Annotated in this window: 102 protein-coding genes and 1 riboswitch (2 of these 103 running past the window's edge); of the genes, 57 read left to right on the top strand and 45 right to left on the bottom strand. The window is 64.0% G+C overall.

Annotation, left to right across the window (positions count from 1 at the left end; translation table 11 throughout):
• From AC3IQ7_RS18490 to AC3IQ7_RS18445, 10 genes are all read left to right on the top strand, one after another.
• Positions 1-174 carry the 3' portion of a LacI family DNA-binding transcriptional regulator gene (locus AC3IQ7_RS18490; RefSeq protein WP_322427908.1) on the top strand. 876 nt of this gene lie to the left of the window's left edge, so 174 of the gene's 1,050 nt are visible here — the last part of the coding sequence; the start codon falls outside the window, past its left edge; the stop codon is at positions 172-174.
• Between the two features lie 197 nt (positions 175-371).
• On the top strand, positions 372-1,178 hold the full coding sequence (locus AC3IQ7_RS18485) for a transporter substrate-binding domain-containing protein (RefSeq protein WP_099377483.1): 807 nt from the start codon (positions 372-374) through the stop codon (positions 1,176-1,178).
• Positions 1,179-1,268: 90 nt separating this feature from the next.
• On the top strand, positions 1,269-1,961 hold the full coding sequence (locus AC3IQ7_RS18480) for an amino acid ABC transporter permease (RefSeq protein ID WP_489206951.1): 693 nt from the start codon (positions 1,269-1,271) through the stop codon (positions 1,959-1,961).
• Between the two features lies 1 nt (position 1,962).
• Entirely contained in the window at positions 1,963-2,613 is a 651-nt protein-coding gene (locus tag AC3IQ7_RS18475; protein WP_219312732.1) for an amino acid ABC transporter permease, read from the top strand.
• Positions 2,600-3,334 carry an amino acid ABC transporter ATP-binding protein gene (locus AC3IQ7_RS18470; RefSeq protein WP_489206950.1) on the top strand — a complete coding sequence of 245 codons (735 nt, stop codon included), beginning with the start codon at positions 2,600-2,602 and terminating at the stop codon, positions 3,332-3,334. Before AC3IQ7_RS18475 ends, AC3IQ7_RS18470 begins: the two co-directional genes overlap by 14 nt.
• Positions 3,331-4,077: a sugar phosphate isomerase/epimerase family protein gene (locus AC3IQ7_RS18465; protein WP_489206949.1), complete on the top strand. Its 747-nt coding sequence runs from the start codon at positions 3,331-3,333 to the stop codon at positions 4,075-4,077. The genes AC3IQ7_RS18470 and AC3IQ7_RS18465 overlap by 4 nt, the downstream gene beginning before the upstream one ends.
• Complete coding sequence (locus AC3IQ7_RS18460) at positions 4,074-5,048, top strand: sugar kinase (RefSeq protein WP_489206948.1); 975 nt, start codon at positions 4,074-4,076, stop codon at positions 5,046-5,048. Before AC3IQ7_RS18465 ends, AC3IQ7_RS18460 begins: the two co-directional genes overlap by 4 nt.
• Positions 5,049-5,067: 19 nt before the next feature.
• Complete coding sequence (locus AC3IQ7_RS18455) at positions 5,068-6,027, top strand: 2-hydroxyacid dehydrogenase (RefSeq protein WP_489206947.1); 960 nt, start codon at positions 5,068-5,070, stop codon at positions 6,025-6,027.
• A gap of 27 nt (positions 6,028-6,054) precedes the next feature.
• Positions 6,055-7,077, top strand: a complete 1,023-nt coding sequence (locus AC3IQ7_RS18450; protein WP_489206946.1) for a porin — start codon at positions 6,055-6,057, stop codon at positions 7,075-7,077.
• A gap of 12 nt (positions 7,078-7,089) precedes the next feature.
• Positions 7,090-8,091: a Gfo/Idh/MocA family protein gene (locus tag AC3IQ7_RS18445; protein WP_489206945.1), complete on the top strand. Its 1,002-nt coding sequence runs from the start codon at positions 7,090-7,092 to the stop codon at positions 8,089-8,091.
• A 72-nt stretch (positions 8,092-8,163) separates the two neighbouring features.
• Here AC3IQ7_RS18445 and lysS read toward each other — a convergent pair whose 3' ends face one another.
• The 4 genes from lysS to AC3IQ7_RS18425 all read right to left on the bottom strand — a co-directional run bounded on the left by lysS (position 8,164) and on the right by AC3IQ7_RS18425 (position 11,724).
• Positions 8,164-9,693: a lysine--tRNA ligase gene (gene lysS / locus AC3IQ7_RS18440; protein WP_099377475.1), complete on the bottom strand. Its 1,530-nt coding sequence runs from the start codon at positions 9,691-9,693 to the stop codon at positions 8,164-8,166.
• An 18-nt stretch (positions 9,694-9,711) separates the two neighbouring features.
• Positions 9,712-10,413: an HAD family hydrolase gene (locus AC3IQ7_RS18435; RefSeq protein ID WP_489206944.1), complete on the bottom strand. Its 702-nt coding sequence runs from the start codon at positions 10,411-10,413 to the stop codon at positions 9,712-9,714.
• A gap of 2 nt (positions 10,414-10,415) precedes the next feature.
• A protein-coding gene (gene prfB, locus AC3IQ7_RS18430; protein ID WP_138829122.1) for a peptide chain release factor 2 occupies positions 10,416-11,520 on the bottom strand; the annotation gives its coding sequence in 2 pieces (ribosomal slippage) (positions 10,416-11,438 and positions 11,440-11,520; 1,104 coding nt in all).
• Positions 11,437-11,724 (bottom strand): hypothetical protein, encoded by a 288-nt coding sequence (locus AC3IQ7_RS18425; protein WP_199534309.1) that lies wholly within the window; start codon positions 11,722-11,724, stop codon positions 11,437-11,439. Before AC3IQ7_RS18425 ends, prfB begins: the two co-directional genes overlap by 84 nt.
• Here AC3IQ7_RS18425 and AC3IQ7_RS18420 point away from each other — a divergent pair.
• Both AC3IQ7_RS18420 and AC3IQ7_RS18415 read left to right on the top strand, forming a co-directional pair.
• The gene (locus AC3IQ7_RS18420) at positions 11,723-13,756 is read left to right on the top strand and encodes a bifunctional 2',3'-cyclic-nucleotide 2'-phosphodiesterase/3'-nucleotidase (protein WP_489206943.1); all 2,034 of its coding nucleotides are present in this window, start codon (positions 11,723-11,725) and stop codon (positions 13,754-13,756) included. The genes AC3IQ7_RS18425 and AC3IQ7_RS18420 overlap by 2 nt on opposite strands.
• Positions 13,753-14,241 carry a tetratricopeptide repeat protein gene (locus tag AC3IQ7_RS18415; RefSeq protein ID WP_489206942.1) on the top strand — a complete coding sequence of 163 codons (489 nt, stop codon included), beginning with the start codon at positions 13,753-13,755 and terminating at the stop codon, positions 14,239-14,241. The genes AC3IQ7_RS18420 and AC3IQ7_RS18415 overlap by 4 nt, the downstream gene beginning before the upstream one ends.
• Positions 14,242-14,253: 12 nt before the next feature.
• Here the strand turns inward: AC3IQ7_RS18415 and AC3IQ7_RS18410 are convergent, their stop codons facing one another.
• Both AC3IQ7_RS18410 and AC3IQ7_RS18405 read right to left on the bottom strand, forming a co-directional pair.
• Positions 14,254-14,652, bottom strand: coding sequence for a hypothetical protein (locus AC3IQ7_RS18410; protein WP_099377471.1), 399 nt, complete (start codon positions 14,650-14,652; stop codon positions 14,254-14,256).
• Positions 14,653-14,661: 9 nt separating this feature from the next.
• Positions 14,662-15,537, bottom strand: a complete 876-nt coding sequence (locus tag AC3IQ7_RS18405; RefSeq protein WP_489206941.1) for a hypothetical protein — start codon at positions 15,535-15,537, stop codon at positions 14,662-14,664.
• A gap of 343 nt (positions 15,538-15,880) precedes the next feature.
• On the opposite strand from AC3IQ7_RS18405, the gene AC3IQ7_RS18400 reads away from it, so the two are divergent.
• From AC3IQ7_RS18400 to AC3IQ7_RS18385, 4 genes are all read left to right on the top strand, one after another.
• Positions 15,881-17,038 (top strand): ABC transporter substrate-binding protein, encoded by a 1,158-nt coding sequence (locus tag AC3IQ7_RS18400; protein ID WP_046682990.1) that lies wholly within the window; start codon positions 15,881-15,883, stop codon positions 17,036-17,038.
• A gap of 85 nt (positions 17,039-17,123) precedes the next feature.
• On the top strand, positions 17,124-18,014 hold the full coding sequence (locus tag AC3IQ7_RS18395) for a branched-chain amino acid ABC transporter permease (protein ID WP_099377468.1): 891 nt from the start codon (positions 17,124-17,126) through the stop codon (positions 18,012-18,014).
• A 7-nt stretch (positions 18,015-18,021) separates the two neighbouring features.
• Complete coding sequence (locus AC3IQ7_RS18390) at positions 18,022-19,965, top strand: branched-chain amino acid ABC transporter ATP-binding protein/permease (protein WP_322427922.1); 1,944 nt, start codon at positions 18,022-18,024, stop codon at positions 19,963-19,965.
• 10 nt (positions 19,966-19,975) lie between these two features.
• Complete coding sequence (locus AC3IQ7_RS18385; RefSeq protein ID WP_035819577.1) at positions 19,976-20,698, top strand: ABC transporter ATP-binding protein; 723 nt, start codon at positions 19,976-19,978, stop codon at positions 20,696-20,698.
• Here the strand turns inward: AC3IQ7_RS18385 and AC3IQ7_RS18380 are convergent.
• The 4 genes from AC3IQ7_RS18380 to AC3IQ7_RS18365 all read right to left on the bottom strand — a co-directional run bounded on the left by AC3IQ7_RS18380 (position 20,677) and on the right by AC3IQ7_RS18365 (position 23,396).
• On the bottom strand, positions 20,677-21,297 hold the full coding sequence (locus tag AC3IQ7_RS18380; RefSeq protein WP_489206940.1) for a hypothetical protein: 621 nt from the start codon (positions 21,295-21,297) through the stop codon (positions 20,677-20,679). The genes AC3IQ7_RS18385 and AC3IQ7_RS18380 overlap by 22 nt on opposite strands.
• Before the next feature lie 590 nt (positions 21,298-21,887).
• On the bottom strand, positions 21,888-22,208 hold the full coding sequence (locus AC3IQ7_RS18375; protein WP_489206939.1) for a DUF2288 domain-containing protein: 321 nt from the start codon (positions 22,206-22,208) through the stop codon (positions 21,888-21,890).
• A 49-nt stretch (positions 22,209-22,257) separates the two neighbouring features.
• The gene (locus AC3IQ7_RS18370) at positions 22,258-22,956 is read right to left on the bottom strand and encodes an RES family NAD+ phosphorylase (protein WP_489206938.1); all 699 of its coding nucleotides are present in this window, start codon (positions 22,954-22,956) and stop codon (positions 22,258-22,260) included.
• 2 nt (positions 22,957-22,958) lie between these two features.
• On the bottom strand, positions 22,959-23,396 hold the full coding sequence (locus AC3IQ7_RS18365) for an MbcA/ParS/Xre antitoxin family protein (RefSeq protein ID WP_071076812.1): 438 nt from the start codon (positions 23,394-23,396) through the stop codon (positions 22,959-22,961).
• Positions 23,397-23,568: 172 nt separating this feature from the next.
• Here AC3IQ7_RS18365 and AC3IQ7_RS18360 point away from each other — a divergent pair, with 172 nt between their 5' ends.
• Positions 23,569-24,537 (top strand): IS1595 family transposase, encoded by a 969-nt coding sequence (locus tag AC3IQ7_RS18360; protein WP_489206937.1) that lies wholly within the window; start codon positions 23,569-23,571, stop codon positions 24,535-24,537.
• A 64-nt stretch (positions 24,538-24,601) separates the two neighbouring features.
• Here AC3IQ7_RS18360 and AC3IQ7_RS18355 read toward each other — a convergent pair whose 3' ends face one another.
• The 4 genes from AC3IQ7_RS18355 to AC3IQ7_RS18340 all read right to left on the bottom strand — a co-directional run bounded on the left by AC3IQ7_RS18355 (position 24,602) and on the right by AC3IQ7_RS18340 (position 30,857).
• Entirely contained in the window at positions 24,602-27,223 is a 2,622-nt protein-coding gene (locus AC3IQ7_RS18355; protein WP_489206936.1) for a S53 family peptidase, read from the bottom strand.
• Positions 27,224-27,306: 83 nt separating this feature from the next.
• Positions 27,307-27,393, bottom strand: a riboswitch (cyclic di-GMP riboswitch).
• A gap of 274 nt (positions 27,394-27,667) precedes the next feature.
• The gene (gene fos, locus AC3IQ7_RS18350) at positions 27,668-28,081 is read right to left on the bottom strand and encodes a fosfomycin resistance glutathione transferase (protein ID WP_489206935.1); all 414 of its coding nucleotides are present in this window, start codon (positions 28,079-28,081) and stop codon (positions 27,668-27,670) included.
• A 20-nt stretch (positions 28,082-28,101) separates the two neighbouring features.
• On the bottom strand, positions 28,102-29,802 hold the full coding sequence (gene recJ / locus AC3IQ7_RS18345; RefSeq protein WP_322426815.1) for a single-stranded-DNA-specific exonuclease RecJ: 1,701 nt from the start codon (positions 29,800-29,802) through the stop codon (positions 28,102-28,104).
• Positions 29,799-30,857, bottom strand: coding sequence for a hypothetical protein (locus tag AC3IQ7_RS18340; RefSeq protein WP_489206934.1), 1,059 nt, complete (start codon positions 30,855-30,857; stop codon positions 29,799-29,801). The genes recJ and AC3IQ7_RS18340 overlap by 4 nt, the downstream gene beginning before the upstream one ends.
• Before the next feature lie 162 nt (positions 30,858-31,019).
• Between AC3IQ7_RS18340 and AC3IQ7_RS18335 the strand changes: the two genes are divergently transcribed.
• The 6 genes from AC3IQ7_RS18335 (at position 31,020) to AC3IQ7_RS18310 (ending at position 36,961) form a co-directional block, all read left to right on the top strand.
• Positions 31,020-32,297 (top strand): lipoprotein-releasing ABC transporter permease subunit, encoded by a 1,278-nt coding sequence (locus tag AC3IQ7_RS18335; RefSeq protein WP_489206933.1) that lies wholly within the window; start codon positions 31,020-31,022, stop codon positions 32,295-32,297.
• Positions 32,298-32,329: 32 nt separating this feature from the next.
• A complete protein-coding gene (locus tag AC3IQ7_RS18330) occupies positions 32,330-33,595 on the top strand; it encodes a lipoprotein-releasing ABC transporter permease subunit (protein ID WP_034788539.1) in 1,266 nt (421 codons plus the stop codon).
• A gap of 16 nt (positions 33,596-33,611) precedes the next feature.
• Entirely contained in the window at positions 33,612-34,337 is a 726-nt protein-coding gene (gene lolD, locus AC3IQ7_RS18325; protein WP_225241616.1) for a lipoprotein-releasing ABC transporter ATP-binding protein LolD, read from the top strand.
• Between the two features lie 12 nt (positions 34,338-34,349).
• Positions 34,350-35,147: a TatD family hydrolase gene (locus AC3IQ7_RS18320; protein WP_489210480.1), complete on the top strand. Its 798-nt coding sequence runs from the start codon at positions 34,350-34,352 to the stop codon at positions 35,145-35,147.
• A 4-nt stretch (positions 35,148-35,151) separates the two neighbouring features.
• Complete coding sequence (locus AC3IQ7_RS18315; protein ID WP_489206932.1) at positions 35,152-36,393, top strand: PQQ-dependent sugar dehydrogenase; 1,242 nt, start codon at positions 35,152-35,154, stop codon at positions 36,391-36,393.
• A gap of 94 nt (positions 36,394-36,487) precedes the next feature.
• Positions 36,488-36,961 (top strand): T6SS effector amidase Tae4 family protein, encoded by a 474-nt coding sequence (locus AC3IQ7_RS18310; protein ID WP_489206931.1) that lies wholly within the window; start codon positions 36,488-36,490, stop codon positions 36,959-36,961.
• Positions 36,962-36,977: 16 nt separating this feature from the next.
• Here AC3IQ7_RS18310 and AC3IQ7_RS18305 read toward each other — a convergent pair whose 3' ends face one another.
• Together AC3IQ7_RS18305 and AC3IQ7_RS18300 are read right to left on the bottom strand one after the other, a co-directional pair.
• A complete protein-coding gene (locus AC3IQ7_RS18305) occupies positions 36,978-38,963 on the bottom strand; it encodes a helicase-related protein (RefSeq protein WP_489206930.1) in 1,986 nt (661 codons plus the stop codon).
• Between the two features lie 85 nt (positions 38,964-39,048).
• A complete protein-coding gene (locus AC3IQ7_RS18300; RefSeq protein WP_489206929.1) occupies positions 39,049-39,882 on the bottom strand; it encodes a class I SAM-dependent methyltransferase in 834 nt (277 codons plus the stop codon).
• A 219-nt stretch (positions 39,883-40,101) separates the two neighbouring features.
• Between AC3IQ7_RS18300 and AC3IQ7_RS18295 the strand changes: the two genes are divergently transcribed.
• Both AC3IQ7_RS18295 and AC3IQ7_RS18290 read left to right on the top strand, forming a co-directional pair.
• Positions 40,102-42,537, top strand: coding sequence for a DNA internalization-related competence protein ComEC/Rec2 (locus tag AC3IQ7_RS18295; RefSeq protein WP_489206928.1), 2,436 nt, complete (start codon positions 40,102-40,104; stop codon positions 42,535-42,537).
• 44 nt (positions 42,538-42,581) lie between these two features.
• Entirely contained in the window at positions 42,582-43,103 is a 522-nt protein-coding gene (locus tag AC3IQ7_RS18290; RefSeq protein ID WP_489206927.1) for a hypothetical protein, read from the top strand.
• 2 nt (positions 43,104-43,105) lie between these two features.
• On the opposite strand, the gene AC3IQ7_RS18285 is transcribed toward AC3IQ7_RS18290, so the two are convergent.
• Positions 43,106-44,029: a LysR family transcriptional regulator gene (locus tag AC3IQ7_RS18285; protein ID WP_489206926.1), complete on the bottom strand. Its 924-nt coding sequence runs from the start codon at positions 44,027-44,029 to the stop codon at positions 43,106-43,108.
• 150 nt (positions 44,030-44,179) lie between these two features.
• Between AC3IQ7_RS18285 and AC3IQ7_RS18280 the strand changes: the two genes are divergently transcribed.
• From AC3IQ7_RS18280 to AC3IQ7_RS18260, 5 genes are all read left to right on the top strand, one after another.
• The gene (locus AC3IQ7_RS18280; RefSeq protein WP_035819546.1) at positions 44,180-44,941 is read left to right on the top strand and encodes a sulfite exporter TauE/SafE family protein; all 762 of its coding nucleotides are present in this window, start codon (positions 44,180-44,182) and stop codon (positions 44,939-44,941) included.
• 21 nt (positions 44,942-44,962) lie between these two features.
• Positions 44,963-45,658, top strand: a complete 696-nt coding sequence (locus AC3IQ7_RS18275; protein ID WP_489206925.1) for an HAD family hydrolase — start codon at positions 44,963-44,965, stop codon at positions 45,656-45,658.
• Between the two features lie 58 nt (positions 45,659-45,716).
• Positions 45,717-46,517: an alpha/beta fold hydrolase gene (locus AC3IQ7_RS18270; protein ID WP_489206924.1), complete on the top strand. Its 801-nt coding sequence runs from the start codon at positions 45,717-45,719 to the stop codon at positions 46,515-46,517.
• Positions 46,518-46,650: 133 nt separating this feature from the next.
• Positions 46,651-47,220 (top strand): dCTP deaminase, encoded by a 570-nt coding sequence (gene dcd, locus AC3IQ7_RS18265; RefSeq protein ID WP_035819543.1) that lies wholly within the window; start codon positions 46,651-46,653, stop codon positions 47,218-47,220.
• A gap of 110 nt (positions 47,221-47,330) precedes the next feature.
• Positions 47,331-47,666: a FlxA-like family protein gene (locus AC3IQ7_RS18260; protein WP_099377448.1), complete on the top strand. Its 336-nt coding sequence runs from the start codon at positions 47,331-47,333 to the stop codon at positions 47,664-47,666.
• A 41-nt stretch (positions 47,667-47,707) separates the two neighbouring features.
• Here AC3IQ7_RS18260 and AC3IQ7_RS18255 read toward each other — a convergent pair whose 3' ends face one another.
• Together AC3IQ7_RS18255 and AC3IQ7_RS18250 are read right to left on the bottom strand one after the other, a co-directional pair.
• Positions 47,708-49,213, bottom strand: coding sequence for a sensor histidine kinase (locus tag AC3IQ7_RS18255; RefSeq protein ID WP_489206923.1), 1,506 nt, complete (start codon positions 49,211-49,213; stop codon positions 47,708-47,710).
• Positions 49,214-49,215: 2 nt separating this feature from the next.
• Complete coding sequence (locus AC3IQ7_RS18250; protein WP_099377446.1) at positions 49,216-49,905, bottom strand: response regulator transcription factor; 690 nt, start codon at positions 49,903-49,905, stop codon at positions 49,216-49,218.
• Positions 49,906-50,098: 193 nt separating this feature from the next.
• On the opposite strand from AC3IQ7_RS18250, the gene AC3IQ7_RS18245 reads away from it, so the two are divergent.
• From AC3IQ7_RS18245 to AC3IQ7_RS18230, 4 genes are read left to right on the top strand one after another with little or no spacing between them, the layout of a single operon-like run.
• Positions 50,099-50,557, top strand: a complete 459-nt coding sequence (locus AC3IQ7_RS18245) for a Spy/CpxP family protein refolding chaperone (RefSeq protein WP_099377445.1) — start codon at positions 50,099-50,101, stop codon at positions 50,555-50,557.
• 16 nt (positions 50,558-50,573) lie between these two features.
• Complete coding sequence (locus AC3IQ7_RS18240) at positions 50,574-51,215, top strand: hypothetical protein (RefSeq protein ID WP_489206922.1); 642 nt, start codon at positions 50,574-50,576, stop codon at positions 51,213-51,215.
• 3 nt (positions 51,216-51,218) lie between these two features.
• Complete coding sequence (locus AC3IQ7_RS18235; RefSeq protein WP_158301160.1) at positions 51,219-51,383, top strand: hypothetical protein; 165 nt, start codon at positions 51,219-51,221, stop codon at positions 51,381-51,383.
• On the top strand, positions 51,341-52,204 hold the full coding sequence (locus tag AC3IQ7_RS18230) for a dioxygenase family protein (RefSeq protein WP_099377443.1): 864 nt from the start codon (positions 51,341-51,343) through the stop codon (positions 52,202-52,204). The genes AC3IQ7_RS18235 and AC3IQ7_RS18230 overlap by 43 nt, the downstream gene beginning before the upstream one ends.
• Here the strand turns inward: AC3IQ7_RS18230 and AC3IQ7_RS18225 are convergent.
• A complete protein-coding gene (locus tag AC3IQ7_RS18225) occupies positions 52,201-53,646 on the bottom strand; it encodes a DUF1501 domain-containing protein (RefSeq protein WP_489206921.1) in 1,446 nt (481 codons plus the stop codon). The genes AC3IQ7_RS18230 and AC3IQ7_RS18225 overlap by 4 nt on opposite strands.
• A gap of 9 nt (positions 53,647-53,655) precedes the next feature.
• Positions 53,656-55,440, bottom strand: a complete 1,785-nt coding sequence (locus AC3IQ7_RS18220) for a DUF1800 domain-containing protein (protein ID WP_489206920.1) — start codon at positions 55,438-55,440, stop codon at positions 53,656-53,658.
• Positions 55,441-55,850: 410 nt separating this feature from the next.
• Here AC3IQ7_RS18220 and AC3IQ7_RS18215 point away from each other — a divergent pair, with 410 nt between their 5' ends.
• The 8 genes from AC3IQ7_RS18215 to AC3IQ7_RS18180 all read left to right on the top strand — a co-directional run bounded on the left by AC3IQ7_RS18215 (position 55,851) and on the right by AC3IQ7_RS18180 (position 64,048).
• A complete protein-coding gene (locus AC3IQ7_RS18215) occupies positions 55,851-56,417 on the top strand; it encodes a hypothetical protein (RefSeq protein ID WP_489206919.1) in 567 nt (188 codons plus the stop codon).
• 63 nt (positions 56,418-56,480) lie between these two features.
• Entirely contained in the window at positions 56,481-57,218 is a 738-nt protein-coding gene (locus AC3IQ7_RS18210) for a hypothetical protein (RefSeq protein WP_489206918.1), read from the top strand.
• A 4-nt stretch (positions 57,219-57,222) separates the two neighbouring features.
• Positions 57,223-58,578: a hypothetical protein gene (locus AC3IQ7_RS18205; RefSeq protein ID WP_489206917.1), complete on the top strand. Its 1,356-nt coding sequence runs from the start codon at positions 57,223-57,225 to the stop codon at positions 58,576-58,578.
• 10 nt (positions 58,579-58,588) lie between these two features.
• Complete coding sequence (locus AC3IQ7_RS18200; RefSeq protein ID WP_489206916.1) at positions 58,589-60,751, top strand: hypothetical protein; 2,163 nt, start codon at positions 58,589-58,591, stop codon at positions 60,749-60,751.
• 27 nt (positions 60,752-60,778) lie between these two features.
• Positions 60,779-61,780 (top strand): aminotransferase class I/II-fold pyridoxal phosphate-dependent enzyme, encoded by a 1,002-nt coding sequence (locus AC3IQ7_RS18195; RefSeq protein WP_489206915.1) that lies wholly within the window; start codon positions 60,779-60,781, stop codon positions 61,778-61,780.
• Positions 61,781-61,800: 20 nt separating this feature from the next.
• Complete coding sequence (locus AC3IQ7_RS18190; protein ID WP_489206914.1) at positions 61,801-62,628, top strand: hypothetical protein; 828 nt, start codon at positions 61,801-61,803, stop codon at positions 62,626-62,628.
• A 31-nt stretch (positions 62,629-62,659) separates the two neighbouring features.
• Entirely contained in the window at positions 62,660-63,310 is a 651-nt protein-coding gene (locus AC3IQ7_RS18185) for a hypothetical protein (protein WP_489206913.1), read from the top strand.
• A gap of 9 nt (positions 63,311-63,319) precedes the next feature.
• Positions 63,320-64,048 (top strand): amidohydrolase family protein, encoded by a 729-nt coding sequence (locus AC3IQ7_RS18180; protein WP_489206912.1) that lies wholly within the window; start codon positions 63,320-63,322, stop codon positions 64,046-64,048.
• A 15-nt stretch (positions 64,049-64,063) separates the two neighbouring features.
• Here the strand turns inward: AC3IQ7_RS18180 and AC3IQ7_RS18175 are convergent, their stop codons facing one another.
• The 4 genes from AC3IQ7_RS18175 to AC3IQ7_RS18160 all read right to left on the bottom strand — a co-directional run bounded on the left by AC3IQ7_RS18175 (position 64,064) and on the right by AC3IQ7_RS18160 (position 69,337).
• A complete protein-coding gene (locus tag AC3IQ7_RS18175) occupies positions 64,064-65,428 on the bottom strand; it encodes a sigma-54-dependent transcriptional regulator (protein WP_233516090.1) in 1,365 nt (454 codons plus the stop codon).
• A 159-nt stretch (positions 65,429-65,587) separates the two neighbouring features.
• Positions 65,588-67,852: an arginine/lysine/ornithine decarboxylase gene (locus AC3IQ7_RS18170; protein ID WP_322426841.1), complete on the bottom strand. Its 2,265-nt coding sequence runs from the start codon at positions 67,850-67,852 to the stop codon at positions 65,588-65,590.
• Between the two features lie 238 nt (positions 67,853-68,090).
• On the bottom strand, positions 68,091-68,576 hold the full coding sequence (locus AC3IQ7_RS18165; RefSeq protein WP_489206911.1) for a dihydrofolate reductase: 486 nt from the start codon (positions 68,574-68,576) through the stop codon (positions 68,091-68,093).
• Entirely contained in the window at positions 68,573-69,337 is a 765-nt protein-coding gene (locus tag AC3IQ7_RS18160; protein WP_489206910.1) for an alpha/beta fold hydrolase, read from the bottom strand. Before AC3IQ7_RS18160 ends, AC3IQ7_RS18165 begins: the two co-directional genes overlap by 4 nt.
• A 218-nt stretch (positions 69,338-69,555) precedes the next feature.
• Here AC3IQ7_RS18160 and AC3IQ7_RS18155 point away from each other — a divergent pair, with 218 nt between their 5' ends.
• From AC3IQ7_RS18155 to AC3IQ7_RS18140, 4 genes are all read left to right on the top strand, one after another.
• The gene (locus AC3IQ7_RS18155; RefSeq protein WP_034784423.1) at positions 69,556-70,131 is read left to right on the top strand and encodes a TerD family protein; all 576 of its coding nucleotides are present in this window, start codon (positions 69,556-69,558) and stop codon (positions 70,129-70,131) included.
• A gap of 76 nt (positions 70,132-70,207) precedes the next feature.
• Positions 70,208-71,461 carry a TerD family protein gene (locus AC3IQ7_RS18150; RefSeq protein ID WP_489206909.1) on the top strand — a complete coding sequence of 418 codons (1,254 nt, stop codon included), beginning with the start codon at positions 70,208-70,210 and terminating at the stop codon, positions 71,459-71,461.
• A 9-nt stretch (positions 71,462-71,470) separates the two neighbouring features.
• Positions 71,471-72,814, top strand: a complete 1,344-nt coding sequence (locus AC3IQ7_RS18145; protein WP_489206908.1) for a VWA domain-containing protein — start codon at positions 71,471-71,473, stop codon at positions 72,812-72,814.
• A 197-nt stretch (positions 72,815-73,011) separates the two neighbouring features.
• Complete coding sequence (locus AC3IQ7_RS18140; RefSeq protein WP_099377426.1) at positions 73,012-75,285, top strand: outer membrane beta-barrel family protein; 2,274 nt, start codon at positions 73,012-73,014, stop codon at positions 75,283-75,285.
• Here the strand turns inward: AC3IQ7_RS18140 and AC3IQ7_RS18135 are convergent.
• Together AC3IQ7_RS18135 and AC3IQ7_RS18130 are read right to left on the bottom strand one after the other, a co-directional pair.
• Positions 75,282-76,325 (bottom strand): SMI1/KNR4 family protein, encoded by a 1,044-nt coding sequence (locus AC3IQ7_RS18135; RefSeq protein ID WP_489206907.1) that lies wholly within the window; start codon positions 76,323-76,325, stop codon positions 75,282-75,284. The genes AC3IQ7_RS18140 and AC3IQ7_RS18135 overlap by 4 nt on opposite strands.
• Positions 76,325-77,299, bottom strand: coding sequence for a thymidylate synthase (locus AC3IQ7_RS18130; RefSeq protein WP_099377424.1), 975 nt, complete (start codon positions 77,297-77,299; stop codon positions 76,325-76,327). The genes AC3IQ7_RS18135 and AC3IQ7_RS18130 overlap by 1 nt, the downstream gene beginning before the upstream one ends.
• Positions 77,300-77,507: 208 nt before the next feature.
• Between AC3IQ7_RS18130 and AC3IQ7_RS18125 the strand changes: the two genes are divergently transcribed.
• Together AC3IQ7_RS18125 and AC3IQ7_RS18120 are read left to right on the top strand one after the other, a co-directional pair.
• Positions 77,508-80,225, top strand: coding sequence for a bifunctional diguanylate cyclase/phosphodiesterase (locus AC3IQ7_RS18125; RefSeq protein ID WP_489206906.1), 2,718 nt, complete (start codon positions 77,508-77,510; stop codon positions 80,223-80,225).
• Positions 80,226-80,422: 197 nt separating this feature from the next.
• Positions 80,423-81,856, top strand: coding sequence for an OmpP1/FadL family transporter (locus AC3IQ7_RS18120; RefSeq protein ID WP_322426848.1), 1,434 nt, complete (start codon positions 80,423-80,425; stop codon positions 81,854-81,856).
• A gap of 81 nt (positions 81,857-81,937) precedes the next feature.
• Here the strand turns inward: AC3IQ7_RS18120 and AC3IQ7_RS18115 are convergent, their stop codons facing one another.
• From AC3IQ7_RS18115 to wrbA, 9 genes are read right to left on the bottom strand one after another with little or no spacing between them, the layout of a single operon-like run.
• Positions 81,938-83,029, bottom strand: a complete 1,092-nt coding sequence (locus tag AC3IQ7_RS18115) for a threonine aldolase family protein (RefSeq protein ID WP_489206905.1) — start codon at positions 83,027-83,029, stop codon at positions 81,938-81,940.
• A 10-nt stretch (positions 83,030-83,039) separates the two neighbouring features.
• Positions 83,040-83,714, bottom strand: a complete 675-nt coding sequence (gene leuE / locus AC3IQ7_RS18110) for a leucine efflux protein LeuE (protein WP_092605271.1) — start codon at positions 83,712-83,714, stop codon at positions 83,040-83,042.
• Positions 83,715-83,726: 12 nt separating this feature from the next.
• Positions 83,727-85,589 (bottom strand): ABC transporter transmembrane domain-containing protein, encoded by a 1,863-nt coding sequence (locus AC3IQ7_RS18105; protein WP_489206904.1) that lies wholly within the window; start codon positions 85,587-85,589, stop codon positions 83,727-83,729.
• Positions 85,590-85,625: 36 nt separating this feature from the next.
• Positions 85,626-86,702: a lipocalin-like domain-containing protein gene (locus AC3IQ7_RS18100; protein WP_489206903.1), complete on the bottom strand. Its 1,077-nt coding sequence runs from the start codon at positions 86,700-86,702 to the stop codon at positions 85,626-85,628.
• Positions 86,702-89,293, bottom strand: coding sequence for an FtsX-like permease family protein (locus AC3IQ7_RS18095; RefSeq protein ID WP_489206902.1), 2,592 nt, complete (start codon positions 89,291-89,293; stop codon positions 86,702-86,704). Before AC3IQ7_RS18095 ends, AC3IQ7_RS18100 begins: the two co-directional genes overlap by 1 nt.
• Positions 89,281-89,709: a DUF4124 domain-containing protein gene (locus tag AC3IQ7_RS18090; protein WP_489206901.1), complete on the bottom strand. Its 429-nt coding sequence runs from the start codon at positions 89,707-89,709 to the stop codon at positions 89,281-89,283. The genes AC3IQ7_RS18095 and AC3IQ7_RS18090 overlap by 13 nt, the downstream gene beginning before the upstream one ends.
• On the bottom strand, positions 89,706-91,121 hold the full coding sequence (locus AC3IQ7_RS18085; protein WP_489206900.1) for an FAD-binding oxidoreductase: 1,416 nt from the start codon (positions 91,119-91,121) through the stop codon (positions 89,706-89,708). The genes AC3IQ7_RS18090 and AC3IQ7_RS18085 overlap by 4 nt, the downstream gene beginning before the upstream one ends.
• A gap of 11 nt (positions 91,122-91,132) precedes the next feature.
• Entirely contained in the window at positions 91,133-91,543 is a 411-nt protein-coding gene (locus tag AC3IQ7_RS18080; RefSeq protein ID WP_489210478.1) for a DUF2069 domain-containing protein, read from the bottom strand.
• The gene (gene wrbA, locus AC3IQ7_RS18075; protein WP_099377573.1) at positions 91,543-92,151 is read right to left on the bottom strand and encodes an NAD(P)H:quinone oxidoreductase; all 609 of its coding nucleotides are present in this window, start codon (positions 92,149-92,151) and stop codon (positions 91,543-91,545) included. Before wrbA ends, AC3IQ7_RS18080 begins: the two co-directional genes overlap by 1 nt.
• A gap of 67 nt (positions 92,152-92,218) precedes the next feature.
• Between wrbA and AC3IQ7_RS18070 the strand changes: the two genes are divergently transcribed.
• A complete protein-coding gene (locus tag AC3IQ7_RS18070; RefSeq protein ID WP_489206899.1) occupies positions 92,219-93,595 on the top strand; it encodes a YihY family inner membrane protein in 1,377 nt (458 codons plus the stop codon).
• Positions 93,596-93,602: 7 nt separating this feature from the next.
• On the opposite strand, the gene AC3IQ7_RS18065 is transcribed toward AC3IQ7_RS18070, so the two are convergent.
• Genes AC3IQ7_RS18065 through AC3IQ7_RS18045 form a run of 5 tightly spaced genes read right to left on the bottom strand, consistent with a single transcriptional unit; the run spans position 93,603 to position 99,543 of the window.
• Entirely contained in the window at positions 93,603-93,917 is a 315-nt protein-coding gene (locus AC3IQ7_RS18065) for a hypothetical protein (protein ID WP_489206898.1), read from the bottom strand.
• A gap of 21 nt (positions 93,918-93,938) precedes the next feature.
• Complete coding sequence (locus tag AC3IQ7_RS18060; protein WP_489206897.1) at positions 93,939-95,960, bottom strand: DUF6630 family protein; 2,022 nt, start codon at positions 95,958-95,960, stop codon at positions 93,939-93,941.
• A gap of 29 nt (positions 95,961-95,989) precedes the next feature.
• On the bottom strand, positions 95,990-97,384 hold the full coding sequence (locus AC3IQ7_RS18055; protein WP_489206896.1) for a PoNe immunity protein domain-containing protein: 1,395 nt from the start codon (positions 97,382-97,384) through the stop codon (positions 95,990-95,992).
• Positions 97,385-97,418: 34 nt separating this feature from the next.
• Positions 97,419-98,231 (bottom strand): alpha/beta fold hydrolase, encoded by an 813-nt coding sequence (locus AC3IQ7_RS18050; protein ID WP_489206895.1) that lies wholly within the window; start codon positions 98,229-98,231, stop codon positions 97,419-97,421.
• A 1-nt stretch (position 98,232) separates the two neighbouring features.
• The gene (locus AC3IQ7_RS18045) at positions 98,233-99,543 is read right to left on the bottom strand and encodes an O-acetylhomoserine aminocarboxypropyltransferase (protein ID WP_489206894.1); all 1,311 of its coding nucleotides are present in this window, start codon (positions 99,541-99,543) and stop codon (positions 98,233-98,235) included.
• A 284-nt stretch (positions 99,544-99,827) separates the two neighbouring features.
• Here AC3IQ7_RS18045 and AC3IQ7_RS18040 point away from each other — a divergent pair, with 284 nt between their 5' ends.
• On the top strand, positions 99,828-100,451 hold the full coding sequence (locus tag AC3IQ7_RS18040) for a 2OG-Fe(II) oxygenase (protein ID WP_489206893.1): 624 nt from the start codon (positions 99,828-99,830) through the stop codon (positions 100,449-100,451).
• A 128-nt stretch (positions 100,452-100,579) separates the two neighbouring features.
• Positions 100,580-101,026, top strand: coding sequence for a CBS domain-containing protein (locus AC3IQ7_RS18035; RefSeq protein WP_010398828.1), 447 nt, complete (start codon positions 100,580-100,582; stop codon positions 101,024-101,026).
• A 69-nt stretch (positions 101,027-101,095) separates the two neighbouring features.
• Here the strand turns inward: AC3IQ7_RS18035 and AC3IQ7_RS18030 are convergent, their stop codons facing one another.
• Complete coding sequence (locus AC3IQ7_RS18030) at positions 101,096-103,357, bottom strand: putative bifunctional diguanylate cyclase/phosphodiesterase (protein WP_489206892.1); 2,262 nt, start codon at positions 103,355-103,357, stop codon at positions 101,096-101,098.
• Positions 103,358-103,791: 434 nt separating this feature from the next.
• Here AC3IQ7_RS18030 and aroC point away from each other — a divergent pair, with 434 nt between their 5' ends.
• The gene (aroC, locus tag AC3IQ7_RS18025) at positions 103,792-104,886 is read left to right on the top strand and encodes a chorismate synthase (protein ID WP_489206891.1); all 1,095 of its coding nucleotides are present in this window, start codon (positions 103,792-103,794) and stop codon (positions 104,884-104,886) included.
• A 151-nt stretch (positions 104,887-105,037) separates the two neighbouring features.
• On the opposite strand, the gene AC3IQ7_RS18020 is transcribed toward aroC, so the two are convergent.
• Both AC3IQ7_RS18020 and AC3IQ7_RS18015 read right to left on the bottom strand, forming a co-directional pair.
• The gene (locus AC3IQ7_RS18020; RefSeq protein ID WP_099377404.1) at positions 105,038-106,534 is read right to left on the bottom strand and encodes an HDOD domain-containing protein; all 1,497 of its coding nucleotides are present in this window, start codon (positions 106,532-106,534) and stop codon (positions 105,038-105,040) included.
• Positions 106,531-108,210, bottom strand: a complete 1,680-nt coding sequence (locus AC3IQ7_RS18015) for a putative bifunctional diguanylate cyclase/phosphodiesterase (RefSeq protein WP_416208733.1) — start codon at positions 108,208-108,210, stop codon at positions 106,531-106,533. The genes AC3IQ7_RS18020 and AC3IQ7_RS18015 overlap by 4 nt, the downstream gene beginning before the upstream one ends.
• Before the next feature lie 457 nt (positions 108,211-108,667).
• Here AC3IQ7_RS18015 and AC3IQ7_RS18010 point away from each other — a divergent pair, with 457 nt between their 5' ends.
• The 4 genes from AC3IQ7_RS18010 to AC3IQ7_RS17995 all read left to right on the top strand — a co-directional run bounded on the left by AC3IQ7_RS18010 (position 108,668) and on the right by AC3IQ7_RS17995 (position 112,033).
• Positions 108,668-110,350 (top strand): isovaleryl-CoA dehydrogenase, encoded by a 1,683-nt coding sequence (locus AC3IQ7_RS18010; RefSeq protein ID WP_489206889.1) that lies wholly within the window; start codon positions 108,668-108,670, stop codon positions 110,348-110,350.
• Positions 110,351-110,495: 145 nt separating this feature from the next.
• A complete protein-coding gene (gene upp, locus AC3IQ7_RS18005; RefSeq protein ID WP_010398816.1) occupies positions 110,496-111,146 on the top strand; it encodes a uracil phosphoribosyltransferase in 651 nt (216 codons plus the stop codon).
• 22 nt (positions 111,147-111,168) lie between these two features.
• Positions 111,169-111,531, top strand: a complete 363-nt coding sequence (locus AC3IQ7_RS18000) for an Hpt domain-containing protein (protein ID WP_489206888.1) — start codon at positions 111,169-111,171, stop codon at positions 111,529-111,531.
• A 298-nt stretch (positions 111,532-111,829) separates the two neighbouring features.
• Positions 111,830-112,033 (top strand): cold-shock protein, encoded by a 204-nt coding sequence (locus AC3IQ7_RS17995; protein WP_010398811.1) that lies wholly within the window; start codon positions 111,830-111,832, stop codon positions 112,031-112,033.
• Between the two features lie 219 nt (positions 112,034-112,252).
• Here AC3IQ7_RS17995 and AC3IQ7_RS17990 read toward each other — a convergent pair whose 3' ends face one another.
• Positions 112,253-113,164 (bottom strand): LysR family transcriptional regulator, encoded by a 912-nt coding sequence (locus AC3IQ7_RS17990; RefSeq protein WP_489206887.1) that lies wholly within the window; start codon positions 113,162-113,164, stop codon positions 112,253-112,255.
• A 216-nt stretch (positions 113,165-113,380) separates the two neighbouring features.
• Between AC3IQ7_RS17990 and aceB the strand changes: the two genes are divergently transcribed.
• On the top strand, positions 113,381-113,634 hold the start of the coding sequence (aceB, locus tag AC3IQ7_RS17985; protein ID WP_099377399.1) for a malate synthase A. Its footprint extends 1,345 nt past the window's final position; the window shows 254 of its 1,599 coding nt (coding positions 1-254); its start codon is at positions 113,381-113,383; its stop codon lies off the right edge, out of view.

The raw sequence follows: 113,634 nt of genomic DNA, 5'->3' as shown, positions 1-113,634 counted from the left end.
TTGCCATGGTCGCCGCTGGCGGGCCTGAGCACGATCGAGCAGCAGACCTATGAAATCGGCTTTTCGGCGATGACGTGCATGCTGTCGCGCCTGCAGGGCGAGCAATGCCCGCCGCGCGAAGTGCTGTTGCCGGGCAAGCTGATCGTGCGCAATTCCACCCGGGGCGGAGACTGACGGGGAAGAGGGCCTTGCCCTTTTTTTTGGAAAAGTTATGGAACCGGTTTCATAGATTGTATTCACACTGGAAAGGGGCGTGGATAGTCAAGCGTAGTAAAGGTGGAAAACGGCAAGAGACGAAATAAATCGTCCATTTGACAATATTCCCGGAAGTGCCTCGACGAGGCCGTTACCGGGATCACAGGAGACTGAGCATGAAGATGACGACACTGTTTTACGCAAAAATCGTGGCCTGCGCGCTGGCAGCAACGTGCGCCCTCGGCGCGGCGGCCGACGCCGGCGCCCAGACGCTTGGCGACTTGATCAAGAAGGGCAAGCTGACCATCGGCGTCGTCAGCGGCACGCCGCCGTTTGGCAGCATCGACGCCAAGGGCGCGCCCGTCGGCTATGACGTCGACGTCGCCAACCTGATCGGCAAATACCTGAACCTGCCCGTGGAAATCGTGCCGCTGACGGCGCCGTCGCGCGTGCCGTCGCTGGAATCGGGCAAGGTCGACTTCCTCGTGGCGACCCTGGCGCCCACGCCGGAACGGGCCAAGACCCTGATGTTCACCATGCCCTACAGCGCCTTTGAACTGGCCATCGTCGCACCGGTCGGCGGCAAATTCAAGGCCCTGGCCGACTTGAAGGGCAAGAAAGTGGGCGTGACGCGCGGCACCACGAATGACACGGCGTTGAGCCGCATGGCGCCGGCCGGCACGGCCATCGTGCGTTTCGAGGATGACGCCACCGTCACCCAGGCCTTGCTCAGCAAGCAGGTCGATGCCGTCTCGATTCCCAGCACGATGGCGCTCGACATCATCAAGACGCGCGGTGCGGGCAAGATCGAGGTCCGCTTCTCCTACTCGCTGCAACCGAACTCGATGGCCGTGCGCCGCGGCGACTTCGAGCTGCACCAGTGGCTCAACAACTTCATCTACTACGTCAAGCTGAACGGTGAACTCGACGCCATCGCGCGCAAGTGGAGCGGCGCGCCGCTGCCGGCGCTGCCGACCTTCTGATGCCGCCACCCGCACAGCGATAGTGCTCGTCCGCACGGCGCGCCGCCACGGTGGCGCGGCCGGGGATGCGCACGTAGAAAGGAGTTGAGTATGCCGTATGAATTTCATTTCGAACTCGTCATGCAATCGCTGGACCGCCTGTTGTGGGGCGCGGCGCTGACGATACGCCTGAGCGCCCTGTCCATGGTGCTGGGGCTGGCGGTGGGCGTGTGCGCCGCCGTCATCCTGAAGAATGGTCCCGCCTATGCCCGCGCGGCGGTGCGCGCCTATGTCGAGATCATCCGCAGCACGCCGTTCCTGGTGCAGCTGTTCATCATCTACTTCGGCTTGCCGTCGCTGGGCTTGCAGCTCGACGCGAACGGCGCCGCGCTCGTCGCCATGACGGTCAACCTCGGTGCTTATGCTGCCGAGATCGTGCGCGCCGGCATCGGCGCCGTGCATCCCTCGCAGCTGGAAGCGGCGCAGGCGCTGGGCATGACGCGCTGGCAGGTGATGCGCCACGTGGTGCTGCTGCCGGCGCTGGAAAAAGTGTATCCGGCGCTGGCCAGCCAGTTCACCTTGATGATGCTGGCCTCGAGCGTCGTGTCGGCCATTTCCGCCGAAGAGCTGACTGCCGCCGCCCACCTGCTCGACTCGGAAACCTTCCGCAGCTTCGAGATCTACATCGTCGTGATGGTGCTGTACATCCTGCTGGCCCTGCTGTTCCGCTTCAGCTTCTGGGTGCTGGGCCAGATCGTCTTCAAACGCCGCCGCCGTCTGGGCGCGGCGCGCATGGGAGCATGACATGATCAGTGATTTTTCCTGGGATAACCTGCAATTTCTGCTCGAGGCCACGCGCTGGACAATCGGCCTGTCGCTGATCGTCTTCATCACGGGCGGCATCGCCGGCTTCGCGGTGGCGCTGCTGCGCACGGCGCGTAGCCCGCTCCTGCGCTTCATCAGCGCCCTGTACATCCAGCTGGTTCAGGGCACACCGGTGCTGATCGTGCTGTTTTTGACCTATTACGGCCTGGCGCTGTTCGGCTACAAGCTGTCGCCGGTCATCGCGGCCGGCGCGGCGATGACGATCTTTGCCAGCGCCTACCTGGGCGAGATCTGGCGCGGCTGCATCGAAGGCGTGCAGCGGCAGCAGTGGGAAGCGTCGGCCGCGCTGGCGCTGAACCGCTACCAGCAGCTGCGCTACGTCATCCTGCCGCAGGCGCTGCGCCATTCGCTGCCGCCGACGGTGGGCTTCATGGTGCAGATCATCAAGAACACTTCGATCACCTCGATCATCGGCGTGGTGGAACTGACGCGGGCAGGGCAACTGGTCAGCAATGCGACCTTCCTGCCGTTCATCGTCTTCCCCATCGTCGCCCTGATCTACTTCGCGATGTGCTATCCGCTGTCGCGCTACAGCCATTCACTGGAAAGGAAATTCCATGCCCATCGTTGACATCGACAATATCAGCAAGAGCTTCGGCGACAATCACGTGCTTAAGGGCGTGTCGTTCGCCGTCGAGCGGGGGCAGGTGATCGCCGTGATCGGCCGCAGCGGCTCGGGAAAAAGCACCATGCTGCGCTGTATCAACGGCCTGGAAACCATCGACAGCGGCAGCATCGTCGTGGCCGGCCACACGCTGACGGCGCGCCAGGAACACCTGCTCGACTTGCGCAAGGACGTCGGCATGGTCTTCCAGAGCTACAACCTGTTCCCCCACCTGACCGTGGAAGAAAACGTCATGCTGGCGCCGCGCATCGTCAAGAAGGTGCCCGACGCCCAGGGCCGCGCCACGGCGCTGCGCGTGCTCAAGCAGGTGGGCCTGGACCACAAGCGCGAAGCCTATCCCGAGCAGCTGTCGGGCGGCCAGCAGCAGCGCGTGGCCATTGCCCGTTCGCTGGCGATGGAGCCGCAAGTGATGCTGTTCGACGAAGTGACGTCGGCGCTCGACCCGGAACTGACGCAGGAAGTGCTGAAAGTGATGGAAGAGCTGGCGCAGGCGGGCATGACGATGCTCCTGGTGACGCACGAGATGGAGTTCGCGCGGCGCATGGCCGACGTCACCGTCTTCATGCACCAGGGATTGGTGTGGGAGAGCGGGCCGTCGGAAGCCTTTTTCAGCAACCCGCAAACGCCCGAAGCGCGCCAGTTCGTCGGCGCGGGAGCGATCAAGTGAACCCCGTCCTGGTGGCGGCGTCGGCCTACGGCGCAAGCAGGGTAAGGCAACTGGGGCAAAGCCATTTCATCGACGTGGTGGCCGATGCGGGCGGCGCCGGCATCGAGATCCGCCGCGAACTGTTCACCTCCGACTTGCCGGACCTGGCGCTTATGGGCGTGGCGGTGGCCGCGCGCGGCCTGTACTGCGTATATTCCACGCCCATCGAATTGTGGGATGCGGACGGGCGGTTGCAACACGCACTGTTGCAGCAGATGCTGGACGAGGCGGCGCGCCTGGGCGCGCGCTACCTGAAGGTCTCGCTGGGCCATTACCCGGCCGCGCCGGACTTGCCGGCCTTGAAGGCCCAGCTGGAGGCCGCACCCGTGGTGCTGCTGGTGGAAAACGACCAGACGGCCCATGGCGGCGCGCTGGCGCCGATGGCACGCTTCCTGGCGGCGGCGCGCGACATCGGGCTGCCCGTAGGGCTGACCTTCGACATCGGCAACTGGCGCTGGGTGGACGAGGATGCGCAGCAGGCGGCGCGCCTGCTGGCGCCGTACGTGCGCTATGTGCATTGCAAGGCTGTCGCGGATGACGGCGGGCGGCTGTCCGCCTGCGCCGTTTCCGAGGCCGATCCCGCCTGGCGCGCCGTCTTCGCGCACTTTGCGCCCGGCGTGCAGCGGGCCATCGAATTCCCGCTCGAGGGCGCCGACCTGGTGGCCGAAACGGGCCGCTACATTCAGATACTGGAGGCTGCATGATCAAACACGAAATGGCGCAAGGAGCGCACGCGCTCGACGTCGTTACCTACGGCGAGGCGATGGCGATGTTTGTTGCCGAGCAAACGGGCGACCTGGCGGCCGTGGCGCATTTCACGCGCCGCCTGGCCGGCGCCGAGACGAATGTCGCCATCGGCCTGGCGCGCCTGGGCTTGAAAGTCGGCTGGCTGAGCCGGGTGGGCGACGACTCGTTCGGCCGCTTCATCCGCGCCAGCGTACAGGCCGAAGGTGTCGATTGCAGCCGGGTCGTCGCCGTGGCCGGCCAGTCCAGCGGCTTCCTGCTCAAGGAAAAGGCCGAGAACGGCGCCGATCCGCTGGTCGAATACTTCCGCAAGGGTTCCGCCGCCAGCCGGCTGGCGCCCGAGCATTTCGACCCCGCCTATTTCCTTTCCGCGCGCCATTTGCACGCCACGGGCGTGGCCGCGGCGCTGTCCGAGACCAGCCTGGCGTTTGCCGGCCAGGCGCTCGATTTCATGCGTGCCAACGGCCGCAGCGTGTCGTTCGACCCGAACCTGCGGCCCTCGCTGTGGCCGTCGCAAGCCGTCATGGTCGAACAGATTAACCGCCTCGCCGCCAAGGCGGACTGGGTGCTGCCCGGCCTGGGTGAGGGAAAAATCCTCACCGGCCACGACCTGCCGCACGACGTCGCCGGCTTTTACCTGCAGCAGGGCGCGCGCCTGGTGGTCGTCAAGCTGGGCGCCGAGGGCGCCTATTACCGCACGGCCGAGGGCGACAGCGGCATGGTGGCGGGCGAGCGCGTGACCAACGTGGTCGACACGGTGGGCGCCGGCGACGGCTTCGCGGCCGGCCTGGTCAGCGCCTTGCTGGAAGGCTTGCCGCTGGCACAGGCAGTAGGGCGCGGCAACCGGGTCGGCGCCTTCGCCATCCAGGTGGCCGGCGACATGGAAGGCTTGCCGACCCGCGCCCAGCTCGACGCGCTGGACCCATCTTGAACCGAACAGGGGAAAACTCGTGAAAAAACATGTGGTTGTCTATAAAAAGCTGGCCGAGCCGCTGCTGGCGCGCCTGCGCGCCGAATGCGAGGTGACGTACTTCGAAGCGATCGATGCGGGCAACCGCGCCGCATTCGCCGCCGCCATCCGCGGCGCGCACGGCTTGCTGGGCGCCAGCGTGCGCCTGGACCGCGAACTGCTGGACCCGGCCTTTGAGCTGTGCATCATTTCCACCATTTCCGTGGGCGTCGACCAGTTCGACGTCGATTACCTGCGCGAACGGGGCATCCTGCTGGCCAATACGCCAGACGTGCTGACGGAAACGACGGCCGACACGATCTTCGCGCTGATCCTCGCCAGCGCGCGGCGCGTCGTCGAACTGGCCGAATTCGTCAAGGCCGGACGCTGGACGCGCAGCGTCGGCGAAAGCCAGTACGGCGTCAACGTGCACGGCAAGACCATCGGCATGCTGGGCATGGGCCGCATCGGCCGCGCCGTCGCCCGCCGCGCCGCGCTGGGCTTCGGCATGCAGGTGCTGTACGTGAACGGCGAAGCGGTGCCCGAGGTGGAAACGGCCCTGGGCGCGCGCCAGGTGGCGCTCGACGATTTGCTGGCCGGCTCCGATTTCGTCTGCGTGGTGCTGCCGCTGACGGCGCAGACGGAACGCATGATGGGCCGGCGCGAGTTCGCGCTGATGCGCCCCGGCGCCATCTTCATCAACGGTTCGCGCGGGCGCATCGTCGACGAGGCGGCGCTGATCGAGGCGCTGCAGCAGGGCACTATCCACGGCGCCGGCCTGGACGTGTTCGAGCGCGAACCGCTGGCGCCCGACAATCCGCTGCCCGGTATGGCCAATGTGGTGGCGCTGCCGCACATCGGCTCGGCCACGCACGAAACGCGCTACGCCATGGCGCAGCAAGCGGTGGACAACCTGCTGGCCGGCCTGCGCGGCGAGCGTCCGCGCCATCTGGTGAACTAAGTGCAGTATCCACAGACAGGGAAAGAGATGAAGAAGAAGGTAGCAAGGGCAATGATCATCGGCGCAGGTGCTTGCGGCGGCCTGTGTAGCGCGCAGTCGAACGTGGCCGTGTACGGCATCATGGACATGGGGGTGGTGTCCGAGAGCGGCGGCGCCGGGGGCAGGGTGCTCAAGGTGACGAGCGGCATCGCCAACGGCTCGCGGCTCGGTTTCAAGGGCAGTGAAGACCTGGGCGGCGGCATGACGGCGATGTTCACAATGGATGCTGGCATCCTGGCCGACACGGGCGCTTCGGCCCAGGGCGGCCTGCTGTTCGGACGCCAGGCCTTCGTCGGCCTGTCCGGCCCTGCGGGTACCTTGCGCCTGGGCCGCCAGTACACCTTCATCGACAGCAGCCTGGGCGTGCTGGACCCGTTTTACCTGGGTTTTGCGGGCAGGATGAGCAATGTCTTCACGGCCGGCTACATCAGCCGGGTCGACAACAGCGTCACCTACAGCTCGCCCGTGCGCGGGGGACTCTCCGGCGAACTGGCGTACGGCTTCGGCGAAGTGCCGGGCGACGCCTCGGCCAAACGCTACGCGGGCGCGGCGGCCACCTATGCCAGCGGACCGCTGTACGTGCGCATGGCGCACCAGGACGCCAATACGCTGTCGACTGCGCTGGTGGCGGGCAGGGCGCGCAACACCGTATTGGGCGCCACCTGGGACTTCGGCGTGGTCAAGGCGCATGGCGCCGTCGCCGTCAGCAAGAGCACGGCGGGGGCCGCCACGACGGTCGACAGCGCGGACCTGATGCTGGGCGCCACCGTGCCTGTCGGGCCGCACCGCGTCCTGTTCTCGTACGTGCGGCGCGACGACCGGCGCGCCGCCAACGGCGACGCTTCCCAGGTCGGCATCGGCTACACCTATGCACTGTCGAAACGCAGCACCTTGTATGCGGCCTACGCGCATATCGACAACCGCAACGGCGCCGCCTATGTGGTGGGCAACGCCACCGACAACGGCAGCGGCAACCAGGCCTGGAACCTCGGCCTGCGCCACACTTTTTAAGGGGAGAATCGAATGAAAAAAATCGGATGGATACTGGTCGGCGCCAGCACCGTGGCGCGCGAATGGATGGTCGACGCAATCGGCCAGCAGGGCGACGCGGAAGTGCTGGCCGTGGTCAGCCGGGACGCCGCGCGCGGCGCCGCCTTTGCCGAGCAGTTCGGCATCGCCGCCAGCTACACGGACCTCGATGCGGCGCTCGCGCATCCGGGTGCGGATGCCGTGTACATCAGCACCACCAACGAATGGCATATGGCGCAGACCTTGCAGGCGGCGCGCGCCGGCAAGCACGTGCTGTGCGAAAAGCCGCTGGCGCTGAACCTGGACGACGCCCGCCGCATGGTGGACGGCTGCGCCGAAGCGGGCGTGGTGCTGGGGATTAACCACCACCTGCGCAACGCGGCCAGCCACGGCAAGGTACGCGAACTGATACGCGCCGGCGAGATTGGCCAGCCCCTGTATGGCCGCGTGCTGCACGCGAATAACCTGCCGCAGCATCTGCGCGGCTGGCGCCTGGACGCGCCGGAGTCGGGTGGCGTCACGCTCGACATGTTCGTGCACGACGTCGACACCCTGCGCTTCCTGCTCGACGCGGAACCGCGCCACGTCACCGCTTGCGCCACCAGCGGCGGCATGACGGTGGCCGGGCTGGAAGAGGGGCTGATGGCCGTCATCGAGTTCGACAACGGCACCCTGGTGCAGGTGCACGACGCGTTCAACGCGCCGTATTCGCTGTCCGGCGTGGAAATCATCGGCACGAAGGGCACCATCTTCGCCACCGGCGTGATGACGCAGCGCCCCGTCGGCACCATCAGCCTGACGCGCGAGGGCGGCAGCATCGACATCCCCGTCGAGCATGAAAACCTGTACGTGCGCTCGGTGCGCGCCTTCCAGCGCGCCATGCGCGGCGAAGGGCAGCCGGCCGCCACGGGCGACGACGGAATGCGCGCGCTGGCCACGGCGCTGGCGGCGCAGCAGGCCAGCCGCAGCCACCAGCGCGTGACCCTGGTCGGCTGACGGCAGGCCGCATAAGAAAAAAAGCCGCCTGATCGCAAAATCAGGCGGCTTTTTATCGGCTTGCGTCCGCGATTAGTCTTCGCGGCGCAGATGAGGGAACAGCAGGACGTCGCGGATGTTCGGCGAATCCGTGATGATCATCATCAGGCGGTCGATGCCGATGCCGCAGCCGCCGGCTGGCGGCATGCCGTATTCCAGCGCGCGGATGTAGTCGGCGTCGTAGAACATCGCCTCTTCATCGCCGGCGTCCTTGGCAGCGACTTGCGCCAGGAAGCGGGCCGACTGGTCTTCCGCATCGTTCAACTCGGAGAAGCCGTTGGCGATCTCGCGGCCCACCATGAACAATTCAAAACGTTCGGTGATGCCGGCTACCGTGTCGGAAGCGCGCGCCAATGGCGACACTTCGACCGGATAGTCGATGATGTAGGTCGGTTCCCACAGCTGCGCTTCAGCCGTCTCTTCGAACAGCGCCAGTTGCAGTGCGCCCAGGCCGGCCGTGGCGAACGGCTTGACGCCGAATTTTTTCAGCTCTTCCTTGATGAATTCGGCATCGTTCAACTGCTCGGCGGTGTAGCCTGGAGCGTACTTGTTGATCGCTTCGACGATGGTCAGGCGGTGGAACGGTTTTGCCAGGTCCAGCTCGCGGCCGCCGTAGGTCAGGGTGGCGGTGCCGTGCGCGTCGATGGCGGCCTGGCGGATGACGGCTTCCGTGAAATCCATCAGCCATTTGTAGTCGGTGTAGGCCGCGTAGAATTCCATCATCGTAAATTCCGGGTTGTGACGGATCGACACGCCTTCGTTGCGGAAGTTGCGGTTGATCTCGAACACGCGGTCAAAGCCGCCCACGACCAGGCGCTTCAGGTACAGCTCGGGCGCGATACGCAGATACATTTCCATGTCGAGCGCATTGTGGTGCGTGACGAATGGCTTTGCCGCCGCGCCGCCGGGGATCGTGTGCAGCATCGGCGTTTCCACTTCCATGAACTCGTTCTTTTCCATGAAGCGGCGGATCGACGAGATGGCGGCGGTACGCGCCTTGAAGGTGCGGCGTGTCTCTTCGTTCATGATCAGGTCGACGTAGCGCTGGCGGTACTTCGTTTCCTGGTCGGCCAGGCCGTGGAATTTGTCCGGCAGCGGGCGCAGCGACTTGGTGATCAAACGCAGTTGCGTGACCTTGATGGTCAGTTCGTCCGTCTTGGTCTTGAACAGCGTGCCCGTCACGCCCAGGATATCGCCCAGGTCATAGTGGTGCAGGGCGGCCATGGCCGCTTCGCCGGTGAGATCAAGCGTGGCGTAGATCTGGATGCGGCCATCGGCTTTCGGGCCGGAGGCGTCTTGCAGGGTGGCGAAAGCGGCTTTCTTGCCCGCTTCGCGCTTGAGCATCATGCGGCCGGCCAGCACCACGGTGACAGGTTCGGCTTCCAGCTCTTCGCGCGTCTTGCTGCCGTATTGCGCGTGCAGATCGGCCGCCTTGTGCTCGGGGCGGAAATCGTTCGGGAAGGCGATGCCTTGTTCGCGCAGTGCTGCCAGCTTGACGCGGCGCTCGGCGATGATCTTGTTTTCATCGGGGGCGGCGGCTTGTTCTTGGATATCCGTAGTCATGGTGTTCTTCGTTGGTGATTATTGATGATGTGGCGCCAGCGCTGGCGCCACGCTGGCAAACAGTGCGTCGACGTCGAGTGCGGAGAAATCCGGCACGATGGCAATGACGTTGTCGAAGGCGGCAAACGCTTCGGCAGGCAGGGTGGTGGTGAGCACCACGACGCGCATGCCGGCACGGCGCGCCGCTTCCACGCCCAGCGGCGCGTCTTCAAAGACGATGCAGTCATGCGGCAGCGCGCCGGCCAGCAGCGCGCCTTTCAGGAAAACGTCCGGGTGTGGCTTGCCCCGTTCCACGTCGGCTGCGCCGACGATGGCATCGAAGCGGTGGCGCAGGTCCAGGCCGTCGAGCGTGAACGCGATGTTCTCGTCCGGCGCGGCCGTGCCCACCACCAGCCCCACGCCAGCCTGGCGCGCGCTGGCGATCAGCAGGTCGAAACCGGCAACTGTCGCCAGGTGCGGGCCATACAGTTCGCGGTAGACGACTTCCTTTTCAGCCAGCAGGGTGACGTGGTCGGCATCCTCGCCCAGGTACTTGGCGATGATTTCATGTCCTTGCCGTCCTGCCGTGTCGCGGAAAAAGGCGTCCGCGTCCAGCGCATGGCCGTGGCGTTCAAAGAACGCCAGCCACGATGTCGTGTGGAATGCCATGTTGTCGACGATCGTGCCATCCATGTCGAACAGGAAGGCGCGCTGCGTCAATGCCGGAGCGGATGCGTTCATCCTTATACGCCTTGCTTGAGCGAGGCGGAAATGAACTCGTCGATGTCGCCATCGAGCACGCCCTTGGTATTGCCCGTCTCGAAACCGGTGCGCAAGTCCTTGATGCGGGACTGGTCCAGCACGTAGGAGCGGATCTGGTGACCCCAGCCCACGTCCGTTTTCGAGTCTTCCAGCTTTTGCTGTTCGCTCATGCGCTTGCGCAGTTCATGTTCGTACAGTTTCGCTTTCAGCATTTCCATCGCTTCGGCGCGGTTGCGGTGCTGCGAACGGTCGTTCTGGCACTGCACCACGATACCGGTCGGCGCATGGGTCATGCGGACGGCGGAGTCGGTCTTGTTGATGTGCTGACCACCGGCGCCCGACGCGCGGTAGGTATCGACGCGGATATCGGCCGGGTTGACGTCGATCTCGATCGAATCGTCGACTTCCGGATACACGAACAGCGACGTAAACGAGGTATGGCGGCCGTTGGCCGAGTCGAATGGCGACTTGCGCACCAGGCGGTGCACGCCCGTTTCCGTGCGCAGGAAGCCGTAGGCGTGATCGCCCTCGACCTTCAGGGTGGCCGTCTTGATGCCGGCGACCTCGCCGTCCGACTGTTCCAGGATTTCGACCTTGAAGCCCTTGCGTTCGCAATAGCGCAGGTACTGACGCAGCAGCATCGAGGCCCAGTCCTGGGCTTCCGTACCGCCGGCGCCGGCCTGGATGTCGATGAAGCAGTTGTTCGGGTCCATCGGATTGTTGAACATCCGGCGGAATTCCATGCTTTCGATGACCTTGCGGATTTCCTGCACGTCCTGCTCGATCGCTTCGAGCGTATCGTCGTCGCCTTCTTCGCGGGCCATGTCGAACAGGTCGCGGGTGTCGCGCAGGTCGGCATCGGCCTTGGCCAGGGTGAAGACGATGGCTTCCAGCGCCTTCTTCTCTTTACCGAGGTCCTGGGCGCGCTTGGGATCGTTCCAGACGGTGGGGTCTTCCAGTTCTTCGTTGACTTGCTCTAGTTTCTCCGACTTGACAGTGAAGTCAAAGATACCTCCGAAGTTCGGCTTCGCGGACCGTCAGGTCGTTGAGCAGGGCGGAGATGATATTGATGCGTTCGGCTTCCATAATGTTCTGGTCTTCTATGGTGAAATCAAACCTTGAATTATACGCGAGCGCGGCGCGTTTCCGCTGCCGCCGCGGCGCAATTGCTGCCGCACGGGGCAATAAAATGACGATTTTGCTGTATTTGCGACAATATTTTTGCCTTGATAGGGGCTGCCGTGCTGCGTATGATGCTGGCGATATTGTCTTTCCACAGGAATACATCATGCTTCAATTTCCCCGTCTTGCCCTGTTACCGCTGCTGCTGGCCGGCTGCGGCGCCTTGCCGCCCGCCGCCACGGGACCCGTCCGCGCGCCATCGGCCGCGCCGGCCGGCAGCAGCGCCACCCTGGCCCTGCTGGAGACGACGGACTTGCACGCGAATGTGCTCAGTTATGATTACTACAAGCTGCAGGCGGAGCCGTCGATCGGCCTGGAACGCACGGCGGCGCTGATCGCCCAGGCACGCGCGCAGTATCCGAACAACCTTTTGCTCGACAACGGCGACACCATCCAGGGCACGGCGCTGGCCGACTACCAGGCATTGGTAAAACCGCTGGCCTGCGACCAGACCCTGGCCATCTACAAGGCCATGAATTTGCTGAAAGTGGACGGCGGCGGCATCGGCAACCACGAATTCAACTACGGCCTGGCGTTCCTGAGCCAGGTGACGGGCAACCAGTTTGACGTCGACAGCGTCGACGCCAGCAAGCCGCGCTGCGCCGGCCCCGCGTTCCCGCAAGTGCTGGCCAACGTCTACAGCGTCAAGACGGGCCAGCCCCTGTTTGCGCCGTACCACATCATAGCCAAGCAGATCACGGCTACCGGCCCCGATGGCAAGGCAATCACCTCCACCGTGAAGGTCGGCATCATCAGCTTTGCGCCGCCCACCATCATGGCGTGGGACAAGCGCTGGCTCGAAGGCCGCGTCTATACGCAGGGCGTGCGCGAGACGGCGGAAAAATTCATCCCCGAGATGCGCGCCAAAGGCGCCGAACTGGTGGTGGCCATTTCGCACGGCGGTCTCGATGACAGCCCGTATTCGCCGACCATGGAAAACGGCAATTACTACCTGTCGCAAGTGCCGGGCGTGGACGCCATGCTGATCGGCCACTCGCACCAGCTGTTCCCGAACGCGGCCAGCACGGTGCCGCAGTTTAATCTGCCCGGCGTCGACAAGGCCCGTGGCCTGGTCAATGGCGTGCCGACCGTGATGGCCAACTTGTGGGGCAAGCACCTGGGTGTGATCGGCCTCTCCCTGCGCCATGACGGCAAGCGGTGGGTCGTCGACAAGAGCGCCACCACGGTGGAAGCGCGCGGCATCCAGAACGCGGACAAGAGTTACGTGCAGCCCGATGCGGCCATCGCCAAACTGGTGGCCGAGGAACACGCGGCGACGATCGCCTATGTGCAGACGCCGGTCGGCGCCACCGACTTCCGCATGTCGACGTATTTCGCCGATGTGGGCGATGTCAGCGCCATCGAAGTGGTGAACCAGGCGCAGTCGGCCTACCTGGCCGCGTATGTGAAGGCAAACCTGCCGCAGTACGCGCACTTGCCCGTGCTGTCGATGTCGTCGCCGTTCAAGAGCGGCTCGGCCGGCGTGTCCGACTACACGGACGTCAAGGCGGGCAATGTGGCGCTCAATAACGCGGCCGATCTGTATTTGTATCCGAACGCGCTGTACGGCGTGAAGATGAATGGCGCGGAACTGAAAGCCTGGCTGGAACAGTCGGCGCAGCGTTTCAATACCATCGACCCGCACAAGCTGGAAGCGCAGGAACTGGTCAACACGGCCCATCCGAGCTACAACTTCGATGCGATCACCAGCGCCGACGTGCGCTACCAGATCGACGTCACGCAAAAGCCCGGCCAGCGCATCCAGGGGCTGACGTACAAGGGCAAGCCGGTGGACGCCAGCCAGGAATTCTTGATCGCGACAAATAACTACCGCGCCAGCGGCGGCGGCAATTTCCCCGGCCTCGATGGCAGCAAGACGGTGGTGGCCTCGCCCGACAACAACCGCGAACTCCTGATCGCTTACGTGACCAAGGAAAAAAACCTGACGCGCGCGAAAAATGGCTCGGCGCGCAGCTGGCGCTTCGCGAAGGCCGCGACGAAAGGCCTCGTGGTGTTCCATTCCGCGCCGAACGTGATCGATCTGGCCAAGGCGGCCGGCATCGACAACGTCACGCAGCTGAAGCTTGATGATGGCGCGGGCAAGGGCTTTGCCCTGTACCAGCTCGATTTGTCGAAATGATGCTGGCAAACTTGCTGCTGGCCGCTGCCCTGGCGTCGCCCGTTGTGGCGGCGCCCGATGTCACGGCCCAGGCCAAGGTGCTGATGCGCGCCGGTGAGGCGAGCCAGCCGCAGGCGCGCGTCCTGTTCGAGCAGGCGGCGGGGCAGGGTGGCGGGCCCGCCGCGTATTACCTGGGCTTGATGTTCAAGAACGGCATGGGCGGCCCGCAGGATGGCGCCGCCGCGCTGCGCTGGCTGGAACTGGCCGCGCAACGCGGCGTGGCGCCGGCCATGTTCATCGTCGCGAACATGCTGCTCGATAGCGACGAAGCCAGGGCACGCTACTGGCTCGACGCTGCCTGCGACCAGAACTACCCGGAAGCGCTGCAGCAGAAATCCGTGGCCCTGGCCGAAGGTCGGATGGGTTATGCGCACAACGAGGAGCAGTCCTTCCTGTACCTGAAGATGGCCACGCACGCGATGGGGCACAGGGCTGAAGAGCCGTGATTGCCCTCCTGGTCAGGTCCGCAGGCTGTTCGCCGCCTCGGCAATGGCCAGCGGGTTGCGCGACAGCAGGGCGGCAGCCAGGTCCAACAGGCCTGCCGCTGCCTTGACGGCCGCGTGCGTGTGCTCGATGTCTGCCACTGTTTTCCTGCCTTGTTCGATGGCCGTGTTCACATTGGCCAATGCCTGCTGCGCGCCCTTGTTGATCAGGTAGATGCCATGGGCGCGGAAAAAGGACACCATCTGGTCCAGGTGGCTTTCATATTGCTTGAGATCATGCAGCACGGCTGCCGGTGTTGGCGGCGTGCGGTCTGTCAGCGCGATGCGCAGCTCCAGTACCTGGTTCGAAGCCTGTGCCAGCTTGTCGGCGATTTCCGTGGTTTGTTTTTCATCGAGTGCGATAGCGTTGCCCATGTCAGACTCCTACCAGGGGGATGGTGAATAATTTGCGGCCTGCTTTTGCAGGGTATCGACTTGCTTGGCAAATATGTCCAGTTGACGCTCCAATGCCGGGTCTTTCATGGACTTGGCGCGCAAGGTGCTGAGACTGTTCTGCAATTCGGTCATGGCGGCAATATAGGCGTCGATGACCTTGCCGCGCTCTTGCAGTTGCCGCCCGTCCAGGTCGAGCTTGGCCTTCAGATAGTTGCTGGCAACGGGTTCCCTGGCGGCGGCATTGTCGAGCGAGCGATTCAGGGAGGCTAGCGTCAGGCCCTCGTCGTGCAGATTGGCCTGGTAGTTTTGCTGCGCATATTTTTTCAGCGCATTGCTGATGATATAAATATCTTCTTCGCGCGCCAGCAGTTCGTTGATCCCCGACTGCTGTCGTTGCTGCGTGACGATCTGGCTGATCATCGTGCTCAGGCGCGTGACTTTGTCCAGTTGGCCGGCGTCGAGCACCTGCGTCATGCCATGGGACTGTTGCAGTGCGTCCAGCGAACCGCCAAGGGCGCCGATCTCATCCTTGTAGTTCGCCAGCTTGTCGTTGGCCAGCGCGGCAAGGACTTCCGCGTAGCGTTTCAATACATCGTTCAGTTCGGCTGTACCGGCCAATTGCGTCGCGTAGGCCTGGCAGCGCCGGACCAGGTCCTGTTCCGTTTCCTGCGCAAGGTAGGGGCGGTCGGTGATGATGCTGTTGCGCCGTACATTATTGGTGCAACTGTTCATGGAGTGCGTCAGCATGGGTTTGAATACTTCCGTTATCGCCACCGTCTGTCCCGCGAACTTGTCGACCGGCGTGAAGTTCTTGCAGGCGCTACTCATGCCGCCGATCAGCAGGCAGGCGCAGATGGTTGTCATGGGCTGGCGCATAGGGTCTCCATGGTAAGGATGGGGTTGCCGCCATGGCCGGTTGACCCTGGTTCTGTGACCATATCAGCATTGCATCGCCATACTTTTGACATAGATCAGACACCTGCACTGTGTCCATGTGCAGCAGCTGTGTCAATTTGCGACATATTTTCCTTACAAAAGACTGACATCGGGCCAGCAATTGTGTCTTTTCTGCATGTTGCGACGCGTCATATGTAGTTGTTGCTGGTGCATGTTTACTCACCTACAATGATTTATCGATGGGGCGGTTATCCAGCGTACGACTATAAAAATAAGTGGCATTAAAAACGTTGTATCAGAGGAGATGACAATGAATTTGAAACAGAAATTGCTCGTGGCAAGTTTGGTTTTGGGTTTCTCTCAGGCGGCGGTCGCAGCCGACCCCATCAAGATTGGCGTGTCCGGACCGTTTACGGGCGGTTCCGCGCCGATGGGCGTGTCGATGCGCGACGGCGTCAAGCTGGCCGTGGCAGAAATCAATGCCAAGGGTGGCGTGCTGGGCCGTTCCCTGCTGCTCATCGAGCGCGACGACGAAGCGAAGAATGAACGCGGCGTGCAGATCGCCCAGGAGCTGATCAACAAGGAAAAGGTCGCCGCCACTGTCGGCTACATCAACACGGGCGTGGCCCTGGCGTCGCAGCGTTTCTACCAGGAAGCGAAAATTCCCGTCATGAACAATGTGGCGACGGGTTCCATCGTCACCAAGCAATTCGCCGACCAGCCGGAAAACTACATTTTCCGCAATGCGGCCAATGACACCATCCAGTCCGGCATGATCGTGCATGAGGCGATCGAGAACCGCAAGTTCAAGAAAGTGGCGATCCTGGCCGACTCCACCAACTATGGCCAGCTGGGCCGTGAAGACCTGGAAAAGGCGCTCGACAAGAAGGGCATCAAGCCCGTCGTCGTGGAAAAATACAACATCAAGGACGTCGACATGACGGCCCAGCTGCTGAAAGCCAAGCAGGCGGGGGCGGAAGTCGTGCTGACCTACGGCATCGGCCCGGAACTGGCGCAGATCGCCAACGGCATGGAAAAACTGGGCTGGAAAGTGCCGCTGATCGGCAGCTGGACCCTGGCCATGGGCAACTTCATCGACAACGCGGGCAAGAACGGCAATGGCACGCGCATGCCGCAAACCTTCATCCAGGATGCCAGCACGCCGAAGCGCAAGGCCTTCATCGACGCCTACGTGGCCGCCTACAAACCATCGGGCGGACGCATGCCATCGGCCGTCTCGGCCGCGCAAGGCTACGATTCCATCTACCTGCTGGCCGCGGCCATCACGCAGGCTGGCGGCACGGATGGTCCGAAAGTGCGCGCCGCGCTGGAAAACCTGAACGAGAAGGTGGAAGGCGCCGTCACCACCTACAACAAGCCATTCAGCAAAACCAACCATGAGGCGATCACGGCTGACCTGACAGTCTTCGGTGAAGTCAAGGACGGCAAAGTCGTCCTCGCGAAATAAGCCTGGCAGACAGTCGCCGCGCAGTGGCCAGCCTTGAGGAATCAGGACTGGCCATTTTTTCATCTTTCGTCTTCCGGGGAATACCATGGAAATCTTCCTGCAGCTCGTCTTCAGCGGCGTCGCGCTGGGCATGATCTATGCCGTCATCGCTTTCGGCTACCAGCTGACCTTTGCCACTTCCGGCACCCTCAATTTCGGCCAGGGCGAATCCCTGATGCTGGGCGCGCTCGTGGGCCTTTCCCTGGTGGGCACCATCCACGGCGGCCCGTACATGAGCTATCTGCTGATGATCCCCATCGTCATCGTCTTCGGCGCCTTGCAGGGCGTGTTCGTCGAATGGATAGGCGTGCGGCCCGCCATCAAGATCAAGTCCGAATTCGGCTGGATCATGTCGACCATCGCGCTGGCCATCATTTTCAAGAACGTGGCGGAAAACATCTGGGGCAAGGATGACCTGATGTTCCCGTCGCCGCTGTCGGCCGCGCCGTTCCAGGTGTTCGGCGCCAATGTGCAGCAGATGCAGGTGGCCGTCATCGTCGGCGCGCTGGCCATCATGCTGGCCGTCGAAGTGTTCAACCGCAAATCGATCTACGGCAAGGCCGTCGTGGCGACAGCCAACGACCGCGACGCGGCCGGTTTGATGGGCATCAACACGGGCATGGTCATCACGTTTTCCTACGCGCTGTCGTCGGCCACGGCCGCCTTTGCCGGCGTGCTGGTGGCGCCGCTGACACTGACGGGGGCTACCATGGGCGCCTCGCTGGGCTTGAAAGCGTTTGCCGTGGCCATCATCGGCGGCCTGACGTCGGGCGTGGGCGCCATCGTCGGCGGCCTGATCCTGGGCATCGCCGAGACCACCACCGGCTACTACATCTCCACCGGCTACAAGGAAGTGCCAGGCCTGCTGCTGCTGCTGCTGGTGCTGGCCGTCAAGCCGTCCGGCCTGTTCGGCAAAGCCGCGATCAAGAAAGTCTGAGGACGACATGAACAAGAAAATCACCATGCTGGCATTGAGCGCGGCGGGCCTGGCCGTGCTCGCGCTGTTCCCCATCGTCATCCCGAATCCATACTATATTCACCTGGCCGAGACCATCCTGATCTACGCCATCCTGCTGTTCGGCCTCGATATCGTCGTCGGCTACACGGGACAGGTGTCGCTGGGCCATGCGGGCCTGTTCGGCATCGGCTCGTACGCCACGGGCGTGCTGGTGTTCAAGCTGGGCGCGCCGTTCTGGCTGGCCATCCCCGCCAGTATCCTGGGCGCGGCCGTGTTTGGCGCCATCCTGGCCTTGCCGGCCCTGCGCGTGACGGGGCCCTACCTGGCCATGGTGACCCTGGCCTTCGGCACCATCGTGCAAATCCTGATCAATGAAATGAGCTTCCTGACGGAGGGGCCGATGGGCATCAAGATCCACAAGCCCGTGCTGTTCGGCCACAAACTGACGGAAGTGGAGTACTACTACATGGTCGCCGCGCTGCTGGTGATCTCGCTGGTGGTGGTGCACCGCATCCTGAAATCGAACCTGGGCCGCGCGTTCGAAGCCTTGCGCGACAGCCCCATCGCCTCGGACTGCATGGGCGTGTCCGTGTACCGCTATAAAGTCTACGCCTTCGTCATCAGCGCCGGTTTCGCGGGCCTGGCCGGCAGTCTGTATGCGTATTCGGAAGAATACATCTCGCCCAATACCTACAACTTCGAGCTGACCATCCTGTTCCTGCTGGCCGTCATCATGGGCGGACGCAAGACGCGTTCGGGCGCGCTGATCGGTGCCATGATCGTCGTCATGCTGCCCAGCCTCTTGTCGGACATCGAATTGTTCCGCAAGATCGCCGTGGCTGCCGCCGTGCTGGGCGTGATCGGCTCCGCCTTCATGCTGGCGAAGAAACGCTCCACCGTGCGCGGCGTGCTCGTGCCCCTGGTGGCCACCATCGGCCTGGCCGCGTATTCGTACAAGCTGGAAAACATGGTCGACTGGCGTCTGACCATCTTCGGCCTGATGACCTTATTTGTCGTGTACTACCTGCAGGACGGCATCGTCGGCTTTTTGATGAGCTTTATCGGCAAGGGCCGGCGCCATGTGGAAGCCGTCGCTTCGCACGGCGTGGCGCCATTCGACCACGCCCAGGGCGGGCAGCAGGGCGCGACCCTGCTGCGCGTGGAGCAGGCCCTGATGCAGTTCGGCGGCCTGAAAGCGCTGAACCAGGTGGACTTGAACGTCACCCAAGGCTCCGTGCACGGCTTGATCGGGCCGAACGGCTCGGGCAAGAGCACGATGATGAACGTGCTGACGGGGATCTACAAGCCGACGGCGGGCAAGGTGGAATTTGCCGGCGCCGTGATTTCCGGCCGCACGCCGTCCGAGATCGCGCTGGGCGGCGTGGCGCGCACCTTCCAGAACGTGCAGCTGTTCGGCGAGATGACGGCAACGGAAAACGTGCTGGTGGGCTTGCACAACACCTTCAAGTCGAATGTGCTGGACGTGATGCTGCACACGCCCCGCTACAAGCGCGAAGAGGCTGCCGCGCGCGAGCGGGCCGCCAGCATCCTCGAATTCGTCGGCCTGGCGGACCTGGCCAACGAAGAGGCGCGCAATCTGCCGTATGGCAAGCAGCGGCTGCTGGAAATCGGCCGCGCGCTGGGCCTCAACCCGCGCCTGCTGCTGCTCGATGAACCGGCCGCAGGCCTGACGGCGCCCGACATCAAGGAGCTGATGGCCATCATCCGCAAGATCCGCGAACATGGCATCACCATCATCCTGATCGAGCACCACATGGATGTGGTGATGGCCCTGTCGGACGTGGTGACGGTGCTGGACTTCGGCCAGAAGATCGCCGAAGGCGCACCCGCGCTTGTCCAGAGCGACCCGAAAGTGATCGAAGCCTACCTGGGCGGCAGCGCCGAAACCCTGGCGCCAGCGGCGCACTGAGAGGAAAACCATGCTGACCATTAGCAATCTGCACGCCGCCTACGGCAAAGTCGAAGTCTTGCACGGCATTTCGCTCGACGTCCCGAAGGGCAAGCTGGTGACCCTGATCGGCTCGAACGGGGCCGGCAAGACCACCACCATGCGCGCCATTTCCGGCATGCTGAAACCCAAATCCGGCACCGTCACCCTGGGTGGCAAGGATGTCACGGGCCTCGATTCGCACCGCATCGCCCGCGCCGGCCTGGCCCATTCGCCGGAAGGCCGGAGGGTGTTCGCCTCGATGTCGGTGACGGACAACCTGCTGCTGGGCGCCTTCCCCCGCTTTACCCGGGCGCGCCCGAAAGGCGACATCAAGGGCGACCTGGACAAGGCCCTGGAGCTGTTCCCCCGCCTGAAGGAGCGGCGCGACCAGCTGGCCGGAACGCTCTCGGGCGGCGAGCAGCAAATGCTGGCCATGGCCCGCGCCGTGATGCTGAACCCGGAAGTGATCCTGCTGGACGAACCGTCGATGGGCCTGGCGCCTATCCTGGTGGAAGAAGTCTTCCGCATCATCACGCGATTGAAGGCCGAAGGCGTGACCATGCTGCTGGTCGAGCAATTCGCCGCCGCCGCCCTGAACGTGGCCGATTACGGCTATGTGCTGGAAAACGGCAGCATTTCCGTGCACGGTCCGGCGGAAAGCCTGAAAAACGATCCCAAGGTGATTGCGGCCTACCTGGGTGGCGGGCACTGAGCAAACATCTCTTCGAACCGCGCATCGCGTGCATGCAGCAGCAGCACGCAATGCATGGACGGGGAGGGTTCAAAAAACAGGCTGTAGCCGTCGCCGAAAATGCCGGGACCTGCCACCGTGTGGGTCCAGCGTACGGTGGCGGCGGCCTTGGTGATGCGCGTATAGGTAACCGTCCTGCGGTCGGCGTCGGTATCGTCGATATCATACTGCGCCTCGAACGGCGCCAGTGTGCGCGCGCTTTTCAGCTGTTGGGTGGTTAGGCGCCGCGCCAAGGTGCGCCAAAGCCATTCCCACGGCCGCTGCTGCCAGCTGATCACGCGCGGCACCAGCACCAGCAACGCAAAAATCAGGCCGAAAAAAACCAGGCAAACGAGGTCCAGCCGAACGCCGTGCACCAGCAGGCCGCCGCGCATGGCAAAAGCCAGTGCCGTCACCAGGCCGATCACGCTGCTCCACACCATCACGGCGTGGATCCGGGGCGCACGCGCGAACGCCTGCTGCATCTGCCGTTCGCTGGCCTGCAATCGCTGCTCGACGCCGCCGCGCACCCGGTTCGCCAGCAGCCTGGCGTGAAAGGCCGCTTCCAGTTCGGGCGCCATGCGTTCCAGGGCGTCCGCAGTGATGAGCGTGCGCAGTCGTAGAGTAGGGGTATCGGGCTTGTTTTGCATGCGAAGTTAGTTGGCTATTAGTGAATGGCTGCCATGTTAACCGATAGACATCGCCTTTGCGCACACCGTCCGCCGCAGGCGGGAATATACAGGTTGAAATAAGCAAGCTGGCTTTGGCTTGTCAAATCCTCTACACTGCGCGCTCCCTCACGTGGTGTAGAGCAGCTCTTATACGCAGCAACTTCAGGTATCGCCCCCTTGTTTATTGCTGCTCTCCGGCGTGGCCTGTGCCGATGATGGCGCGCTGCAAAAAGTCGAAGTGCCCGCCCCCAGTGGCAATCCCGGCTGCGCCCGGAACTGGCGTGGGGACTCGATGAAGCCTAAACATTATTTCGGCAAGAGCGGCGTGGCCAGCGTTTCGGCGTTCGCGCGTCGCATCAGCGATGCCACCATGCGGTAGCTGACTCTACAAAAACGTTGTCTGGATCACCAGTCCGTTCAACAACGGCGTGATCCAAGTGTGCGGTAGATAGCATGACGGCGACGCCGGGCAGCCTGTCGCTGCCGCACGGTCTGTAGAGTCAGTGCCTGGTGGGTTTTTCCTGCTGCACCAGAATGAACGGGCTGACGACGGCGGCCCACAGGGACGCGTCGGCGGCTTGCCAGTCCAGCGCCTGCTGGTCCGACACCTTTGCCAGCTGGCCATCGGCCATCCATTGCGCGATGCTGGCCTTGTCGTCGTGCGAGATGCGCACAGCCACTTCGACCAGGTCCAGCGTATTGGCGACCCAGACGACGTTGCCCTGGGCGAAGTGCTTTTCCAGCTCGCTCCAGGCCAGGCGGGCCGTTTCGCTGTTGACTTTGAGGCGCAGTTCGGTGTCTTTTTCGGGATTGGTTTGCATACGAGATCAGGTTGCGGTGAATCGGGTGCCGTTGCGCGCTTGCGTAGGCTTACAGGGCTTCCACGTGCGGCGTCGGCGTACCCCGCCATGTTAACCGATAGGCGGCGCCTTTGCGAACATTGCCCACGAGGGCAGGGCGGAAGCAGGCCAGGTTGGTGCCGCCCGCCAGCCGGGTGCTGGGGAAGATGATGCCCATGGAGCCGGCTTCGAGCAGGATGGCGGCCAGGTCTTGCGAGGCGATGTAGCTGGCCGGGTCCAGGCAAGCCTGGTAGCGCTCCTGGCCGCGCAAGTCGTGGAAACTGGCGGAAAAATCGGCCAGCAGCGACTGGTAATTGACGCTGTCGTCGAAATAGCCGATTTCCTGGTATTCCACGGTTTTATGGAAAATGATCTCGGCCAGCGCCGTTTTCATGTCGAAGGCGCAGTACCAGGCGCCCCGTTCGCCATCGTTGAAACGCGCCCCTTCCGGGCGGGCATACGTGTAGGCGGCGTTGATGATGCGAAAGTGCGGCACGCCAAAAACCAGCTCGTCCACGCCAATTTCTGGCGCGCCGCCATACTCGGCCACCAGGCGCGCATTCGTCGCGTTATCGAGTTCGAACAGCTCGCGCAGGTGCGCGTCGTCCTCGGCCAGGGGCGCCAGCACGGAATCTTCCATGTCGGCGAAGCGCGAGGGAATCAGGCGGCACGTGTCGATCTGGCGCAAGGCGGCCAGCGGCGGCAGGTGTTCATTCGGGACGGCAGGCACGATCACAGCCCTCCGCGGCGCGCGTCGAGCAGCTTGCGCACCGTCTGCATGGCCAGCAAGCCGCCGGCCAGCATCTGCGACAGGGGCGTGCGGCCGCCGAAGATGGGGTTCTTGTTGGGCAAACTGACCCATTCGTCGGCCAGCTTGTCGCCATACAGGATGTGCAAGGCTTTATAAATGCCCAGCAAATAGGAAATGCGCGTGATGCGGTCCACTTCCAGCACGCGGTCCGGGTGCTTCTTCCACTCGTACCAGGCGCTGCTGGACAGGCCGCCCAGCAATTCGCGCGCATCGTCGTCGCGCAGTTTCCAGGCGGCGGCCAGCTTGAAAAACCCCTTCAGGGCCGCCTGCGACAATCGCTCGCGCTCGGCTTTGGCGTTCAGGTCGACGAGCACGGCCGGCTCGAAGCGGCTTTTGGGGTAGGCGTAAGCGAGATTCATGATATGTCCTTCGATAAAACTCTGTTTAAGGACTATTTATACTCCTTTTCAGGATTCGTTGCAACGGCCGCGCGCATGCAAAAGGCTCTGTCATCGGTAAGTAGGGGAAATGCCGGAATCTTCCTGTGACCGTGCTGTCTGACTCTGCATACCCACCCTGCAGGATCAGATCATGCGGCCAGCCGAATGGATCACCTTGATTGCGCAGTTTGCTCAGCTGAGCCAACGCCAGCGGCAGGCAGGCATTGCCCTGTTGCGTGGCAGCTCTCCACAAGACGCGACCGTCGCGCTGCTAGAAAGTGTGGCCCAACCGCGATTGGCCTGTCCCGCTTGCCATTCAGACCAATTGCACCGGCATGGCCATGCGCACGGTTTGCAGCGCTACCGCTGCATGTCCTGCGGCCGCACCTTCAATGCCTTGACTGGCACGCCGCTGGCCCGCTTGCGCCACAAGGCGCTGTGGCTCGACTACGCCGATTGCCTTCTGGCATCTGATTCCGTGCGCAAGGCGGCGTTACAGCTGGGCATACACCGTAACACTACGTTCCGCTGGCGCCACCGGTTTTTGTCGTTGGCAAAGACGGACAGACCGCATGGTCTGCACGGCATTGCCGAAGCCGACGAGTTATATCTGCTGGAATCGGAAAAGGGATCCAGAAACATGACGCGTCCGGCGCGCCGCCGGGGCGGCCATGCCCACAAGCGCGGCATTTCCAATGAACAGGTCTGCATCCTGGTGGCACGCGACCGCACGGGGCAGACGCTCGATTTTGTCACGGGAAAAGGGGCGTTGACGAAAGCGCAGCTGCATCATTGCTTGTTACCCGTTATCGATAAGGACGTGCTGCTGGTGACCGATGGCCATGCCGCCTACCGGGCCTTTGCGAGGGAAGCGGGCATCAGCCACCAGGCCGTCAACTTGCGCGCCGGCATCCGCGTGCAGGGCGCCGCCCATGTGCAGAACGTCAATGCCTATCACAGCCGTTTGCGGCAATGGCTGGGTCCGTTTCATGGCGTGGCGACGCGCTACCTGCCGAACTACCTGGGATGGCGCTGGATACTCGACGCCAGGCGTATCCGCTCACCGGAAACGTTATTGAAAGCAACGCTGGGCGCATTCCCACATTTGACGGTGACATAGCCATGCAAAACGGGGCGCGCCAGGACGGAAGTCCCGGAGCGCCCCGTTGGCGGGCCGCGTTCGTTTATCTTGCCGTGACGGTGATCGGCACGCTCAGTTGCGCCGTCAAGCCGTTATTGTCCAGCGCCACGACCTTCAGCGTGTAGCTGCCCGTCACCGGCAGGGGCCAGCGGGCCGTTATGGTCATGCCGCTCATGGAAAACTGCATGCCCAGCGGCGCGCCGGTGATCGAGATCCACAGCGCGTTCGCGCCCGGCGCCGTCAGCACGATGCTGCCGCTCATGGCCTTGCCCGCCACGCCCGTCATGGCGGCGGCGCTGATCGTGGGGCCGGTGGCGGCGATTTTTACCGTCGCCAGGGCCTGACCCGTCAAGCCCGTCTTGCTGTCTTTGGCGATGACAGTCACGCTGTAGCTGCCCAGCACGGGACTGGCCCAGCTGACGACGCCGGCGGCATTGATGCTCATGCCGGACGGCGCTCCCGACAGGCTGTAGCTGACGGGGTTGGGCGCCACCGTCGTGGCCGTGAACGACAGGGCCACGCCCGGCTTGCCGCTGACGCTGGCGACTGTCACCACGGGTGGCAGCGGGGCGGCGATGGCCACCGTATAGATGCCTTTGCCGCTCAGGCCAGTCTTGCTGTCCTTGGCCGTGACGGTGACGGCATAGGTGCCGGCCACGGGCGCGGCCCAGCTCACCAGCCCGGCGCTGCTGATGCTCATGCCGGCCGGTGCGCCGGCGAGCGTGTAGCTGACGGGATTGGGGGCGGAGACGCTGACATTGAACGCCAGCGCCGTGCCAACCTTGCCCGTGATGGCGCCGGTGCCGACGACGGGCGGCGCAACGGGGGTAATGACGATGGCGTACACGCCCTGGCCGCTGAGGCCGCTGACGCTATCCCTGACCACCATGGTCACGGCATACGTGCCCGCAATGGGGGCGGCCCAGCTGACCACGCCCGTGGCGGCGATGTTCATGCCGGCCGGCGCGCCCAGCATGGTGTAGCTGAGGGGATTGGCGGCGCTGGCCGAGACGGTGAACGACAGCGGCTTGCCGGCTGCGCCGCTGATGCTGGCTGGCGCCACCACGGGGGCGGTCGGTGCGATCTGCGTGCCAGACAGGCTGGTCAGCAGGCTTTTCACGTTGGGCGTGCCCAGGCCGCCCAGCGGGTCGTAGCCGACCCTGGCCGTGCACACGCCGCAGGTACCGTTGCTGCCGCGCGTGATGTCGGCAAAGCTGCTGGCGAAGGTGCCGGGCACGCTGGCGATCTGGCCGTACAGCATGCTGTGCGCCAGGCCGAGCGCCGTCTTCGCCTGCAGCGCGCGGCTGGCGTTGGCGATGGCGATCAGGCCGGCCCATTGCGGCGTGGACAGGCTGGTGCCGCCGATGCTGAGCCAGCTGGCGGTGCTGCTGCCCGGTGTCATCACGGCCGTGTACTGGCCCGTGGCGGGATCGGCATTGAAGGCCACGTCGGCCACGTTGCGGCGCAGCAAGTTGGCCAGGCCGGGCACGCTGGCTGTCTGGTAGCTGGGCAATGCCGTATAGGCGCTGATGCCGCCACCCGTGCCGGACCAGGCGGTTTCGCTGCGCACGCCGCTGCCGCTGTAGCTGAGCGTGGTGCCGCCCACGGCCAGCACGTTGGACGATACGGAAGGCCAGGACACGCCGCTGCCCGAGTCGCCGGTGGCGGCCAGGTAGCTCATGTTCTTGCCCGTGAAGGCGCTGTCGACGGAAGCCGTCCAGTTGCCTTCGGCAGCGCCAAAGCTCATCGACACGACGCCAGGTCCCATCAGGTTGGCCAGGCGCACGGCGCCCAGCAGGCTGTTGATGGACGCGTCGGGCGCCTCGATCAGCACGATGCGCGCCAGCGGCGCCGTGGCATGCGCCCACTGCACGTCGAGCGCGATTTCCATGGCCCAGCCCGAGTTATAGGCGGGCGCCGTGGCCGTCATGCTGCTCGATGGCGTGTTGTAGACAACGGAAAATTCACAGCCGCTGGCCGGGGCGGGCGGCAGCGGCAGGGTGGCATTCGTGGCGATGGCCTTGGTGGTGCAGCCTGGCAAACCGAATTTCTGGTTGAAGATGGCCAGTTCGGCCGCCGCGTTCGGGTTGTGCATGGCATCGACGATGTAGATCGTCTGCCCCGCGCCCAGCTGTGCCGCCTGGGCTGGCGTCAGTGCCGTCCCCGCCGCCGGCAGGGCGGGCAGGTCATAGGCGGCACGGATTTGCGCGGGAGAATAGGTCGCCACCACGCTGCTGCCGGCCATCGGCGCGGCGATGTCGCTCGCGCCGCCGCCATCGAGCAATGGCGCGATGTCTTGCACGGCCTGTTCCGCGACGGCGATTTTTTGCGCCGTCAGGCGGCGCGTGGTCATTTCCCTCATGGCGCCGGGCACGTTTTGCAAGTGCGGCCGCCAGTGGGCCGAGCCGCTGCTGTTGGCGCTGTCGCGCCCGTCAGGCGCATCGAGCAGGGCCGGGGCCGCATGGAACATCGGTTGCACCACCAGCGCGCCGACGGCGGCGGGGATGACGGGAACCTCGACAGTGAACTGTGTCGCCGCCGTGGCGATGGCGGCAGGTGGCGTCGAGGTCTCCTGGCCGGGGCCGCACGCGGCCAGCAGGAGGGCGGCAGAAGCACCGAGCAGCAGGCGCCCGTGACGGGGATGCGGGGGAATGCATTTTTTCATGGCGAAATTCTCCGAGTTGGGCGAGGGCCACATCTCGACAATGCATCCAGGCTGGCGCCGCGCGCTGGCGGTCCCGGCCCTGCATTGGCAGCCCCGCTGCCATGGCGCTTGCGCGCGGTAGGCCGGTGGCTTTGCGTCCCCGCCTTTCGACGGGTTTGCCCTCAAAACTGATCATGCATCATTGGGAATTTCCTGATGCGTCATCAATTCTAGTGAATTTGCCAAATAAGTGTTAACTATTTTCAATCAATATTTTTATTTATGCAATAAAATGTGGCAAATTTACCTATTGATGAATGGAATCTTGTCAGCTTGATTAAGTCTTAAAAGCAAGGTTATCAGGGGTGTATCGATGCATGACAGTGTTTTTTCACAATCACGGTGCTTGTCTTTCTGAGGAATAATGAATTTAACGAATTTATTGAATATGCGATGTGCCCAGCTTCAATCCTCGAACACCATGCCTTGATACGGCGCTGCGCGGCAGGCGGCCAGCCGCTGCGCAAGACTGCCCGCATGGGCTTCCAGCTGGTGGCCGTCCGGATCGAGAAAATACAGGGAATCGCCAGCGCTGCGGTTTTGCTGCCATTCGGGCACGCCGGCGGCGCGCAGGCGGGCGGCAAAGACAGGAAAGTCTTGCTGGGAAATGGAAAACGCGTAATGCGTGTAGGCGGGGCTGGCCAGCGCAGCCGCGTCTTGCCCGTCCAGCGACAGGCACAGCCACAAGTCCCCTGCCGACAGATACGCCCCCCTTTCCCAGCGCGCATGCAGGCGCAGGCCCAGCATGTCGCGGTAAAAGGCGACGCTGCGCGCCAGGTCGCGCACGGACAGGGTGAGGTGATTCAGACCGGTCAGCATGGTGCTGCTTTCAGGTGTCACTACACAGGTTCGGCGTGCTCCACCATCAGCTGAACTTTCGTGGTGCCATTGTATTCATTCGCATCAAGCCGGAACGCCACCCGCGTGCGTTCGCCCAAGGCGTCCGTATGTCCGAACCAGATGGCATCGAAGCGCACGCCGTTCTTTTCCAGCAGCAGTTTCAAGTGGCGTTCTTTTAAGATGCGCTGGCTGACGACGCGGAATTCATCGCAGAAGACGGGCGGGGCGAAGCCCTGGCCCCACACCTGGCCATCCATCAGCTCGATGAAGGCCGTCGTGTAATACGCGTCTTCCAGCGGGCCGTCCGTTTCCACGACCCGTTCCAGCTGTTGCTGGCTGAGCCAGGCCTGGCCCACGGCTTCGAAGGCCTTGGAAAACGCGTCGAAGGCGTCGGCGCGGATGGTCAAGCCCGCCGCCATGGCGTGGCCGCCGAACTTGTCGATCAGGCTAGGCGCCCGTTTTGACACGAGGTCGAGCGCGTCGCGCAAGTGGAAGCCGGGGATCGAGCGGCCCGAACCCTTGATCCAGCCATCGGCGCCGGGCGCGAACGTGATGGTCGGGCGGTAGAATTTTTCCTTCAGGCGCGAGGCCACGATGCCGATCACGCCCTGGTGCCACGACTCATCGAAGACGCTGATGGTGCTGCTGTTGGCCGGCTCGAAGTCATCGAGGTGCAGCAGGGCCGTATCCTGCATTTCCGCTTCGATTTCGCGGCGCTTCAGATTGATGTCGTTCAGTTGCTGCGCCAGCGCCCAGGCGCGGCCTTCGTCGTCCGTGACCAGGCATTCGATGCCCAGTGACATGTCTTGCAGGCGGCCGGCCGCATTCAGGCGCGGTCCCAGGGCAAAGCCCAGGTCGAACGGCGTGGCGCTGCGCGCTTCGCGGCCCGCCACGCGGAACAGGGCTGCCACGCCCGCGTGCATATTGCCCTTGCGCATGCGTTTGAGGCCTTGGGCGACGAGGATGCGGTTATTCGTATCGAGGCGTACCACGTCGGCCACCGTGCCCAGCGCTACCAGGTCGAGCAGATTGTCGAGCTTGGGTTGCGTTTGCGCATCAAAGATGCCACGCCGGCGCATTTCCGCGCGCAGGGCCAGCAAGACGTAGAACACCACGCCCACGCCTGCCAGATGTTTACTGGGAAAACCGCAGGCCGGCTGGTTCGGGTTGACGATGACGGCCGCGTCGGGCAGGGTGTCGGCCGGCAAATGGTGGTCGGTGACAACGACCTGGATGCCGCGCCGGTTCGCTTCGGCCACGCCGTCGATGCTGGCGATGCCATTGTCGACGGTGATGATGATGTCGGGCGACTTTTCGCGGGCCGTCAGTTCGACGATTTCCGGCGTCAGGCCGTAGCCGTATTCAAAACGGTTGGGCACGATGAAATCGACGTCGGCGCCCATGGCGCGCAAGCCGCGTATGGCGACGGCGCAGGCGGTGGCGCCGTCGCAATCGTAGTCGGCCACGATGACCATGCGTTTCTTGGCCGCAATCGCGTCGGCCAGGAAAACGCCGGCCGCGCCAATGTGCAGCAAGCCGGACGGCGGTATCAAGTCCTTCGCTTCAATCGAAAGTTCTTTCGCGTCGGACAGGCCGCGCGACGCGTACAGCCGGGCCAGCACGGGATGGATGCCGCCCTGGCGCAGCAATTCGGATTCGCGGTAAGGGCAGGGACGGGTGGCGATGCGGGTACGGGTCATGATGCTTTCAACTTGTTCAAGGTAATCGCGCGCCAGAATTTGCGCTGCGCATGCTTGCTGGTGGTGCAGTCCAGCCAGGCGTCGCGGTGGCTCAGCACCAGGCGCAGCTGGCCCAGGCGGCCATCTTTTACGGCCGCCAGCAGGGGCGCGAACCAGTCCGCTTCCAGTGCCTGTAACTGCTGCAGCCACATGCCCCATTCCTGAGCCTGCGCGGCTTCGGTCAAGCCGCCCAGCACGACGATCGCATCCTGTTCGCTTGCCAGCACACTGTTTGGACTGGCGTCGCGCCGCGCCGGTTCCGCCAGCGCGGCCAGCCAGCCCGGTGCGTCCTTGGTATGCAGACTGGCCGCGCAGCGCGCCGGTGCAGATTCCGCCGTGGCCAGGCTGGCGCCCCAGATCCAGAAGGAATTGATGGCTTTCAAGCCCCGCTCTTCGCGCGCCGCATTGACGGGATGTTCGTGCCACAGCATCTGCACTTCGTTTTGCAGGCGGCGCGCGGCGCGCGCGTGCTCGCCTTCCGGCATCCACACGGACAGGTCTTGCGTGGTGGCGGCGTCCGGCGTGGCGCACTGCAAGTCGCTCCAGCCATCGGCGCGCATGAACCAGGTGCCCGCGTCGCCATACGACAGGGGCTGGCCGATTTCGTCGAAATACGGGTGAGCCGTGTCGAACAAGGTGCGGCCATCGGACTCGCTCAGCTTGAGCTGGCGCAAGTCTTCCAGGCTGATATGGCTGCGGGCGATGGCCAGGTGGGCCGGATGCAGCAGGAAGTAGCGCGCGCCCGGTTCCGGCACGAGGCCGTAGCCGCGCATGGCCTGGGCCGCAAAGGCCGCCTGCGCCGCCTCGCCGTTGGGCGCGGGCGACAGGGTCAAGGCATGCGCCAGCCACGCTTCGTGCGGCAGCAGGCGGTTGGCGTTGTCAAAAGTTTCTAAATTGCAATTGGAGGTGCGCGACAGCAGGGCCGCCAGCGCGGGCGCCTGCAAGACCTTGAGCAGGTCGGCAGCCAGTTCGGCATTGGGCAAGGCGAAGGGCAGGACGAGGGTAAGTTGATTCATCCCGAGATTGTAGGCGATTGTGGCGCTGGGGGAGTAGTCCCCGTGGTTTTCCCCTTGGCCGCGCGTGCAGCAAAAATGGCGCCACGGTGATGTGTTTCGCGCATGAAATACCATTTGTGTGGCACACTGCGCGCTCGCATATCATCGTTGTCGCGGGAGCGCATGAGCATCATCAAACAATTTCCTTTCGAGTGGCAGGTCGGCGTGCGCTATACGCGCGCCGGGAAACGCAGTGGCCGCAACAGCTTCATTTCCTTCATTTCCCTCATTTCCGTGGCCGGCATCGGCCTGGGCGTAGCCGCCCTGATTGTCGTCCTCTCCGTCATGAACGGCTTCCAGAAGGAAGTCACGGACCGTTTGATGTCGGTGCTGGCCCACGTCGAGGTGTTCGATACGAGCGGCTCGATGCCGAACTGGCAGGCGCAGGAGCGCGCCGCCTACGCCAACCCGCAAGTGAAAGCCGTGTCGCCGTTCGTGGAAACGCAGGGCATGCTGCTCAACGACGAAACCATGCGCCCGTCCGTCGTGCGCGGCGTGCTGCCGCAGCAGGAAGCCACCGTCTCCAGCGTGGCGAGTCAGATGAAGCAGGGCAGTTTCAAGGATCTCACGCCAGGCTCGTACAACATCGTGCTGGGCATCGACCTGGCCAAGGCGCTCGACGTGAAAGTGGGGCAGAACGTCACATTGATGCTGGAACGCGAGCCAAGGGCGGGCGACCCGGCCAATGGCATCGTCATGCCGCGCATGCGCGCGCTGAAGGTCGCCGGCATCTTCGAGGCTGGTCACAATGAACTCGATGGCAGCCTGGCCTTCGTCAACATGCAGGACGCCGAGCAGCTGCTGCAACTCGACGGCCCGTCCGGCCTGCGTCTGCGCCTGCATGACATGAACCAGGCGCCGCAGGTGGCGCGCGAACTCAAGGCATCGATGCCGGGCCAGCTGTGGATGCGCGACTGGTCGCGCGCCAGTGCCAGCTGGTATGCGCTGGTGCAAAGCCAGAAGAACATGATGTTCATCATCCTCAGCATGATCATCGCCGTGGCCGCGTTCAACCTTGTCTCGACCCTGGTGATGTCGGTCACCGACAAGCAGGCCGACATCGCCATTCTGCGCACCCTGGGCGCCTCGCCGCTCTCCATCATGAAGATTTTCATGATCCAGGGCGCGCTGGTCGGCTTGCTGGGGAGTGCCCTGGGCGTGATCGGCGGCGTCGTGCTGGCGCTGAATGTGGGCGTCATCGTGCCCTTCATCGAAGGCATCTTCGGCCTGCACTTCATCTCCAAGGAAATCTACCAGATCAGCGCCGTGCCGTCCGACGTGCATTGGCTGGACGTGGCGCAGATCGGCCTGATCGCCTTTGGCCTGGCGCTGGTGGCGACCATCTACCCGAGCTGGCGCGCCGCGCGTGTCAAGCCGGCCGAGGCGCTACGCTACGAATAACACATCAAGAAACGATAAAGACCGCCTGCATAATGAGTATTTTCAAGAATTTGCCCTTCGAATGGCTGGTCGGCTTGCGCTACACGCGGGCCGGCAAGCGCAGTGGCCGCAACAGTTTTATCTCCTTCATCTCCCTCATTTCCATGGCCGGCATCGGCCTGGGCGTGGCGGCACTGATTGTCGTGCTGTCCGTGATGAACGGCTTCCAGAAGGAAGTGACGGACCGCATGCTGTCCGTGCTGGCCCACGTGGAAGTGTTCGACAACAGCGGCAGCATGCCGGACTGGCGCGCCGAAGCGGCGCAGGCCTTTAAAAATCCGGCCGTCAAAGGCGCCGCGCCGTTTGTGGAAACGCAAGGCATGCTGCTGCGCGACGATGCGCTGCGTCCCGCCATCGTGCGTGGCGTGCTGCCCGAGGAAGAGCCGAATGTCTCCGACGTGGCCGGCCAGACGCGCATGGGCAGCTTCAAGGCGCTGCAGCCGGGCACCTTCAATATTGTGCTGGGCATCGAGCTGGCGCGCGCCCTGCGCGTCAACCTCGGTGAAAAAGTCACGCTGATGCTGGCCCAGGGCCAGGTCACGCCGGCCGGCGTGCTGCCGCGCATGCGCAGCTTTACCGTCAGCGGCATTTTCCAGGCGGGCCACAATGAATTCGACGCCGGTTTGGCCTTCATCAATATCGAGGACGGCCAGCGCCTGCTGCGCCTTGACGGCCCATCGGGCCTGCGTTTGCGCCTGGCCGACATGAACCAGGCGCCGCAAGTGGCGGCGGAACTGAAAAAAACCATGCCGGGCGACCTGTGGCTGCGCGACTGGTCGAAGCTGAACGCCAACTGGTTCGCCGCCGTGCAGACGGAAAAGCGCATGATGTTCATCATCCTGACCCTGATCATCGCGGTGGCCGCCTTCAACCTCGTGTCGACCCTGGTGATGACGGTGACGGACAAGCAGGCCGATATCGCGATTTTGCGCACCTTGGGCGCCTCGCCCCGTTCCATCATGAAGATCTTCATGATCCAGGGCGCACTGGTGGGCATCCTGGGCACGATTTTGGGAGTCGGCGGCGGCGTGCTGGTGGCGATGAATATCGACGTCATCGTGCCTTTCATCGAGCATTTGCTGGGGGTGCAGTTCCTCTCCAAGGACATCTATTTCATCAGCACCGTGCCGTCCGACCTGCGCTGGCCCGACGTCACCAAGATCGGCGTGCTGGCCGTGATCCTCGCCTTTTTGGCGACCCTGTACCCAAGCTGGTGGGCTGCCCGCGTGAAACCTGCGGAAGCCCTGCGCTATGAATAAACCACTGACTATGACCATGACCGATCTGAATAAACCTGCCTCCAATGGCGCTTCCGCCGATACTGCCGTCCTTAGCTGCCGTGGCCTGGGCAAGACTTTTACGCAGGGCAGCTACAAGGTGCAGGTCCTGGCCGGCATCGACATCGACGTCCACCGCGGCGAGCGCGTCGCCATCGTCGGTGCCTCCGGCTCGGGCAAGTCGACCCTGCTGCACCTGCTGGGCGGCCTCGATACGCCCACCAGCGGCAAGGTCACCCTGCTGGGCAAGGACTTCGCCACCCTCAGCGAAAAGGCGCGCGGCGACTTGCGCAACGCCTCGCTGGGCTTCGTCTACCAGTTTCACCACCTGCTGCCCGAGTTTTCCGCGCTGGACAACGTCGCCATGCCGCTGATGATACGGCGCATGAAGCGCGCGCCAGCCACCGAGCTGGCGCAGCAAATTCTCACGCGCGTAAATCTGGCCAAGCGGGTTACGCACACGCCGGGCGAATTGTCGGGCGGCGAGCGTCAGCGCGTGGCCCTGGCCCGCGCCCTCGTCACGCAGCCGGCCTGCGTGCTGGCCGATGAACCGACGGGCAACCTCGATCACGCCACGGCCGAACAGATTTTCGACCTGATGCTGGAATTGTCGCGCACCCTGGGCACGGCTTTCGTCATCGTCACGCACGATATCGAACTGGCCAAGCGCTGCGACCGCGTGCTGCGCCTGACGGACGAAGGGCTGCAGCCGTACCAATATTAAGGAACCGCCATGCTGTGGATCGACACGCACTGCCACCTCGACGCGCATGAATTCGGCAGCGAATCGCTGCAGGTGGCGGCACGCGCCGAGCAGGAGGGCGTGGGCATGATCGTCATTCCCGCCGTCGAACGGGCCAATTTCGCCATCGTGCGCGATCTGGCGGCAACGGCGCCCAACGCCTGTTATGCCCTTGGCATACACCCGATCTACGTGCCGCACGCCACGGAAGACGATTTGATCGCCCTGCGCGAAGCCGTGGCGCTGGCCATGGACGACCCGCGTTTTGTCGCCATCGGCGAGATCGGCCTCGATTTCTTCCTCCCCATGCTGTGCGAGCCGGCCATGCGCGCCAAACAGGAGCATTTCTTGCGCGAGCAGCTGAAGATCGCCCGCGACTTCGATTTGCCGGTGCTGACCCACGTGCGCCGCTCGCAGGACATCGTCCTCAAGCACGCGCGCCAGATCCGCCCGAACGGCGGCATCGCGCATGCGTTCAATGGCAGCTTCCAGCAGGCGCAAGGCTATATCGATCTCGGTTTCAAGCTGGGGTTTGGCGGCGCCATGACGTTTACCCGCGCCTTGCAGATACGCCGCATGGCCACGGACCTGCCTTTGGACGCCATCGTGCTGGAGACGGATGCGCCCGACATTTCCCCTGCCTGGATACACCCTGGCCGCAACAGTCCCGAAGAATTGCCGCGCATCGGCGCCGTGCTGGCCGGGTTGCGCGGCCTTGATATTGCGCAAGTAGCAGCTGCCACCAGCGCCAATGCGCGCGCCGTACTGCCCCGATTACCCTTGATGGAGTGAGACCATGAACAAGAAAATGCTTGCGGGCGCCCTGGCAGCCTGCCTTGCCGGCGCGTTTGCGCCCGCCCTGGCGGCGACGGCCAGCGTCCAGTGCGACGGCTTGCCCCGTCTCGATGTCAGCACGCCGCCCGGCTTTTGCGTGGCCGTGCTGGCCGACGGCCTGAAATTCCCACGCGGCGTGCTGCCGCTGACGAATGGCGACATTCTCGTCACGGACATGGCGGGATGGGCGCCGAAGCAGGGCAAACTATGGCTGTTGCAGCCGAAGGCGGCCGGCGCCGGCTACGAGCGCAAGCTGCTGCTCGACAAGCTCGATCGTCCGAACGGCATCGTGCAGGGACCGGACGGCATGGTCTACGTGGGCGAAGTGGGACGTATTTTCCGTTTCGACTTGCGCGACACCACGCGCACGCTGACCGACGTGATCGGCGGCACGGCCAAGACGCCGCGCCTGCCGGGCCTCGGTTTGCACCTGTTGACGAACATGCGTTTCAGCCCCAAGGGCGACCTGTATGTGAACGTGGGTTCGAGCACCGACCATTGCGAGAACGATGGCAAGGCGCCCGATCCGGCCAAGGCCTGTCCTTCGGCTGAAGGCCCGGAAGCGCTGGGCGCCATCCGCGAATACACGATGGCGTGGCCGGCCGGCACGGTGACGAGCTGGCACACGCATGCGCGCGGCTTGCGCAATTCGATGGCGCTGGCCTTCCACCCTGCGACGGGCGAGCTGTGGCAGGCGGAAAACTCGCGCGACGCCATCCAGGCGGCCATGCCGCAACTGAAAAGCGACGAAAACCTGCCGCACGAAGAACTCAATCTGATCAAGGCCGACCGGCACTATGGCTGGCCGTACTGCTACGACGATAACGTCGCCAGCCCTGAATATCCGAAGACGGCATGCGACGCCCAATATGCGGCGCCGCAGCGTCTGTTGCCCGGCCATGCCGCGCCGCTGGGCATGACCTTTTATACGGCCAGCCGCTACCCGGCGTTGTACAAGAATAGCCTGATTATCGGCTACCACGGCTACCGCAGCAACGGCCACCGCCTGGTCGCCCTGCTGCCCGACAAGGCCGGCGCGCCGCTGGGCAAGTCCGTCGACTTGATCAGCAACTGGGAACGCAAGGGCAAGCAGGGCAGGGGCGCGCCCGTCGACGTGAAACAGGGGCAGGATGGCGATATCTATATGGCCGATGATCACAATGGGCTGGTGCTGAAACTGCATTACGCGGCGGCCAAGCCCTAATGCATATCGCTTGACCTCGCTCAGTGCGGGTTTGCCGCATCCTTCTACAATCGGCCTGAGGTTCCCTGTCGACCAGGGGCGACGGGAGGCTGACGTGAAACCTGCATTCATCAAGCTGCGTGAAAATTACGCGAGCGTGGCCGCCGTCGATCAGGCGGCCCTGTTCCGCGAAATCGGCTGGGACGACTTGATCGGCAAGGACAGCTTTGCCAATACCTGCGCCATCCGCGTCAGCCTGGCCCTGATCAAGGCCGGCGTCCAGGTCAAAGGCCGCATGGCGATTCGCAAGGGGCCATTCAAGGGCGCGCTGATCGAGCCGGGACAGGCCAAGCTGGCGCACATGCTGGCCAGCCCGTCGATGTTCGGCGCGCCCGAAAAATTCAGCCGCGATGCGGCCATGACCGGCATTGGCCAGCGCCAGGGCCTGGTCGCCTTCTTCCGCATCCCCGGCTACCTGGGCGGCGCGGGCGGCCATATCGACCTCCTGCTGCCATCCATCGGCGCCAAGGTGTGCGGCACCGAATGCTACTGGGATTGTGGCGAGGTCTGGTTCTGGCCACTCGGTTGACGCTTGCTTTTTACGCTTATTTGAACTTCTTCGAGCGTCCGCGCGAGGCCGCATTGTGCGCGCGCAGGATGGAATCGACCCGTTCCGACGCATCGCGCGACAGGTTTTGTGCCACGGCGATATCGGGGAAGAATTCGGGCAGGCGGTAGCTGAGCCACGCATACGCCGAGTAGTAGCGGCAGGTGTCTTCCACCTGCTGCAAATTCTGCGTGCCGCCACCGTACGCGTGCTGGCGCAAGGTGCTCGTTTTTCCCTGTGACAGATTCTTCGCCCAGTGTTCCCACGCCGTTTGCAGCGAGGGTACCTTGCTCGATATCGGCACCAGCGACAGGGTGAACTTGTCTGCCACGGACAGGGGCAGGGTGTCGAGCCAGACGGCGCGCTCCTTCTGGTCTTCCGTGATGCGGGGGAAGAAGAAGCCGTCCGGCACGTCGATATTGTGGATGAAGCGGCGCAGCAGTTTTGACAGCGACAGTTCGCCCGTCACCGACGAAATGCGGTGCAGATGTTCGAGCGACGGCGCCACGGCAAAGCCGCTGGTGTTCAGCGGATGCAGCTTTTCCTTCAGCAGGGCGCGCATCACCTCATGCGTCTCGTTGTCGTAGCCTGCCACCAGGCCCTCTTCATGCACGCCGTAGCGGCCCGCGCGGCCGGCGATCTGGCGCGCCAGCGCGGCTGAAATCTCTTCCTCTTCCCGGCCATTGTATTTGACGCAGGTAGTCATGACGATGCGCGCGATCGGCATGTTCAGGCCCATCGCCAGCGCATCCGTGCCGACGACGATATCGGCCGTGCCGTCGCGGAAGCGTTGCGCCTGCGCGCGCCGCACTTCGGGCGACAGGTTGCCGTAGACGGTGGCCACCGACAGGCCCGTTTCCGTTATCATGTCGCGCCACATCAGCACTTCGCGGCGCGAAAAGGCGATGACGGCGTCACCGCGGCGCAGGTTGCGCACCTTGCGCACGGCGCTCGGTTCCATCGACAGGGGCGCCATGCGTTTTAATACATGCACGACCAAAGGGCAGTCGAGGCGCTCGGCCAGCGCCTCGATGGCGTGCCGCGCTTCGGGCGCCCCTACCAGGTAGACGGTGTGGGCGGGCGCGCCGCAGACGGCCGCCGTCCACGCGGCGCCCCGGTCCGGGTCGGCCAGCATCTGGATTTCATCGATGACGGCCACTTCCACGACGGTTTTCGTGTCCAGCATTTCCACCGTGCTGGCCACGTGCGTGGCGCCGTCGACGACCCGGCGCTCCTCGCCCGTGATCAGGCTCACGGCCAGCGGCTTGCCGTGCGGTGCGGCTTCCTGCAGGCGTTCGTAGTTTTCCAGGGCCAGCAGGCGCAGGGGCGCCAGGTAGATGCCGCTTTTCGCCTTGACCAGCGCTTCCATGGCGCGGTGCGTCTTGCCGGAATTGGTCGGACCCAAGAGGGCGATGAAGCGGCGCGGCAGGCGGCGTGCCATTTCGAACGAGGCCGGATACTCGGCCAGGTTGATGCTCTGGCGCGTGCGCGCCGCATGCTGTTCTTCCTGCTGGCGCTCGATGGCGTGATTGAAGCGCTGGCGGATGCGGTCGAACACCATGCCGGCCGGCTCCGACGTCTGCATGTCAGCCAGGGTATGCAGGAAAACCATCGGGTCCGTGTCCACGTCCTCACTCAGACCCGCGATATCGGCGACGAAATCGATCACGTGCTGGCGCAGTTCCTCGAAGACGGCCGCGCTGGCCCGTTCGCGCACCAGGGCCAGCTTGGTCTCGCGGTCCATCTTGCGCCACTTGGCCGGCCGTGCCAGCACGCCCTGGCTTGGTACCAGCGCATACGGCACCACGAGATGGCCAGCCTTGACCACGCCGGAAAAGCGCACGAAGACGCGGCCTTCCATTTTCACCAGGCGGATATGCTCGGCCAGTTCCCCCAGTTCCGCGACCAGGGTGGCGTCGTTATTGTCTTCGCTGCTGTCGGAAATGTCGGTGGAAGTATCGGGGGGAAGTGCGGAGGAAGTCATGTCGTGCCTGGGTGTTGAAGTAAGCGAGGCCGATTATACCGTCGATGGGGGCGGGCGGTGGTGGGTGGCATTGCCACTTGCGTGTTCAGGCGGCACGCGCGCACACCAGGCGCAGGCCCCAGCCCGTGGCGATCTTGCCATCGCTGCCTTGCAGATATGCCACGGCATCCATGAACGCGCCGCGCAGGCGCTGCCTGCCGCCGTCGTCCAGGCGGTCGATGTCGTAGGTGTCCAGCAGGGCGGCCCACAGTTCGCCCGGCGTGGGCGTCCATGGGACGTCGATGTCGTCAAATTCAACATCTGCGAAACTGCCATCGAGCAGTTCCCTCCAGCCGCTTTCCGACCCCGTGCGGCGGTCGCCGAAGCGCAGCGGCGACAGCTCGGTGCTGGCGATCGGTTTGAACACGCGCATGAAAACGTCGTTCACTTCACCCAGCAAGAACGTCCTGCCGACGATGGCCGCGAACTGGCCAGCGGGACGCAGTACGCGGCGGATTTCGCGCATGACTTGCTCGATGTCGTCCATCAGCATCAGCGCCATGTGCGAGACGAGACAATCGATACTGGCCGATGGCAGGTCGAGCGCCTGGCCGCGGCCTTGCAGCAGTTGCACGGAGGCGGGCAGGGCTGCGCGCGCGACGGCAAGTTCCGCCTGGCTCATGTCGACGCCGAGCAGTTGCAGCCGGGCTTGCCGCCTGGCTGCCAGCAAGCCCAGCAGATAGCCGTCGCCGCAGGCCAGGTCGAGCACGCTCAATGGCGTATCCACAGCCGGTATCTGGCTGGTCAGCACATGGTAGGACGAGGCCCAAGTGCCTGCGGGGGAATTGGCCGGCAGATGGGCAAACGCGGCGCTGGTCACGCTCACTTGTCTTTGATGAAAGTCCTGCAAATAGGTTTCTGCCGCAGTCAGTGGGGTCATGCAGGATCCGCAAAGTCGTGGCGCCTGGGCGCCGGATGGTCATCTTAGCATGCGGAAAGTTTCGCCAGCGGTGCTGCCGAATGGCATGCCTGAGCTTTCTTATTCAAGGCACCATTGCGCCAGATCAGAGGGCAAGGCGTGGAAAGCGATCATAGTAGCTGAGCCCCTTTCGCAGCGAGCGATGATTCTGCCTTGATTCTGCCTTGATCCTGCCTTCTCATGCGCACCCTGATACTCGGCTTTGCCGCTGGCGCCGCCTGGTTGCAGACGCAGGCGAGCTTGCCGCCGTACGCGGGCGTGCTGCTGTCGGTGATCGCTGGCATAGGGTTGACGGCGAGTCTGGTGCTGCGCCGTCAAGCGCGCTGGCGTTCCGGGTTGCATGCCGCTGTTGCGCTTGCCGCTGGCATGGGACTGGGCTTTTACTGGGCCGCCTGGCTGGCCCAGGCCGCCATGGCGCCGCAACTGGCGCTGGCTGATGAAGGCCAGGACATTGTTGTCACGGGTACGGTAGCCAGCCTGCCGTACCGCTTCGAGCAGGGCGTGCGCTTCAATTTTGCCGTGGAGAAGGCTGTTGGGGCGAAGGTGCCGCCCTTGATTGCTTTGTCCTGGTACGCGGGTTTTCGCGATGAAGTGACGAACGATGTCGGCGACGTGCAGCCGGGCGAGCGCTGGCGCCTCACGGTGCGGCTGCAGCGTCCGCACGGCAATGCGAACCCTATGGGCTTCGACTACGAGGCGTGGCTGCTGGAGCAGGGCGTGCGCGCCACGGGCTATGTGCGGCCGCAGCCGCGCGCCGATACGCCGAACGTGCGCCTGGCCGCCTTCGTGCCCGGCTTCGGCAACGTGGTGGAAGCCAGTCGCGCGGCCCTGCGCGCGCGCATCTTGCGCAGCCTGGAAGACAGGCAGTATGCGGGCGTGATCGTGGCGCTGGTGGTGGGCGATCAGCGCGCCATTCCCCAGTCGGATTGGCAAGTGTTCAACCGCACGGGCGTGAGCCATCTGATTTCGATTTCAGGCTTGCACATCACCATGATCGCGGGACTGCTCGCCCTGGGCGCGGGCGCGCTGTGGCGCCGCTCGTTTTTCACGGACCGGCAACTGCCCTTGCTGCTGCCGGCGCAAAAGGTGGCGGCCCTGGCCGGCGCGCTGGCGGCATTTGCCTATGTGCTGCTGGCCGGCTTTGGCGTGCCCGCGCAGCGCACCTTGTATATGTTGCTGGTGGTGGCGCTGGCCCTGTGGCTGGGACGCATCACCAGCATCGTGCATATCCTGTGCCTGGCGCTGGGCGTGGTGGTGCTGCTCGACCCGTGGGCCGTGCTGTGGCCCGGTTTCTGGCTGTCGTTTGGCGCCGTCGCCACCATGCTGTACGCCACGGCAGGGCGCACCACTGCGCCGATGCCGCTGCAGGCCGGACGCTGGCGCCGTTTGCGCGCGGCCGTGGCGCTGGGCGCCCACACGCAGTATGTGGTCACGGTAGGGCTGGTGCCGCTGACGATGCTGCTATTCTCGCAAGTGTCGCTGGTGTCTCCCGTCGCCAATGCGCTGGCCATCCCCATCATCAGCCTGGTCGTCACGCCCTTGTCCCTGGCTGGCAGCCTGCTGCCGGCGCCCCTGTCCGATGGGTTGCTGCTGCTGGCGCACGCCATCGTGCAGATGCTGGCGCAGGTGCTCGAATGGCTGGGCGCGCGCCGCTTTGCCGTGTGGACGGCGCCCGCGCCGCCATGGTGGAGTTTTTGCTGGGCACTGTTTGGCACTGGCTGGCTGCTGGCGCCACGCGGCTGGCCGCACCGTTGGGCGGGCATGCTGGGCTGGCTGCCGCTGCTGACGGCCTTGCCATCGAGTCCGCCACTAGGTCGCATGTGGATCACGGCCTTTGACGTGGGACAAGGCATGGCCGTGCTGGTGGAAACGCATGGCCACCGGCTGCTGTACGACACGGGGCCCGCCTACAGCCTCGATTCCGATGGCGCCAGCCGGGTCATCGTGCCGTACTTGCGCGCACGCGGCATAGGCAAGCTCGACGGCGTGATCATTTCCCACAGCGACCTCGATCACGCGGGTGGCGCCGTGTCGCTGCTGGAAAACGTGCAAGTGGGCTGGCTGGCCTCGTCCCTGTTCGACGGCCACCCGGCCGTCGAGGCGCGGCGGGAGTTGCACAAACCCTATCTGCACTGCATGGCGGGCCAGAGCTGGACGTGGGAAGGCGTGCACTTCGCCATGCTGCACCCCTTGCCCGCCAGTCACATGGACATTGCACTGAAGCCGAACGCCCGTAGTTGCACCGTAAAAATCACGGCAGGGAAACATTCAATCTTGCTGGCCGGCGACATCGAGGCGGCGCAGGAGGCGCAGTTGCTGGCGCGCTCCGCCGAAGGCGAACTTGCCGCCGACGTGCTGCTGGCACCGCACCACGGCAGTGGGACGTCTTCCACGCAGGCATTTTTGAACGCCGTCCATCCGACCCTGGCGATTTTTCAGGTCGGGCACAGGAATCGCTATAAACATCCGAAGGCGCAAGTGTATGCGCGCTATGGCGAGCTGGGGATTGCGCGGTTGCGCACGGATGTGGAAGGGGCGGTAGTGCTGGATTTTGGCGAAAATATCGATGTGACGCGGTATCGTACCAGCCGGCCGCGCTACTGGCATGGGCGCTAGCGCTTTCATGCTAGGCTGCAGGTACATCGCTCCAGGAGTCCAGGGTGAGTCATTCCAGTCACGCTTATCTTGTCAGCACGGCCCAAGCCGCTGACATCGACACCATCACAGCCTTGCTGCAAGCCAATTCCCCCTCGCAGGGCGGCAGCCTGACGGGCGAGTTTTCACGCGACAAGGTGGCCAGCATGGCGGATGGCGCGTCGCCCGTGATCGTGGCGCGGCGCACAGCGGACGGGCCTGTTGTTGGCGTACTGTTCAGCGCGGCGCCAGCCACTGCGCAGGCGCCCGTGGTGCTGGCCATGCTGGCCGCGTATGCGGGAAGTGACAGCGGCTATGTGTACGGCCCCGTCTGCATTGCGGACTCGGAGCGGGGGCAGGGCTTGTTGGCGCTGCTGTACGCTGCCATGCGCCAGCAGCGTGCGGGTGCCGAGGCGGTGCTGTTCATCCGGCGCGACAATATCGGCTCGTTGCGCGCGCATGAACGTCTGGGCATGCGCGAGGTGGCCGCCTTTGTCTTCGACGGCGCGCAGTTCGCCGTGTACAGCGATGCTATCGCCGCCAAATAGTCCTAAATTGCACGTTCATCGGGTATCTCCAGCCCCCGCTGCCGCACATATTCCAGAAACAGCCGCGCCCCTTTGGCCATCCTCGACGTGCCGTAAACGGCATGGATGCTGGGGTCGAGTTCCTTCGACGAAGTGAGCCGATACGCCGTGCAGACCCGGCGCAGGGTGCCTGCGGCTACGGCGGGCTCGGCCAGCCAGCTGGCCAGGCGCACGATGCCGGCGCCTTCCAGGGCCGCCTGGAACGTGGCGATGCCGGAAGTGAAGCGGAAGCGCGGTTGCACCTGGTAGCGCACGTTGCGTTCGCTGGAAACGAAATGCCAGTCGCGCAGGATGCGCGGGGCCGAGTGCATGATGATGTCGTGGCCGGCCAGCTCTTCCGGTTCCTCGGGCGCGCCCATGCGCTCGATATAGCCGGGCGAGGCGTACATATAGCGGCGGTAATTCCACAGTGGGTAGCCGATCAGCTCGCTCGACTGGGGAAAGGCGCCGCGGATGGCGAAGTCCAGCTTTTCCTGGATGGGGTCGATCGATTTGTCCGAAAAATGGATGTCCACCGACACGTTCGGGTAGTCGCGCGAAAATTGCGCTACCACCTTCGGCAAGAAACCCAGCGACAGGATTTCCGGCGCCGAGAGGCGGACCCAGCCTTGCGGCGAGTTGCTCAATTCTGCCAACTGGTCTTCCGCCTCGGCCTGTGTTTCCAGCAAGTGCTTGGCGGACGCGTAATATGTTTCGCCGGCCGTCGTCAGGGTGAACTGCTTTTGCGTGCGCAGGATCAGCTCGGCGCCGATGGCGTCTTCGAGGAACTGGATGGCGCGCGTGACGGCGGACGGCGAGCGTCCCAGCATGCGCGCCGCGTGGATAAAGCTGCGCTTTTCGACCACGGTGCAGAAGGCGCGGATCTCCCACATCAGTTTCATCGACATCGGTGACTCCCGGCAAAAGAGGCCAGTAGACCGCATGGGGCGCATTCCGTCAAGCGTTACGCCTGATTGCGTTTTCCGCAATATGAAGTTGCATCCGGAAAAATCCACGGCGCCTATACTGCCGCTGTCGCCCATTCCTCCTTGCCTATCATGCTGACCATCTCGCTGCTGTGTTTATTTGCCTTCTTTGCCGGCCTGATCGATGCCGCCGTAGGCGGGGGTGGGCTGATACAGCTGCCGGCCCTGTTCAACCTGATGCCGAACATGGCCTCGACCTCCTTGCTGGGCACGAATAAACTGGCGTCCGCCTGCGGCACCACGTTTGCCGCCCGCTCGTTTGTCGGCAAGGTGCATATCCCCTGGCTGCTGGTGCTGCCGGCCGTGGCCAGCGCCTTCATCATGTCGTTTATTGGTGCGGCCGCCGTGTCCTACGTGCCGCAGCAGGTGGTGCGCCCGATGGTGCTGGTGTTGATCATCATCATGGCCATCTACACCTTCATCAAGAAGGATTTCGGCACGACGCGCGAAGCGCGCCCCATCGGTCCGCGCGAACGCATCCTGGCCATCGTCATCGGCGGCGCCATCGGCTTTTATGACGGCCTGTTCGGTCCAGGCACGGGCAGCTTCCTGATTTTCCTGTTCATCCGCGTCTTCGGCTTCGATTTCATCCTCGCCTCGGCCTGCTCGAAACTGGTGAATATCGCCACCAACGTTGCTGCGCTGGCCTTCTTCATTCCCGCCGGTCACGTGGTCTACGCCGTGGCTGCTCCAATGGCTGTGTGCAATATCCTGGGCGCGCTGACGGGCACCTGGATCGCCGTGCGCCGCGGCGCCGCCTTCGTGCGCATCCTCTTCCTCGTGCTGCTGGTGCTGCTGATTGTGAAATTGTCTTACGACATCTTCTTCAAGTAAGTTTTTGAACGACAACAAGCCATGAAAACCATCCAGGGCGTGCTGTGGGACAACGATGGCGTGCTGGTCAACACCGAGCAGCTGTTTTACGAAAGCAACCGCGACTTGCTCTTGCCCTACGGCATAGACCTGACGCCGAAGCAATTTTTTGACTGGTTCCTGGACAATAACTACGGTGCCTGGCATGTGCTGCTGGGGCAGGGCCACGACATCGAGCTGGTCGAACGCCTGAGGGCCGAACGCACCGTGCTGTTTGCGCAGCGCCTGCGCCAGGCGCGGCAGCTGGCCATGCCCGGCATCGGGCACGTGCTGGCAGCACTGCGCCCGCACGTGGCCATGGGCGTGGTCACGAGTGCCTACGAACAGCATTTCCGGATCAGCCATGCGGCCACCGGTTTGCTTGGCCACTTCGACTTCGTGCTGACGCGTGAAATGTATGGCGACAGCAAGCCGGCGCCCGACGGCTACCAGCTGGGCTTGCAGCGGTTGGGCCTGGCCGCCGCCGACTGCGTGGCCGTCGAAGACTCGCCGCGCGGCTTGCGCGCCGCGAATGCGGCCGGACTGGAATGCATCGTCGTGCGCAATCAGATGAACCGACACCATGCGTTTGACGACGCTTTTTGCGTGGTGGATTCAAACGCCGAGCTGGGCGAGGTATTGGCCTCGTTCGTGCCCGGCATGACGCGGTCGCAGGGACAATTAGAGGCCTTCCTCTGATCCGTCTTGCCGGCATGCCATTACAATTGTTTATCGCATTCACCGGCACAGCCCTACGATGACTCTCCCGCAACTGCATTTTGCCCATGCCAACAGTTATCCTGCCGGCACCTACCGCAAGCTGTTCGGCCTGCTGGGCCAGCACTACACCGTGCAGGCGCTCGACATGCATGCGCACGACCCGAATTATCCCGTCAGCACGGGTTGGCCCGAGCTGGTGCGCGAGTATATCGACGAGCTGGAGCGCCGCTACAGCGCGCCCGTCATCCTCGTCGGCCATTCGCTGGGAGGCATGCTCAGCGTGATGGTGGCCAAGCAGCGGCCCGATCTGGTGCGCTGCGTGGTCTTGCTCGATTCGCCCGTGGTGGCGGGCTGGCGCGCCTTGCTGGTGCGCCTGGCGCGCAACACGGCGCTGGGCGAGCGGTTCTCGCCGTCACGTTTTTCCGCCCGGCGGCGCAAGCTGTGGCCCGATGCGCAAGCCGCGTATGAACATTTCGCTGCCAAGGACATGTTCGCCGTCTGGGCGCCGCAGGTCTTGCGCGACTACATCGACAACGGCCTGGTGCCCCATCCGGAAGGGGTGCAGCTGCGCTTTACGCGCGAAGTGGAAACGCAGGTGTACCGCAGCTTGCCGCATCATATTGGCGGCCTCGTCAAGGATGGCTTTCCCGTGCCCATCGGTTTTATCGGCGGCACGGAATCGGTGGAATGCCGCCAGGCGGGTTTGACGGCCACGCGCAAGCTGGTCGGCAAATTTTTCCGCCAGGTGCCGGGCGGCCATCTGTTTCCCATGGAAAACCCGGAACTGACGGCGCAAGTGGTGCGCGAGATGATCTCGGCATTGCTGGCGAAACAATAGCCGATCGCCAAGGATTTTCAGGGGATGGGGGCCAACAGCGGCGGATTTTCGCGTAAAATCCTGCCATCCGGGCCGTGCCTGCAGCAGGCGTGCGGCCCCAGCCATTCCGATATTCTAGAAAGATACCCCTGCGATGACGATTAAAAGCGATAAATGGATACGCCGCATGGCGGAAACAACGGGCATGATCGAGCCGTTCGAACCGGGCCAGGTCAAGGAACGCGACGGCAACCGCATCGTGTCCTACGGCACCTCCAGCTATGGTTATGACATCCGTTGCGCCGACGAGTTCAAGTTGTTTACCAATATCAACACCACCATCGTCGACCCGAAGGATTTTGACGCGAATAACTTTGTCGACGTATCGGGCAAGGGCTATTGCATCATTCCGCCGAACTCGTTCGCGCTGGCCCGTACGGTCGAGTATTTCCGCATTCCCCGCAATGTGCTGACGATTTGCCTGGGCAAGAGCACCTATGCGCGCTGCGGCATCATCGTCAACGTCACCCCGTTCGAACCGGAATGGGAAGGCTTTGTGACCCTGGAGTTTTCCAACACGACACCGTTGCCGGCAAAAATCTACGCCAACGAAGGCGTGGCGCAAGTGCTGTTCTTCGAATCCGATGAAGTGTGCGAAACGTCGTACAAGGATCGCGGCGGCAAATACCAGGGCCAGGTTGGCGTGACCTTGCCGAAGACCTGATTGCTGGAAGGGCGGGGCGCCAGCCGTCTTTACCTGCCTTTACACCCGCCGCCCTACATCCCCCCCCATGCTTGCCGTTAACCTTGGTATTGAAACACTGAGGAGGCATCATGGTAGCGGCAATCGGTTCAGGCGGCGCAGTCAGCGCGGCCAGTAGCGCCAGTTCGGGCAGCAGTTCGCAGATCGCGGCGCTGCAAAAGCAGATCACGGCGGCGCAAAAACAGTTGACGGAATCGCAGAAGGGCGAGCAGACGGAGGCGTCGCAAAAGCTGCAGCAGCAGCTGGCGCAGCAAATCCAGGCCTTGCAGGCGCAAATTGCCCAGTTGCAAGCTGCCGCCGCGCAGGCGCAGCAAGACGCTCAGCCGGCCAGCAGCGCCGATACGGCGACGAGTCCGGCCAAATCGACCTCGTCCACCCTGGGCAGCATCATCGATACGCAGGCGTAACAGTTTATTCGCGCATAAAAAACGCCAGGCTCGCCGACAGGTCAGCCTGGCGTTTTGACGGGCAACAACATTTCCACGCACAGTCCGCCACCACTGCGCAAGCTGGCACTGATGCGGCCGCCATGGGCGTTGATGACGTGCTGGGCGATGGCCAGACCCAGGCCGTGGCCATCCGTGCTGTGCTGGGTATTGCTGGCGCGGAAGAACGGTTCAAAAATACGGGCCAGGTCGGCTGCGGCCACGCCAGGACCACGGTCCTGCACGGCGATGCGCAGCCATTCTTGCTTGCCATCATGCAGGCGCGACAGTTCCACGTGCACCGTGCCGCCATCGGGACTGTGTTTGACGGCATTGCGCACGACGTTTTCCACGGCGCGCGCCAGCAGTTCCGGCCGACCCGTGACGCTGGCGTCCGCCGTGGCCGCGTCGCCCGCCAGGGCTATGCCCAGCAGGCGCGCCCTCGCTTCATAGCGGGCATCGTCCACGATGTCGTGCACGAGATCGGCGATGCTGACGTCTTCGCTGTGCGTCTGCCCGGCTCCCGCTTGCCCGGCGCCCGCTTCCAGCCGGGACAGGGTCAGCAGTTCACCGATCAGTTTATCCATGCGCTCGCTTTCGCGTTCGATGCGCTGCATCGAGGCGGCCATTTTTTCCGGCTGCTGGTGCGCCAGGCCGATGGCGGCCTGCAAGCGCGCCAGCGGCGAGCGCAGCTCGTGCGACACATCATGCAGCAATCGCGTCTGGCTATCCATGAGGCTGCGCAAGCGGCCCGTCATGCGGTCGAAATCGCGTCCCAGGTCCGTCAATTCATCGCCGCGCTTGCCGCTGGCGTGAAAGCGCGGCGCCAGGTTGCCGTGCGAGGCGGCCTCGAACGCTTGCCGCAGGTCGCGGATGGGGCGCGCAAAATACCAGGCCAGCAGGAAAGAGAACAGCAGGCTGGCGGCGATGGCGGCGGCCAGGGGAATGAAGGTGCGGTAGGGGCTGTCCATGCGCGGGCCGGGCGGCATGCCACGGCCGAAGTCGCCGCGTGGTGGCGGCGCGCCCGCTTCGTGGGGCCGTGGGCCGGCTCCCATGACGCGCGGACCGCTCAAGGTGACGGCATTGAGCGTGTCGCGCGCGGCGCCCGCCTCGGCATTGCGGAAACGTTCGGACGAAGGCAGGAACAGCAGGTAGCGCTTGCCATTGCTGCCGGCCGCTTCGCGCACGACGGCATGGGCCTGGCTTTGCTCCAGCATGGCGCGCGCCTTGGCCAGCATGGCGGGATGCACCGTGCGGCCCATCAGTTCTTGCCCTTTGGCATCGACGGCAAACACGCGCATGCGTTCGAGCTTGCCCAGGAATTGCCGCAAGGCCTGGCTGCCGCCCGCTTCCACGGTGGCGCTGGCGGCCTCGATGATCATTTGCGCGGGCGGACTGGTGTCGATGTCGAGGGCCCGTTCCTGCTGCGCGGCCCGGTTTTTCAGCCAGAAGGTGCCGCCGATGCCGATGGTGGCCGTCACTTGCGCCAGCATGATGCACAGAAAAAACTTCCAGAACAGACGGCCCACGCTTACTCCTTGATCAGCTGGTAGCCGAGACGGTACACGGTCTGCAGGCAGGAGCGGCCATCGGCCAGGCTGCCGAGTTTGCGGCGCAGGCTGCTCAAGTGCACGTCGATATTGCGGTCGAAGCGGGCCATGGGCCGGCCCAAGCCCAGTTCCGACAATTGATTCTTGCTCACGGGCTTGCCCGCATGGCGTACCAGCACTTCCAGCAGGTTGAACTCCGTGCTCGTCAGTTCCAGGTGCGCGCCGGCCCAGGCAACGCGGCGCTGTTCTGGCCACATCGTCAGTTGGCCCACGGCCAGCGGCGCCAGCCCCGATGTGTCGTGCGGCGCGGCTTGCGCACGGCGCAGGATGGCGCGGATGCGCGCCGTCAGCTCGCGCGGCGTGCACGGTTTGGTGACGTAATCGTCGGCGCCCAGCTCCAGGCCCACGATGCGGTCCGTATCGTCGCCGCGCGCCGTCAGCATCAGGATGGGCAGGTTGCTGCCGGCGCGGATGCGGCGCAGGGTTTCCAGGCCATTCATGCGCGGCATCATGACGTCGAGGATGGCGATGGCGTACAGGCCCGTCAGCGCCTCAGCCGCGCCGCTTTCACCGTCATGCACGGCGCGGGCGTCAAAACCTTCCTGCGTCAGGTATTCCTGGAACATGCCGACCAGTTCCACGTCGTCATCGATTAACAAAACCTTGCTCATGCCTGTGCTTTTTTCGGGTGAATATCGCCCGATGATAGCAGCCAAAGGGTGCCGTTCAGGGCGGTTTTACCCGCTTTTACATACCTCCGCTTACATTTGCGCAGCTTCCTTTACATGCTTTTACGCCGGCCTAACGTTGCTTTACACGTCAGAGGCCGACAATCAGGGCTGATCGCCACGAAAGGAAAGCCCGATGAAATACCTGAGCATTGCCGTATCCCTGTTGCTGTTGTCCGCCTGCAGCATGCCGCTGCTGGCACTGGCCCAGCAAGAACCTGCAGCGGACGGCCCGCCGCCGCGTGCCATGGAAGGGCCGCCGCCAGGCTTGCCGCCGTTTCTGCGCGACATGGACTTGAGCGAAGCGCAGCAGGACAAGATTTTCGCCGCCACTTACGCCCAGGCCCCCTTGCTGCGGGAACAGGAAAAGATTGCCTTCAAGGCCCATGAACAGCTGCGCGCGCTGGCCGGGTCCAGCGCCTACGACGATGCGAAGGCCAGCGCGCTGGCCAGTACGGCGGCGCAAGCCATGGCGAAGATCAGCTTGCAGCAGGCGCGGCTGGAGCAGCAATTGCTGGCCGTGCTGACGCCGGAACAGCGCCAGCGGGCGCAACAGCGTCAAGACAGCCGTCCCGGCCCACGCCGCCGCCAATAAGCACAGGAGATTAAGCATGAGCATCAGTGCATTGAGTTCGACCAGCGCCACCAGCGAGTTGAGCGCGTTCAGCCGCCTGGGCGGCAGCGGCAGTTCCAGCAATACCAGCAGCGTGGACGGGACGCGGCCGCCAAAGCCCGACGATGGCGCATTTCTCGACGCCATTTCCAGCGCCTTGTCATCGATAGGCGTGACGGTCGATACCAGCGATAGCGCGACGGACAGCACCGGCGCCACCGCCAGCAGCGACGTGGGCCAGGCGCTGGGCGCCTTCCTGCACCAGCTGATGGGCAGCCTGCACGCGCAGGGTGGCGGCAGTGCTGGCGGGCAAGAGGAGGCTGGCGAACCGCCTGCCGGGCCACCACCCGGCGGTGGCGCGCGCGGCGGCCCCGGCAATATCGAATCGGATTTGCAAAGCCTGCTGCAAAAACTCTCGTCGTCCGGCAGCGACAGCGCGGAGAGCACGGACAACAGCGTGACGGACTTGCAGTCCAGCTTTGCCAGCCTGCTCAGCGCGCTGGGCGGCGATGAAGGCAGCACGAGCGCCAGTAACAGCAAACTGGGCAGTTTCCTGCAGGCGCTGTCGGGCAGCCTGGGCGCGGCGAATGCGGGCGGCAGCCTGTCTGCCAGCGGCAACCTGGTCAATACAACGGCCTGAAGCATGGAACGCAAGTTCGCCATTGCCGCCAGGAAGGCGCTTTCGCGCCATGCGACACAGGCTCTGTTCCTGTGCGCCAGCCTGAGCCCCGCCTTGGCGGGCTTGCCCCACTTGATGGAATATATATGGAATTACATGATCACGGTCTGGCATCCGACCTCGAAATGATGCGGCAACAGGCGGCTGAGCGGCGGCAAGTCCTGCGCTGGCTGCTGGCCGGCGCCGCCACCTTGCCTTTGATGAGCTGCGGCGGCGGGTCGGACGCCAGCGGCACGGCGGCGAGCAGCGGCGCTGGCACGGGCACCTCCGGTACGGCGGCGGTAACGATACCTGCCACGGGCGCCTGCACGGTGATTCCCGAGGAAACGGGCGGGCCGTATCCGGCCGATGGCACGAACACGAGTGGCGGCAGCATCATCAACGTGCTGAACCAGTCGGGCGTCGTGCGCAGCGATATCCGCGCCAGTTTCAATGGCGCCACGGGCGTGGCGGCAGGCGTGCCCTTGACCATTCATTTGCAGTTGCTCAACGCCAGCGGCGGCTGCGCCAGCCTGGCCGGCTACGCCGTCTATCTGTGGCATTGCGACCGCGACGGCCTGTATTCGCTGTATTCAAGTGGCGTGACGGCGCAAAATTACTTGCGCGGCGTGCAGGAAACGGACAGCGCCGGCAACCTTGCCTTCACGACCATCTTTCCCGGTTGCTACGCAGGGCGCATGCCGCACGTGCATTTCGAGGTCTACCCCAGCCTGGCGAAGGCGGCCAGTGCCGCGAACCGCATCAAGACGTCGCAGTTCACTTTCCCGATGGCAACGCTGAACGAGGCCTACACGGCCAGCGGCTACACGGCCAGCGTGCGCAACCTGGCGCAGATCAGCTATGCCACCGACAATGTTTTCAGCGACGGCACCAGCTTGCAGATGGCCACGGTGACGGGCAATGCCACGCAGGGCTATGTCGTCACCTTGACGGTCGCCGTGAACGGCTAAGTTGCTGTCATGAAACCCAGGTCGCGCCGGCTGAAGTTGCCGATATTCGGGAACACTTCGGCCAGCTGGCTGTCGGCCACGCCGAACCATTTGGCCAGGGTGGCGCCGTACTGGTCGACGGAGGTGGTCGGCAGCAGGGCGCCGGAACCGACGTCCAGCTCATGGCCCAGGCCCGTGGTGGGGAAGGTGCCGTAGATGTCGCGGCCCTTCACGGCGCCGCCCACGACAAAGTGGTGCGCGCCCCAGCCGTGATCCGTGCCGTCGCCATTGCTGCTGAAGGTGCGGCCGAAGTCCGAGGCCGTAAACGTCGTCACCTGGCGCCGCACGTCGGCGCCCTGCAGGGACGCCAGGGTCGCGTCGAAATACGCCAGCGCGTGCGCCAGGCGCGCCATCAGGTCGCCATGCAGCTCCTTCTGGCGGTCATGCGTGTCGAAGCTGCCCAGGGTCACATAAAACACTTGCCGTTTCGCTCCCAGGGGGCCGCGCCCGCCGATGATGCGCGCCACCGTCTGCAATTGCACGGCCAGCTGGTTGACGCTGGACGCGCCCGTGTTCGGGTTGATATAGGGCGGCGGATTGGGCACGCCGCCCGCGCCGGCCGCCAGCATGGCGCCGCTCAGCACGCTCTGGCTGGAAATGGCGCGTTGCACCGTTGCCACGTGTTCCTGCTCCATCATGTCGTCGCCCGCCGTGCTGATGATGTCGCGCAAGGCGGTTTCGCCCTCGGTGGTGTCGAACAGGTAGCCGCTGCCGATATTGCGGATCGGCACGGCGCCCGCCTGGCCCACCTGGAACTGGCGCACCTGGCGCCCGCTGAGGAAGAGCGCGTTCGACGCGGCCGAGATGGCGGTAAACGTCGCATTGGCGTTGCCGGCGCCGAGCAGGTCGCCCAGGCGTCCGCCCCAGCCGATGCTGGCGCCTTCGGGCAAGCCCGATTGCCACGTCGATTGCTGGTCGTTATGCGAAAACAGTTTCGGCGGCAGCGCTACATTGCCCGCCTTGTATTGCGCCAGGGTCACGGGCTGGATCAGGGTGCCGACATTGGCCACGATGGCGGCGCGGCCGCCGTCGAACAGGTCTTTCACGGGCGCGAGGGCGGGATGCAGGGCAAAGCTGCGGCCCGCCTGGGCCGTGGCGGGGGTGATCGGCAGCACGCCGCCCGTTTCGCCGACGCCGGGCAGGTGGATCGAATCGTTGCTGCCCGTATTGCGCAGGCGCATATATTCACTCCATGAAGGCGTGTCGGTGGCCAGCACCGTGTTGAAGGTATCGTTGCCGCCGTTCATGAACAGGCAGACGAGGGCCTTGTAGTCGTCGGCGGACTGGGCCGCAGCCTGACCCATGGCGGCCAGGTTGAGGGCGAAGGGCGCGGCCGTGCTGCCTGCCAGGCCCAGCATGGAACCGAGGAAGCGGCGGCGCGAGAAGTGAGTAGGGGTAGTCATGCAGCTTCCTTATTTTTGAACCAGGTATTCAGGCGAGGCCATGGCCAGGAAAATGGCCAGGTACACGCGGTTGGATTTCGCCTTCGTCACTTGCGCGGCATTGCTGCCGTTGGCGGCGGGAATGGCGATGCTCGTGACGGCCGACAGGATCTTGGTGCGCAGGCGGGACGACATATTGCCGGACATTAATAGCAAGTTGACCCGGTCCAGCAGGGCAGCGGGCTGCTCGGCCAGCGCCAGTTCGGCCGAGTAGTCGGCCCGCACGGCGCCGTTTTCCGCCACGCCGCCGCTGATGGCATCCTGCATGAAGTTCAGGTAACCGGTGACGGACGGCTCCGACGTGATCTGCATTTCCGGCGCCACCAGGCCCGCCGTCGCCAACGCCGAATTGGGCGGCACGTACGAGGGGCGGAAATAGTTGAAGACGGATGGCGCGTTCATGGGATTCTGGCCCAGTCCCGACAGCGGATCGCTGAGGTAATAGATGCGGTACTGCAAGGCGGCATCCTTGGCGTGGAATGCGCGCATCCAGTTGCCCAGACGCACGAGCGGTTCACGCAGCTTGCCCGTGCGCAGGCTGCTGCCGGCTGGCGCCAGCGCTTCGGGATCGAGCAGCACGGCGCGGATCACGGTCTGCATGTCGCCGCGCACGCCCGAACCATTGTTGGCGAAGGCGGCAGCGACCCTGCCCACATAAGCCGGGCTGGGGTTGCTGGTGACCAGGCGCTGGATCAGCTGACGGCCAAAGAAGGGGCCAGCATTCGGATGGTTGAACAGGGTGTCGAGGGCCAGCGCCATGTCCGCTTCGCCGCCGGCGGCGCCCGCCGCGCTGACGCCCAGAAAGCGTTTTTCGCTGGTGGAGTGGTACGCCGCATAGTTTTGCATCGGCATCCAGTCACGGTCCGGATCGGCCACGCTGCCAAAGAAACGGTTCGCGCCCTGGTCCGGTCCGGCCCAGCTCCAGCCCGTAAACACTTTCGCCAGGCCGCTCACATCGTCGCGCGTGTAGGTGTCGATGGGTTTGCCGCCGTTCAATTTCAATGAACCATCCGCATTCAGCTGGTACAGGCCGATGGTAAATAACTGCATCACTTCGCGGGCGAAATTTTCGTCGGGTGTGCGCGTGGCCGATTCCTTCTGGTTGCGCAGGTGCGACAGGTACAGCCCCATCATCGGATGCGTGGCCACGCCCTGCAGCAGGGTGCGGAAGTTGCCGAACGCATGTTGTCCCAGCATGTCGTAGTAGCTGGCGACGCCCCGCGTTTGCGGCCACACGGCCTCGTTTTGCGTGGAGACGACGAAGATTTCCGACAGGGCAAAGGTCACGCGCTGGCGCAGCTGGTCGTCGCCGCGCACGGCTTGCTGCCAGAACGACTCATAAAAGTCGTTCGGCACGGCCTTGGTGGCCGCCGCGCCCGCAGTGGGATATTTCGCGTCGATATATTTTCGGTGCAAGGTTTGCGGCTTGGAAAACTGCGCGCGGAACCAGGCGTCGCTGTCGCTGGCGGCCAGGGCATCGATGGCCGCCATGTCCGGCCCGAACGTGGCGCGGCCCAGGAAACGCGACGCTTCCGGGCGCGTGAAGGTCGCCGTCTGGCCGCCCGGTGGCGTGGTCAGGGGCGGCGGTGGAATGGTGTCGCCCGGCTTGGTGCCGGGGGCGGTGGTCCCCGGTGGCACGGCCGAGATGTCCGGGTTCTGGGTGGCGCCGGTCTTGCTGTCGCCACCGCCGCCGCAGGCGCTAAGCAGGCTGAATAGGGTGATGGCCAATAAACGGCGCAAAGTAGGGTCTATCATTTAGTTTCTTTCAAGCAATCAAATTCTGGCCCATTAATTGTAGGGCTTGCCTACCAAAATTCTGTTTTCAATTAACTATTTACGTGTTGGCCACGTTTATTTTTATCGCATGTTGAAGTGATGTTGATAGGGTTTTTGGCGGCGTAGCGCGAAGTTTGTTTTTTGAAAATGAAAAATATTTTTTGCCGATAACTAGCACTGTGGCGGATAGGCGACGTAATCATTCCTGCCAATTAAGCTTGTTTGAAAGCTCACCTTGACAACGAAACTCGCTTCGCCGGAAACCATGGTTTTTACGCTATCGGCGAAACGCCGTTCGCCGTCCTGTCTCTTTTTCCCCTGCGCCTGACGGGCATGCCCCTTGCATCAGGGAGGCATGGGCCAGCCGCCCGTCTTCACCGGAGCCTGTCATGACCAGCCGCCTGCTCGCCTATCGTCCTGAAATGGAATTGCCTGAAGCGCCGGGCGCGCTGCCCCTGCAGCAGGAAGATGCGCTGGCCCTGGCGGCGCAGTTGCTGGAACTGCAGGGGCCGGCCCAATTCGACGCTTTCCTGGCGCGCCAGCTGGGCGCCACCGCGGCGGGGCAGCAAGTACGCGGCACGCCGCTGGAACGGTCGCTGCGCCAGTTGCTGGGCAAGGTGGTGGCGCCCTTGCTGCCCCTGCATGGCGGTTCGCCGCAGGCGCTCAAGCGGCGCGCTGCCGGCATCTTCGGCATGGAACTGGAAGGACTCAGCCCGGAAGACAAGGAATTCGAACTGGCGCGCCAGGTGGTGCACCTGATCGATGCCGTCAACACGGCGCTGGCGCAGGATGGCGGCCCGGGCGCGCGCACACCCGGGGCGCGGGTGGAGACGGCCCTGCTGCAAGTGGCACGCAGCGTGGCGCCAGGCTTGCTCAGGCAGGCGGCGCAAACGTCGGTGCGGGACGCTGGCCGCTGGCGCCGCGAGGGCGGGCACATCGTCGTGCTCGATTGTTAGCCGGACGGCCAGTCTGTCCGGCAAGGTAGTCCCAACCGAGGTAATCACTTTGAGGAGCTCATCATGCATGACTTGGATCGTACGACCCTGGAATACGGACAGGAAATGTCCGGCTTTGAAGCGGAACAGTTCGAGTTTGGCCAGGGCGAGTGGAGCGGCGAGGGCGGCGTGAACGCCATGTTTTCCGAGACCGAGGAGATGGAGCTGGCGAATGAACTGTTGTCGGTCAGCAATGAAGCCGAGTTGGAACAGTTTCTCGGCAATTTACTGCGCAAGGCCGCCTCCGTGGCGGGCGGCATCATCAAGTCGCCCGTGGGACAAGCCATCGGCGGCGTGCTCAAGGGCGTGGCGAAGAAGGCGATTCCCCTTGCCGGCGGCGCCATCGGCGGCTATTTCGGCGGCCCGCTGGGGGCCAAGATCGGCAGCGGCCTGGCCTCGGCCGCTGGCGGCGCACTGGGGCTGGAAGCGGAAGCGTCGTCGAACGAGGACCGCGAATTCGAAGGCGCCAAGCAATTCGTGCGCCTGGCCGCCGATACCGTCAACCGCGCGGCGCAAGTGCGCGGTGCGGGCGACCCGCGCGCCATTGCCCAGGCGGCGGCCAGCGCGGCAGCGCGCCAGTTTGCGCCCGGCTTGCTGGGACGCCCCGGCAGCCAGGTCGCCACGCAGAATGGCAGCGGCGCCGGTGCGGCCGGCGGCATGGCGCAGGGCGGTGTGCGCAGCCAGGGCAGCCAGGGCGGCATGCGCCCATCCAGCGGCCGCTGGGCGCGCCAGGGCCACAAAATCGTCCTGTACGGCGTCTGACATCATGGCCATCGGCGCTTACGCTGCCTGGATGCTGGAGCAGGAGGCACGCTCGCTGCTGACGCGGCTGGCGCGGCTGGAACCGTTCGCGCTGATCGAGCCGACGGTGCTGGCCGCCGCCCTGATGCCCAGCGCCCAGTCGGCCATCGAAAGCCAGCTGGTGCAGGGCCGGCGCGAACTGCGGCGCATGGTCGCCCGGTTCCAGTGGTGGCTGCGGCGCGAGCACGCCGACGGCGCCAGCATGGCCACGGCCGCCGAGGCGCAGCGCCGTTTCACTTTCCTGCGCCTGAAATTCAATGCGGCGCTGACCCAGTTCGACCTGTTCAATGAAGTCATCACCCAGCGCAGCGAGCACAAGACGGGCGTGTGGCTGGCCGGCCTGGACATCGTTGCCGCCGACGCGCTGGCGCTGCCCGGCAATGTGTATCAGGCGCCGCCCGTGATCTGCTACCTGGACCGGGGGCCGGGGGCGGCCATCCGTCGCGCGCGCACGCGCCTGCCGGGTGGCGGCGACAATCCCGTCGCCATCATCCGCCTGCCGCGCGAACGCATGATCGGCAGCAGCATCGCCTCGTCGCTCGTGCACGAGGTGGGCCACCAGGGCGCGGCGCTGCTGGACCTGGTGCCGTCCCTGCGGCCCGTGCTGCAAGCCATGCAGCACGGCGGCAGCGGCCTCGTACACGTGTGGCAGTTGTGGGAGCGGTGGATATCCGAGATCGTGGCCGATTTCTGGTCGCTGGCGCGGGTCGGCGTGGCCGCCACCCTGGGACTGATCGGCGTGGTCAGCCTGCCGCGCGTGTTTGTCTTCCGCCTCAATACCGACGATCCCCACCCGGTGCCCTGGCTGCGGGTGCGCCTGAGCTGCGCCATGGGGCGGGCCTTGTTTCCGCATCCGCAGTGGGACCGCCTGGAACAGCTGTGGCTATCGTACTACCCGCTGGCCGGCCTGCCGCCTGCCCGGCAGCGGCTGCTGGAACAGTTGCAGGCCAGCATGGCTGCCCTGGTCGGCTTGCTGGTGCAGCACCGGCCGCCGGCCTTGCGCGGCGGTTCGCTGGTCGAGGCCATGGCCGTGCACACACGCCAGCCGGCCATGCTGGCACAGCTGTTTCGCAGCTGGACCCTGACGCCGGCGCAGATGTACCAGGCGACGCCGACCCTGGTGTTCGCCGTGCTGGGCCAGGCGCGCGCCAGCGGCACCTTGAACCCGGAAGACGAAAGCGAGCTGCTGGGGCGCTTGCTGACCCACTGGGCCCTGCGCAGCACCCTGGACACGTCGGAGCTGTGCGCCGATGTCGTGCGGCATGGCCGCCAGTCCGGCAGGCCGCTGCCGCCCGTGGCGTCGCGTTTGATTATCCATTGAGGAGAATGACATGAGCAGCAAGATAAGCAGCAATATGGGTGGCAAGAGCAGGGCGGCGGGCCAGGCCGGTCCGAAACACCACGGCGGCAGCATCGCTGTCACGGTACACGAACAGGACAGCGGCGTGAGGGTCGTCAATGCCGCCATCAGCCTGTACCGGGGCATGGATGCCGATTGCCATCTGTTCAATGCCGCCACCTGGGTGCCAGACCCTGCCATGCTGGTGGGCGTGCGCTGGACCGATAGCAATGGTTGTACCGTGTTTGCCGACCTGGCGACGGGCCGCTACGTGGGCGTGTATGGCAATTTCCCCGCCATGGCGCCCCAGTGCGTGACGGTGCAGGCGGGTTGCAGCGCCGTGCTGTGCTTCACGCCGCAGCTCAATCCCCAGGTGGGACTGGTGTTCGAGACAGCCGATTGCCAGCCCAGCGACTGCCATTTCGGCAGGGTGGGCGACCGCGCCGTGGCCACGATCTCGTTTGACGGCGATCAAAGCGCCGATGGGCGCGATCAGGTGCAAGTGCTGGCCGCCGCGCCATGGGTGCCGATGCGCGGCGCGGCGAACGCTTTTTCCACGCCTGTGCGGCGCGCCGGCATGCACCGTTTCATGGGACAGATGATGCTGTCGCAGCGTCCCGAACTGCGCAGCGCCTTGCCCGTGCCGGAAGGGCTGAGCCCGGACGCCATGCTGGCGCTGGATGCGGAGTACGAGACGGAAGAGCGCCAGCCGCAGCCCATCTCGGGCAATGTGGGCGTGTCGCTGACGCGCACGGAAACGGAGCCGACGGAAGACTTGCCGCTGTGGACCTTGATACGCAATAGCACCGAGGCGATGTCGTTTACCAATTATCTGCATTTCATGGACAGCCTGTTTTGCGGCGACCTGGCCAATGTGCGCGGCTTCGAGCAGGAGCGCTTCGTGAAAAAGGCCGACATGTTCCAGCAGCTCAAGCAGCGCCGCGCGCTGCCGTTTTCCGATGCCGATTCCTACCGCGTGCTGAAAGTGGCGACGGAAGCGTTCGTGATGGTCAATTGCGGCGTGCTGAACCAGCCGCTGGCGTTCAATCCCGCCGAGGACAACGCCTACCTGGACCGGCGCGACATTCCCCAGGGGCGCGACCTGGAAACCGTGCTGCGCAACGATTACCTGGAAAACATCGACGGCTTCCAGACCTTGCCGTATCTGGCCGTGATCCGCCGCAAGCTGCCCGATATTCCCATCAGCATCCCGCGCGGTCAGGAAGGGGAAGTCGACCTGTGCTTTGGCATCATCCAGGAAAAGCTGGCCAATCCTTGCCTGCTGGAACTGATCTGGTCGTACTGGCATGAAGAGGGCATGCTGGTGCAAACCATGAATGCCATCGCGCAGCGCTTCCAGAATCTGCGCGCGCCGGGCAACAGCCTCGACCCCCTGTCGAACACGGAAATCGACATGTTGCGTCCGCTGAATAATTTACTCTGGGGGTACACGCAGGATGAACAGCATCGGCTGACCGTGATGCGCCGGAACTATGAGTATGACCATCACTATGGTGTGCGCCTGGACGGCAAGGCAGTGCAGCACTTCCGGCCAGCCGATAGCCGCTCCAAATTCCTGGAAGCCTTCCATCACTTGCTGCGCCTGCTGACCTCGTTCTACAAGCAGGATGACGACACCACCGTGAAGGCGGACGCCTTCCCCGTGCTGAATGCCTTGAAAGAAATCCACCTGATCCTGTCGCAGGGCGCGCACAACCAGTTCGGCGACTTGCCGTCGACGGCGCGCATCGAGATGCTGATGCAGCAATGGATGCTGGCACGCCCGGAATTCCGCGAATTTTTGCCCACGCGCGTGATGGTGGCGTATCCGGAGCCGTGGATGGACCGGGTCGATGCCATGAAGAAACTGCAGGGCTGGACGGACACGAGCGTGATGCACTTCCGCAACCTGGCTATCTTCGGCGAACAATTGCTGTTGTCCGTGCGCTATGGCAACTGGAGCGATATCTATGAACCCACGCAAGCGTTCAACTGGGCGCGCTTCTGGAGGCCGCAAGTGCAAGGCTATATCCACGGCTACCGCGCCGCCACCGGGGTCGATTTGTCCGTCGACAGCAGCGACCCGGCGATCGAAGCGACGATGCCCTCGGTGCTGCTGCGCCAGCGCCTGAGCCAGCAGTTGCGCAGCGTCTAGCGTCTAGGGTGGGAGCGGGGCGCGTGCATGCTCGACTTTAGCAGTGCCCTGTACCTGGGCATGCGTCATCCGGCGGCCGCGCTGACGCCGTGGAGCAGCTTGAGCCTGGGCCAGCCGGCCGCGCTGCAGGAGCCGCCCGGCGCGCAGGCCCTGGCCGCAGACCTGGCTGCGCTGCAAGGCTGCGAAGCGGCCTGCGTGCTGCCGTCAACCCTGCATTTGTTCTGGGACCTGTTCGGCATGCTCGCTGCCGAGCGGCTGGTGATCCTCGTCGATAGCGGCAGCTACGCCATCGCGCGCTGGGGCGCCGAGCGGGCGCAGGCGCTGGGCTTGCCGCAGCAAGTGTTTCCCAGCGGCGAGATGGCGGCCTTGCGGCGGCTGGTGGCGGCCTGGGGCCGGCAGGGGCGGCGTCCATTGATCCTGGCCGATGGCTATGTGCCCGGCAGCGAACACTTCTTGCCGCTGGCCGGCTACGCGGCCCTGGCGCGCCAGGGGGGCGGTTATCTGCTGCTCGACGACACGCAGGTGCTGGGCGTGGCCGGTACGCAGGGCGGCGGCTCGGCGCGGCTGCATGGCTTGCATGGCGAATCGCTGATCGTCGGCGCTTCGCTGGCCAAGGGTTTCGGCGTGCCGCTGGCCGTGCTGGCCGGCAGCCGCAAGCTGCTGTGGCGCTTCGCGGCGCGCAGCCAGACGCGCGTGCATGCCAGTCCGCCTTCGGCAGCCGTGCTGGCGGCGGCGCGGCGGGCGCTGGCGCTCAATGCCAGCCATGGCGACGCCCTGCGCGCCAGGCTGGCGGACAGGGTGGCGCAATGGAGGACGGGGATGGCGGCGGCCGGCATCGTTTGCCGCGGTGGCGGCTTTCCCGTGCAGCGCCTGCCCGGCCGCGCCCATTTGCAGCCCGCCTTGCGCGCAGCGGGCGTGCTGGCGCTGGCGCAAGCGGGAGACGGTCCTGGCGCGCTGACTTTTCTGCTGCGGGCCGACCAGACGCCCGGGCAACTGGAACAGGCGATGAACTTGCTTGAACTTGCTTGAACATCACATCAGGAGGCGATATGCACGAAGCATTTGAAATGCTGCCCTTTGCGGGCCAGCCAGGAGCGGGCGAAACTGAGTGGCTGGGTGAGTGGCAGTGGCAAGGCGAGGAAGAGGGGGAAGGCGAATGGGAGGAAGAGCGCATGCGTCCTGGCGGCGGGCGCGGCGGCCTGCGTGCAAGGCCGCCGCTGCGGGGGCCGCGCCGCCCCGCGCCGCCGCGTTACCAGGGACAGGGCCGCCGTCCGCCTCGCTTTGCTCCCCAGTCCTTGCCTTATCTGCCGCCACGCTACCGGGGCTGGGGCGGCTATGCGCCCCTCTACCCGACCATTTATCCGCAGCAAGCCTATCCTGTGGCGGAACCTGCCTTTGACGACCGGCAGGAGCCGGACCAGGGCGCGGATGCAGGCCAGGACCAGGGCCAGGATCAGGACGATGAGCAGCAGCAGGGCGAAGTCCCGCCAACCCTGGCCGGCACCATGGGCCGGGTGCCGGAAACGGCCGCCTTGCGCTACCAAGCGCTGGGGACACTCGCCAACGCCTTGGGCAACGCGAATGGCCGGGGTCCGGGCCTGTACGTCATCGAGTTCGATGCGGGCGGACGGCGCCGTGCCTACAGCGGCCAGACGGACGATCTGCACCGGCGTTTGCTGCAGCACCGGCTGTGCGGCCAGATGTTGGCCGTCGACGTGAGCGCGCACCAGGTGTATGTGGCGCCGCTATCGTCGGCGGCGCAGCGGCGCCGCATCGAGCAGCGCATCCACGACGACATGTTCGCCAACCAGCGCGGCGTGCTGACCAACCAGCGGCGCGAACTGGAACTGGCCGTGCTCGGTGAAATGTGGGGCTGACGATAACAGGGTGACTGCGAAGGAGAGCATCATGCACCAACTCGAATGCGAATGCGCGCAATGCCGCCAGCGGGCCGGCGCCGCGTTTGAAGTGCTGGAGTTCGGCCAGGACTGGCCCGGCAAGGACCGCGCGCCGGCCCTCTTCAGTGAAGAGGAAGAGTTGCAGCTGGCCATGGAATTGCTGGAAGTGTCCAGCGAGGAGGAGCTGGAACAGTTTCTCGGCAATGTCTTCAAGAGCGTGTGGAAGGGCGTCAAGACGGTGGGTGCTACCCTTGCCAAGGTGGCCAAGCCCCTGGGTGGCGCCTTGAAGGCCGTGGCCAAGACGGCCTTGCCCTTTGTCGGCGGCGCGCTCGGTTCGATGATCCCGATACCGGGCGTGGGCACGGCGCTCGGCTCGACCCTGGGGCGCGCCGCCAGCAATGCGCTGGAACTCGAAATGGCAGCCGAGGCACCGGCCGACCGCGAACTGGAACTGGCGCGCCGCTTCGTGCGCATCGCGGGGCAGGCGGCGCGCCTGGCGGCCGACGGCGACGGCAGCGCGCGCGCCGTGGAAAGCGCGCTGACGCGGGCCCTGCATCAGCAATTGCCGCACTTGCGCTCGCCTGCGCCGCAGCAGGAAGAGGAGAGCGGGCGCTGGCGCCGGCGCGGCAACCGCATCGTCGTCATGGGCGACTGGCAATAGCGTGGCACGATGATCATCGATTGCCACTGCCATGCGGGACCGGGCGACGGCTTGAGCGGGCCGTGGGACAGCGATGCGCCGCTGCCAGCCTACCTGCGCCGCGCCCAGGCGGCCGGCATCGCCCGCAGCGTGCTGTTCGCCGCCTTCCACTCCGACTACGCCATCGCCAACCATGGCGTGGCGCGCCTGGTCGCATCCGATCCGCAGCGTTTTTACGGCTTTGCCTTCGTGCATGCGCGGCGCGACCGGGGCCGCATCCAGGACCTGGTGCGCACGGCCGTCGAGCGCTACGGCTTTGTCGGCATCAAGGCGCACCGGCTTGACGCGCGCATCAGCGGCGAAGTGTGCGAGGCGGCGCGCTTCTTTGGCTTGCCCGTGCTGTACGACCCGGCAGGCGAGGTGGCCGTGGCGGAATTGCTGGCGCAGCAGTATCCGGACGTCAATTTCATCCTGCCCCATTTGGGCAGCTTTGGCGACGACTGGGCGGCGCAGCTGGCGTTGATCGACCATCTGGCGCGCCACCCGAACATTTACACGGACAGTTCGGGCGTGCGCCGCTTCGACTTGCTGCAGCAGGCCGTGCGCCGCGCGGGGCCGCACAAGGTCTTGTTTGGCTCGGATGGCCCCTGGCTGCATCCGGGGCTGGAATTGCACAAGATCGACCTGCTGGGTTTGCCGCCGCGCGATGCGGCGCTGATCACGGGCGGCAATTTCTTGCGCCTGACGGGGCTGGCTTGAGGTGGATCAAAGGGATCAATGGGAGGCGGGCCTGGACAGCGCCGCACAGGCGGCCGCCTTGCGGCGTATCTGCAGGGCGCGGTCGGACACGCCCAGGCGGGCGGCGGCGCGCTGGTTGTTGCCGTGTTCCTCGGCCAGCACGAGGCGGATGGCCACGTCGGTGGCGCAGCGCGTGATGTGCGGCAGCTTGCAGCCCTGCGCCAGGGCCCGCCGTACGGCCGCTTCGAAGTGCTGGTCGGGCCAGGGCGGCGCCAACAGCCGTTCTTCCGGGGGCAGGGCGCCGATGGTGATGGGGCCGGGGCCGCAATGGCGGTGCCAGATGCGCGTGACGGTCTGGCGCAGCTCGCGCACATTGCCCGGATAGTCGCGCAGCAGCAGGTATTCGCGCACGGCGGCGTCCAGCGGGGGCGGCGGCTGTTGTGCCAGTTCGGCGAGGAAATGCCGGGCCAGCGGCAGGATATCGTCCTGGCGTTCGCGCAGGGGCGGCGTCTGGCAACGCCAGCCGGCGATGCGGTAATACAGGTCGGCGCGGAAGGCGCCGCGCGCCACCTCGTCTTCCAGTTCGCGGTTGGTGGCGCAGACGAGCCGAAATTGCGTCGGTTGCCAGGTATTGCCGCCCACGCGCTTGTATTTGCGTTCCTGGATGGCGCGCAGCAGCTGCGCCTGCAGGGGCAGTTGCAGTTCACCCACCTCGTCGAGGAAAAGCACGCCGCCGTCGGCCAGGGCAAACGCGCCGTCGCGGGCCGCCGCCGCGCCCGTAAACGCGCCCCGCTCGTGGCCGAACAGCTCGCTGCCGGCCAGTTCCGGCGACAGGGTGGTGCAGTCGAGAATGGTGAAGTCTCCCCTGCAGTTGCCGAGACGGTGGACCAGTTGCGCCAGTAAATCCTTGCCCGTGCCCGTTTCGCCCGTGATCAGCATCGGAGCCTGGCTGAAGGCGGCCATTTCCACCACCTGGTGCAGCAAGGCGGTCCAGGCTGCGCTGTCGCCCACCAGGTGCTGGCGTACGGCGCTGGATGCCAGCAGCTGCGCCACGGCTTGCCAGCGCTGCAGGCGCGCCAGCACCTGGCCTGCATCGATGGTGCCGGCAGGCCACAGCAGCACATCGAGCGCGCCAGCGGCCATCAGGGCCCGCTGCTGCGCGCAGCTGGGAGCCTGGCCGCAGGCGGCAATGGCCAGCACGCGGGCATGGCGGCACAGCGCCGGCAGCGCTTGCAGCAACGTGGCATTGGCCTCGGCAAACAGCACGATGCCCGCTCCGTCCTCTTCGCCATCGTACCGCCGGGCTACAGTTACCTGAGCCTGCTTCAAGGCCGCCATCAGCAAGGCGCCACTGTCAGCCGCCGCCTGCTGCGCGATTTCCAGCCACACCTTGAGCGTCATATGCCTGCCGTCACGAGGGCACGAGTCGCCCATCTTAGTAGCCCGATACCGCAACCGTTTGATCTGGCGCAAGCGTGCGCGGTAGTCATCAAATGAAAAACGCCGCCTGATTTGCATCAGGCGGCGTTCATGACCGTAATTTATGGAACGACGACGTCTTTAGACGTTCTCGTCCAATTTTACGCAGTCAACAAAATAACCACGCTTGCCGTCGACTTCGCGTTTCACGAGGCCATGCACATCCGTCTCGAAGCCGGGGAAGCGCTCGTTGAAGTCGCGTGCGAAGCGCAGGTAGTCGACGATGGTCTTGTTGAAGCGCTCGCCCGGGATCAAGAGTGGGATGCCCGGTGGATACGGCGTCAGCAGGATGGACGTGATGCGGCCTTCCAGTTCGTCGATGGCCACGCGCTCGATTTCGCGGTGCGCCATCTTGGCGAACGCGTCCGACGGCTTCATGGCCGGGATCATGTCGGACAGATACATTTCCGTCGTCAGACGGGCCACATCGTAGGCCTTGTAGAAATCGTGGATCTGCTGGCACAGGTCGCGCAAGCCCATTTTTTCGTAGCGTGGGTTGGCCGCCGCAAATTCCGGCAGGATGCGCCACATCGGCTGGTTCTTGTCGTAGTCGTCCTTGAATTGCTGCAAGGCGGTCAACAGGGTATTCCAGCGGCCCTTGGTGATGCCGATGGTAAACATGATGAAGAACGAGTACAGGCCGCATTTTTCAATGATGACGCCGTGCTCGGCCAGGTACTTGGTGACGATGGACGCGGGAATGCCCGTGTCGCCGAACTGGCCGTCCAGCGACAGGCCCGGGTTGACGATGGTCGCCTTGATCGGGTCGAGCATGTTGAAGCCGGGAGCGAGGTCGCCGAAGCCGTGCCAGTCATCCTCGGCGCGTATCATCCAGTCTTCCTGCTGGCCCATGCCTTCGTCGTTGAAGGTGGCCGGCCCCCAGACCTGGAACCACCAGTCCTGGCCCCATTCCTGGTCGATCTTCTTCATGGCGCGGCGGAAATCGAGCGCTTCCATGATCGATTCTTCCACCAGGGCCGTGCCGCCCGGCGCTTCCATCATGGCCGCGGCCACGTCGCATGAGGCGATGATGGAGTACTGCGGCGACGTCGACGTGTGCATCAGGTAAGCCTCGTTGAAGGCGTCCTGGTCCAGCTTGACCGTGTCCGATTCGCGCACGAGGATTTGCGAGGCCTGCGACAGGCCAGCCAGCAATTTGTGCGTGGACTGGGTCGAGAAGATCATCGATTCCTTGGCGCGCGGACGGTCCTTGCCGATGGCGTGCATATTCTTGTAGAAATCGTGGAAGGTGGCGTGCGGCAGCCACGCTTCGTCGAAGTGCAGGGTGTCGATCTTGCCGTCCAGCATTTCGCGCAGGGTTTCCACGTTGTAGATCACGCCATCGTAAGTCGATTGCGTGATGGTCAGAATGCGCGGCTTCTTGTTCTTCGCTTCGCGCGCGAACGGGTTCGCCTCGATCTTGCGGGCAATGCTTTCCGGCGTGAATTCATGCAGCGGGATAGGGCCGATGATGCCCAGGTGATTGCGTGTCGGCATCAGGAACACGGGAATCGCGCCGCACATGATGATCGAATGCAAGATCGACTTGTGGCAATTGCGGTCGACGACGACGATGTCGCCGGGCGCCACGGTCGAATGCCATACCATCTTGTTCGAGGTGGACGTACCGTTGGTGACGAAATAGCAATGATCGGCATTGAAAATGCGCGCGGCATTGCGCTCGGACGCGGCGACCGGACCCGTATGGTCGAGCAGCTGGCCCAGCTCTTCGACGGCGTTGCAGACGTCGGCGCGCAGCATGTTTTCACCGAAGAACTGGTGGAACATCTGGCCGATCGGCGACTTCAGGAACGCCACGCCGCCCGAGTGGCCGGGGCAATGCCACGAGTAGGAGCCGTCGTTGGCGTAGTGCACCAGCGCGCGGAAAAATGGCGGCGACAGGCCGTCCAGGTAGGATTTCGCTTCGCGGATGATGTGGCGCGCGACGAATTCCGGCGTATCTTCGAACATGTGGATGAAACCATGCAGTTCGCGCAGGATATCGTTCGGAATATGGCGCGAGGTGCGCGTTTCGCCGTACAGGTAAATAGGGATGTCGGCGTTCTTGTAGCGGATTTCCTCGACAAAGGCGCGCAGCGATTTCAAGGCATGATCGGTTTCCTCAATGGAACCGGCGCCGAATTCTTCATCGTCGATCGACAGCACGAAGGCCGACGCGCGCGATTGTTGCTGGGCAAATTGTGACAAATCGCCGTAGCTGGTCACGCCCAGCACTTCCATGCCTTCTTTTTCCATTGCGGCGGCAAGGGCGCGAATGCCCAGGCCGGACGTATTTTCAGAACGGAAATCCTCGTCAATGATGACGATAGGGAAACGAAATTTCATGCATGTCTCCAAAAAAGCAAGCCGCCCCTGACTTATGTGGAGGGGCGGACTAGGGCGCGACTTCAGGCGGTAGTGCAACCCGGCAGCCACATAAAAAAAATAAGAACGGGATTCTCGCAGAAATGCGGCCTCTGCGGGAAAAAAATATCACCCCACAGCGTCACAAGCTTGCGCTAGCGTGACGCAACGGTGTGACAGGGGTATTACAGCAACATTCTGTCAATAACTCTCAACCTTATCAGGCTTTGCGTTGCAAGGTGACAAAGGCGTAAGGCAGGCCGGATTTCTCCGAAACATGTGCTTCGCGCGCAGTTTCTTGCCACACGGCATGATCAACGGCAGGGAAAAAGGCGTCGCAGTCAAACGTCTGGCCGATTTCCGTGATGATCAAACGCTGTGTCAGGGGCAATGCCTGCTTGTAGATTTCGGCACCGCCGATGACATAGCCTTCGGCACCGTCCAGCAGCGCGATGGCCGCTTCCACCGACGACACGGCTTCCACGCCCTCGTGGCGCCAGTCCGGATTGCGCGTGATGACGATGTTGCGGCGGTTCGGCAGCGGGCGGCCGATGGAGTCGAAGGTCTTGCGGCCCATGAGGATGGGGTGGCCCGTCGTCAGACGCTTGAAATGCGCGAGGTCTTCCGGCAATTTCCACGGCAGGGTGTTGTCGATGCCGATGCCGCCTTGCTGGTCGGTGGCGACGATGATGGTCAAATGGCTCATTGGTTCGGTGAAAAAGGTGGGGGCGAGGCCCGATGCCCGTCATTATCGTTGATATTGCCGGCAGCCTCCAGATGCGCACGCATGGCTTGCGCCAGCGCGCCTGGCGCTTCCAGCGGAATCATGTGGCCGGTGTTGTCTTTCAGCAGGTGCAGGGTGGCTTGCGGCAGGCGGGCCGCCATGGCGCGCAGATCGTCGGGATTGACGAGCTTGTCGTCTTCGGCACCCACGATCAGCACGGGAAAGGCGAGTTCCGGCAAGCGCGCCATCAGGTCGGGGCGGGCTATGGTGGTGATGAATTGCGCCAGCAGCACGTCCTTGCCCAGGTCCAGCCCCATCTGCTGGATCAGGCCCGTGATGGCGACATCGTCCAGGTGCGACGGGTGCAGCAGTTCGCGCAGGCGCTGGCGTGTGATGCCCGCATAGGCATTGCGCTCGAGCATGGCGACGATGCGCTGGCGCGCTTCGATTTCCGCCGGCAGCAAACCTTTGGCCGAATTGGCGATCAAAGTGAGGGACTTGACGCGCTGCGGGTGCGCCAGCGCGTGTTCGAGCGCCAGGTAGGCGCCCAGCGAAAAGCCCACCAGATGGGCTTGCGGCGCGCTGTGGCTGGCGATCATCTGCTGCATTTGCGGACGCGTGCGCGCCTGGTGCAGGGGCACGTGCTGCAGATCAAAGGCGTCGCCCAGGGCAGGCGCCAGGCGCGACCACAGGCGCTCGTCGCACAGGGTGCCAGGAATACAGTCGAGTCGTATCTTGTTCAAGGACAAACCTTGGTGATAGTGAAAATTTTTGTCGAGCGGCATTATCCGTCATTTTGCACATCCGGGCAGCGGCACGATATTTTCCGCATGGCATTATTTTCAATAGTGCGCGGCTGGCAAGCCGGAACTTTATGGTAGGCTCATGGCTCATCAAGCCGGCGTGCCGGCGACGTGACCTGAAACACCGAATGCAACCCCCACATTAAAGAGGAAACACCATGGCGATCAGTTTGCAAAAAGGCGGCAATGTCAACCTGAGCAAGGAAGCTCCTGGCTTGAAGAAAATCGTGATTGGCCTGGGCTGGGACCCGCGCGCCACAGATGGCGCCGCGTTCGACCTGGACGGCAGCGCCTTCCTGCTGAAAACGGATGGCAAGGCCCGTTCCGATGCCGATTTCATTTTTTATAACAACCTGAAGTCGGCTGACGGCTCCATCGTCCACGCGGGCGACAACACGACGGGCGGCGGCGATGGCGACGACGAGAAAGTTGCCGTCGACCTGGCCAACGTGCCGGCCGACATCGACAAGATTGCCGTGGCCGTCACCATCCACGACGCGGAAAACCGCAAGCAGAACTTCGGCATGGTCGGCAAGGCCTATATCCGCTGCCTGAACGGCGACAACGGCGCGGAAATCGCCCGTTACGACCTGTCGGAAGACGGTTCGACGGAAGCGGCCATGATCTTCGGTGAAATCTACCGTGCCGGCAGCGAATGGAAATTCAAGGCCATTGGCCAGGGTTTCAAGGGTGGATTAGGTCCTCTGGCCCGCTCGTTCGGCATCAACGCATAAAAACCAGTTGTTTGCGTAAATGTACCGGGTGGCACCGCTGCCCGGTTCTGTCTCTCCCTTCTTTCTCCCTGATTCCATGGAAAACCTGATCAAGGGGCAGCGCCTGGCGCTGTCCGGCCTCGTCACGGGCAATGTCGTGCAACTGGGTCTCGCCAGCGCTGGCGTGCCGCTGGACTTTGCCTGTTTCGGCCTCGATGCCAACGGCAAGCTGTCCGACGACCGCTACATGACCTTCTTCAACCAGCCGCGCACGCCCTGCGGCGGCGTGGAAGCGGCGGCGCCGTCCGGCGATGCGGCCGGTTTCAGCTATCAGCTGGACCGTTTACCGGCTGCCATCGAGCGCCTGGTCGTCACGGCTGCCGTCGATGGCGCGGCCACCATGGCGCAGCTGGGCAGCGGCCATCTGCGCCTGCTCGACGGCGGGCGCGAGCTGGCCCGCTACGCGTATGCGGGTATTGATTTTGCGCAAGAAAAAGCCGTCATGCTGGGCGAGTTCTACCGCAAGGACGGGAGCTGGCGCTTCATGGCCGTGGGCCAGGGTTTCAATGGCGGCCTCGATGCGCTGGTCGCGCATTTCGGCGGCGAAGTGGCGCAGGCGGTCGAGGAACCGGCGCCGTCGCCCAAAATTTCCCTGTCGAAAATCTCGCTGACCAAGGCGGGCCAGACGCACAAGGTGTCGCTGGAAAAGGGCGCCGGCGCGCCGAGCAAGCTCACCGTCAAGGCGACCTGGGTAGATAACGGCGATGGCGACGACGACAACGACGACCTCGATTTAAGAGTCGGCATCCTCTTGCCGAATGGCCAGATGCGCTTCATCCAGGCGCCCGATACGCCCGGCAACTTTGACGCCATGCCTTTCGTGCGCCATCTGGGCGATGTGGCGGGCGCATCGGGCAAGGAGCCGGCCACGGAAACGGTGGAAGTCAATCCTGCGCTGGCGCAACATTACGGCGGCACGGTGGGCCTCGTCTTCAGCGTGTATTCGGCGGTGGCCAACGGCGCCGTGTCCGTCGCTTCCATGCGGCCGAAGATGGTCATGCAATACGGTGAACAGATCGTCGAGTGCGCGTTCGATTTTCGTTTGTCCAAGGCGGCCGACGACGATTCCGTCTACACCTATGTGATCGGCATGGCGCGCATCACGCCTGACAGCATCATCCTTGAACCGTCCGGCAAGACGTCGGAACCGGGCAGCGAAGCGACGCCTTGGCTGAGCTGGCAGGGCGAGAACCTGCAGCTGGCCTTCAACGGACCCGTCGTCTTCAAGGGCGAGGACAAGGAAGATGAAGATGATTGCAATGCGGACAATCCACGCCGCTATATCGCCTAGGAGGCACTGATGGAAACCTTGTCCAAGGGACAGCGCTTGCCGCTGGCCAATCTCGTTCCCGATGGCGTATTGCAGATCGGCGTGGCCGCGCAGGGCCTGGCGCTCGACGTGGCCTGTTTCGGCCTCGATGCGGCAAGCAAGCTGTCTGACGAGCGCTACATGACCTTTTTCAACCAGCCGCGCACGCCGTGCGGCGGCGTGGAGGCGCGCGCGGGCAGTGGCGGCGACATGGCCGAGTTTGCCTTGCAACTGGCGCGCTTGCCGGCCGGCATAGACCGCCTCGTCGTGACGGCGTCCATCGATGGCGGCGGCGTGATGTCGCAGCTGCAGGCTGGCCACGTGCGCCTGCAGGCAGGCGGACGCGAGCTGGCGCGCTTCGCCTTCGCGGGATCTGATTTTGCGCAAGAAAAAGCCGTCATGCTGCTTGAACTCTACCGCAAGGATGGCGGCTGGCGCTGCATGGCCGTGGGGCAAGGTTTCAATGGGGGGCTCGATGCGCTGGTGCGCCACTTCGGCGGCGAAGTCGATCAGGCCGTGCCTGCCGCTGCTGCCACCCCTGCGGCGGCGTCGGCCGTCATGCAGGCGAAGATCAACCTGGAAAAACGGGTCGAACGGGAAGCGCCGCAACTGGTCAGCCTGGTCAAGCAGGCGGGCGTGTCCCTGCAAAAAGTGGGACTATCGGAGCATCGCGCCAAGGTCTGCTTATGCCTGGATATTTCCGGCTCCATGGGGCGGTTATATAAAGAAGGGCTGGTGCAGCGCTTTGCCGAACGCATCCTGGCCCTGGGCTGCAAGTTCGACGACGATGGCGAGATCGATGTTTTCCTCTTCGGCAAGAACGTCCACCATCCGGCGCCCATGGCTTTAAGCAATTGCAATACCTACGTGGGCCAGGCGATACAGCGCCATCCGCTGGAAGGCGATACGCGCTATGGCGCCGCCATGCAGGCGATACGCGCGTTTTATTTCCCCGACTCTGCTGGCGGCGAGCGCACGCGGCCCGTCGCCGCCGAATTGCCCGTGTACGTCATGTTCGTGACCGATGGCGGCACGAGCGACCAGGCGACGACGGAGAAACAGTTGCGCTGGGCCAGCAATGAACCGATCTTCTGGCAATTCATGGGCATCGGCAAGGGGCGCAAATCGAAAAGCAAGTTCCTCGCCGCCTTCGCCGATTCCGACTTCCCCTTCCTGGAAAAGCTCGACGAATTGCAGGGCCGCCTGGTCGACAATGCCAATTACTTTTCCGTCAGCTCGCCCGATGAGCACAGCGATGCGGAACTGTATGATTTGTTGATGACGGAGTATCCGGGCTGGCTGAAATTGGCGCGCGGCAATGGCTTGCTCAGCTAGCGTAACGGTAGCGCAAAGTTCATCGGATGAGGCTGTATGACCACAAGTGCGAGAGATTTGTAAATTGAAGTAAATAACAATGGTTCGCATTTGCTTTGCTCCTTGCAATCGTGGCATGCTTTGAATGTGCCCACACATGTGCCCTCACGCTGCGGCGTAGTGCCTCATCCGTAGCGTCTCGATTATTTTTTAAGCAAATGCATAAAATCCTCTTTCACTGTCTGGCGGGCGGCAGCCTGCTCGTCTCCGGCGCCGCCGTCCAGGCGCAAACTGTCACTGGCGATACCGTCGTCAAACCCGCACCAGCCAAGGCGCCCGCGGCTGAATCTACGCCTTCCGTCAGTGTGACGGCTGAACGCCCCACGGGCCGCATCGACCGGCAAGTCTACGACGTCAAGTCCGACGTGGGCAGCAGCAATGGCACGGCGGCCGATGCCTTGAATAATGTGCCGTCCGTCGCCGTCGACCCCGATGGCAGCGTGTCCCTGCGGGGCAGCAGCAATGTGCAGATATTAATCGATGGCAAGCCGTCGGCCATGCTGCAGGGCGATTCGCGCGGCGCTACTCTGAACGCCATGGCGGCCGACGATATCGAGTCCGTGGAAGTGATCAACAATCCCGGCGCCCAGTTCGGCAACGAAGCCGGTGGCGGTCCCATCCTGAACCTGGTGATGAAGCGCAACCGCAAGCCGGGCGGCTTTGCCACCGTCAACGCGAATGCCGGTATCGCGGGGCGCTACAACAGTGCCGTGTCCGGCACCTACAACGAAGGTCCGTGGGGCTACCAGGGCGGCATCAATGTGCGCCATGACGGCCGCAATTCCGTGGGCGAGGTCAGCCGCGAACGCCTGGAACGCGACACGGGCGCTTTCGCCCCCAGCAGCCAGCAATCCAGCAACAATGGCTTGAATGACTCGCTGGGCTTGCACGGCACCGTCAATTACAATCTGAACGCCAATGATACGCTGGCCGCCAGCGTGTCATATAACGGGCGCAGCAACGACCAGCGCTCGCTCGACCGCTACATCAATGGCGACAGCACGGGCAGCACCATCGGCGACTATGTGCGCAGCACCGTGCGCAACGGCGACAGCCGCAACTACAGCTGGGGCGCGCGCTACGACCACAAGGGAGAATTGCCGGGCGAAACCCTCAAAATCGACTTGCGCGTGTCCTCGTCGACCAACGAGAGCGACAGCGATTACGCCAATACCTACGCGGTGACGCCCGTCAACGCTTTCGACAGCCGCGCGCGCCAGCATAGCGAGACGGGCAACCGCATCGTCGACTTCAGCGGCGACTACGAGCGTCCGCTGGCGGGCGGCACGGCCAAGCTGGGCTACAAGGTGGCTGACAACAAGAGCAGTTTTGACACTTTATATACGGACATCAACCCGGCCAGCCTGGCGGAAACCGTCAACCCCATGCGCAGCAACCGTTTCGAGCTCGACGAGCGCACCATCGCGCTGTACGGCTCCTACCAGATGCGCCTGAACGAACGCTGGGGCGCGCTGGCCGGCCTGCGCGCCGAATACACGGACTTGAACGTGCGCCAGATCACCAGCAGCGTCGAGGCCAGCAACAATTACGTCAATTACATCCCCAGCCTGTTCGCCACCTACAAGGTCAGCGACGAGAGCAATGTGCGCTTCAGCTATGCGCACCGCATCCGCCGCCCGAATGCGGGCGACCTGAACCCGTACGTGGTCTACCGCGACGAGTTCAATGTGTCGGCCGGCAACCCGAAGCTGAAACCAACACAGACGGATTCGTTCGAGATCGGCTATGAAACGAAAATCGCGGGCCTGGAAAGCAGCTTGCGCGCCTACCACCGGCGCGACACGGACGCCATCGTCGATTACCGCTACTTTATCAGCGACAATGTGCTCTTGACCACGCGGGAAAACGGCGAAGGCAGCCATTCTAGCGGCCTGGAATTCAGCGTCAGCGGCAAGCTGACGCCATCCTTGACCCTGAACACGAGCGGCAACCTGGCGCGCAGCCAGCAAACGAGTTCGGACGACCTGGGCAACCGCAGCACGCGCACGGCGAATGCCCTGAGCGGCCGCGCGCGCCTCAATTACCAGTTCAACACCGCCAACCAGCTGCAGCTGGCCCTGCAAATGCAAGGCAAGATGCTGTCGGGACAGGGTTATCGCTCGCCGAACAACACCTTGAATGTGAGCTGGCGCCACACGGTGACGCCGCAGTTGAGCCTGGTCATGAATGTGACCGATGTGTTCAGCAGCAACAAGATGGAAACCGTCATCAACAGCGCCTCGCTGCGCGAAACGAGCACGCGGCGCTTCGATGGACGCATGATTTATGTGGGGCTGTCGTACCGCCTGGGCGGTGCCACGTCGGCGGCGAAAGAGGGGGAGCGTGAACCGCGTTTCGCTCCGCCGGGCGGACGGGGGCCAGGCGGGCCAGGCGGCCCCGGTCCGGGCGGACCGGGAGGCGAAGCAGGCTAGACCGCCAGCGCGATTTCGTTCAGGAAGTCGATGAAATCGTCCGTATGGAGCTCAAAGCGCCATTCGCCCGTGCCATGGGTGGCGCGGTACACGGGCAAGTCGCCGTCGATGCTTCTTTCTTCCAGAGGCACGCAGTACGGGTCGCCGCCCGCATCGGCAATCACCACCAGTTTCGGCAGCCAGCCCGCGATGTTGTGCTGGTGCACGGCATGGACGGAGTAGCCGTGCTGGGCCTTCACCAGCTCGGCCGCGCCGTACAGGTGCAGTCCCTGGGGAAAGCGCTTGCCGTCGACATGCACGCGCAGCGGCGAATACCATTCCAGGAAGCGGCGGTATATCTCCGGCAATACCCAGTGTGCGTCGATGGCGGCCATGTCCTCGGCGCTGGCGAGCGTCAGCCAGTTCGACGGTTGCGCCAGGTCCTGTTCGCGCTGGCGCCGCAGCGCCAGTTGCCGTTCCAGGAAGGCGGCTGCCTTTTCCAGGCGCGACAGCGGCTGGGCCAGCGAGTAATGCCTGGCGGGCGCCTTGTAGCCTGCGCCGTCAGGGTAGCCGTCCGCTTGCCAGCCCAGCACGGCGCTGAGTCGCAGCTGCTCTGCCTTCCAGTGGCCGGGATCGGATGGCAAGCCCTGGTCAAACGGCTGGCGGCTGAACACGGCCAGGCTCTTGATCGCCTTGGCGCGCACGTCCAGGCTGGTGGCGCCGGACGCTGCCAGCGCGACCAGGGGCGCATATGCGTCCACGCCTGTACTTTTCAGCAAGCCATCGACGGCCCAGTACGCCAGTGCGGGCTGCTCCAGTGCCCAGGCGAAAAAGGCCGCATGTTGACTGCCTTCCACCAGGTGCACGATATCGCTCATCAAAAAACTGCGCCAGTGCAGCAGTTGCCCATCGCGCGCATATGCCGTCAGGATATCGAGCACGGCAAGGCGGTCGTCCGCGGCATGTTTTTTCAGCAGGCGTTCTTTCAGCCGGGCAAACTTGCTGCCATCCGTTTCGTCAAACAGCTTGCGGTGCAGGGCGGCGAGTGCTGTGACCGCCATCAGACGGCCATCGCCGCCTTGATGGGCGCATGGTGTTCATAGCCTTCCAGCGAGAAATCCGACGGTTCGATCTTTTCCAGCCATTCCGGCTCGTACTTGCCCGTTTTTGCGTAGTCGGGCACGCGGTCGGAAATGACGAAGCGCGGCGCCGGGAAGGGCGTGCGCTTCAATTGTTCTTCCACCATGTCGAGGTGGTTTTCATAGATGTGTGCGTCGCCGATGAAATACGTGAACCAGCGCGGCGTGTAGCCCGTCAGGCGCGCCACCAGGTGCAGCAGGGCGGCGCCTTCGGCGATGTTGAACGGTGTGCCCAGGCCGATATCGTTGCTGCGCACATATAAACACAGCGAGATTTCGCGCGTGCTGGCGTTCGGGATGAACTGGTACAGCAAGTGGCAGGCGGGCAGGGCGACGGCGTCCAGCACGGCCGGGTTCCAGCCGTGGAACAGGATGCGCCGGCTGCCCGGGTTCGTCATGATGGTGTCCAGGCATTCGCGCAACTGGTCGACGGCCTTGTACAGCAGCACTTTTTGCACGCCGTCTTCGGCGATGGGGGCGATCAAGGTAAAGCCGTTGGCTTGTGCGTCGGCAATTTGCGCTGGCTGGTCGGCGTCGAGCAGCTTGTACGCGGGCCACTGGCGCCATTGCACGCCGTACACGGGGCCGAGGTCATCCTCGCCTTCACGGTAGGGGTTGGCCAGCCATTGCGCGTTTTCATTGGCGTTCTGATCCCAGACCTTGCAGCCGAGCGCGCGGAACTCGGCCGCGTTGCGCGAGGCGCGCAGGAAGGCGCACAATTCGCCGATCACGGATTTGAAAGCCAGTTTCTTGGTCGTCACGGCAGGGAAGTTGCCGTTGGCCAAGTCGAAACGCATCATGGCGCCCGGCACGCTCAGGGTGCGGATGCCCGTGCGGTTGTCTTGCCAGCTGCCCGTTTCGAGCACGGTCTTGATCAAATCTTGATATTGCTGCATGTATTTCTCCAACGGTAAGGATGGTGATTGTAACGCAGGCGCGACAGGCGGGCCGCGGCCCACACACATAATTACGCTGCTGCCTTACCTGCAAACATGACTCTGTGGTAATTTGTGTGTCCTTAAAGAAATACATAGAAACGGCAGATGCTGCACCATGTTCTTGCGACAATTTGTAAATAATAATAATAACGCCGCCGTGGTGGAGATGAGCAGGGCCGATTTTCTCAAGGCTAATCTGCGCCTGATCCTGGCCTGGCCCTTGCTGGGCCTGGTCCTGTGCGCGGTGCTGTGGACGGCCACCTTGCTGCAACTGGAGGCGGAAAAGAAGGTGGCGCAGCAGCAGGCGCTCGACAGCGTGTCTTCGTTGTCGAAAGCGTATGGCCAGTATCTGTTGCGCACCCTGGAGCAGATGGACCAGCTGACCTTGCAGCTCAAGTATGAGTGGGAAAACTCGCGCGGCCAGTTGCGTCTCGACCAATTGAAGACGCAGGGCATGTATGCCTTGCCGCAATTTGCCATCGTCGCCATCCTCGACCGCAAGGGCCATCCCGTGACGGCCACGGCGCCGCTGCAGCGCCTGCGCGTCAACGAGCGCAGCGATTTCCTGTTGCGCCACTGGCGCAGCAATTCCAGCGCGCTGCGCATTGCGCTGGGGCGGGCCAATGCGGCCAACGCTCCCAATGCAGGCAGCGAGGCCACGGCGCCCGACGACAGCCTCGTGCATTTCACGCGCCGGCTGGAAGACGAGGATGGCAATTTCGACGGCGTGTTGCTGATTTCTCTTCATTCCAGCTATTTTTCCGAATTCTATAACAGTGTCAATTTTGGCAAGTTCGGCATGTCCGCCATGGTGGGCGAGGAGGGCGAGCTGTTCAGCACGCGCCTCGGCTCGCGCGTGCTGCCGACCCAGAACGCCCAGGGCACGCCGTTTCTCGACACCAGCTTCCTGGAAACGGAGAGCGGCGCCCTGCATTCGGGCGGCCGAATCGCTTTTTCCGACAAGCAAAATCGCTATGTGGGCTGGCAGGCGCTGAAAGCCTATCCGTTTACGGCCGTGGTCGGACTGTCGGATGGCGAAATGCTGCATCCCTACGAGGAAACGCGCACGATTTATCTCGGCATCGCCCTGGCCGTCACCTTGCTGCTGCTGGCTTTTGCCGCCGTCGCCACCGTGCTGTCGCTGCGCCTGGCGTGGCGCCACCACCAGTCCGAAGGCGTGCGCAATGCCTACCGCATGGCCACCGAAGGCACGAGCGACGGCTTTTATATCATCGCCGCCCTGCGCGGCACGGATGGCAGCATCCTCGATTTCGAGATCGTCGATTGCAACGAGCCGGGCGCCGGCTACTTTGGCGTGCGCCGCGAACAGTTGCTGGGCATGCGCCTGCAGTCGCGCGCCCACGAGCCGTATTTCCGCGACCTGATCCATAATTACCGGGCTGCCATGGTCTCCGGTTTTTCCGAGGAAGAGATCGAGTTGCCGGAAGGTAACCCGTTCAAGCTGCGCTGGATACGCCGGCGCTTGGTGCGCAGCGGCGACCGCCTGGCCGTCACCCTGCAGGACATCAGCACGGCCAAGGAGCACGAGCGCGACTTGCGCCGCCTGGCCAATGAAGATGGCTTGACGGGCTTGCCCAACCGCTACTGGCTGCAGCAATTCCTGCCCGGCGCCCTGGGCCGCGCCGCCATTGCGCGGCACATGCTGGCGCTGCTGTTCATCGACCTGGACGGCTTCAAGGATATCAACGATACGCAGGGCCACGCCGAGGGAGACAAGGTGCTGCGCGCCGCCTCCTTGCGCCTGAAGGCCGTGCTGCGGCCGGGCGACCACGTGGTGCGCCTCGGTGGCGATGAATTCGTCGTCGTGCTCGACCCGGTGGAAGACGACAGCCGCGCCGAACAGGTGGCGCAGCGCATCGCCATCGCCTTCGACGAACCGTTTTACCTGGGCAGCGAACGCCACAAGATGGGCGCCTCGATCGGCATCAGCCTGTATCCGCGCGATGGCGCCGAGACGGAAGTGTTGTTGAAGAACGCCGATATCGCCATGTACGCCGTGAAAGTGGCGGGCAAGGGCCATCACCGCTTCTTCCAGCCGGAGTTGTTCGAGACCATCCGCAACCGCCGCGAACTCGAGCAAAGCCTGGTGGCGGCGCTGGAGCAGGACCAGTTCCTCGTCGTCTACCAGCCGCGCGTCGACGCCATGAGCGGGCAGCTGTGCAGCATGGAGGCGCTGGTGCGCTGGCACCATCCGCAGCACGGCATGGTGCCGCCGCTGGAATTCATCCCCGTGGCCGAGAGCAGCGGCCTGATTTCGCAGCTGGGCGAAGTCGTCATCGAAAAGGTGTGCCTGCAGATGGCGCGCTGGCAGGCGAGCGGGCTGGAACTGGTGCCCGTCTCCATCAACGTCTCGGCGCGCCAGTTCGGCCGCGGCGACGTGCACCAGGTGCTGGCGTCCGCCCTGACGCGCCACCGCATCGATGCGCGGCTGATCGAGGTGGAAATCACGGAATCGGCCATGATGGATGAACAGAACCGCGCCGTGGAGCAGCTGTCTGCCATCCGCGCGCTGGGCGTGCGCCTGCTGGTCGACGATTTCGGCACGGGATACTCTTCGCTGTCGCAGCTGCAGAAGTTCGCCATGGATGGCTTGAAGATCGACCGCGCCTTCACCATGGAGCTGGGCCGCTCGGAGCAGGGCGAAGTGTTCGTGCGCGCCATCCTGTCGATGGCGCATGCGCTGGGCATGAGCGTGGTGGCTGAAGGGGTGGAGACGCGCGAGCAGCTCGACATCCTGCGCGCGCTGCAATGCAACGAGGTGCAGGGCTATTTCATTTCGCGTCCCGTACCCGCCGAACAGATGCTGTCGCTGATGCATCAGCGCTTTCTGATACCGCTTCCAACCCCGGCGCTGGCGCTGTAGAACGTCGCGACTGGCGAGGAAAACAACGCTGTTTCAATAAAAGAGCGAACGTTCGCTTTTTTCTAAAAAATATTATATGCTTCGCTCATGCCGTCAGTGAATTGGAGTTCACGGCGGCAAGAAAAGTGCAAGACGGGGCAGCTTGAGACGCCCGCGATAGTGTGCCGAAGACCTTCATATAATAAAGAGAGACCAACTTGAAACATAAATATCTGCCCCTCCTGATCGTTGCCGCGTTCGCCGGCATTTCCTCCACCGCACAAGCATCGGGCTACCGTTTCGGTTCGCAAAGCGTGTCCGCCCAGGGCACGGCTGATGCCAGCGGCGCCGAAGCGGCCGACGCTTCGACCATTTTCTACAACCCGGCCGGCCTGTCGCGCCTGGAAGGCACACAGTTCATGGGCGGCGGCACCCTGGTGGTACCGCATTCGACCTATGAAGACACGGGTTCGAAGACTTTCACCGGCCGCACGCCGGGCGGCACGACCAAGGACTACGCGCCGGACGCCGTCTTCGCACCAGCCCTGTATGCCAGCAAGAAGGTCAATGACCAATGGACCGTCGGCATGGGCCTGTTCGTGCCATACGGCGCCAAGCTCGATTACGGCAATGACTGGAGCGGCCGCTATGCGATCACCAACATCAAGCTCGAAGCCATCGCCCTGAATCCTTCTGTTTCCTTCAAGGTCAATGAACACCACTCCTTCGGTTTCGGCGTCACCGCTGAACACATGAAGGCGGAACTGGGCCAGGCAGTCGACGTGCCGGGTTCCGTGGCCTTCCTGGCCCAGCACGCGCCAGCCGCGTCGACAGCCTTCCTGACCAATATCGCCAAAACGCAGGGCCAGGCCGCCGCGCAGGCAGCTGGCGCCGCACTGAAGGGCGCCAAGGATGGCCATGCCTCGATGGATGGCGATGACTGGGGCTTCGGCTTCAATCTGGGTTATCTGTACCAGATGAATGAAGGTACGCGTTTCGGTATTTCCTACCGTTCGTCGATTTCGCACAAGCTGAAAGGCGACACGATCTGGGACTTCTCGCAAGTGTCGAACAATGCCGCCGTGAATGGCTTCATCAGCGCCGCATCGGGCAAGGTCAACTCCAAGGCGCTGGTGGAAGTGCGTACGCCGGAAACCCTGTCGGTCAATGCCTTCCATCAGATGGATGACAAGTGGGCCCTGATGGGTGACGTCACCTGGACCCGCACTTCGCGCCTGGAAAACCTGGATATCCAGTTCCCGCCGACGGCCGAAGGCCCGGAGCGCATCCGCCAGCAGTGGAAGAACACCTACCGCGTATCGCTGGGCACCAACTACAAGTACAGCGAAAACCTGCTGCTGCGCGCCGGTATCGCGCATGACCAGGCACCGGTGCGCAGCGCCGAACTGCGTCATCCAGCCCTGCCGGACAGCGACCGCATGCAGTACTCGATCGGCGCGAACTGGAAGCTGAACGCCAATTCCTCGCTCGACCTGGCCTACAGCTATATCGACTTCAAGGATGCCACTGTCAACTACAAGAATGACTGCTCGCCGGTGACCCCTGGCTGCACCGGCAACGGTGAAACCACCAAGGGCCTGTTCAAGACCCGCATGCAGTTGATCGGTCTCGCTTATAACTACAAGTTCTAAGCAGGTAGTGGCGGCCGACCCGGCCGCCATGAAATGAAAAAAGCGCCTTCGGGCGCTTTTTTTTGGTGTCACGATTGTCGATTAAGCCCTGGCGTGCATGGCCTGATCCAGCAGGCGCAAGGCATGCCGCACGCTGTCGTCCGGCAGTTCCAGCAACTGGTCTCCCACATACCATTCCACCACGCTGTGGTCGGGGAGCGCTGCGTGGCTGGCGCGGCTGAACAGCCAGATGCCGTGGTCGGCGGCCACCTGGTTGCGGATGGCAATGGCCCGCTCGCGCGAGACGGGCAAGTGCAGATGCAACATGTTGGCCTGCGGCTGGGCGGGATTGACGGCTATTGACGGGAAGTCGCGCAGCAGCGCGTACAGCCACTGCGTACGTGCAAAATACTGCGGCATGGCGGCCATGCGCTCGTCGAACTGCATGGCGGCGGCCACCACGTAGGGCGTGCGGTGCACGATATTGCCGCCCTGGCGGCGGAACCATTCGCGTGCCCGTTCGACAAAGCCGCGGCTGCCGGCCAGCATGGCGCCACCGAGGCCGCCGATGCCCTTGTACAGCGACACATACACGGAATCAAAACCATCGCAGATGGCGGGCAGGGGTTGCTTGAAACCCGCTTGCGCTTCCCACAGGCGCGCGCCATCCATGTGCAGGTGAATATTGTGCTCGTGGCAGTGCCGCTTGATCTGGCTCAAGTCTTCCCACGATGGGCACTGGCCGCCGATTTCGCGCATCGGCAGTTCAAGCTGCACGGCGCCCAGCGCATCGGGCACGGCGCGCAAGTCGTCCACCGTCCACGGACGGTGCGGGTCGCCGAGCATCAAGCCTTTGAAGTGATCGAGCAATTCATGGTTGCCCCGCTCGTGGCGCAGGATGTGCGAAGTGGGATGCAACGCCACCAGGCGCGAACCCCGCTCCTGGCACGCCAGGCGCAGGGCGGTGACCTGCGTCATGGTGCCCGTGATGCAGAACACGGCCGCCTCGAAGCCGAGCAGGCTGGCGATCTTGTTCTCGAACTGTTCGATCAGCGCGCCGTCGCCATAGGTATCGTGCGCAACATCGTTGGCTTCGCACCAGGCGGCCATGGCGGCGAAGGTGGCTGCTGGCGTGGGCTGGCGGTGGCCCGGCAGGACGGTATGGCAGCGCTGGCGCAGCTCAAGTTCGTTCACGGTGTTTTCCTTACAGTGTGGCCGTGGCCAGTTTTGCGCCGAAGCCGATGAACATGGCGCCGACGCCGCCGCCCATGCCGGCCGACAGGCGGCGACGGCGGCGGAAGGTCTCGGCCAGGCGGGCGCCGACAAAGATGATGGCCGTCAGATAGGTAAAGCTGATCACCTGGCAGATCAGGCCCAGGCCGATGAAGGACAGCACAGGGTTAGGGAAGGCCGGATCGACGAACTGGATGAAGAAGGAAATGAAGAACAAAATGGCTTTCGGGTTCATCAGGCTGATGATCAGGGCCTTGCGGAACGGGTCGCTTTCCTTGACGGGGGCAGGTACGGCTGCCGCTTCACCGTCGGCCGGCGCTGGTGCGCGCAGCTTGCGCCAGCAGCCTATCAGCATTTGCAGGCCGATCCAGCCCAGGTAGGCCGCGCCGATGTATTTCACCACGTAGAACAGGGCCGGGCTGGCTTTCAGCAGCGAGGCCACGCCGCAGGCCGACAGCACCATCAAAATCAGGTCGCCGGCGAAGATGCCGAAGGCGCCCTGATAGGCGGGGCGCACGCCGCGCTGGGCGGCGACCGACAGCACATACATGGAATTGGGGCCGGGCAGGATGACGATGAAGATCGTTCCCAATAAGAAGGTCCAGAAATCGGTGATGCCCAGGTTGGCGTGGAATAAGGCGTTCATGGCGAGTCGTGTTTAGTTGAGTTGTACGTGATGAAATTGCAGGGCAGCCAGGTTGGCGTAAATGCCACCCAGGGCCACGAGCGACGCATGCGTGCCCATCTCGACGATCTTGCCGTCTTCCATGACGATGATGCGGTCGGCCCGCTGCACGGTGGCAAGGCGGTGCGCGATGATGACGGTGGTGCGGCCCACCATGGCCGCTTCCAGCGCCTTTTGCACCAGGCGTTCCGATTCCGCGTCCAGCGCGCTGGTCGCCTCGTCGAGCAGCAGCAGCGGCGGGTTTTTCAGCAGGGCGCGGGCGATGGCGATGCGCTGGCGCTGGCCGCCGGACAGGCGCACGCCGCGTTCGCCGAGGAAGGATTTGTATCCGTTCGGCAGGCGCTCGATGAATTCGTGGGCTGCCGCCATTTTCGCGGCCGCGATCACTTCCTCGTCGCTGGCGCCGGCACGGCCGTAGCGGATGTTTTCCATGGCGTCGGCCGAGAAGATCACGGTATCTTGCGGCACGATGCCGATGGCGTCGCGCAGGGTATGCAGTTCCAGTTGCTTGATATCGACGCCATCGAGGCGGATGCTGCCGCTTTGCGGGTCATAGAAGCGCAGGAATAGCTGGAACAGGGTGGTCTTGCCAGCGCCGGAAGGGCCGACGACGGCCACCGTTTCGCCGGCGCGGATGTCGAGGCTGACGTGATCGAGCGCGTGGGTGTCCGGGCGCGACGGATACGAGAACATGACATCGTCCAGCGACAGCGCGGCGCCAGTGGCGGCGCGCGCGGGCAGCGGCAGCGGCGTGACAGGCGATTCGATTTCCGATTTGACGGCCATCAGTTCCAGCAGGCGCTCGGTGGCGCCGGCGGCGCGCTGCGCTTCGCCCATCACTTCCGACAAGGCGCCGATGGCGCCGGCCACGATGGACGCGTACAGGATGAACTGGCCCAGATCTCCGCCCGTCATCGAGCCTTCCAGCACGGCGCGCGCGCCCAGCCACAGTACGAAGACGATGGTGCCGAAGACCAGCAAAATCGCGATCATGGTGAGCAAGGCGCGGGCACGGATGCGGCGCATGGCCGTCATGAAGGCGCCTTCGACGGAGTCGCCAAAGCGTGTCGATTCGATTTTCTCGTGTGTAAACGCCTGCACGGTGGGCATGGCGTTGAGGATTTCACCGGCCATGGCCGAGGCGTCGGCGATGCGGTCCTGCGAGTCGCGCGACAGCTTGCGCACCTTGCGGCCAAACACGATGATGGGCACGACGACAAGGATCAGGAGGCCGATGATGATGCCGGCCAGCTTGGCGCTGGTGACGAACAGCATCACCAGGCCGCCCAGGAACAGCAGCACATTGCGCAGCGCCATGGAGATGCTGGTGCCGACCACGGCCTGGATCAAGGTCGTGTCGGTGGTGATGCGCGACAGGACTTCGCCCGTCTGCGTGGTTTCAAAGAATTCCGGGCTTTGCGTGACGACATGGCGGTACACGGCGCTGCGGATGTCGGCCGTGACTCTTTCGCCCAGCCACGATACCGTATAAAAGCGCGCCGCCGTGGCCAGCGCCAGGATGGACGCCACGCCGAACAGGGCGAGGAAGACCAGGTCGACGTGCTGGATGCTGCTCGAGCCTGCAGCGCCGCCGAAACCGAGGTCGATCATCTGCTTGAAGGCGGCGGGAATGGCCAGGGTCGAGGCGGCGGCCACCACCAGCGCGATACCGGCCAGGAAGAACTGCTTGCGGTACGGCGTCAGAAAGGGCATCAAACCCTTGAAGGCGGCCAGGCTGCCTTTTTTCAGTTCGCGGCTGGTGCCGGTGTCGGGAGTCGGTGCGGTGCTTGCGGCGGTTGCTGTACTCGTACTGCCTGTTTCTGTGCTGGTTGTCATTGTTTTTCGCTTAGTATTTACTGTATTTTGTACTGCTTATAACTTCATCGGCTGCACGTAGCCCGTCATTTCCAGGTAGGCGCGACCGACCGGCTGGCCGTCGCGCTCCACCGTCACGGCGCCTTCCCAGTACACGGCGCCCGTCGAGCGGCGCGAATCGAGTTCCTGGTCCGGCTGCAAAGGCTTGATGTGCCAGCGCGTGGCGCCCGTGCGGATCTCGGTGGCGACCGGGTATTCGGCCTGCGTGCGGGGCGAGCGCCACAGCTGCGTGGGCGTGAAATCGACGTCGCCGGGCGCGAACTGCGTCATCTTACCGGACGCATCGCGCCATGTCGCGTGCGCCCATAGTTTAGCACCTGTCTTGCTGCGGATCTGGAAGGCCATCAGGGCGCCGCCGTCGTCGAGGTTGGCGCCTATCCAGTTCCAGCCGCTGGCGTCCGCATCGAGCACCTGGCTGGACCACTCGTGATCGAGCCAGGTGGTGCCCGTCACGGCTTCCGGCTTGCCGCCCGCGCGCGCGATCGTGCCGCGGGTGGCAAGCTGCGGCTCGCTGTAGTAGTAACTCGATTGCGCGGGCCGCGCGCCCTTGCGCGAGTAGCCGCCTTCGCCCTGCAGCAGCACGGGCTGCGTGGGGGCGAGGGTCAGCTGCAAGTTGAATTCGCGCGCGGCCAGGCTGACCCGGTAGCTGCCGTCCGCCTGCCGCTGCATGCGCCAGTCGTCGAGCTTCACGTCCGTGTTGCCCACCTTGGCGTAGGCCAGGCCGAAGCCCTCGCGCGCGCTTTTCTCGTCGTGCAGCAGCTTGCCCACCTTGGGGTCGGACAGGGCCGCATGGCCGATGATCAGCTGCTTGGGTGCAAAGGCGCTGGGGTTGTCCGCATCGGTGGCCGTGGCGCTGCGAAAGAAGGTCACCTGGTAGCCCAGTTGTTCGCCGCCGGCGGTTTTTACCCAGCCCGTGGCGTACCACCATTCCGTTTTGTACGCGGGATGGGCGCCGAAGTCGTGCGGCAGGCGCAGGGTCTGGCCGGCCGGCAGTGGCGTGACGGGGGCGAAGGTGGGCGGCGCGGCGATGGCGGCGGCGCTGCAGAACGCGAGTAAAAGAGTCAAACGGCGCATTACCAGTCCTCCCTGACGGCGCGGATGGGGCCAGCGGACAGGGCTTGGCGGCCCGCGATGAGGGCTGTGAGGGCGGCCGCCGTCAGCAGGGCGGCGGCCACGGTGGCGATCAAGGGCCACGGCAGGTGCAGCTGCATGGTCCAGTGGAACGATTGCGGATTGACGATGAAGACGAGCACAAAGCTGATCAACAGGCCGAGGATAAAACCGGTGGCGATGCCCAGCGCCGTCAGCGCGCCGCCTTCGATCGCTAGGATGGACAAGATTTGCCCGCGCGTCACGCCCACGTGGCGCAGCATGCCGAATTCGCGGGCGCGCGCCAGGGTCTGCGCCGAGAACGTGGCGGCCACGCCGAACAGGCCGATGACGATGGCGATGGCTTCCAATAAATACGTGACGGCGAAGCTGCGGTCGAAAATCTGCAGGCTCAGGGCGCGGATGGCCGAAGGATTCGACACTTCCAGGCTGGCGCCAAACGGCAGCGCTTTCAGGCGTTGCTGCAGCGCGTCGCCCGTGGCATCCTTGGCCAGCCACAGGGCCGCGTCGCTGACATCGAGGTCGCCGGTCAGCGCGCGGTAGTCGTCCAGCGGCATCTGGATGGCGCCGGACGAGCGCGCGTAGTCGCGCCAGATGCCGGCGACAAAGAAGGTGTGCAGGCCGCCCGCCAGCGGCAGGGCGATCTGCTGGCCCGGTTTGACGTTGTACAGGTCGGCCGCCGCTTCGGACAGCCAGACAGGTTTCGCGCCCGCTGGCACGGGCAGCGTGTCGCCCACCAGCACCATGCTCTTGCCCGGATCGGCCAGGTTGACGGGGCGCGCCAGCAGCGCCACGTTCGGGCGGTCCGGCGCCAGCGACAGCGAACGCACGCGCTGGAAATCCACCCTGGCCACCTCGGGCAGGGCGGTGATGCTGGCCTGTTCGCGCGGATTCAAGCCTGCCGTGCCAGCGCTGGCGGTCGTGCGCGCATACACGTCGGCCGGCAAGATCTGCAGCAGCCAGTCGTCGACGGAAACGCGGAAACTCGACACCATGATGGCCATTGCCACCATCAGGCTAAAGCTCGACAGCACGCCACCGAGGGCGATGCCGGCCTGGCCCGAGGCGTTCGCCAGGCGGGCCAGGGTCAGGCTGCGCACGGGCGCGTGCGCGCTGGTGTCCGTGCGCAGCCAGGCGCGCTGCAGGAAGCGGAAGACGACGGCGGCCAGCTGCGGCATCAGGGCGATGGCGCCGATCAGCAGCAGGGCGATGGATAGATAGCCGAACAGGGGCAGTTCGAACACGGGCGGCAGGAACGTCAAGGCGCCGGCCAGCAGCAGACAAGCCAGCGCAGGCCAGGTCTTGGCCAGGCGCGTCGTCACCACTTCTTCGCTGCCTGATTTCAGGGCGATGGCGGGGGCCGCGCGCGCCGCTTCCAGCGCGGGCGCGGCGCAACCCAGCAAGGCGACACCGAGGCCCAGGGCAAAATACACGAAGGCGGCGACGGGCGTGAACTGCACCTGCGGCTGCACGCCCGCGAAATAGCCTGCGCCCAGGTCGCCGCCGAAGAAGCGCAGGGCGACGGCCGCCATGGCATAACCGCCGGCGATGCCCAGCGCCGCACCGACGATACCGAGGCTGGCGCCTTCCAGCAGCACCTGGCGCAGCAGTGTGCCCCGTTCCATCCCCAGCACGCGCAGCAGCGCGAACTGTCCGCGGCGGCGGATGACGGATAGCGCCTGCGTGGAAAAGACCAAAAAGGCGCCCGTAAACAGGGCGACGAGTGCCAGCACCGTCAGGTTGACTCGGTAGGCGCGGCTGAGGTTATTGTTGCGGCTATTCTGGTTTTCGTCATTCGGCTGGCCCACCTGGAAACGGCCCGGATACTGCGCTTCCAGTGTGCGCGCGAGATCCGCCTGGAAGGCGTCGCGGTTCACGCCCTGGCGCAGTTTCAAGTCGATGCGCGACAGCTTGCCCACCTTGTTGAAGCGCCACTGCGCCGCGCCGATATCCATCACGGCGATGCGCTGGCCGGCGCGCGCCCGCTGCAGCGAACCGGCCACGCGCAGCGCTACCGTGCCCGTGCCCGATTGCAGGGCCACCTGGCCGCCTTCGGCGACAGCCAGCCAGCGCAAGGCGGCTGGCGACAGAAAGACGGCGTCGTCGGCCAGGGTGTCGAAAGGCTGGCCTTCGGCGGGTGCGCCGATCAGGTCGGGCGAGATGAAGCCGGCGCGGAACACGTCGAGCGCCAGGATGTGCAGCGGGCCGCCGTCCTTCTTGCCGGCCACCGTGGCTTGCAGTTCCAGCACGGGCGAAGCGACGGCCACGCCGTCGTGCTGCGCCAGCCACGGGTAGATGGATTCGTCGAACAGCGCTTCGCGCCCCGCCACCTGCACATCGGCCTGGCCGGACAGGCTTTTGACGGCCGTGGAAAATTCGTTGAAGGCGGCCGCGTTGATCAGATGGATGGCAAAGCCCAGCGACACGCCGATGGCGATGGCGAGGATGGCGACGAGGGCGCGCACGGGATGCGCGCGCCACTCTCCCAGCAGCAGCCAGCGCGACAGCAGGCGCGTGCCCGCGGGATTTGCTGCCGGCGCACTCAATTCAAGCATTCGACGGCCAGGCGTTCGCCGGCGCGCCGCGCTTTCAATTGGGCCGCATCGCGGTTCTTGTCGCCCGCGCCGACGGCGTCTTGCGCCGCCCATTTCTGTTCCAGGCGCAGCTGCGCGCAGTGCTTGTCGCGCGCCTCAAGCTGCTTGGCGGCCTGCTCGCGCGCCTGGTCTTCCAGTTTTTCCTGTTTCTTGCGTGCCGCTTCCAGCTGGCTCGCCACCCGCTCCTGGCGCGTGGCCGCGCCCTTGTCGACGGCAGGCGGGGGTGCGGGCACCTCCAGGATTTGCAGCTGGCCGCCCGTGCATGGCGTGGCGCTATAGCTGGTCTGGCCATCCTTCACGCATTTGTAGACGTCCTGCGCACTGGCGGAACCGGTCAGCAAGGCCATGGTGCATAGCAGGATGGATGGCGACTTCACAATATCTTCCCCGGATTCATGATGTTCTGCGGGTCCAGCGCCTGCTTCACGGCGCGCATCAGCTGCAGTTCCAGCGGCGATTTATAACGCGCCAGGTCGTCCTTTTTCAGGGCGCCGATACCGTGTTCGGCCGAGATGGAACCACCAAATGCGTGGACCTGGTCGTGCACGATGCGGTTGATGGCATCCTGGTTGGCCAGGAAGTCACGGTCCGTCATGCCGGCGGGCGGCGCCACGTTGTAATGCAGGTTGCCGTCACCCAGGTGGCCGAAGCACACGAGCTGGCAGCCGGGGAAGGCCGTTGCCAATGCGGCATCCGTGACGCTGATGAAATCGGCGATGCAGGAAATCGGCAGCGAGATATCGTGCTTGATGTTCTTGCCCGCCTGCGCCTGCGCCAGCGGGATGTGCTCGCGCAGCTGCCATAGTCCCTCGGACTGCGCCACGGAACTGGCGACGACGGCGTCCTCGATCAACTCATCTTCCAGCGCCGCGCCGATGCTCGCTTCCAGCAATTCGACGGCGTGCGCCTCGGACTGGCTGCTGGATAATTCGAGCAGCACATATTGGCCATGCGGCTCGGCGAAAGGCCGCGACAGCTGCGGGAACTGTTCCGCCACCAGTTGCAAACAGTATTGCGACATCAATTCAAAACCCGTCAGGCTGGCGCCGCAATGGTCCTGCATCAGGCTTAATAAACGCAGGGCGTGGGCGGGCGAGGGCATGGCGGCCAGCGCCGTGATGCAGGCTTTCGGCTGCGGGTACAGTTTCATCACCGCGCCGGTAATGACCCCCAAGGTGCCTTCGGCGCCGATGTACAGGTCGCGCAAATCGTAGCCGGTATTGTCCTTGCGCAAGCCGCGCAAGCCGCTCCAGATCTCGCCTTGCGGCGTAACCACTTCCAGGCCCAGGCACAGCTCGCGCGTATTGCCGTAGCGCAGCACGGCCGTGCCGCCTGCGTTCGTCGCCAGGTTGCCGCCGATGGTGCAACTGCCCTCGGCCGCCAGCGACAGGGGGAACAGACAGCCGGCGGCGCTGGCCGCTTCCTGGATGGTTTGCAAAATGCAGCCCGCGTCCACCGTGATGGTGCGGTTGACGGGGTCGAGCGCGCGGATGCTGTTCAGGCGCGCCAGCGACAGCACGATGGCCGTGCCGGCCGCATCCGGGATGCTGCCCAGGACCAGGCCCGTGTTGCCGCCTTGCGGCACGACGGGAATCTGCCATTGCGCGCAGGCGCGCAGCACGCCGGCCACCTGCTCCACCGTGGCGGGGCGCAGCACGGCCAGGGCCTTGCCCGTAAAACGGTCGCGCCAGTCGGTGAGGAAGGGCGCCGTGTCGGCATCCAGGGTAAGTACGTAGGCGTCACCGAGCAGGTCGCGGCAGGCGGCGAGAAAATCTGTTTGGTCAGTCATGGACTTGTCGCTCATTTTTTGATGCTCACTTTCGTCACTTTTTCCAGCAGTTCCCTAGCCATGCGCTTGGCGGCCTTTTTATACGGGCGCAGATACAGCACGGCGCAGATAAAATAGATGCAGACGATGGCCGCTTCGCCCCAGGCCATCAGGGCCGAGGTGGGGTTCGTGTCGCTGTAGCCGCGCACCACGCCTTCCGTGAAGTACAGCAGGATCACCATCGACGACCATTGCAGGGTGTAGACGTCGCGCTTGATGACGCCGTACAGGGGAATGAGCAGGGGCGCCGCCTTCAGGACGACCCAGGAGCCGCCCGGCTGCAGCGGTGCGACGACGGTTTCCCACAGCACGCACCAGACGATCAGGGTGACGAGGCTGGCGATGGCGCCCCAGTGAAAATATTTGTGCAGTGCGCCGTGCATCATGCGCCTGCCAGTTTCGCGGCGTTTTCCGCCAGGCGCCGGCCCAGGGCGATGGCCAGGCGTTTTTCATCCTCGCTCAAGGCCTTGTCGCCATCGATTCCCGACCAGTGTGTGGCGCCATAAGGCGAGCCGCCGGTCGATGTTGTCATCAGTTCGGGATGCGTGTAGGGCAGGCCCATGACCAGCATGCCGTGGTGGAAAAGGGGGATCATCATCGACAGCAGGGTCGATTCCTGGCCGCCATGCAGGCTGCCCGTGGACGTGAACACGCAGGCGGGCTTGCCGGACAGGCTGCCGGCCAGCCAGTCGCTGGCCGTGCCGTCCCAGAAGTACTTCATGGCGGCGGCCATGTTGCCGAAGCGCGTGGGCGAACCCAGGGCCAGGCCTGCGCACTCCTGCAAGTCTTCCAGTTCCACGTAGGGTGCGCCGTCAAGCGGCACTTCCGGCGCCGTCGCCTCCGTCACTGTCGAGACGGCGGGCACGGTGCGCAGGCGCGCATCGCAGCCCGGCACGCTTTCCACTCCTTGGGCTATCAGCTCGGCCAACTGGCGCGTGGCGCCATGGCGTGAATAAAACAATACGAGAATAATCAGATTGGTTGGCTTCATCATTGGTATTATAGGGCGCTTTACAGCCTGATACGACTGCTGTCATGGCGCCGTTCTGATTTTGCACATGTTTTCAAAATATATATTCCCGTTCTTCCAATACCTGTGGCGCGCCCTGAGCATCGGGCTGGCCGTCGTGCGCGGCCTGACCTGGTCCGAAACGCGCGACCTGCTGCAGTTCGCGCGCCGCCGCGTGCGCGAGGAAAGCCTGCCGCAAGTGGCCGGCAGCCTGACATTCGCCACCGTGTTCGCGCTGGTGCCGCTGCTCACCCTGGCCCTGGCCATCTTCACCACTTTCCCGCTATTCAATACCTTCCGCCATGCGCTGGAAGATTATTTCGTGCAAAGCGTGATGCCCAAGGGCATATCGAACACCATCCTCGATTATCTGACCACGTTCGCCTCGAAGGCCACGCGCCTGTCGGCCATCGGCGCGGGCGCACTGATCGTCACGTCGGTGGGCATGATGGGCTTGATCGAGCGCGTCTTCAACCGCATCTGGCGCGTGCGCCAGGAACGTCGCTGGACCAAACGTCTGCTGGTTTACTGGGCCATCGTCACCCTGGGACCGCTGCTGGTGGGCGTGTCGCTGACGGTGACCTCGCGCCTCTTCATGGCCACCAGCGGCGTGGTGGGCGCCGTGCCATTCCTCGGCGCCGTGTTTTATACCCTGGTGTCGATCGGCCTGACCATGCTGGCGTTTACCTTGCTGTACATCGCCGTGCCGAACCGCGACGTGGACTGGCGCGACGCGGCCTGGGGCGGCTTGCTGGCGGCGCTGGCGTTCGAGGTGGCCAAGCGGGGCTTCGGCGAATTCATCCAGGAATTCCCCACGTATTCGCGCATCTACGGCGCACTGGCCGCCTTGCCGCTGTTCCTCGTATGGATTTACCTGAGCTGGATGATCACCCTGGTGGGCGCCTTGCTGGTGGCAGCCTTGCCCGTCGTGAAATATGAGCGCTGGTGGTACGAGGCGGCGCCGGGCAGTGAATTCGTCGACGCCGTCGCCATCCTGAAGGTGCTGCACCAGGCCTGTCACTGCGCCGATTCGGCCCTGGTCGGTGCGGCGGAAATTCGCCGCAGCACGCGTCTGGGCTTCGAAGAAATGGAAACCCTGCTCGACAAGATGGTGCAGCAGGGCTGGGTGGGACGAGTCAACGTGGATGGCGCCGTGCGGGTCCAGTGGGGCAAGCGCGTGGCCGACAGTTCCGACCACTGGGTCTTGCTGGGCAACGTCAACCGTATCAGCCTGGCCGACGTCTACCGCCTGTTTGTCTTCGGCGGCATGCGCGTGAACTCCGGTTACCCGGCCGGTTCCACGAATGAGCGCGACATCAAGGCGGCAGAAGAAGCGGCCGCCCTGGCGGCGCAGGTGGAAAACGCCGTGGAGCAGGGACTGGGCCTGACCTTGGCCCAGCATTTCGGGGACGTGCGCTGCGCCTGATGGGCAATCAGGGGTTGAGCCGCTCGTACAGCAGGACATCGAGCGCGCCCGTCAGCGTATTGCCCTCTTCGTCGAGCAGGGTGTAATCCTGCTGGCTGTCGCCGAGCGAGGCGCTGCCCTCGATGCCGCACACCAGCTGGTATGTGGCGTCATCGATCGCCAGCTTGATCAGGGCCAGGACTTGCTCGCGCTGGCCCTCGGTCAGTGCCAGCCCGTCGAGCAGGGCGCCAAGCCGGGTCTGTCCCTCGCTTCCCTGCGCATATAGCGCCAGCAGCGACGCATTGGATGCGACGACATCATCGATGAATTTTTTCGCGTGCATGGATTCCTTGTCTTGCAAAAATCACAGCAGCACGGGCCGCAAAGCCGCCTGCAGCGCCACCTTGCTGAACGCCGCCGCATCCTGCGCCCGCACCACGCCCAGATAATACGTGTCTTCGCCGCCGTGCATGTTGACCAGGCGCAGCTGGTGCGGCGCCAGGTGGGCGGCGATGGCGGCCAGGCCCTCGGCCATCGCATCGCCATCCTCGCGTTCCTTCCAGCGGAAGTCCTGCAGCGCGGACAGCTCGATATGCTGGGCTATGCGGGGCACTTCATCGACGGCTTTCCAGTCCAGGGTGGTGCCGTGGCCCTGCGTGTGGGAGGCCGTGGACCAGAGCAGGAAGAAACAGGCCGCCTCGGGCGAGTCGCCTTCGTATTCCTCTTCCGGATCGTCCTGCGCCAGCTCTTCCAAAGTGATGTCCACGCAACGCGCGGCCAGTTCCGCATCGCCTTGCAAGAGCAGGGCGGCCATGCTGCGCAACTGCTCGCGGTCCGCCTTGGCCAGGATTTGCGCGGGCGTGAAGCTGCGGCGCTTGGCGGGCTTCTTCTCGGGTTTTTTCTTGCCCAGGCCGATAGACTCGCTCAGTTGGGCCGTGATCGCCGCCTTGAAGTTTTCCACGGTGTCGAACTGCTCCAGCAACTGGCCCGTGAAATCCATGCTCCAGGCCATGCCATCCTTGACGACATATAAAAAGTCGCTTTGCACGGCCACGCCGCGCAAATGGTGGGCGGGCGGATACAGGGGCGTGAAGGCCTGTTTTCCATCGAGCGTCAGCATGCAGGCCAGACCTTGCGCGTCGATGGCGAAAATCAGGTTCTTGCGCAGCTTGGGCGGCGACGAGGTGGTGGCGCAATCGATGGCCTCATACTGGCAGGGCGCCAGCAGCTCGCCCTGGCTATTGACCAGGCCAAACAGGAAGCGCCCGGCGACGCGCTGGCTGACGATGGCGATTTTTTTCTTCGTGCCAAAATCCTGCACGGAGCTGTAGGCGGGCGGCACCACGACCTTGCCCGTCTTGTCGAGCACGCCGTGCACATTGCGCTTGGCGTTATCGTCTGTCTGGTCTGTCTGGTCTGTCTGGCGCTCGATGTCGATCAAGCCATCTTCGCGCTGGCACACGTTATCCACCCTGTCGATGAGCAGCGCACCGTCGGGCAGGTGCAGCAAGCGGCTGGCGCCGTCCGCATCGATCTGCTGCAACAGATGGGGGCTGATCACATACAGGGCGCCGGGGGCGGGCGGCAGCACCACCGTGCCGTTGAGGTCCAGCACGCCGTGCGCATCGGGGGCGTCCGCCGTGGCAAAGGTGATCCAGCCATCGTCCGCATAGTACACACCCAGGTCCACATAGCGCTGCGACAGCGGCACGATCCAGCGGCCATAGGGCGTGACCAGGCCGGTGACGTCCGGTTCGCCGGCGGCGCTCACTTCATGGCACAGCACATCTTCTTCCCAGCCCACCACTTCCAGGCCTTGCAGGAAAGGCAGTTCGTCCGTGCCCAGTTCCTCCACATCGGCCAGCTGCGCGACGGCCGTGGCCGACCAGTAACCGGTGGCGGGCGATGCGGCGCCGGCGGCCAGCAGAGGCGCCAGCGCTTCCCGCTCGCCGCGCAGCAGGGCAGAGTGCAAGGCTTGCGCCTCGGCGCGCAAGGCCTCGAGCCCGGCCGCGTATTCCGGCGTGCCGATATCGTGCGGGATCAGCTGCACGTAGTCGAGGATCAGCCATGGCTGGCCGTTCGCCAGCAAGGCGCTGATGGCGCTGCGCGCGACGATGGCGGCCGCGTCGCGCGGCCTGTCCATCAGCGCGGACAAGGCTTGCCAGCTGGCCTGCGCCTGCGCCATCGGCGCGGCCAGCACGCAGGCGCAGTCTTCGCCATCGCCATAGATGGGCCAGGCGACAGCTTGCGTGCCGGCGCCGATGAGCAGCTTGAACAGCGTAGGTACGTCCAGCCGCCATTCGGCCAGGCCCGTGATCGTCTCGGTGTCGAAGCCGGCCTGGCCGGGCAGGAAGGTGGTGCTGAACAGGGCTGCAGTGTTGATCATTGATATTTGTCTAAAAGTGAACGGGGGATTCAGGGCGATGGCGGCATGACCCAGTGCGCCAGCGCGCTGCGTTCGAGGCCCAGCTGTTTGGCCGCGGCAGCCGCTTCGAAGGCCCACAAGCCGTAGTAGCCGCCCAGGCCGTGTGCGCGCAAATGGCCGTTGAACCAGTCTTCGCGCACCAGCGCGCCATGCCAGCTGGCCAGGTACTGCCGCAGGTGTTCCAGCTGCTGCGCGGGATCGTCCGCATCCAGGCACTCGAACAGGGCTGAATAGGGTTCTGCGAAATACCATTCGTCGACGGCGGGACGCTGGGGATCGATGGTCGACAGCAGCGCCTCGTACACGGCGTCTTCGCCATCGAAGGCCGTCTGCAGGGCGGCCAGGCGGGCAGCCAGGTCGTGGCGGCCGAACAGCAGGGCGGCGCCCAGCAACTGCAGGGTGCGCGCGTAATCCGTCAATTGTTCGAAATCAAAGGCGGGCAAGGCATCGTCATCGTAGGCTGCGGCCAGGGCGGCGCGCGCCGTTTCGCAGGCGGCGACGGCCGTTTCCAGCGCCGGTTCCACGTCAGGCAAGGGCAAGCCTGCCGTGTAGCGCAGCGAGAAGACCTGGTAAGCCGTGCTGGCGGCGGCGCACGCCCAGTAGGCATCATCGCCGCCATCGATTTCCGCCTGCGCCTGCGCGCGCCCGTAGGCGGCCAGCAGGGCGTCGAGGTAAGCGAGATTGCGGCTAAAGTCGAACGGGGCGGGCGGCACCTGGCGCGGCGCGTGGGGCCAGGGCGTGGATGAAACCGGGCAGGTGGCGGCACATTCGCGCTGGATGGCCCAGTCGGCGAAGATTTGCTGCATATACTGCGCCGTTTCGTCGTCGTGGACGATGGCGCCGACGCCCACAAAGGTCGTGCCCAGCAGGGTGTAGTCAGGGAAGCGGCTGCTCTCGTAGGCGATGGTGGTCACGCTCTGGATGGTCCTGCCGTCGCTCAGGTCGCGCACGCGGAAGTACACATCGTCCCAGCCGGCCAGCGGTGCCGCTGGCGGTTCATTCGGCAAGGTCGCCCAGCTGCCGTCCTCCTGCTCTTCATAGGCGTCGAGCAGTTCGTCGAGGCCGCCGGGGCGGTCGATGCGGTTGTTGGCGTCGTATTGCAGGTCCAGTTCGGCCGCGAAGGCTGCCGCGTGGCGGCCCTCGAAGACCAGGTACTGGGAGCTCGTGGTGCCGACCAGCAGATCCGTGTGCTGGCCCGCCACGACGAGCGCCTGCGGCAGCCGGCACCATTGGTAGTATGGAATGCCGGCCATGGGACCGCCTTCGTCCGCCAGCGGGTTAGTGAAGCGCAGCTGTTCCAGCCATTTATAGCGTTCGTGCCGCTCCGCTTCCGTGCCGCTGCCGCGGCCAGTCAATTCATCGTGCAGGGTATTCAACAACATCATTCGTCTATCCTAAAAAAGTCCGCGTGGCGGGTGCTTATGCTGCTGCCGTTTGCGCAAACGCAAACAGCGCGTCGAGCACGGCGTCCGGCTGCTCGGCCATCAATTCGTGCCCGCTGTCGACCTGCACCACCGTGCCATGCGCGATGGCAGACGTGAGCAAGCGGGTCGATTTGGGCGGCGTCATCATGTCGCGCGCGCCAAAAATAAATAAAGTCGGGCAGTGTACCGAAGCGGCGGCGATTTCGCCGTTCGCGTAGGTATTGCAGGCGAAAAAATCCGTGTGAAACACGTGATCGGGGTTGAGGGCGGCGATGCGCTGTTTCAGACGCCGCGCGCCGCCCATGGCATAAAAGCCGGGGCCGGGGAACGACGGCTTTTGCGCGATCGACGAGTGCGACCAGATATTGACCATGTCGATGGCTGCCTGTTCATCGTTGAGTGACGTTTCCAGAAGGGCCGGCGAGACCTTCATCGGGTAGGTGGAGCCCAGCATGGCCAGGTGGCTGACACGCCCGGGCGCCAGGAATGCTGCTTCCAGCGCGATCAATGAACCCATGCTGTGGCCGATCAGCATGGCCCTGGCCGCGCCGGCCGCATCCAGCATGGCCAGTATCCAGCGCGCCAGCTCTTCCACCGTGGTTTTCGCCGCGCCCAGGCTGCGGCCGTGGCCCGGCAAATCGACGGCCAGCACGTTCCAGCCGTGGTGGGCAAAATAGCGCGTCTGCAGGGCCCACACGGAATGGTCATTCTGCGCGCCGTGGATGAAGACGGCCGTCGGCTGGCTCGGGTTGAATGGTTTGCCGCCTGTGTAGCAGTAAGCCGTGGTGTTCTCGATGGTGAGCAGCATCTCAGGCGCCTTTCTGCGACAGTTTCAGGCCACGGGCCAGGTCTTCGATCAAATCATCGGCGTCTTCCAGGCCTACCGATAGACGCATGGTGCCCTGCGTGATGCCCGCCTGCGCCAGTTGATCGTCGGGCACGCGGAAATGCGTGGTGGAGGCGGGGTGGATGACGAGCGACTTGGCGTCGCCCACGTTGGCCAGGTGCGAGAAGATCTTCAGGCTGTCGACAAAGCGCTGGCCGGCCGCGCGGTCGCCGCGCAGCCTGAAGGTGAAGACGCCGCCCGCGCCTTTCGGCAGCAGGGTTTTCGCCAGCTCATAGTCGGGATGCGACGGCAGTTCGGGGTAGGACACGGATTCGACGGCTGGATTGGCCAGCAAAAAGTCTATGATTTTGCGCGTGTTGGCCACGTGGCGGTCCATGCGCAAGCCCAGGGTTTCGATGCCTTGCAGGATGGCGAAGGCATTGTGCGGGCTCATGACGGCGCCGAAATCGCGCAAGCCTTCGCGCCGCGCGCGCAGGGCGAACGGCGCCACCGTCGATTCCTCGGCGAAGACCATGCCATGGAAGCCGTCATACGGCTCGCACAGTTCGGCGAAACGCCCCGTCTTGTCGTATGCCGCCTGCCAGTCGAAGGTGCCGCCATCGACGAGCAAGCCGCCGATGGCCGTGCCATGCCCGCACAGGAATTTGGTGGCCGAGTGGAACACCAGGTCGGCGCCATGCTCGAAGGGGCGTAGCAAATACGGGGTGGTAAACGTCGAATCGAGCATCAGCGGCAGCTGGTGTTCGTGCGCCAGGGAGGCAATCTGGGGGATGTTCAGCACGTCGAGGCCGGGATTGCCCAGGGTTTCCGCAAACAGCACGCGGGTAGAGGGCCGGATGGCGGCGCGCCAGGCGTCCACGTCGCGCGGGTCGACGAAGGTCGTCTCGATGCCGAAGCGTTTCAAGGTGTAGGCCAGCAGGTTGTGCGAGCCGCCGTACAGGGCGCGCGAGGCCACGACGTGCGAGCCGGCGCCGGCGATGGTAGATAAACCAAGGTGCATGGCGGCCTGGCCGCTGGACGTGGCGATGCCGGCTACGCCCCCTTCGAGGGCGGCGATGCGCTCTTCCAGCACGGCATTGGTGGGATTCGAGATGCGCGAGTACACGTGGCCGGCCCGCTCCATATTGAACAGCGAAGCCGCGTGTTCCGAACTCTTGAAGGCAAACGAGGACGTGAAATGGATGGGCGTGGCGCGCGCGCCCGTGGCCGGGTCGGGCGCCGCGCCCGCATGCAGGGATAAAGTATCGAAACCGGGGTATTTCGGGCCGCTCATGGTGTCTCCGCCAAGTTTTATAGTGGCAAGATCGTAACCTGATTTGCAGCTGAGCAAAAGGGCTCCTGTGCAGGGCGCATGGCGCCGTGCTGGCGGGCCGCGCGTGTAACCTGCAGTGTAAAAAAAGTGACCGGCACGGTGCGGCGGTGGTAGGATACCGGATCAGCGATATTCGGGCTGTTTGACTTGTGCGCGTGCGCCGCGCCGCAGGGAAGGCTGCTACGTTCCAGCGAAATCCTGGGCTTCAGGCGAACTCTCATCGCATGTCCACCAGGAAAGATTTTATGCCCGCAATATCGTTCGACGGCGCCCTTGCCGTACCCGGACCTTCTATCGTCGACGGCCTGTGCCACGCAGGCTGGCTCATGCAAGAGCATTTCATCTCCCCTGAACTGAGCCGCCAGCTGGCCGCCGAATGCGTGCAATCCATGCTCAGCGGCAAGATGAAGGGCGCCGGCGTGGGCAGCGGCCATGCACCGCTGCTGCAGCCGGACATCCGCGGCGACCATATCGAATGGCTGGAAACGGGCCGCTCAGCGGCATGCGACCGCTACCTGGAACACATGGAAGCGCTGCGCTGCGTGCTCAACCGCGAGCTGTTCCTGGGGCTGGAAGAGTACGAAAGCCATTTCGCCCTGTACGCACCGGGCGCCTTTTACCGTGCCCATCTGGACCGTTTCCGCGATGACGACAAGCGCACCGTGTCCGTCGTGCTGTACCTGAACGAGGACTGGCTGCCAGAGCACGGCGGCGCCCTGCGCCTGCATCCGCAGGGCGGGCCCGTGGTGGACGTCTTGCCGCAAGCGGGACGCATGGCCATGTTCATGTCGGGCGAGATGCTGCACGAAGTGTTGCCGACGGCGCGCGAACGCCTGTCCATCGCCGGCTGGTTCCGCCGCAGAGCGTAACGAAAAGGTGCGCGCAATCCCCCGCGATTTGATTGCGCGCAAGGCTGGATTTTTCCGCAGGCATAGGCTACAGTCGCAGTAAGGGCTAGAATAACTAAAATACCAATCACGCGGACAGGACGGCCAATATGAAAGTATCTGAAATTCTCCAAGTCAAGGGCAATATCCTCTACACGGTCACGCCTGACCAGCCCCTGCTTGACGCGGCCAATACCATGGCTGAAAAGGACATCGGTTCGCTGGTGGTCATGGAATTTGGCGACCTGGTCGGCATGCTGACCTTCCGCGAAGTACTCAACGCGCTGCATGAAAACGCGGGCCAGATCGGCGGCGGCACCGTGCGCAAGCACATGGATGACCACCCGATCACCGTGACCCCGGATACGGAAGTCAACGAAGTGCGCCGCATCATGCTGGAAAAACACGCGCGCTACCTGCCCGTCATGAACGCCAAGACCTTGCTGGGCGTCATTTCCTTCTACGACGTGGCGCGCGCCGTGCTCGAAGCGCAAAGCTTTGAAAACCAGATGCTGAAAGCGTATATCCGCGACTGGCCGGCCGAAACCACTGATTAAGCTTCGCTCATCCAGTAAAAACAACGCCGGCAACTGCCGGCGTTTTGCATTGCGTATGCAATGTGACGTCTATGCCGCGCCCTGCAGCGCTTCGTTGTTCAGCCAGGTACCCAGCGCCGTGGCCGTCATCGGGCGGGCGAACAGGAACCCTTGCGCCATGGGGCAGCCCAGCGCCTGCAAAATTTGCGCCTGCCGCTCGTCTTCCACGCCTTCCGCGATTACGGCCAGGCCCAGGTTGCGGCCCAGCTGGATGACCATTTCGGCGATGCTGCTGCCGCGCGCGGAACCCGTGATCTCGGTGACGAAGGCGCGGTCGATCTTCAGGCGGTCGACTTGCAGGCGCTGCAAATAGGACAGCGAGGAAAAACCTGTGCCGAAGTCGTCGATGGCGATGCTCACACCCGTTTGCTTGATCTGCCACAACATCTTGATCAATAAATCGGGCTCTTCCATAGCCATCGATTCCGTGATTTCCAGCTCGATGAATTCGGGCGGCGCCTGCGTCTCTTCCAGCGCCGCGCGCAACATTTCCAGGAACAGCGGGTGGCGGAACTGCACTTGCGACACGTTGACGGACATGACGAAGTTGCGGTGGCCCTGCTCGCGCAGCAGCACCAGTTCGCGGCATGCCGTGCGCAGCACCCATTCGCCGAGGTCGATGATGATGCCCGAATACTCGGCAATCGGGATGAAGCGGTCGGGCGAGATGAATTTGCCGTCCGGCGTCTGCCAGCGCAGCAGCGCTTCGGCGCCCACGGGGCGGCGCGTGGTCAGGTCGATCTGCGGCTGATACACGACAAACAGCTGGCCCTGGCTGAAAGCCGTGCGCAGCGCGTGCATCATGCGCACTCGTTCGCGGATTTCGATGCCCATGCTGCGCGAGAAGTAGAAATGCCCGGCGCGCTGCTGGCTTTTCGCCCGTTTCAGGGCGATATCGGCATCCTTCAGCGCATCGGCGCCCGTGCCCGCGTGTTCGCCCAGCCGCACCAGGCCCAGGGTGGCGGACAATTGCACGTCCTGGCCATCGATGCTGAACGGCGCCTGGAACAGGGCCAGGATATTGGTCGGATTGACTTGCGACGAGTCGCCCAGCACGCAGAAGATGTCGCCGCCGAGGCGCGCCACCGTCAGTTGCGGGCCCAGCTGGGTTTGCAGGCGTCCCGCCACGGCCACCAGCAGCATGTCGCCGAACTGGTGGCCCAGCGCGTCGTTGGTTTCGGCAAAATGGTCGAGGTCCACCAGCGACAGGGTGGCGTCGTCGCGCGCGGGGCCGGCCAGGGTGGCGTCGAGGATTTCCACCAGGCGCGTGCGGTTGGGCAGCTTCGACAATTGATCGTAGAAGGCGGCGTTGTGCAGGTGCGACACCAGCTCGACGTTGTCCAGGCCCACGGCGACATTGCTGCAGAAGACTTCCAGCAGGCTTTCATCGATGGCCGACAGGGGGCGCGGCAGCACCAGGTAGGCGGCCGCGTCGCGGCTGGCCTTGCCCGCGAAGTACAGGGTGGCGTAGTCATGCGCGTACACATTGCGCCGTTGCGCCAGCGTGTGTTCGATGGCGGCCATCACGCGGGGATTTTGCAGGCCGCACAGGGCGCTGTGCGGCAAGCTGGAAAAGCTGCCCGTGCAGGCCGAGACGAGCAGTTCGCGGGAGCCGTTGTCCTGCAAGTCCTGCACGCACAGCACGCCGTCGGCGCGGATGCCCAGAAGGTCGGCGATCTGCGCCAGCACGCCGGCCGAGAAATTCTGCACGCCATGCAGCGCCATCAGCTGCGTGCTGGCGTGGACGATACGGTCCAGGCCGCGCCGGCTGCTGCTGATCGAACGGATCTGTTCGTACGAGCGGATGGCGGCCGTCACCGTGGTAAACAGCTTGATGCGCGTCAATTCGGACTTGGTCTTGTAGTCGTTGATGTCGAAATCGCGGATGGCGTCGATTTCCGGCGCATAGCCGGGCTGGCCCGTGCGCAGGATGATGCGCACGTCCGTCATTTTCAGGGTTTCGCGGATGTAGCGCACCAGGTGCAGGCCCGCGTCATCCTGTTCCATCACCACGTCGAGCAGGATGACGGCGATGTCGTCTTCATGCTTGAGCAGTTCGCGCGCCTGGCCGGCTGAATACGCATGCACGAATTCCAACGGGCGGTGCTGCATTTCCAGGTTGCCCAGGGCGAAAGTGGTGGTGGAGTGGACGTCTTCATCGTCGTCGATGATCATCACCCGCCAGACGCTGCGCGGTGCGACGGCCAGCGGCGGCGCTGGTTGCTCATCGAGGAATACCAGGTCGTCGTGATCGTCCTTGTTGGCGTCAAGGGGGATGATCGGTGCGGGCATGTATAGCTTCTCCAGGATGACTCGGAACGAGATGTGAGCACATCAGAAATGTCCATGGCGTTGTTGCAGCGCCTCGCCGTACTTGCGTACTGTCTTCGGCGCCGCGCCTAGCCCTGACCATTTCTGATGCACTCAGGGCGCATCGAAAATGTAGCGCTCAGGTGCTGCCGAGGTTCGCACATTTTCTGATGGTCCATCGTCCAAGTATATAGCTATTTAATAAGCAAAATGTTTTTTTAAGTCTATTCCGTCGAGCAATATTTCTTGTATTGCATGATTGCAACTCATATTTGGTATTTTTTATATGAAAAAATACGCGGGATTTTAAAATGGCGAGGCGGGTGGGGGAATATCGGTCCCTGGCGGGGCATTAGCGGCATGGCATGCCCCGCAGGCTGGTAGAATTGAGTTTTTCAGTCCTCACACTTCCTACTATGTCCGGCAATTCTTTTGGCAAGCTGTTTACTGTTACCACTTTCGGCGAATCGCATGGCCCGGCCATCGGCTGCGTGATCGATGGCTGTCCTCCGGGATTGGTCCTGTCGGAAGCCGATATCCAGCCCGAGCTGGACCGCCGCAAGCCGGGCACGTCGCGCCACGTGACGCAGCGCCAGGAATCCGATACGGTGGAAATCCTCTCCGGCGTGTACCAGGGCGTGACGACGGGTACGCCCATCGCGCTGCTGATCCGCAATGAAGACCAGCGCAGCAAGGATTACGGCAATATCGCGGAAAGCTTCCGCCCCGGCCATGCCGACTATACCTACTGGCATAAATACGGCGTGCGCGATCCGCGCGGCGGCGGGCGCTCGTCGGCGCGCCTGACGGCGCCCGTGGTGGGTGCGGCGGCGATCGCCAAGAAATGGCTGCTGCAGCAATACGGCACCACCTTCAAGGGGTGCATGAGCCAACTGGGCGACATTCCCGTGCCGTTCCAGTCGTGGGAACACGTGCATGCGAACCCGTTCTTTGCCGCCAGCGGCGATGCGGACCTGATCGCGCGCATGGAAGAGGCGATGGACCAGTTGCGCCGCGATGGCGATTCCATCGGCGCGCGCATCGACGTCATCGCGCAAAACGTGCCCGTCGGCCTGGGCCAGCCCATCTACGACAAGCTCGACGCGGACATCGCCTACGCCATGATGGGCATCAATGCTGTCAAGGGCGTGGAAATTGGCGCCGGTTTCGATTCGGTGGCGCAAAAGGGTTCCGAGCATGGCGACGAACTGACGCCGGAAGGCTTTATCGGCAATAACGCCGGTGGCGTACTCGGTGGCATCTCGACGGGGCAGGATATCAGCGTCTCGATCGCCATCAAACCGACGTCGTCGATCCGCACGCCGCGCCGTTCGATCGATAAGGAAGGCAATCCCGTGATGGTGGAAACGTTCGGCCGCCACGACCCGTGCGTGGGCATCCGCGCCACGCCGATCGCCGAAGCCATGCTGGCCCTGGTGCTGATCGACCACGCCCTGATGCACCGCGCGCAATGCGGCGATGTGTCGGTGAATACGCCGAAGTTGAAATGATTAATTTTGTCGCTTAACAAAGACGCTTGCGACACCTGACAAAACCGTAGCGAGCGGAAGGGAGAGGTGGCTAAGAAGCGCAACCGTACGAAGGTACGGTGAGCATCGCAGGCCGCCTATACCGACGCGCAGTAGGTTTGGTCAGGTGTTCTCATGCAACTTTATTTGCCACCAATTCGAGTTGGTGCCGCATCTCCACCGACTGCACCAATAACGCCCGGATATCGTTGATCAGGTTGAATTCCGTCTGGTTCAATTGAATCGGCGGGAAGCTGTCGTCCCAGTCGCCATATAAAAATCCCGTTGGGTGGCCGTTGGCCGACAGGGGCAGCACGACGAAGCTGCGCGCTTCCGACAATGTCGCTTTCCACCATTGCGGCAGCTTGGCGGCAAATTTCGGGTCGCGCGCGTTGTCGATGAAGATCACGCGGTCGCTGTTGAGGGCCGCGTGGAAGACGTTCGGTTCATACGCATCGCCAAACACCATCAGGTCCTGCAGGTCGGCCATGCCTTCGCCCATGCTGATGCGCGCCGAATACAAATGATCCCTGTGGTTGCGCACGAACGCCACCGAGCGCGAAAAATCGAAGCCCTGGTGCAGCGTTTCAAGCGCCATCGAGACCATCTGGCCCGGACTGGCGCTGCCGATGGCGCCGCGCAGGTCGGCCAGGCCGCCGATCAGCACACGGTTGCCTTCGGCGCGCATGCGCGTGGAAGCCAGCTGGCGCGCGCGCCGTTCGGCCGGTTTCGACAGGGGCGCGATCGACAGATCGGCCGCCGCCATCGCCTTGGCCTTGTCCACCGCCACCACCAGGTCCGTCGCGGTGATGCCCAGGGTGCCCGCGTAGTCGTCGATCAGCGCGTGCACCTGCGCCGCGCCGGCAGCATCGTCATGCCACAGCGAGTCGGCGCAGCGCGCCGCCATCGTTGACAGTCCGGCCATCCAGTCGGCGCCGCTGACGGGAGAATTGTCCGGCGATGGGTCCATCGGACGCATGCCGTTGATCAGGTGCTGCGGCAAGCCCCAGTGGGCGGCCGTGGCATAGCCCACTTCCGGCAGAGACAGGCCGAGGATTTCGCGCGCGGCGGCTGCCTCGTTGCCGGGACCCGCGTGCGCCTGCATGCGCGCCCAGAAGTCCGTCATGTAGAACGTCACCATCATGCGGCCCAGGGTGTGCAGCATCGAGCAGACGACGGCCTGCTCCGCCTGCAGGCTGCCGGCGCTGGTGGCAACCTGCTGCGCCACCATCCCGGCCAGCACGGCCTTTTCCATTTCCACGTGGGCGCTGACGGAATCGGGCGACGCCTGCGACAGTTCCTCGATCAGTTTCAGGCCCAGCGCCAGGTGGCCGATGGCGTCGATGCCCAGCACCAGCACGGCCTTCGAGACCGTGTTGACGCGCTGGCCGAAGGCCGAATACATGCCGCTGTTGGCCAGCCGCAGCACCTTGTGCGTGAGGACAGGGTCGGACAGCACCGTTTGCGTGATGTCGAATTCGTGGTCGTCCTCGCCGCGCATGGCGCCCAGGATGGCGCTGATGGCTTTCGCGAAGCCGGGCATGTCGCCCTGCTGGCGCGTGCGCGCCCACAGCAGGTCCAGGGTGTTTTTGCCGAGCTGTGTCGGCGCCGTGAAATGACCTGGATTCATTGCACCCCTCCGCGCGGTTCATTGGCAGACGGCGCAGGCACCAGCGCCGCATAGGTTTTGTCGCTCAAGGCCGATAGCGCGGCGTGGGCGGGCATCGGTTTGCCCGTCAGGTAGCCTTGCACATACTGGCAGCCGCGCGACTCCATGAAGTGCATCTGCTCTTCGGTTTCCACGCCTTCGGCCACCACGGACAGGTTCAAATGCTTGGCCAGGTCGAGAATGGTGTTGCAGATGGCCGCATCCTTGCTCGATTCTGGCAAGTCCTTGATGAAGGTGCGGTCGATCTTCAGCACGGAAATGGGGAAGCGCTTCAGATACGCAAGCGAGGAATAGCCGGTGCCGAAATCGTCGATGGCGATGCGCGCGCGGCGCTCCGTCATCTTGACGAGGATGGTTTCCGCATGCACGGGGTCAATCATCAGGGTGCCTTCCGTAATTTCCAGCACCAGGTGTTCGCCGGACAGCCCCGAAAACGCGATGGCGTCATCGAGCACGTCGAGGAATTTGTCGTTGCGGAACTGGCGCGGGCTGATGTTGACGGAGATGTACAGCGGCCGCTTCGCCACTTCCTGGAATTGCTTGAGCTGCACGCAGGCCGCTTTCAGCGCCCAGGCGCCCAGCAGGTTGATCAGGCCATTGGCTTCGGCAATCGGGATGAAGCGCACGGGCGGCACCAGGCCCAGGGTCGGGTGCTTCCAGCGCATCAGGGTTTCGAAACCCTGGATTTGCCGCGTGTGCGCATCGACGATGGGCTGGTAAAAGAGTAAGAACTCGCCTTCACGCACGGCCTGGAACATGGCCGCTTCCAGCGAAATATCGTGTTCCGACGGGCCATTCAGGCGCGGGCTGTAGACCAGGCAGCGGGCCTTGCCCGTTTCCTTGGCGCGCGACATGGCCGCATCGGCCAGCGCCACCAGGCGCACTTCATCTTCCGCGTGCAGCGGATAGATAGCCACGCCGACGGAGGCGCCCACGTAGATCGTGTGGCCATCGACTTCGAACGGCGCCTGCAGGGTGGCCAGCAGGCGGCCCGTCACCAGCTTGATCTGCGCGTCCGTGGCGCTGCCTGGCAGCACGGCGACGAATTCATCGCCGCCCACGCGGGCCAGGGTGTCGCTGTCGCGCAGGGTCTTGCGCAGGCGCGCCGCGGCCAGGCGCAGCACGGCGTCGCCGACCGGGTGTCCCAGGCCATCGTTGACCTTTTTAAAACCATCGAGGCCGATGGTGGCGACGGAAAAGCCCTGGCCCGAACGCGCGGCCTGGGCGATCACCATGCGGATGCGGTCCGACAGCAGCAAGCGGTTCGGCAAGCCCGTGAGCGCATCGTGCGTAGCCATGTGGCGCAGCCGTTCTTCCGTATTGTGCTGGGCCGACGTGTCGCGCCCGACCACCAGCAGTTCGGCCACGCCGGCCGCGTTCATATAAGAAGACAGGCGCAGTTCGAACCAGATTTCCTGATCCGGCGTTTGCAGCCGCACTTCCAGGCGGCCCGGTTCTTCCAGGGCGTCTTCCAGCGCCGCTTGCAGCGCCGCACGCGATGCTTCGGCGGCCAGCGGCAGCAGCAAATGGCCGGACAGGCCCGAAGGTGCGCCAAACAGGGTGGCCGCGCGCTTGCTGGCGAACAGGATCAGGCCGTCCGTATCGAGCCTGAACACGACGTCGCCTGCCTCTTCCATGAGGTTGTCCAACTCGTGACGAGCCTCGCGGTGGGCGGCGGATGGGGTACTGGAAAACATCGTGCTGGCTTTTACCTTTTTTGTTATCAGTGCCGGCGCTCGCTGCAGGGCAGGGCGCCAACGGAAAGAGTGCGTCGTGCATGATGCGTGCCATAGGGGCCGAAAGGGCGGCTATCGGAACGCGATCCACACGAAATGTATCATTGAAAAGCACCCGATTACATGAAATAGAGCAACATTGCTTCAGGTTTTGTAAATATTCCTGCCTTCCATGAAAAAAATCATGTCGCGCGGGGCATGTGGGCATTTTCATTCGACATGGAAACATTTATCTGCGCCTGCTTCCACTGGCGCGCTTGCCCCGCCATGCGCTTTGCGCTAGTCTGGCTGGCAGACGGTGTTGACGGTGCGCCAGCGACGGCAAGGGCGCCATGATAACAAATCGCGGGAGACTCCCATGAATGCCTTTGACACGCATGAAGTTTTCAATCAGGCCACGCCCTTTGAAAACGTCAATTTGTTCGCCTGCGACCCGGCGCTGATCGAAGCGCTGCTGCGCGAGGGCGGCGGCGCGGCGTTGCAGGAGCTCGACGCGCTGGGCGAAAAGCTGGGCCGCGCCGAAACCTATGCGCTGGCGCGCCTGGCGAATATCCACACGCCCGAGCTGCAGCAGTTCGACCGGGCCGGGCGCCGCATCGACGAGGTGCTGTTCCATCCGGCCTGGCATGAACTGATGGCCATCCTCGTGGGCGCCGGCGCGCATGCTTCGCCCTGGGCCTCGCCCGGTCCCGGCGCCCAGGTGGCGCGCGCGGCGGCCTATCTATTAGTGGGGCAGGTGGAAAACGGCACGCAGTGTCCCGTGACGATGACGTATGCCTCGGTGCCGGCCTTGCGCCAGGCGCTTGAGCTGCCGCAAATCGCGCAGCGCTGGCTGCCGAAAATCCTCTCGCGCGACTACGATCCCCGCTCCCTGCCCGTGGAGCAGAAGCGGGGCGCCTTGGTCGGCATGGGCATGACGGAAAAGCAGGGTGGCTCGGACGTGCGCAGCAATACCACGCGCGCGACGCAGGTGCCGCCGGCCGAGGCGCGTACCCTGTTCGGCGGCGAGGCCGGCGGCGCCTGGCGCATCGTCGGCCACAAATGGTTTTTTTCGGCACCCCAGTGCGACGCCCATCTGATCCTGGCGCAGGCGGACGAGGGGGGATTGTCGTGCTTCTTCCTGCCCCGCTACCTGCCCGACGGCAGCCGCAACGCCATCCGCGTGCAGCGCCTGAAGGATAAGCTGGGCAACCGCTCGAATGCCTCGTCGGAAGTGGAGTTCACCAATGCCTACGGCTGGCTGGTAGGGCAGGCGGGGCGGGGCATACCCACCATCCTGGAAATGGCCAGCCACACGCGCCTCGATTGCGTGCTGGGCAGCACCGGTATCATGCGCGCCGCCCTGACGCAGGCGCTGCACCACGCGCGCCAGCGGGCCGTGTTCGGCAAGCCGCTGGCCGAACAGCCGCTGATGCAGAACGTGCTGGCCGACCTGGCGCTGGAATCGGAAGCTGCCACGGCCTTTGCACTGCGCCTGGCCCGCTGCTTCGATGAAAAGGAGGATGCAGGGCAAGCCATGCTGGCGCGCGTGCTCACGCCGGCCGGCAAGTACTGGATCTGCAAACGCGGTCCCGGTTTCGGCTTTGAAGCGATGGAAGTGCTGGGCGGCACCGGCTATGTGGAAGACGCGCCGCTGGCGCGTTTATATAGAGAGCTGCCCGTCAACTCGATCTGGGAAGGCTCGGGCAACGTCATGTGCCTTGACGTCTTGCGCGCCTTCGGCAAGTCGCTGGCCGCGCGCGACGCCCTGGCTGCCGAGCTGGCGCTGGCCGGCGATGACGATGCCATTTTCGCGGGCTACCGCGCGCGGCTGCTGGCCGACCTGGACGGGCCGCAAACGGATGAATTTGGCGCCCGGCAATTATCCGAACGCATCGTGCTGGCCGTGCAGGCCGGCTTGCTGCTGCGCCATGCGCCACCGTTTGTTGCGCAAGCGTTCCTGCAGTCGCGGCTGGTGCAAGCGCCGGGCGGCGTGTATGGCCGCTTGCCGGCCGGCACCGATTGCAAGGCCATCCTGGCGCGCGCGCTGCGCGAGTATTGATTTCAATAAATCCGATTATTTCGAAAATTCCGGCCACAGGCGGGCTGGGGGCTGGGATAATGCTGCAATCCATCATTTTATCGATACACAGCGCGCTTGCGGCCCAGGCTTGCCGCCGCGCCAGCTACAGAGAAAGAAAAACAAGATGAAACAAGATCCACGCTTCCCGAATTTGTTCATTACCGATCACCCTTTGATCCAGCACAAACTGAGCCACATGCGTGAGCACGACACGTCGACGCGCACCTTCCGCGAGCTGCTCAAGGAAATCACTTTGCTGATGGGCTATGAAATCACGCGCGACCTGCCGCTGACCACGCGCGAAATCAAGACCCCGCTGGTCACCATCGATGCGCCTGTCATTGCTGGTAAGAAACTGGCCATCGTGCCCATCCTGCGCGCCGGCATCGGCATGAGCGATGGCTTGCTGAACCTGGTGCCATCGGCACGCGTGGGACACATCGGCGTGTACCGCGACCCGGCCACGCATATGCCCGTGGAATACCTGGTGCGCCTGCCTGACCTGAACGAGCGTACCTTTATCCTGTGCGACCCGATGGTAGCGACCGGCAATTCGGCCGTGTATGCCGTCGATGTGCTGAAAAAACGGGGCGTGACGGATGAACAGATCATCTTCCTGGCCCTGGTTGCCGCACCGGAAGGCGTGACCGTGTTCCAGAATGCGCATCCGAACGTCAAGATGTTCTGCGCCTCGCTCGATTCGCACCTCGATGACCACGCCTACATCGTGCCAGGCCTGGGCGACGCCGGCGACCGCATCTTCGGCACCAAGTAATCCACGTCAGGCGAGTATTGCGATGGCAACCTTGATCGACCCGGATTTCCGCGCGCGTTTGCGCGCCCTGAACGAAAAATATGCGGCCGGCGTGCCGGCCCTGTTGCAAACGATTGCGCAAGCAAGCGGCCGCTGCGACAGCGAAGGCGCCCGTCTGGAACCGTTGACGGAACTGCACCGCGCCCTGCACGCGGTGGCCGGCTCGGCCGCCACCTTCGGCTTTACCGCGCTGGGCCAGGAATGCCGGCGCATCGAACAGCTGGTGCGCGCCATGCTCAACACCCCTGCGCAAGCGGTGGCGGATTGGCCTGCCGTGCGGGCACAGGTGGTGGCACTACTGGATTGGGCGCGACGCGATGCTGCCGCCACCCATTTCACCGCGTAAATGACCGCGTCATAGTAATGTGGTTGCAATGATTCATTTGATACAACGCAAAGCACCCGCGTCGCAGATTAGGATATAGTGTCTCCATGCCGCTGGTACAGGGCGCCGCAAGACGGGGATTTGGCTATTAAAGTAGTGTTCGCAAGTTTATTTTGCGAAAGAATGGTTTTTCTCAGTTTTGTTGGTATAATTGGGCATCGTTGGATTCGAGGTAGTAGTGCAGTTTGTCTGTCATTTCTTTCTTGCTTCAAACGATATAACGGGCGCAAGCCCAACTTAACTGAAATAGGAAATTGTAATGGCAACTGGCATCGTAAAATGGTTCAATGATTCGAAGGGTTTCGGCTTTATTACCCCTGACGAAGGCGGCGAAGATCTGTTCGCTCACTTCTCGGCTATCCAGTCGAACGGCTTCAAGTCCCTGCAAGAGAACCAACGCGTTTCTTTTGAAGTGACCGCTGGCCCTAAAGGCAAGCAAGCTTCGAACATTCAGCCAATCTAATACGCTGGATCAAACGAAATAAAGAAATCCTCGGTCTCCGAGGATTTTTTTTCGCCTGAATTTCCGTGAAGCATGGGTTTTGCCTGCCTTATGCGTGTGGTTTTTAGCTTGCATGGCCCTTGTTCTGCGCGCCTTGAGTCAGCGTAGGTCGCGGGTGAGTCCTGTTCTGGACCGTCACGGCGCCGAGTCAGACCGTAGCGAGCGGCAGTGAGGGCGTCCTCAGATAGCCCGTTCGCGCCAGTAATCCGCTTGAGAATAGCTGTGGCGCAAGAAATCCACGAACGCCCGTATGCGCAGCGGCAAGTGGCGGCGCTGGGCGAACACGGCATAAATGTCATTGCCCGGCGCGGCGAACTGGTCCAGCACCGTCACCAACTGGCCCGAGGCGATCTCCGCGCCCACTTCCCACATCGAGCGCCACGCCAGTCCCTTGCCGGCCAGTGCCCAGTCATGCAGCACTTCGCCATCGTTGCAGACCATATTGCCGGCCACCTTTAAAATCACATTCTTGCCGTTTTCGCGGAAGGTCCAGCCCCGCTGGCTGCCTTCGCTGCTGATCGCCAGGCAATTGTGCTTGGCCAAGTCGGCCGGGATGCGCGGCGTGCCCGCCCGTTTCAGATAGGCGGGTGAACCGACGAGCACGCGCTGGTTGTCCGCCAGTTTGGTGCTCACGAGTGAGGAATCGGACAGGCTGGCGATGCGGATAGCCACGTCGATGCCTTCGCCGATCAGGTCGACGAGGCGGTCGTTCAGGTTCAGCGACACCGTCACGTCGCGGTGCTCGGCGACAAAGGAGGGGATTAATGGCGCCACGTGCTGGCGGCCGAAGCCTGCCGGCGCGGAAATGAGCAAATGGCCGCTGGCTTTGACGCTGCGCACGGCCACGGCCGCTTCAGCCTCCTCCAGTTCACCGAGGATGCGCTGGCAATCTTCTAGGAAGGCGGCGCCTTCATTCGTCAGCGCCAGCTTGCGCGTCGTACGCTGCAGCAATTTGACGCCGAGGCGCTGCTCCAGTGCATCGAGGCGCCGCCCTATCATGGCCGGGGCGATGCCTTCCGCGCGGGCGGCCGCCGACAGGCTGCCCTTGGCCACCACTTCCACGAAGGTCGATATTTGTCTGAACTGTCCCATGTCGTGCTCCCGCGATGCCGTCACTTGTGATAAAAACGCATAGATGAAGTGATTTTTAATCTCGTTTCCATGCCTTATAGTGCAATACTATAGAACAAACGCGCCGCCAGGCAGAGTGTTTTTGCGCCTCTGCCCAGCTTGCCAGCGCAGTCGTTCGGCTTATACTTGGATCACCAGATTACCTTTGCTTATATTTATTAAAAACCGGAGAACTTCATGACGCAGAACACGATCGCACTTCCAGAAGGCATGCAAATCACGGGGGAAATCCAGCCCGGCTACGAACAGATCCTGACCCCGGCCGCACTGGCCCTGGTAGCCAAGCTGACGCGTGCATTCGAACCGCGCCGCCAGCAATTGCTGGCCGTGCGCGTGGAACGGGCCAAGCGCCTCGACGCGGGCGAGCGTCCTGATTTCCTGCCTGAAACCGCGCATATCCGCGACGGCGACTGGAAGATCGCGCCGATCCC

It is taken from the genome of Janthinobacterium sp. GL_088 (assembly GCF_057837845.1).
Note: the sequence above shows the minus strand (reverse complement) of the source record. Positions and strands in the feature narration are given on the sequence as shown.

Coding starts and splice junctions, on each gene's coding strand:
- AC3IQ7_RS18485 (WP_099377483.1), top strand. CDS start 372: ATGAAGATGACGACACTGTTTTACGCAAAAATCGTGGCCTGCGCGCTG.
- AC3IQ7_RS18480 (WP_489206951.1), top strand. CDS start 1,269: ATGCCGTATGAATTTCATTTCGAACTCGTCATGCAATCGCTGGACCGC.
- AC3IQ7_RS18475 (WP_219312732.1), top strand. CDS start 1,963: ATGATCAGTGATTTTTCCTGGGATAACCTGCAATTTCTGCTCGAGGCC.
- AC3IQ7_RS18470 (WP_489206950.1), top strand. CDS start 2,600: ATGCCCATCGTTGACATCGACAATATCAGCAAGAGCTTCGGCGACAAT.
- AC3IQ7_RS18460 (WP_489206948.1), top strand. CDS start 4,074: ATGATCAAACACGAAATGGCGCAAGGAGCGCACGCGCTCGACGTCGTT.
- AC3IQ7_RS18450 (WP_489206946.1), top strand. CDS start 6,055: ATGAAGAAGAAGGTAGCAAGGGCAATGATCATCGGCGCAGGTGCTTGC.
- AC3IQ7_RS18445 (WP_489206945.1), top strand. CDS start 7,090: ATGAAAAAAATCGGATGGATACTGGTCGGCGCCAGCACCGTGGCGCGC.
- lysS (WP_099377475.1), bottom strand. CDS start 9,693: ATGACTACGGATATCCAAGAACAAGCCGCCGCCCCCGATGAAAACAAG.
- AC3IQ7_RS18435 (WP_489206944.1), bottom strand. CDS start 10,413: ATGAACGCATCCGCTCCGGCATTGACGCAGCGCGCCTTCCTGTTCGAC.
- AC3IQ7_RS18420 (WP_489206943.1), top strand. CDS start 11,723: ATGCTTCAATTTCCCCGTCTTGCCCTGTTACCGCTGCTGCTGGCCGGC.
- AC3IQ7_RS18425 (WP_199534309.1), bottom strand. CDS start 11,724: ATGATGTATTCCTGTGGAAAGACAATATCGCCAGCATCATACGCAGCA.
- AC3IQ7_RS18415 (WP_489206942.1), top strand. CDS start 13,753: ATGATGCTGGCAAACTTGCTGCTGGCCGCTGCCCTGGCGTCGCCCGTT.
- AC3IQ7_RS18410 (WP_099377471.1), bottom strand. CDS start 14,652: ATGGGCAACGCTATCGCACTCGATGAAAAACAAACCACGGAAATCGCC.
- AC3IQ7_RS18405 (WP_489206941.1), bottom strand. CDS start 15,537: ATGACAACCATCTGCGCCTGCCTGCTGATCGGCGGCATGAGTAGCGCC.
- AC3IQ7_RS18400 (WP_046682990.1), top strand. CDS start 15,881: ATGAATTTGAAACAGAAATTGCTCGTGGCAAGTTTGGTTTTGGGTTTC.
- AC3IQ7_RS18395 (WP_099377468.1), top strand. CDS start 17,124: ATGGAAATCTTCCTGCAGCTCGTCTTCAGCGGCGTCGCGCTGGGCATG.
- AC3IQ7_RS18390 (WP_322427922.1), top strand. CDS start 18,022: ATGAACAAGAAAATCACCATGCTGGCATTGAGCGCGGCGGGCCTGGCC.
- AC3IQ7_RS18385 (WP_035819577.1), top strand. CDS start 19,976: ATGCTGACCATTAGCAATCTGCACGCCGCCTACGGCAAAGTCGAAGTC.
- AC3IQ7_RS18380 (WP_489206940.1), bottom strand. CDS start 21,297: ATGGCGCCCGAACTGGAAGCGGCCTTTCACGCCAGGCTGCTGGCGAAC.
- AC3IQ7_RS18375 (WP_489206939.1), bottom strand. CDS start 22,208: ATGCAAACCAATCCCGAAAAAGACACCGAACTGCGCCTCAAAGTCAAC.
- AC3IQ7_RS18365 (WP_071076812.1), bottom strand. CDS start 23,396: ATGAATCTCGCTTACGCCTACCCCAAAAGCCGCTTCGAGCCGGCCGTG.
- AC3IQ7_RS18360 (WP_489206937.1), top strand. CDS start 23,569: ATGCGGCCAGCCGAATGGATCACCTTGATTGCGCAGTTTGCTCAGCTG.
- AC3IQ7_RS18355 (WP_489206936.1), bottom strand. CDS start 27,223: ATGAAAAAATGCATTCCCCCGCATCCCCGTCACGGGCGCCTGCTGCTC.
- fos (WP_489206935.1), bottom strand. CDS start 28,081: ATGCTGACCGGTCTGAATCACCTCACCCTGTCCGTGCGCGACCTGGCG.
- recJ (WP_322426815.1), bottom strand. CDS start 29,802: ATGACCCGTACCCGCATCGCCACCCGTCCCTGCCCTTACCGCGAATCC.
- AC3IQ7_RS18340 (WP_489206934.1), bottom strand. CDS start 30,857: ATGAATCAACTTACCCTCGTCCTGCCCTTCGCCTTGCCCAATGCCGAA.
- AC3IQ7_RS18335 (WP_489206933.1), top strand. CDS start 31,020: ATGAGCATCATCAAACAATTTCCTTTCGAGTGGCAGGTCGGCGTGCGC.
- AC3IQ7_RS18330 (WP_034788539.1), top strand. CDS start 32,330: ATGAGTATTTTCAAGAATTTGCCCTTCGAATGGCTGGTCGGCTTGCGC.
- lolD (WP_225241616.1), top strand. CDS start 33,612: ATGACCGATCTGAATAAACCTGCCTCCAATGGCGCTTCCGCCGATACT.
- AC3IQ7_RS18315 (WP_489206932.1), top strand. CDS start 35,152: ATGAACAAGAAAATGCTTGCGGGCGCCCTGGCAGCCTGCCTTGCCGGC.
- AC3IQ7_RS18305 (WP_489206930.1), bottom strand. CDS start 38,963: ATGACTTCCTCCGCACTTCCCCCCGATACTTCCACCGACATTTCCGAC.
- AC3IQ7_RS18300 (WP_489206929.1), bottom strand. CDS start 39,882: ATGACCCCACTGACTGCGGCAGAAACCTATTTGCAGGACTTTCATCAA.
- AC3IQ7_RS18295 (WP_489206928.1), top strand. CDS start 40,102: ATGCGCACCCTGATACTCGGCTTTGCCGCTGGCGCCGCCTGGTTGCAG.
- AC3IQ7_RS18285 (WP_489206926.1), bottom strand. CDS start 44,029: ATGTCGATGAAACTGATGTGGGAGATCCGCGCCTTCTGCACCGTGGTC.
- AC3IQ7_RS18280 (WP_035819546.1), top strand. CDS start 44,180: ATGCTGACCATCTCGCTGCTGTGTTTATTTGCCTTCTTTGCCGGCCTG.
- AC3IQ7_RS18275 (WP_489206925.1), top strand. CDS start 44,963: ATGAAAACCATCCAGGGCGTGCTGTGGGACAACGATGGCGTGCTGGTC.
- AC3IQ7_RS18270 (WP_489206924.1), top strand. CDS start 45,717: ATGACTCTCCCGCAACTGCATTTTGCCCATGCCAACAGTTATCCTGCC.
- dcd (WP_035819543.1), top strand. CDS start 46,651: ATGACGATTAAAAGCGATAAATGGATACGCCGCATGGCGGAAACAACG.
- AC3IQ7_RS18260 (WP_099377448.1), top strand. CDS start 47,331: ATGGTAGCGGCAATCGGTTCAGGCGGCGCAGTCAGCGCGGCCAGTAGC.
- AC3IQ7_RS18250 (WP_099377446.1), bottom strand. CDS start 49,905: ATGAGCAAGGTTTTGTTAATCGATGACGACGTGGAACTGGTCGGCATG.
- AC3IQ7_RS18245 (WP_099377445.1), top strand. CDS start 50,099: ATGAAATACCTGAGCATTGCCGTATCCCTGTTGCTGTTGTCCGCCTGC.
- AC3IQ7_RS18240 (WP_489206922.1), top strand. CDS start 50,574: ATGAGCATCAGTGCATTGAGTTCGACCAGCGCCACCAGCGAGTTGAGC.
- AC3IQ7_RS18235 (WP_158301160.1), top strand. CDS start 51,219: ATGGAACGCAAGTTCGCCATTGCCGCCAGGAAGGCGCTTTCGCGCCAT.
- AC3IQ7_RS18230 (WP_099377443.1), top strand. CDS start 51,341: ATGGAATTACATGATCACGGTCTGGCATCCGACCTCGAAATGATGCGG.
- AC3IQ7_RS18225 (WP_489206921.1), bottom strand. CDS start 53,646: ATGACTACCCCTACTCACTTCTCGCGCCGCCGCTTCCTCGGTTCCATG.
- AC3IQ7_RS18220 (WP_489206920.1), bottom strand. CDS start 55,440: ATGATAGACCCTACTTTGCGCCGTTTATTGGCCATCACCCTATTCAGC.
- AC3IQ7_RS18215 (WP_489206919.1), top strand. CDS start 55,851: ATGACCAGCCGCCTGCTCGCCTATCGTCCTGAAATGGAATTGCCTGAA.
- AC3IQ7_RS18210 (WP_489206918.1), top strand. CDS start 56,481: ATGCATGACTTGGATCGTACGACCCTGGAATACGGACAGGAAATGTCC.
- AC3IQ7_RS18205 (WP_489206917.1), top strand. CDS start 57,223: ATGGCCATCGGCGCTTACGCTGCCTGGATGCTGGAGCAGGAGGCACGC.
- AC3IQ7_RS18200 (WP_489206916.1), top strand. CDS start 58,589: ATGAGCAGCAAGATAAGCAGCAATATGGGTGGCAAGAGCAGGGCGGCG.
- AC3IQ7_RS18195 (WP_489206915.1), top strand. CDS start 60,779: ATGCTCGACTTTAGCAGTGCCCTGTACCTGGGCATGCGTCATCCGGCG.
- AC3IQ7_RS18190 (WP_489206914.1), top strand. CDS start 61,801: ATGCACGAAGCATTTGAAATGCTGCCCTTTGCGGGCCAGCCAGGAGCG.
- AC3IQ7_RS18185 (WP_489206913.1), top strand. CDS start 62,660: ATGCACCAACTCGAATGCGAATGCGCGCAATGCCGCCAGCGGGCCGGC.
- AC3IQ7_RS18180 (WP_489206912.1), top strand. CDS start 63,320: ATGATCATCGATTGCCACTGCCATGCGGGACCGGGCGACGGCTTGAGC.
- AC3IQ7_RS18175 (WP_233516090.1), bottom strand. CDS start 65,428: ATGACGCTCAAGGTGTGGCTGGAAATCGCGCAGCAGGCGGCGGCTGAC.
- AC3IQ7_RS18170 (WP_322426841.1), bottom strand. CDS start 67,852: ATGAAATTTCGTTTCCCTATCGTCATCATTGACGAGGATTTCCGTTCT.
- AC3IQ7_RS18165 (WP_489206911.1), bottom strand. CDS start 68,576: ATGAGCCATTTGACCATCATCGTCGCCACCGACCAGCAAGGCGGCATC.
- AC3IQ7_RS18155 (WP_034784423.1), top strand. CDS start 69,556: ATGGCGATCAGTTTGCAAAAAGGCGGCAATGTCAACCTGAGCAAGGAA.
- AC3IQ7_RS18150 (WP_489206909.1), top strand. CDS start 70,208: ATGGAAAACCTGATCAAGGGGCAGCGCCTGGCGCTGTCCGGCCTCGTC.
- AC3IQ7_RS18145 (WP_489206908.1), top strand. CDS start 71,471: ATGGAAACCTTGTCCAAGGGACAGCGCTTGCCGCTGGCCAATCTCGTT.
- AC3IQ7_RS18140 (WP_099377426.1), top strand. CDS start 73,012: ATGCATAAAATCCTCTTTCACTGTCTGGCGGGCGGCAGCCTGCTCGTC.
- AC3IQ7_RS18135 (WP_489206907.1), bottom strand. CDS start 76,325: ATGGCGGTCACAGCACTCGCCGCCCTGCACCGCAAGCTGTTTGACGAA.
- AC3IQ7_RS18130 (WP_099377424.1), bottom strand. CDS start 77,299: ATGCAGCAATATCAAGATTTGATCAAGACCGTGCTCGAAACGGGCAGC.
- AC3IQ7_RS18125 (WP_489206906.1), top strand. CDS start 77,508: ATGAGCAGGGCCGATTTTCTCAAGGCTAATCTGCGCCTGATCCTGGCC.
- leuE (WP_092605271.1), bottom strand. CDS start 83,714: ATGAACGCCTTATTCCACGCCAACCTGGGCATCACCGATTTCTGGACC.
- AC3IQ7_RS18105 (WP_489206904.1), bottom strand. CDS start 85,589: ATGACAACCAGCACAGAAACAGGCAGTACGAGTACAGCAACCGCCGCA.
- AC3IQ7_RS18100 (WP_489206903.1), bottom strand. CDS start 86,702: ATGCGCCGTTTGACTCTTTTACTCGCGTTCTGCAGCGCCGCCGCCATC.
- AC3IQ7_RS18095 (WP_489206902.1), bottom strand. CDS start 89,293: ATGCTTGAATTGAGTGCGCCGGCAGCAAATCCCGCGGGCACGCGCCTG.
- AC3IQ7_RS18085 (WP_489206900.1), bottom strand. CDS start 91,121: ATGACTGACCAAACAGATTTTCTCGCCGCCTGCCGCGACCTGCTCGGT.
- AC3IQ7_RS18080 (WP_489210478.1), bottom strand. CDS start 91,543: ATGCACGGCGCACTGCACAAATATTTTCACTGGGGCGCCATCGCCAGC.
- wrbA (WP_099377573.1), bottom strand. CDS start 92,151: ATGAAGCCAACCAATCTGATTATTCTCGTATTGTTTTATTCACGCCAT.
- AC3IQ7_RS18070 (WP_489206899.1), top strand. CDS start 92,219: ATGTTTTCAAAATATATATTCCCGTTCTTCCAATACCTGTGGCGCGCC.
- AC3IQ7_RS18065 (WP_489206898.1), bottom strand. CDS start 93,917: ATGCACGCGAAAAAATTCATCGATGATGTCGTCGCATCCAATGCGTCG.
- AC3IQ7_RS18060 (WP_489206897.1), bottom strand. CDS start 95,960: ATGATCAACACTGCAGCCCTGTTCAGCACCACCTTCCTGCCCGGCCAG.
- AC3IQ7_RS18055 (WP_489206896.1), bottom strand. CDS start 97,384: ATGATGTTGTTGAATACCCTGCACGATGAATTGACTGGCCGCGGCAGC.
- AC3IQ7_RS18050 (WP_489206895.1), bottom strand. CDS start 98,231: ATGCTGCTCACCATCGAGAACACCACGGCTTACTGCTACACAGGCGGC.
- AC3IQ7_RS18045 (WP_489206894.1), bottom strand. CDS start 99,543: ATGAGCGGCCCGAAATACCCCGGTTTCGATACTTTATCCCTGCATGCG.
- AC3IQ7_RS18040 (WP_489206893.1), top strand. CDS start 99,828: ATGCCCGCAATATCGTTCGACGGCGCCCTTGCCGTACCCGGACCTTCT.
- AC3IQ7_RS18035 (WP_010398828.1), top strand. CDS start 100,580: ATGAAAGTATCTGAAATTCTCCAAGTCAAGGGCAATATCCTCTACACG.
- AC3IQ7_RS18030 (WP_489206892.1), bottom strand. CDS start 103,357: ATGCCCGCACCGATCATCCCCCTTGACGCCAACAAGGACGATCACGAC.
- aroC (WP_489206891.1), top strand. CDS start 103,792: ATGTCCGGCAATTCTTTTGGCAAGCTGTTTACTGTTACCACTTTCGGC.
- AC3IQ7_RS18020 (WP_099377404.1), bottom strand. CDS start 106,534: ATGAATCCAGGTCATTTCACGGCGCCGACACAGCTCGGCAAAAACACC.
- AC3IQ7_RS18015 (WP_416208733.1), bottom strand. CDS start 108,210: ATGGAAGAGGCAGGCGACGTCGTGTTCAGGCTCGATACGGACGGCCTG.
- AC3IQ7_RS18010 (WP_489206889.1), top strand. CDS start 108,668: ATGAATGCCTTTGACACGCATGAAGTTTTCAATCAGGCCACGCCCTTT.
- upp (WP_010398816.1), top strand. CDS start 110,496: ATGAAACAAGATCCACGCTTCCCGAATTTGTTCATTACCGATCACCCT.
- AC3IQ7_RS18000 (WP_489206888.1), top strand. CDS start 111,169: ATGGCAACCTTGATCGACCCGGATTTCCGCGCGCGTTTGCGCGCCCTG.
- AC3IQ7_RS17995 (WP_010398811.1), top strand. CDS start 111,830: ATGGCAACTGGCATCGTAAAATGGTTCAATGATTCGAAGGGTTTCGGC.
- AC3IQ7_RS17990 (WP_489206887.1), bottom strand. CDS start 113,164: ATGGGACAGTTCAGACAAATATCGACCTTCGTGGAAGTGGTGGCCAAG.